At 32.9% G+C, this 115343-nt stretch carries 108 protein-coding genes, 1 pseudogene, 3 riboswitches and 1 other annotated feature (2 of these 113 running past the window's edge); of the genes and pseudogenes, 80 read left to right on the top strand and 29 right to left on the bottom strand.

Translation table 11 applies throughout. The annotated features are described in order from the left end of the window. The 6 genes from N4T77_RS09095 to N4T77_RS09070 form a co-directional block, all read left to right on the top strand. Nucleotides 1-526 carry the 3' portion of a Sir2 family NAD-dependent protein deacetylase gene (locus N4T77_RS09095; protein WP_261671454.1) on the top strand. 320 nt of this gene lie to the left of the window's left edge, so the window shows 526 of its 846 coding nt (coding positions 321-846); its start codon lies off the left edge, out of view; the stop codon is at nt 524-526. A 54-nt stretch (nt 527-580) separates the two neighbouring features. Continuing rightward, nucleotides 581-1132, top strand: coding sequence for an HD domain-containing protein (locus N4T77_RS09090; protein WP_261671453.1), 552 nt, complete (start codon nt 581-583; stop codon nt 1130-1132). Nucleotides 1133-1229: 97 nt separating this feature from the next. Further along, nucleotides 1230-1577 (top strand): cysteine hydrolase family protein, encoded by a 348-nt coding sequence (locus N4T77_RS09085; protein WP_261671452.1) that lies wholly within the window; start codon nt 1230-1232, stop codon nt 1575-1577. Further along, complete coding sequence (locus N4T77_RS09080) at nt 1564-3015, top strand: nicotinate phosphoribosyltransferase (RefSeq protein WP_261671451.1); 1452 nt, start codon at nt 1564-1566, stop codon at nt 3013-3015. The genes N4T77_RS09085 and N4T77_RS09080 overlap by 14 nt, the downstream gene beginning before the upstream one ends. A gap of 16 nt (nt 3016-3031) precedes the next feature. After that, nucleotides 3032-3850: an ammonia-dependent NAD(+) synthetase gene (gene nadE / locus N4T77_RS09075; RefSeq protein WP_261671450.1), complete on the top strand. Its 819-nt coding sequence runs from the start codon at nt 3032-3034 to the stop codon at nt 3848-3850. Between the two features lie 163 nt (nt 3851-4013). Then, on the top strand, nt 4014-5027 hold the full coding sequence (locus tag N4T77_RS09070; RefSeq protein ID WP_261671449.1) for an AraC family transcriptional regulator: 1014 nt from the start codon (nt 4014-4016) through the stop codon (nt 5025-5027). 58 nt (nt 5028-5085) lie between these two features. On the opposite strand, the gene N4T77_RS09065 is transcribed toward N4T77_RS09070, so the two are convergent. Beyond that, a complete protein-coding gene (locus N4T77_RS09065) occupies nt 5086-5856 on the bottom strand; it encodes an AAA family ATPase (RefSeq protein ID WP_261671490.1) in 771 nt (256 codons plus the stop codon). A gap of 643 nt (nt 5857-6499) precedes the next feature. Between N4T77_RS09065 and N4T77_RS09060 the strand changes: the two genes are divergently transcribed. Together N4T77_RS09060 and N4T77_RS09055 are read left to right on the top strand one after the other, a co-directional pair. Next, nucleotides 6500-6721 (top strand): hypothetical protein, encoded by a 222-nt coding sequence (locus N4T77_RS09060; RefSeq protein WP_261671448.1) that lies wholly within the window; start codon nt 6500-6502, stop codon nt 6719-6721. 432 nt (nt 6722-7153) lie between these two features. Next, a complete protein-coding gene (locus N4T77_RS09055; protein WP_261671447.1) occupies nt 7154-7810 on the top strand; it encodes a DUF3786 domain-containing protein in 657 nt (218 codons plus the stop codon). Nucleotides 7811-7952: 142 nt separating this feature from the next. Here N4T77_RS09055 and N4T77_RS09050 read toward each other — a convergent pair whose 3' ends face one another. After that, nucleotides 7953-8321 carry a helix-turn-helix domain-containing protein gene (locus tag N4T77_RS09050; protein WP_261671446.1) on the bottom strand — a complete coding sequence of 123 codons (369 nt, stop codon included), beginning with the start codon at nt 8319-8321 and terminating at the stop codon, nt 7953-7955. A gap of 222 nt (nt 8322-8543) precedes the next feature. Between N4T77_RS09050 and N4T77_RS09045 the strand changes: the two genes are divergently transcribed. The 7 genes from N4T77_RS09045 (at nt 8544) to N4T77_RS09015 (ending at nt 13844) form a co-directional block, all read left to right on the top strand. After that, a complete protein-coding gene (locus tag N4T77_RS09045; protein WP_261671445.1) occupies nt 8544-9260 on the top strand; it encodes a lactate utilization protein in 717 nt (238 codons plus the stop codon). Between the two features lie 534 nt (nt 9261-9794). Next, nucleotides 9795-10136, top strand: a complete 342-nt coding sequence (locus N4T77_RS09040; RefSeq protein ID WP_261671444.1) for a hypothetical protein — start codon at nt 9795-9797, stop codon at nt 10134-10136. An 88-nt stretch (nt 10137-10224) separates the two neighbouring features. Continuing rightward, on the top strand, nt 10225-10614 hold the full coding sequence (locus N4T77_RS09035; RefSeq protein WP_261671443.1) for an iron chaperone: 390 nt from the start codon (nt 10225-10227) through the stop codon (nt 10612-10614). Nucleotides 10615-10732: 118 nt separating this feature from the next. Continuing rightward, entirely contained in the window at nt 10733-11131 is a 399-nt protein-coding gene (locus tag N4T77_RS09030) for a VOC family protein (protein ID WP_261671442.1), read from the top strand. A gap of 317 nt (nt 11132-11448) precedes the next feature. Next, nucleotides 11449-12366 (top strand): YafY family protein, encoded by a 918-nt coding sequence (locus N4T77_RS09025; protein WP_261671441.1) that lies wholly within the window; start codon nt 11449-11451, stop codon nt 12364-12366. Between the two features lie 69 nt (nt 12367-12435). After that, nucleotides 12436-13329, top strand: a complete 894-nt coding sequence (locus tag N4T77_RS09020) for an alpha/beta fold hydrolase (RefSeq protein WP_261671440.1) — start codon at nt 12436-12438, stop codon at nt 13327-13329. Nucleotides 13330-13400: 71 nt separating this feature from the next. Continuing rightward, on the top strand, nt 13401-13844 hold the full coding sequence (locus N4T77_RS09015; protein ID WP_261671439.1) for an SRPBCC family protein: 444 nt from the start codon (nt 13401-13403) through the stop codon (nt 13842-13844). Between the two features lie 231 nt (nt 13845-14075). Here N4T77_RS09015 and asnB read toward each other — a convergent pair whose 3' ends face one another. After that, entirely contained in the window at nt 14076-15917 is a 1842-nt protein-coding gene (gene asnB, locus N4T77_RS09010) for an asparagine synthase (glutamine-hydrolyzing) (RefSeq protein ID WP_261671438.1), read from the bottom strand. 290 nt (nt 15918-16207) lie between these two features. On the opposite strand from asnB, the gene N4T77_RS09005 reads away from it, so the two are divergent. Beyond that, nucleotides 16208-17209, top strand: a complete 1002-nt coding sequence (locus N4T77_RS09005) for a ketoacyl-ACP synthase III (protein WP_261671437.1) — start codon at nt 16208-16210, stop codon at nt 17207-17209. A 28-nt stretch (nt 17210-17237) separates the two neighbouring features. Next, nucleotides 17238-17585 carry a hypothetical protein gene (locus N4T77_RS09000; protein WP_261671436.1) on the top strand — a complete coding sequence of 116 codons (348 nt, stop codon included), beginning with the start codon at nt 17238-17240 and terminating at the stop codon, nt 17583-17585. Nucleotides 17586-17785: 200 nt separating this feature from the next. On the opposite strand, the gene N4T77_RS08995 is transcribed toward N4T77_RS09000, so the two are convergent. Continuing rightward, nucleotides 17786-18952, bottom strand: coding sequence for an iron-containing alcohol dehydrogenase (locus tag N4T77_RS08995; protein WP_261671435.1), 1167 nt, complete (start codon nt 18950-18952; stop codon nt 17786-17788). A gap of 313 nt (nt 18953-19265) precedes the next feature. Between N4T77_RS08995 and N4T77_RS08990 the strand changes: the two genes are divergently transcribed. The 9 genes and pseudogenes from N4T77_RS08990 (at nt 19266) to N4T77_RS08950 (ending at nt 30456) form a co-directional block, all read left to right on the top strand. Beyond that, complete coding sequence (locus tag N4T77_RS08990; RefSeq protein WP_261671434.1) at nt 19266-20117, top strand: substrate-binding domain-containing protein; 852 nt, start codon at nt 19266-19268, stop codon at nt 20115-20117. Between the two features lie 68 nt (nt 20118-20185). After that, a complete protein-coding gene (locus tag N4T77_RS08985) occupies nt 20186-21415 on the top strand; it encodes a molybdopterin molybdotransferase MoeA (RefSeq protein WP_261671433.1) in 1230 nt (409 codons plus the stop codon). Between the two features lie 74 nt (nt 21416-21489). Beyond that, nucleotides 21490-23388 carry a molybdopterin biosynthesis protein gene (locus N4T77_RS08980; protein WP_261671432.1) on the top strand — a complete coding sequence of 633 codons (1899 nt, stop codon included), beginning with the start codon at nt 21490-21492 and terminating at the stop codon, nt 23386-23388. Nucleotides 23389-23405: 17 nt separating this feature from the next. Beyond that, nucleotides 23406-24365 carry a GTP 3',8-cyclase MoaA gene (gene moaA, locus N4T77_RS08975; protein ID WP_261671431.1) on the top strand — a complete coding sequence of 320 codons (960 nt, stop codon included), beginning with the start codon at nt 23406-23408 and terminating at the stop codon, nt 24363-24365. Between the two features lie 75 nt (nt 24366-24440). After that, nucleotides 24441-25733 (top strand): annotated as a pseudogene (locus N4T77_RS08970) (sigma-54 interaction domain-containing protein); the annotation flags it as partial. Between the two features lie 258 nt (nt 25734-25991). Further along, nucleotides 25992-27797: an aldehyde ferredoxin oxidoreductase family protein gene (locus tag N4T77_RS08965; RefSeq protein ID WP_261671429.1), complete on the top strand. Its 1806-nt coding sequence runs from the start codon at nt 25992-25994 to the stop codon at nt 27795-27797. A gap of 82 nt (nt 27798-27879) precedes the next feature. Next, nucleotides 27880-28125: a MoaD/ThiS family protein gene (locus N4T77_RS08960; RefSeq protein ID WP_261671428.1), complete on the top strand. Its 246-nt coding sequence runs from the start codon at nt 27880-27882 to the stop codon at nt 28123-28125. Nucleotides 28126-28442: 317 nt separating this feature from the next. Next, a complete protein-coding gene (locus N4T77_RS08955) occupies nt 28443-29771 on the top strand; it encodes an FAD-dependent oxidoreductase (protein ID WP_261671427.1) in 1329 nt (442 codons plus the stop codon). Nucleotides 29772-29898: 127 nt separating this feature from the next. Further along, a complete protein-coding gene (locus N4T77_RS08950; RefSeq protein WP_261671426.1) occupies nt 29899-30456 on the top strand; it encodes a rubrerythrin family protein in 558 nt (185 codons plus the stop codon). Nucleotides 30457-30537: 81 nt separating this feature from the next. Here the strand turns inward: N4T77_RS08950 and N4T77_RS08945 are convergent, their stop codons facing one another. Continuing rightward, complete coding sequence (locus N4T77_RS08945) at nt 30538-32613, bottom strand: methyl-accepting chemotaxis protein (RefSeq protein ID WP_261671425.1); 2076 nt, start codon at nt 32611-32613, stop codon at nt 30538-30540. Nucleotides 32614-33145: 532 nt separating this feature from the next. On the opposite strand from N4T77_RS08945, the gene N4T77_RS08940 reads away from it, so the two are divergent. Both N4T77_RS08940 and N4T77_RS08935 read left to right on the top strand, forming a co-directional pair. Next, on the top strand, nt 33146-34435 hold the full coding sequence (locus tag N4T77_RS08940; protein WP_261671424.1) for an NCS2 family permease: 1290 nt from the start codon (nt 33146-33148) through the stop codon (nt 34433-34435). A 238-nt stretch (nt 34436-34673) separates the two neighbouring features. Then, nucleotides 34674-35198: a serine/threonine protein kinase gene (locus tag N4T77_RS08935; protein ID WP_261671423.1), complete on the top strand. Its 525-nt coding sequence runs from the start codon at nt 34674-34676 to the stop codon at nt 35196-35198. A 12-nt stretch (nt 35199-35210) separates the two neighbouring features. Here N4T77_RS08935 and N4T77_RS08930 read toward each other — a convergent pair whose 3' ends face one another. The 9 genes from N4T77_RS08930 to N4T77_RS08890 all read right to left on the bottom strand — a co-directional run bounded on the left by N4T77_RS08930 (nt 35211) and on the right by N4T77_RS08890 (nt 45786). Next, nucleotides 35211-35498: a hypothetical protein gene (locus N4T77_RS08930; protein ID WP_261671422.1), complete on the bottom strand. Its 288-nt coding sequence runs from the start codon at nt 35496-35498 to the stop codon at nt 35211-35213. A 211-nt stretch (nt 35499-35709) separates the two neighbouring features. Beyond that, complete coding sequence (locus N4T77_RS08925; protein WP_261671421.1) at nt 35710-36423, bottom strand: hypothetical protein; 714 nt, start codon at nt 36421-36423, stop codon at nt 35710-35712. A gap of 274 nt (nt 36424-36697) precedes the next feature. Next, nucleotides 36698-39334 (bottom strand): PAS domain S-box protein, encoded by a 2637-nt coding sequence (locus tag N4T77_RS08920; RefSeq protein WP_261671420.1) that lies wholly within the window; start codon nt 39332-39334, stop codon nt 36698-36700. A gap of 230 nt (nt 39335-39564) precedes the next feature. Continuing rightward, entirely contained in the window at nt 39565-39774 is a 210-nt protein-coding gene (locus N4T77_RS08915) for a (2Fe-2S)-binding protein (protein ID WP_261671419.1), read from the bottom strand. A 120-nt stretch (nt 39775-39894) separates the two neighbouring features. Then, the gene (locus N4T77_RS08910; RefSeq protein ID WP_261671418.1) at nt 39895-41001 is read right to left on the bottom strand and encodes a Ger(x)C family spore germination protein; all 1107 of its coding nucleotides are present in this window, start codon (nt 40999-41001) and stop codon (nt 39895-39897) included. Nucleotides 41002-41018: 17 nt separating this feature from the next. Beyond that, a complete protein-coding gene (locus tag N4T77_RS08905) occupies nt 41019-42104 on the bottom strand; it encodes a spore germination protein (protein WP_261671417.1) in 1086 nt (361 codons plus the stop codon). After that, nucleotides 42104-43213: a Ger(x)C family spore germination protein gene (locus N4T77_RS08900; RefSeq protein ID WP_261671416.1), complete on the bottom strand. Its 1110-nt coding sequence runs from the start codon at nt 43211-43213 to the stop codon at nt 42104-42106. The genes N4T77_RS08905 and N4T77_RS08900 overlap by 1 nt, the downstream gene beginning before the upstream one ends. Continuing rightward, nucleotides 43200-44294 carry a spore germination protein gene (locus N4T77_RS08895; RefSeq protein ID WP_261671415.1) on the bottom strand — a complete coding sequence of 365 codons (1095 nt, stop codon included), beginning with the start codon at nt 44292-44294 and terminating at the stop codon, nt 43200-43202. Before N4T77_RS08895 ends, N4T77_RS08900 begins: the two co-directional genes overlap by 14 nt. Before the next feature lie 4 nt (nt 44295-44298). Continuing rightward, entirely contained in the window at nt 44299-45786 is a 1488-nt protein-coding gene (locus N4T77_RS08890) for a spore germination protein (RefSeq protein ID WP_261671414.1), read from the bottom strand. A 259-nt stretch (nt 45787-46045) separates the two neighbouring features. Between N4T77_RS08890 and N4T77_RS08885 the strand changes: the two genes are divergently transcribed. Continuing rightward, entirely contained in the window at nt 46046-46708 is a 663-nt protein-coding gene (locus N4T77_RS08885) for a hypothetical protein (protein ID WP_261671413.1), read from the top strand. Between the two features lie 171 nt (nt 46709-46879). On the opposite strand, the gene N4T77_RS08880 is transcribed toward N4T77_RS08885, so the two are convergent. Both N4T77_RS08880 and N4T77_RS08875 read right to left on the bottom strand, forming a co-directional pair. After that, a complete protein-coding gene (locus N4T77_RS08880) occupies nt 46880-47068 on the bottom strand; it encodes a L,D-transpeptidase family protein (RefSeq protein WP_261671489.1) in 189 nt (62 codons plus the stop codon). A 59-nt stretch (nt 47069-47127) separates the two neighbouring features. Next, nucleotides 47128-48732, bottom strand: coding sequence for a PAS domain-containing sensor histidine kinase (locus N4T77_RS08875; RefSeq protein WP_261671412.1), 1605 nt, complete (start codon nt 48730-48732; stop codon nt 47128-47130). Between the two features lie 413 nt (nt 48733-49145). Between N4T77_RS08875 and N4T77_RS08870 the strand changes: the two genes are divergently transcribed. The 5 genes from N4T77_RS08870 to cbiM all read left to right on the top strand — a co-directional run bounded on the left by N4T77_RS08870 (nt 49146) and on the right by cbiM (nt 54444). Beyond that, nucleotides 49146-50606, top strand: coding sequence for an aminoacyl-histidine dipeptidase (locus N4T77_RS08870; RefSeq protein WP_261671411.1), 1461 nt, complete (start codon nt 49146-49148; stop codon nt 50604-50606). A gap of 232 nt (nt 50607-50838) precedes the next feature. Then, nucleotides 50839-51108, top strand: coding sequence for a hypothetical protein (locus N4T77_RS08865; protein WP_261671410.1), 270 nt, complete (start codon nt 50839-50841; stop codon nt 51106-51108). 224 nt (nt 51109-51332) lie between these two features. Continuing rightward, nucleotides 51333-52331 carry a lipoate--protein ligase gene (locus tag N4T77_RS08860; protein ID WP_261671409.1) on the top strand — a complete coding sequence of 333 codons (999 nt, stop codon included), beginning with the start codon at nt 51333-51335 and terminating at the stop codon, nt 52329-52331. Nucleotides 52332-52370: 39 nt separating this feature from the next. Further along, nucleotides 52371-53249, top strand: coding sequence for a lipoyl synthase (gene lipA / locus N4T77_RS08855; protein ID WP_261671408.1), 879 nt, complete (start codon nt 52371-52373; stop codon nt 53247-53249). Nucleotides 53250-53448: 199 nt separating this feature from the next. Then, nucleotides 53449-54444: a cobalt transporter CbiM gene (cbiM, locus tag N4T77_RS08850; protein WP_261671407.1), complete on the top strand. Its 996-nt coding sequence runs from the start codon at nt 53449-53451 to the stop codon at nt 54442-54444. Nucleotides 54445-54539: 95 nt separating this feature from the next. Here the strand turns inward: cbiM and N4T77_RS08845 are convergent, their stop codons facing one another. Together N4T77_RS08845 and N4T77_RS08840 are read right to left on the bottom strand one after the other, a co-directional pair. Continuing rightward, nucleotides 54540-56252 carry a methyl-accepting chemotaxis protein gene (locus tag N4T77_RS08845; RefSeq protein ID WP_261671406.1) on the bottom strand — a complete coding sequence of 571 codons (1713 nt, stop codon included), beginning with the start codon at nt 56250-56252 and terminating at the stop codon, nt 54540-54542. Nucleotides 56253-56401: 149 nt separating this feature from the next. After that, the gene (locus N4T77_RS08840; protein ID WP_261671405.1) at nt 56402-56572 is read right to left on the bottom strand and encodes a hypothetical protein; all 171 of its coding nucleotides are present in this window, start codon (nt 56570-56572) and stop codon (nt 56402-56404) included. A 329-nt stretch (nt 56573-56901) separates the two neighbouring features. On the opposite strand from N4T77_RS08840, the gene N4T77_RS08835 reads away from it, so the two are divergent. The 6 genes from N4T77_RS08835 to pepT all read left to right on the top strand — a co-directional run bounded on the left by N4T77_RS08835 (nt 56902) and on the right by pepT (nt 66767). Then, a complete protein-coding gene (locus N4T77_RS08835) occupies nt 56902-57966 on the top strand; it encodes an HD-GYP domain-containing protein (RefSeq protein WP_261671404.1) in 1065 nt (354 codons plus the stop codon). Nucleotides 57967-58197: 231 nt separating this feature from the next. Next, nucleotides 58198-58557 (top strand): response regulator, encoded by a 360-nt coding sequence (locus tag N4T77_RS08830; RefSeq protein WP_261671403.1) that lies wholly within the window; start codon nt 58198-58200, stop codon nt 58555-58557. A gap of 262 nt (nt 58558-58819) precedes the next feature. Beyond that, complete coding sequence (locus N4T77_RS08825; protein ID WP_261671402.1) at nt 58820-59878, top strand: sensor domain-containing diguanylate cyclase; 1059 nt, start codon at nt 58820-58822, stop codon at nt 59876-59878. Nucleotides 59879-59907: 29 nt separating this feature from the next. After that, the gene (addA, locus tag N4T77_RS08820; protein ID WP_261671401.1) at nt 59908-63684 is read left to right on the top strand and encodes a helicase-exonuclease AddAB subunit AddA; all 3777 of its coding nucleotides are present in this window, start codon (nt 59908-59910) and stop codon (nt 63682-63684) included. Between the two features lie 120 nt (nt 63685-63804). Then, a complete protein-coding gene (locus N4T77_RS08815) occupies nt 63805-65346 on the top strand; it encodes a methyl-accepting chemotaxis protein (protein WP_261671400.1) in 1542 nt (513 codons plus the stop codon). Nucleotides 65347-65534: 188 nt separating this feature from the next. Then, the gene (gene pepT / locus N4T77_RS08810) at nt 65535-66767 is read left to right on the top strand and encodes a peptidase T (RefSeq protein WP_261671399.1); all 1233 of its coding nucleotides are present in this window, start codon (nt 65535-65537) and stop codon (nt 66765-66767) included. A gap of 192 nt (nt 66768-66959) precedes the next feature. Here the strand turns inward: pepT and N4T77_RS08805 are convergent, their stop codons facing one another. Continuing rightward, entirely contained in the window at nt 66960-67907 is a 948-nt protein-coding gene (locus N4T77_RS08805) for a patatin-like phospholipase family protein (protein WP_261671398.1), read from the bottom strand. Between the two features lie 284 nt (nt 67908-68191). Here N4T77_RS08805 and N4T77_RS08800 point away from each other — a divergent pair, with 284 nt between their 5' ends. Next, nucleotides 68192-68314, top strand: coding sequence for a hypothetical protein (locus N4T77_RS08800; RefSeq protein ID WP_261671397.1), 123 nt, complete (start codon nt 68192-68194; stop codon nt 68312-68314). A 42-nt stretch (nt 68315-68356) separates the two neighbouring features. On the opposite strand, the gene N4T77_RS08795 is transcribed toward N4T77_RS08800, so the two are convergent. Next, entirely contained in the window at nt 68357-68995 is a 639-nt protein-coding gene (locus tag N4T77_RS08795) for an amino acid ABC transporter permease (protein WP_261671396.1), read from the bottom strand. Nucleotides 68996-69015: 20 nt separating this feature from the next. Continuing rightward, entirely contained in the window at nt 69016-69837 is an 822-nt protein-coding gene (locus N4T77_RS08790) for an amino acid ABC transporter substrate-binding protein (protein ID WP_261671395.1), read from the bottom strand. Between the two features lie 287 nt (nt 69838-70124). Between N4T77_RS08790 and N4T77_RS08785 the strand changes: the two genes are divergently transcribed. Next, on the top strand, nt 70125-70466 hold the full coding sequence (locus tag N4T77_RS08785; protein WP_261671394.1) for a flagellar protein FlaG: 342 nt from the start codon (nt 70125-70127) through the stop codon (nt 70464-70466). Nucleotides 70467-70619: 153 nt separating this feature from the next. Here the strand turns inward: N4T77_RS08785 and thiE are convergent, their stop codons facing one another. Genes thiE through thiD form a run of 3 tightly spaced genes read right to left on the bottom strand, consistent with a single transcriptional unit; the run spans nt 70620 to nt 72873 of the window. Next, nucleotides 70620-71231 carry a thiamine phosphate synthase gene (gene thiE, locus N4T77_RS08780; protein WP_261671393.1) on the bottom strand — a complete coding sequence of 204 codons (612 nt, stop codon included), beginning with the start codon at nt 71229-71231 and terminating at the stop codon, nt 70620-70622. Then, nucleotides 71222-72043, bottom strand: a complete 822-nt coding sequence (thiM, locus tag N4T77_RS08775; RefSeq protein WP_261671392.1) for a hydroxyethylthiazole kinase — start codon at nt 72041-72043, stop codon at nt 71222-71224. The genes thiE and thiM overlap by 10 nt, the downstream gene beginning before the upstream one ends. 26 nt (nt 72044-72069) lie before the next feature. Continuing rightward, entirely contained in the window at nt 72070-72873 is an 804-nt protein-coding gene (gene thiD / locus N4T77_RS08770; RefSeq protein ID WP_261671391.1) for a bifunctional hydroxymethylpyrimidine kinase/phosphomethylpyrimidine kinase, read from the bottom strand. A gap of 162 nt (nt 72874-73035) precedes the next feature. After that, a riboswitch (TPP riboswitch) is annotated at nt 73036-73135 on the bottom strand. Nucleotides 73136-73369: 234 nt separating this feature from the next. Here thiD and N4T77_RS08765 point away from each other — a divergent pair. From N4T77_RS08765 to N4T77_RS08625, 29 genes are all read left to right on the top strand, one after another. Then, the gene (locus N4T77_RS08765) at nt 73370-74272 is read left to right on the top strand and encodes a D-alanine--D-alanine ligase (RefSeq protein WP_261671390.1); all 903 of its coding nucleotides are present in this window, start codon (nt 73370-73372) and stop codon (nt 74270-74272) included. Between the two features lie 344 nt (nt 74273-74616). Beyond that, nucleotides 74617-76944 carry a carbamoyltransferase HypF gene (gene hypF / locus N4T77_RS08760; protein ID WP_261671389.1) on the top strand — a complete coding sequence of 776 codons (2328 nt, stop codon included), beginning with the start codon at nt 74617-74619 and terminating at the stop codon, nt 76942-76944. A gap of 47 nt (nt 76945-76991) precedes the next feature. Beyond that, nucleotides 76992-77336: a hydrogenase maturation nickel metallochaperone HypA gene (gene hypA / locus N4T77_RS08755; RefSeq protein ID WP_261671388.1), complete on the top strand. Its 345-nt coding sequence runs from the start codon at nt 76992-76994 to the stop codon at nt 77334-77336. Between the two features lies 1 nt (nt 77337). Beyond that, complete coding sequence (gene hypB, locus N4T77_RS08750) at nt 77338-78006, top strand: hydrogenase nickel incorporation protein HypB (protein WP_261671387.1); 669 nt, start codon at nt 77338-77340, stop codon at nt 78004-78006. Between the two features lie 31 nt (nt 78007-78037). After that, complete coding sequence (gene tatA / locus N4T77_RS08745) at nt 78038-78214, top strand: twin-arginine translocase TatA/TatE family subunit (protein WP_261671386.1); 177 nt, start codon at nt 78038-78040, stop codon at nt 78212-78214. 34 nt (nt 78215-78248) lie between these two features. Continuing rightward, nucleotides 78249-78989 (top strand): twin-arginine translocase subunit TatC, encoded by a 741-nt coding sequence (gene tatC / locus N4T77_RS08740; protein ID WP_261671385.1) that lies wholly within the window; start codon nt 78249-78251, stop codon nt 78987-78989. Between the two features lies 1 nt (nt 78990). Then, nucleotides 78991-79722, top strand: coding sequence for a twin-arginine translocase subunit TatC (gene tatC, locus N4T77_RS08735; RefSeq protein ID WP_261671384.1), 732 nt, complete (start codon nt 78991-78993; stop codon nt 79720-79722). A gap of 21 nt (nt 79723-79743) precedes the next feature. After that, nucleotides 79744-79968: a HypC/HybG/HupF family hydrogenase formation chaperone gene (locus tag N4T77_RS08730; RefSeq protein ID WP_261671383.1), complete on the top strand. Its 225-nt coding sequence runs from the start codon at nt 79744-79746 to the stop codon at nt 79966-79968. Next, nucleotides 79955-81040: a hydrogenase formation protein HypD gene (gene hypD / locus N4T77_RS08725; protein WP_261671488.1), complete on the top strand. Its 1086-nt coding sequence runs from the start codon at nt 79955-79957 to the stop codon at nt 81038-81040. Before N4T77_RS08730 ends, hypD begins: the two co-directional genes overlap by 14 nt. Nucleotide 81041: 1 nt before the next feature. Further along, nucleotides 81042-82049, top strand: a complete 1008-nt coding sequence (gene hypE, locus N4T77_RS08720; protein ID WP_261671382.1) for a hydrogenase expression/formation protein HypE — start codon at nt 81042-81044, stop codon at nt 82047-82049. 162 nt (nt 82050-82211) lie between these two features. Beyond that, nucleotides 82212-84581: a cell wall-binding repeat-containing protein gene (locus tag N4T77_RS08715; RefSeq protein ID WP_261671381.1), complete on the top strand. Its 2370-nt coding sequence runs from the start codon at nt 82212-82214 to the stop codon at nt 84579-84581. 81 nt (nt 84582-84662) lie between these two features. Next, nucleotides 84663-85655 (top strand): hypothetical protein, encoded by a 993-nt coding sequence (locus N4T77_RS08710; protein WP_261671380.1) that lies wholly within the window; start codon nt 84663-84665, stop codon nt 85653-85655. A 72-nt stretch (nt 85656-85727) separates the two neighbouring features. After that, nucleotides 85728-87236 (top strand): nickel-dependent hydrogenase large subunit, encoded by a 1509-nt coding sequence (locus tag N4T77_RS08705; RefSeq protein ID WP_261671379.1) that lies wholly within the window; start codon nt 85728-85730, stop codon nt 87234-87236. Beyond that, a complete protein-coding gene (locus N4T77_RS08700) occupies nt 87236-87691 on the top strand; it encodes a HyaD/HybD family hydrogenase maturation endopeptidase (protein ID WP_261671378.1) in 456 nt (151 codons plus the stop codon). The genes N4T77_RS08705 and N4T77_RS08700 overlap by 1 nt, the downstream gene beginning before the upstream one ends. Nucleotides 87692-87935: 244 nt before the next feature. Next, nucleotides 87936-88048: riboswitch (SAM riboswitch) on the top strand. A 287-nt stretch (nt 88049-88335) separates the two neighbouring features. Continuing rightward, a complete protein-coding gene (locus tag N4T77_RS08695) occupies nt 88336-89301 on the top strand; it encodes a methionine ABC transporter ATP-binding protein (protein ID WP_261671377.1) in 966 nt (321 codons plus the stop codon). Continuing rightward, on the top strand, nt 89294-89935 hold the full coding sequence (locus tag N4T77_RS08690; protein WP_261671376.1) for a methionine ABC transporter permease: 642 nt from the start codon (nt 89294-89296) through the stop codon (nt 89933-89935). Before N4T77_RS08695 ends, N4T77_RS08690 begins: the two co-directional genes overlap by 8 nt. A gap of 49 nt (nt 89936-89984) precedes the next feature. Next, complete coding sequence (locus N4T77_RS08685) at nt 89985-90806, top strand: MetQ/NlpA family ABC transporter substrate-binding protein (RefSeq protein WP_261671375.1); 822 nt, start codon at nt 89985-89987, stop codon at nt 90804-90806. Nucleotides 90807-90922: 116 nt separating this feature from the next. Then, nucleotides 90923-92365 carry a PLP-dependent aminotransferase family protein gene (locus N4T77_RS08680; protein WP_261671374.1) on the top strand — a complete coding sequence of 481 codons (1443 nt, stop codon included), beginning with the start codon at nt 90923-90925 and terminating at the stop codon, nt 92363-92365. 121 nt (nt 92366-92486) lie between these two features. Then, nucleotides 92487-92742 (top strand) — a binding site (T-box leader). A 313-nt stretch (nt 92743-93055) separates the two neighbouring features. Next, nucleotides 93056-93721: an amino acid ABC transporter permease gene (locus tag N4T77_RS08675; protein ID WP_261671373.1), complete on the top strand. Its 666-nt coding sequence runs from the start codon at nt 93056-93058 to the stop codon at nt 93719-93721. After that, nucleotides 93702-94382 carry an amino acid ABC transporter permease gene (locus N4T77_RS08670; RefSeq protein WP_261671372.1) on the top strand — a complete coding sequence of 227 codons (681 nt, stop codon included), beginning with the start codon at nt 93702-93704 and terminating at the stop codon, nt 94380-94382. Before N4T77_RS08675 ends, N4T77_RS08670 begins: the two co-directional genes overlap by 20 nt. A gap of 18 nt (nt 94383-94400) precedes the next feature. Further along, nucleotides 94401-95144 carry an amino acid ABC transporter ATP-binding protein gene (locus tag N4T77_RS08665; protein ID WP_261671371.1) on the top strand — a complete coding sequence of 248 codons (744 nt, stop codon included), beginning with the start codon at nt 94401-94403 and terminating at the stop codon, nt 95142-95144. Between the two features lie 26 nt (nt 95145-95170). Next, nucleotides 95171-96043 carry a cysteine ABC transporter substrate-binding protein gene (locus N4T77_RS08660; protein ID WP_261671370.1) on the top strand — a complete coding sequence of 291 codons (873 nt, stop codon included), beginning with the start codon at nt 95171-95173 and terminating at the stop codon, nt 96041-96043. An 81-nt stretch (nt 96044-96124) separates the two neighbouring features. Further along, nucleotides 96125-96236: riboswitch (SAM riboswitch) on the top strand. A 255-nt stretch (nt 96237-96491) separates the two neighbouring features. Next, entirely contained in the window at nt 96492-98162 is a 1671-nt protein-coding gene (locus N4T77_RS08655) for a nitrite/sulfite reductase (protein WP_261671369.1), read from the top strand. Between the two features lie 41 nt (nt 98163-98203). After that, entirely contained in the window at nt 98204-99043 is an 840-nt protein-coding gene (locus tag N4T77_RS08650; RefSeq protein WP_261671368.1) for an ABC transporter ATP-binding protein, read from the top strand. After that, nucleotides 99009-99722, top strand: a complete 714-nt coding sequence (locus tag N4T77_RS08645; protein ID WP_261671367.1) for an ABC transporter permease — start codon at nt 99009-99011, stop codon at nt 99720-99722. The genes N4T77_RS08650 and N4T77_RS08645 overlap by 35 nt, the downstream gene beginning before the upstream one ends. A gap of 116 nt (nt 99723-99838) precedes the next feature. Continuing rightward, complete coding sequence (locus tag N4T77_RS08640) at nt 99839-101545, top strand: adenylyl-sulfate reductase subunit alpha (RefSeq protein ID WP_261671366.1); 1707 nt, start codon at nt 99839-99841, stop codon at nt 101543-101545. Then, nucleotides 101529-101843 carry a ferredoxin family protein gene (locus N4T77_RS08635; protein ID WP_261671365.1) on the top strand — a complete coding sequence of 105 codons (315 nt, stop codon included), beginning with the start codon at nt 101529-101531 and terminating at the stop codon, nt 101841-101843. Before N4T77_RS08640 ends, N4T77_RS08635 begins: the two co-directional genes overlap by 17 nt. A gap of 71 nt (nt 101844-101914) precedes the next feature. Next, on the top strand, nt 101915-102814 hold the full coding sequence (gene cysD, locus N4T77_RS08630) for a sulfate adenylyltransferase subunit CysD (RefSeq protein ID WP_261671364.1): 900 nt from the start codon (nt 101915-101917) through the stop codon (nt 102812-102814). Between the two features lies 1 nt (nt 102815). Further along, complete coding sequence (locus tag N4T77_RS08625) at nt 102816-104519, top strand: sulfate adenylyltransferase subunit 1 (protein WP_261671363.1); 1704 nt, start codon at nt 102816-102818, stop codon at nt 104517-104519. A gap of 125 nt (nt 104520-104644) precedes the next feature. On the opposite strand, the gene N4T77_RS08620 is transcribed toward N4T77_RS08625, so the two are convergent. After that, entirely contained in the window at nt 104645-105733 is a 1089-nt protein-coding gene (locus N4T77_RS08620) for an XdhC/CoxI family protein (RefSeq protein WP_261671362.1), read from the bottom strand. Between the two features lie 130 nt (nt 105734-105863). Between N4T77_RS08620 and N4T77_RS08615 the strand changes: the two genes are divergently transcribed. Further along, nucleotides 105864-106004, top strand: a complete 141-nt coding sequence (locus N4T77_RS08615; protein WP_261671361.1) for a DUF3231 family protein — start codon at nt 105864-105866, stop codon at nt 106002-106004. Beyond that, nucleotides 106001-106147 carry a DUF3231 family protein gene (locus N4T77_RS08610; RefSeq protein WP_261671360.1) on the top strand — a complete coding sequence of 49 codons (147 nt, stop codon included), beginning with the start codon at nt 106001-106003 and terminating at the stop codon, nt 106145-106147. The genes N4T77_RS08615 and N4T77_RS08610 overlap by 4 nt, the downstream gene beginning before the upstream one ends. Nucleotides 106148-106242: 95 nt before the next feature. Here the strand turns inward: N4T77_RS08610 and N4T77_RS08605 are convergent, their stop codons facing one another. Both N4T77_RS08605 and N4T77_RS08600 read right to left on the bottom strand, forming a co-directional pair. Continuing rightward, a complete protein-coding gene (locus N4T77_RS08605; protein WP_261671359.1) occupies nt 106243-106740 on the bottom strand; it encodes a GNAT family N-acetyltransferase in 498 nt (165 codons plus the stop codon). Between the two features lie 12 nt (nt 106741-106752). Then, nucleotides 106753-107211, bottom strand: coding sequence for a MarR family winged helix-turn-helix transcriptional regulator (locus N4T77_RS08600; protein ID WP_396125103.1), 459 nt, complete (start codon nt 107209-107211; stop codon nt 106753-106755). A 243-nt stretch (nt 107212-107454) separates the two neighbouring features. On the opposite strand from N4T77_RS08600, the gene N4T77_RS08595 reads away from it, so the two are divergent. The 3 genes from N4T77_RS08595 to N4T77_RS08585 all read left to right on the top strand — a co-directional run bounded on the left by N4T77_RS08595 (nt 107455) and on the right by N4T77_RS08585 (nt 110320). Further along, nucleotides 107455-108618: an amidohydrolase gene (locus N4T77_RS08595; RefSeq protein WP_261671358.1), complete on the top strand. Its 1164-nt coding sequence runs from the start codon at nt 107455-107457 to the stop codon at nt 108616-108618. Between the two features lie 237 nt (nt 108619-108855). Beyond that, entirely contained in the window at nt 108856-109425 is a 570-nt protein-coding gene (locus N4T77_RS08590) for a LemA family protein (protein WP_261671357.1), read from the top strand. Between the two features lie 46 nt (nt 109426-109471). Further along, the gene (locus N4T77_RS08585; RefSeq protein WP_261671356.1) at nt 109472-110320 is read left to right on the top strand and encodes a YgcG family protein; all 849 of its coding nucleotides are present in this window, start codon (nt 109472-109474) and stop codon (nt 110318-110320) included. Nucleotides 110321-110375: 55 nt separating this feature from the next. Here the strand turns inward: N4T77_RS08585 and N4T77_RS08580 are convergent, their stop codons facing one another. Both N4T77_RS08580 and N4T77_RS08575 read right to left on the bottom strand, forming a co-directional pair. Continuing rightward, nucleotides 110376-110531, bottom strand: a complete 156-nt coding sequence (locus tag N4T77_RS08580; RefSeq protein WP_261671355.1) for a hypothetical protein — start codon at nt 110529-110531, stop codon at nt 110376-110378. A 535-nt stretch (nt 110532-111066) separates the two neighbouring features. Further along, nucleotides 111067-112146 carry a hypothetical protein gene (locus N4T77_RS08575; RefSeq protein WP_261671354.1) on the bottom strand — a complete coding sequence of 360 codons (1080 nt, stop codon included), beginning with the start codon at nt 112144-112146 and terminating at the stop codon, nt 111067-111069. 328 nt (nt 112147-112474) lie between these two features. On the opposite strand from N4T77_RS08575, the gene N4T77_RS08570 reads away from it, so the two are divergent. The 4 genes from N4T77_RS08570 to N4T77_RS08555 form a co-directional block, all read left to right on the top strand. After that, the gene (locus N4T77_RS08570; protein ID WP_261671353.1) at nt 112475-113017 is read left to right on the top strand and encodes a CDP-alcohol phosphatidyltransferase family protein; all 543 of its coding nucleotides are present in this window, start codon (nt 112475-112477) and stop codon (nt 113015-113017) included. A gap of 265 nt (nt 113018-113282) precedes the next feature. Beyond that, complete coding sequence (gene ortA, locus N4T77_RS08565) at nt 113283-113594, top strand: 2-amino-4-oxopentanoate thiolase subunit OrtA (RefSeq protein ID WP_261671352.1); 312 nt, start codon at nt 113283-113285, stop codon at nt 113592-113594. After that, nucleotides 113594-115015: a 2-amino-4-oxopentanoate thiolase subunit OrtB gene (gene ortB, locus N4T77_RS08560; RefSeq protein ID WP_261671351.1), complete on the top strand. Its 1422-nt coding sequence runs from the start codon at nt 113594-113596 to the stop codon at nt 115013-115015. The genes ortA and ortB overlap by 1 nt, the downstream gene beginning before the upstream one ends. A 20-nt stretch (nt 115016-115035) precedes the next feature. After that, on the top strand, nt 115036-115343 hold the 5' portion of the coding sequence (locus tag N4T77_RS08555) for an APC family permease (protein WP_261671350.1). 1042 nt of this gene lie beyond the right edge of the window; the window shows 308 of its 1350 coding nt (coding positions 1-308); the start codon lies at nt 115036-115038; its stop codon lies beyond the right edge, outside the window.

The following is a 115343-nucleotide window of genomic DNA, read 5'->3' as shown; positions in this document are numbered from 1 at the left end:
TACCTCCAATATAGATAATCATTTTACACTGGCAGGTTTTCCAAAGGAGCGTCTCTTCGAAATAGAAGGTAATTGCAGGTATCTGCAATGTTCTCATGGTTGTCATAATAAAACTTATTTAGGAGATGAAATACTAATCAAAATGGCACAAAGCCAAGAGAATGGAAAAGTTTCATCAAATCTTATTCCTAAATGTCCTGAGTGTGGCGGCAGGATGCAAGTTCATATTGAACTAGATGGGAATTTTCTAAGGGACAAGTCTTGGCAAACTAGCTGTGATGCTTATCAGGATTTTATTAAGAAAGCTCATGGCAAAAAAATAGTTTTTCTGGAATTAGGTGTAGGTGCTAGAAATCAGATGATTAAAGCACCATTTATGAAGTTAACTAATATGGAGAAAAATGCTACTTACATTACCCTTAATAAAGGTGGCGATCTTTATATTCCAGAGGCAATTGCGGCTAAATCCATAGGTATTGACGGTGATATTGCAGAAGTGTTACAGCAATTGGTACAGATGAGATAAGTAAAATATGCAAGTGTTAGAATAAAGGAGAAAAAAATGCTTTTAAAACAGGTTATGAAAGATCCTATATGCCAGCCAGTGGAAAGGCGCTATAAAAAATGGTATGAATTTATGGAGCAAAATATCCAGTTTTGGTTAAAGGATAGTGTAAAGCACACCAAAGAGCATTGTGCCCGGGTGCTGCTGTTGTCACTTGTCATAGCACATCAAATTGGACTAAGTTATGAAGAAATGGATGCACTTAGCATGGCGGCTATTTTTCATGATTCCCGGCGCCTCGATGATTGGCTGGATAAGGGACATGGCAAACGAGCAGCAGAATATTATGCAGATTATTGCTGTGAGCATGATATGCCTTTTGATTATCAAACTTATTACATCATGTATTACCATGACCAAGATGATACCATTGGATTGTCAGAGATTGCAAAAGCGCCTATTGTAAGCGAAAGATGCATGCTGTTATATAAGATTTTCAAGGATGCTGATGGATTGGATCGCTTTCGCCTAGGTCCAGGTGGTTTGGATGTAAATATGCTTCGCACAGAAGAAGCACATAAACTTGTTGACTTTGCAAAATATTTTTTGCAGAAAGGTAATAAGTAGATAACTATTAAAGAAACATGCAAGCATAGCTTAAAGTAAATTAAATCCTCTTATAGAGGCCATTCTGACACATATAGCAGTAAGGAGGGATTAAGGAATGAAAGTTTTAGTGGTAATTGATATGCAGAATGATTTTATTAATGGATCACTTGGTACTAAGGAAGCTGTAGAAATTGTTGATTCTGCGAAGGCTAAGATTGACAGTTATCTAGTAACAGGTGACACAGTCATTTATACACAAGATACCCATACTAAGACTTACCTTCAGACACAAGAAGGGAAGAAGCTTCCTGTTCCGCATTGCATAAAAGGGACGCCTGGCTGGGGAATTTTCCAAAGGGTGTATGTGAGCGGATGTCAGGTGATTGAAAAGCCGTCTTTCGGTTCAATAGAGCTTGCTGAATTGATTGCAGTGATCGGAGGGGAAGATGATGACACAGTTTGATAAGCGCAATATCAGTATGATGATGGATTTATATGAAATGACTATGGCAAATGGATATTTTGCTGGGCAAAATGAGATGAAGAAAGTGGCATTTGATGTATTCTACCGTAAAAATCCGGATAATGGAGGTTTTGCAATCTTTGCAGGACTAGAGCAGATAATAGAGTATGTAGAAAATCTGCACTTTGATCCAGATGACATAGAATATTTCCGCTCACTGAATCTCTTTAGCGAAAACTTCTTGGACTATCTGAGTAATTTCCGATTCAAAGGAGATATTTACGCCTTCCAGGAAGGAACTATCATGTACCCTAATGAACCGATTATTACCGTAATAGCCCCCCTCATAGATGCACAGTTAGTAGAAACGGCCATTCTGACACAAATCAACCATCAGTCTTTGATTGCCACGAAAACAAGGCGCATCCTGTGCGCTGCAGAGGGGCGAGCTGTATCCGATTTCGGTGCAAGGCGCGCTCATAATATAGATGCGGCTGTTTACGGGGCAAGAGCTGCTTATATCGGTGGAGCCAGTAGTACATCTAACGTAATGGCAGGAAAACAATTTGGAATACCTGTCAGCGGAACCATGGCACATAGTTGGGTAATGTTCTACAAAGATGAATATGAGGCCTTTAAACATTACGCAAAAAACTACCCAGATGCAGCAGTGCTTCTCATGGACACCTATGATGTTATACATTCTGGCATTCCAAATGCTATTCGTGTGGCAAAGGAAGTTTTGGAGCCAATGGGGAAACGACTAAAGGGTATACGTCTAGATTCTGGAGACCTTGCATACCTTTCAAAAAAGGTACGCAGGATGCTGGATGACGCTGGACTTAATGACTGTAAGATTTTTGTATCGAACAGTCTGGACGAATATACCATTACTTCGCTCCTAGGTCAAGACAGCAAAATAGATGGCTTTGGTGTTGGGGAACGTCTGATTACGGCGAAAAGCGATCCTGTATTTGGTGCAGTTTATAAAATTGCTGCTGTAGAAGAAAATGAAACATTTGTACCAAGGATAAAGGTATCAGAAACCGTTGAGAAAATCACAAATCCCGGCCTTAAAAAGATATATCGCGTCTACTGTGAGGAAGGAAACGCCATAGCAGACCTGATTACTAGGTTGGACGAACTGGTGGATATGGACAAACCATATCGATATGTTGATCCAGAAAAACCTTGGAAAAACCGCTACTTCACAAACTGCACCGTGAAAGAATTGCAGCAGCTTGTGATGAAAGATGGAAAACGGGTGTATCAGGCACCTAGCCTAGATGAGATTCGTAACTTTGTGGAGCAGCAGTTAAAAAAGGAAATTTGGAAAGAAGAGCAGCGATTTGAAAATCCACATAAGCATTATTTGGATATGAGTCCCTATTATTATGAATTAAAGATGAGCCTTCTGCACGAAACACAGAATGAATAATAAGGGGGAATTCCAATTGAGCAAACAAATGGAAATCATCCAAGCGTTGAATGTGAAACCAGAGATCAACGCCAAGAAGGAGATTCAGAGCAGGATTGATTTTCTCAAAGCATATTGTATGAAAGCAGGAGCAAAAGGTTTTGTTTTGGGTATCAGTGGCGGTCAAGACTCCACCCTTGCCGGGCGGCTGTCACAATTGGCGGTTGAAGAACTGAGGACAGAAGGTTATAAAGCCAAATTTTATGCCCTTCGCCTCCCTTATGGAATGCAAAAAGATGAAGAAGATGCTCAAAGGGCTCTTGCATTTATCAAGCCCGACCAGACCTTTGTCCTTAACATTAAGGATCCCGTCACAGCTTTTATCAGGGTATATACTAATGCCACAGGTGAGAACCTTGCTGATTATCACAAGGGTAATGTTAAAGCCAGAATGCGTATGGTTGCCCAATACGCTATTGCTGGGGAGCAGCAGTGTCTGGTTATCGGTACGGATCATGCAGCAGAATCTGTAACAGGATTCTTCACGAAATTCGGCGACGGGGGAGCCGATATCCTTCCTTTAGCCGGCCTTACAAAAGGACAGGGCCGTGAACTTTTGAAGGAGCTTAATGCTCCCGAACAACTTTATCTTAAGACTCCAACGGCAGACTTGCTCGATAACAAACCTCAGCAAGCAGATGAGACGGAACTAGGCATTGAATACAATGTTCTTGACCAATATTTATTGGGTAAAGAAGTTGCACCTAGTGTTAAGACGAGTATTGAAAATCGATTTGAAGTAACAAAGCATAAACGAGAATTGCTTGTAACTCCATTTGATACTTGGTGGAAGTAAGCATTTGTTTGAAGGAAAATAGTATAGGCTTTATTTACAAAGACTATAGTAAGGAATATAATATGAATATATGAGTAATTATTCATGGATTTATATATTAAGATAAGGGTGTAAGTTTAAGAAAAATAGAGAATTTTTTAGGCTTCAATCCAATATTAAACGAATGCAACGAAAGGATAACGCAATGAATACCACCGGAAAATTTCAGTTTTTGAACCAGGTATCCAAGGTTGTTCAACAAAGTAAAGATGGTTTTCACACATTATATAAGCTGGACTGCCTGGATGGTCAAGGAGATATGACAGTTTATCAGGTTTTTCCCGGTATTGAACTCTTTTTAGCTAATTTTGATTCCACCAGCTGTACCTTTCAACATAAGCCCTATGGTAATACAATGCAAATTAATTATTGCCAGGAAGGACGCGTTGGTTGGCAACTAGAGAGTGGTGCTTGTATGTATCTTGGGGAAGGAGATCTTTCTATTCATATGATGGACAACTGTGTTTCTTCTACTATGAGTTTTCCAGTAAAGCTTTATCGCGGCATTGGAGTTGTTGTTGATTTAGATAAAGTAGCCGATTATCCACCTGAAATTTTGTGCAATACAGCCATTAATATCAATGAATTTAAAAGGAAGTTCTGCGAAGATGACCATTACTTAGTTATGCCTGCCCGCGATGAAATTGAACATATTTTTTCTAAACTTTATTCATTACCAAATTGTGTGCAGCGTCCCTATTTCAAACTGAAGGTGCAGGAACTGCTGCTATTCCTATGGATGATTGATGTGAATAAAGAAAAGCAGCGAGAGCAATATCTATCTCCACAGGTTGAAATTATTAAAAGAGTTCACAAACAACTTATATCCAATCTTCGAGAAAGACCAACAATTGAAGAATTATCTAAAGAATACTTAATTAATACAGCAACCTTAAAGTCAACTTTCAAAGGTGTTTATGGACAGCCAATTGCCACCTACATGAAAGAATATCGCATTCACCAGGCTGCTAATTTGCTACGCCGAGGCAATGATATGATAGCTGACATCGCTAAGCAGGTAGGCTACGAAAATCAGGGTAAATTTGCAACGGCTTTCAAGAAAATTATGAAGGTTTCTCCAACGGAATATCGATTGCAACATCAAATAGAGTCCTACGATGTTATTAATTGCTTATAACCCAGTAAAAAAGCTATCTTGCTCTGTTACTGGGTTTATTTTTTTATATAACTCGTCTCTATATAGCTAATTTTTCGATGATATCCTTAAGAGCATTTTTTACAGGAGAGCTTTCAGGTAATTTCACCATTGGCTTTCCAGCACAATCATATTGATAAACCATATCATCCTGAGGAACAATACCGAGAAGTTTAAGACCTTGTTTTTCTATCTCTTCTAGCGTTCCAGGATTTAATTTGCCTTCTGGTGCTCTATTTACAATTAAACCCATATACTTTGGGTGCATATTAGACTCACTTATCAACTCTGCAATTCTTCCTGCTGCCTGAACTCCTCTTCTGGAACAATCACTGACTAGAATCATAGTATCAACATTAGGAAGAATTCCTCTGCTAATATGCTCCATTCCAGCTTCATTATCTACTACAATGTATGGATAATTCCCCTGAAGTTTCTGAATCTGCCTCTCTAGAAGACCATTTACAAAGCAGTAACAACCCTGCCCCTGGGAACGTCCCATAATCATCAAATCAAAATCATCCTCTTCCGTTATTGCATTATTCATGCGCATTTCTAGATAATCTGCCTTAGTCATACCGGCAGGGATCTTACTTTGTAAATCCATTCCTGCTCGTTCTAATTCTTCCCTAACCTGTCCAAGTGTCATGCTCGTTTCAACACCTAATACTTCATTTAGATTGGAGTTTGCATCTGCGTCTACCGCTAAGATTGGTTTTTTCCCGGTTTGCACTAAATATTCAATCAATAAACCTGTCAGCGTTGTTTTACCAACACCACCTTTTCCTGCAACTGCAATTACGTGTGCCATCTTATCTCCCCATTCTTTCTTTAATTTTTTTATTTCTTCAATCATAGTTTCAATGTAATCATATAGTGAAGCTATATTTCTGTTACTACCAATTTCTGCTGAAGTTCCATCCCCAGCTTACGATGAAATCTGAAGTTTGATTACATTATTTAACCATTCACAGGTTCAGTATATAAATGATAAGTTTAAGGGTCAATGGAGTTGACAAAGTTCATACCATTTGGAGCAAAAATACTCCAAAATGGAGCGAACAGAATAAGCTATCGATGGTTTTTTAGGACAAAGGTATATAAGATTTTAAGGTAATATCAATTATAATTTTCAGTGTGAATCAAAAATGAAGGGGAAGATTTTATATACTCACTCCATTTAGAAGGATTTATAATCCAAATAGAAGAAAACCTGCCGAGCTCATTGACCAGCGGGTTTGTTGTACATATACTAAACCTATAAACATATGGGTTATTGTCCATATTTTCAAGAAAAATTAAGATACTATTTGTCACGGAGGAATATGGACAAGGTAGTTAAAAACTAAACAAAAGTGACTTGAACTTATATTTTGAGGCAAAAGCTTCTGGTATATTGTTAAAAAGAGTAAAGAGTATTTATTAATATTAAATTAAGGGGAGTGTGGATAATAATGAGTGCTTTTGAAAAAATGAGTATAGAGGAATTGGAAAAAAGGCTTATAAGACTTAAGGAATATCTTGAAGATATAGAAGAGGAAAGAGGATTTGTACTAGGCCAAAGGGGGATTCATCTCTCTAGTTCTGTAGCAGAAAAATATCAAATTGAAATAAATGATCTAAAGGAATCTATCAATGAGTTAGAAGAGTTATTACGAAAAAAACGGACTAATTAACCTAAATGATAGTAAGCTACAGGAAGGAGAATAATAAAAACAATATTATTCTTCTCTTTCCGTTGATAATAGAAAGTGCATAGCAAAAACAAGTGTCTTGGTTGTCAGCAACAGAGCCTTTGTATTCCTTCATATTTACACTATCTTCCTAGATAGTATGCGTCAAAAAAGTGCATACTTGTTTGAGAATATATTCCAGTTGTACAATATACTTAAATCAAAGTAAGTAAATGTTCAAACATGATAAAGATATATTAGGATATTTGGTTACTACTTAAGTAACAAATTGATAAACTAACCTTTTGACCCCAACTCTTGTCATCAGCTCGACTTTTTTTGGGATGCAGGTACCGAAGTGCTAGTACTATGACAAAAGGAATATTCATTAGTAAACTTTATTAATTAATTTCACTTGTTAGGAGGATGAAAATAATGTTTCCTTATATGATAGGCGAGGATAAAGATGGTTATAAACCAGCACTAGAATATGCTGTTAAATGCTTTGCAGAAAAAGCTCCGCTTAAGATGTCGGAAAAAAGTGGAGCAACTTTTGATTCAAAACAATCTACTATGCGGATAAAAAGTCTTGGACAAATGCTTGATGTAAAATATCCAGAGGGTGAGATAGTTTTCAGCAATTCAAAACATATGCCTCCATGGAATTGGAGATGGCTTATTCTTCATTATCTTTCCCGAGCAGATAACACTCCCATTACAAATAAATTAATCTCATATCGTGAGCTAGAAAATGGATCTGTTAATTATCCAGCTATTTTGAGTAAAATCATTAATCCCCTAGTAAAAAAGTTTTCACAAGAACCAGTAGAGCAAATAAAAGCGGCATGTCTTAAACTGGGTGCTTCCATTGAAGAAGGGGGCGACGTCTGTGCTAAAATACACCTTTTTCCTAAGTTTCCGTTAACAATTAAACTGTGGTTAGGTGATGAGGAATTCAAAGGTTCTGCTAATATCCTATTTGATATAAGTGCTAATCAGTATCTAGATACAGAAGCTATTAATGAAGCGGGAATTATGGTTTCATATTTCTTAATTAAGCAATATGAATTAATGCAAACGAGGAATTGTTAGGTTTTAACAGCAAAATATTATGCAACATCAAGGGCAGAAATGTTCCTGTAATTTTTTCAATTTGCTATTTAGAAAAAGTTAATAATTGAAAAATAGAGCATTTCTGTTTCCTATCATTGCAAGTATTTACTCATTTATTTGGCTAGCAGCGAGCAGTCTTTAAAGTCATATCCTCTTTTGTCATCCTCTCTTTTCCCCAATTAAAAATAGCTTCTAATGCAGGCACAAGCTGTAAGCCGTTATCTGTTAATGAATACTCCACTCGAGGCGGAATCTGATTAAATTCCTTTCTGCTCACAAGCCCATTTTCCTCCAAACTTTTCAGTGATCTTGTAAGCATAATATTCGTAATACCTACTAGATTTCTTTTAAGATCATTGTAACGCATAGTTTTATTTTGATATAATTTCCATAGTATTGGTACTCTCCATTTTCCACCGATAATTTCCATAGAATATATCATCACGCAGTTTTTCTCGTTAATAACTCCTTGTTCTTTATTTTGTGACATAAAATTCTCCTTTTTAGGGCACAAAAATGTGCGTACTTGTATACTTGTTTCTGGGCATTTATACTAATTGTAACAGAAAAAGTTAGTTTGCAATATTAATTTTATTATTTGTGATTGCTATCTGTTTACGCAATCCACTTTGAACTATCGAGTATGTGCAACAAAATTAAGTATAATATAATAAAAGGGGGAAAAATCATGCTAAATCTCCATAATTTTAAGATGCCAAAATTAAAAGAAGGGGCATATAACAGAGACAGTATAAAAAAGGACTACTTAAGACAAAAAGGCACAGTTGCAGTAAAGAATCTCAAAAAGAACAATTTTGAAGCCTATTATTGTGATTCAATTGAGGAAGCAAGAATACTTGTTTTAAGTTTGATTCCTAATAATGGCATCATAGGGTGTGGGGATTCACATACAATATTTGCTCTTGAACTGGATGAGGAGCTGGAAAAGAAAAATTGTGTTGCAATTCCTCATACTTGTGCAGTAAATAACTATGCTATGGAGCATAATAGCCCAGGGTTTAATGTTGTAGGAACTAAGGAAGAAATGCGAGATATACTTATGCAATATCTTGTTGCTAATGTATTTATGTTGGGAGCAAATGCAATAACAATGGATGGTCAAATTGTCAACACTGATGGAACAGGCAACAGGATTGCAGGAAGTCTTTACGGTTCAGACAGAATAATAGTTATAGCAGGTGCTAACAAAGTTGTTAAAGACCTAAATGCAGGATTAGAGAGGATTCGTTTTGTTGCAGCACAGATGAATAATGTAAAGTACTGCAATAATTTGGCATGCAATCTTAGTGGCACATGTATGGACTGTAGTTCTAAACAGAGAAACTGTAATATAACAAATATTATGCATAAAAAGCCTGTAGATTCGGATTTTCATGTAATCATAATAGGTGAGGAACTAGGATTTTAATCATACTTATTTCTAAAACTTAATAAAGAAGGGGTTCATTTTGGGATAATCTCTATTCATTATTAATATTTCTATAATCTCTTGCTAAATATAACAGGTGTGTAGATAAAATTTTTATTAGTCCTTTATGCAGACTAATATGTTAGACGATTCATGTGTAAAGCTCTTTGATAACTGAAACCTTAGGCAAATTGCCTTGATAAACTTTTTTGTTCGGATAACTATGAATTTAGTTATATATAGAGGAATTTAGACTAGGTTGTTGAACTTGTATTATATGGATTATTTTTCACACATTGTGTCTATAATTGGAAGTTTGGAAATTTAAAAAAGAAAACTTTAGAATTGGCATAAAGGAATATTTTATCAATACTAATGCTGATTGTAGGTATGCAATAGAATAAAAACCCGGCGTTGATATCAATAACTTATTGTTATACGACATAAGTGCAAATAAATTTTAATTAAAGTATAGGGAGTATGGGAATAAAGCATATATTAATAATCCAGTTATTAATTAGGGAGGCTTTTACCATGGCTAAAAGAGGGAGTAAGTACAAACTCCAAGATATTATACCATTACAAACTATCATAGATACTGTTAATTCCAGTACAAATAATGTTCTTTTGGAAATCGGTAGAGCAGTTGCTCCAGGGGAATATGCAGTTAGATTTTATAATGATAGGGAACAACCCCGATTTTATAAGAATGAAGAACGGCTTCGATATACAGTACAAAAGGCAATCCTTATAAGTTCATTCAACCATTGGAGAGAAGTAATTGATATTCTTTGCAAGAACAATGAACTAGAGTTAGATGAGGATCAATGCAGTTGTCTTAATGAAAGATTAAATGGTAGTATTTCTGGGAGATAGTTATTGACTCATATTTACACCGAATGAGCTTGTTATCTTTTTAAGATAGCATATTAGTCCACTTTAAGGATTTGTGAAAGGAGAAATCATGGAAGAGAATAAAACCACTTGCAAAACAATTGATGAATATATTTTACAATTCTCTCCTGAAGTTCAAGAGATACTTAAAACATTAAGAAAAGTTATAAAAGAAGCTGCACCTAAGGCAGAAGAGAAGATAAGTTGGCAAATGCCTACTTTTATACTACATGGGAATTTGGTACATTTTGCAGCTTATAAAAATCATATAGGATTTTATCCAGCTCCTAGTGGAATTGATGCATTTAAAGATGAATTATTAGAATATAAAGGAGCAAAAGGATCAGTACAATTTCCTATAAAAAGGCCATTACCTTATGAATTAGTAAGTAAAATAGTTGCATTTAGAGTTGCTGAAAATATAAAAAATGCAGAAGAAAAATTAAAGAAGAAAAAATAATTCAATCTCATATCAAACTAGCTATTAGGTTAAATAAACCTTAGATATAGCTGGCAAGGGATATTATAATAAAATCAAGTTATACATAAGAGTATAGATATGGAAAGGAGTATTCAAAATGGAAAAGGTAATACCATTCTTAATGTTTCAAGATGGCAATGCGGAAGAAGCAATGAATTTTTATACCTCCCTGGTTGAGGATTCAGAAATTATAAACATAGTTCGCTATGGTGCTAATGAAAGTGGAGTTGAAGGGTCTATTATGCAGGCTACTTTTACCTTAAAAGGACAAGAATTTATGTGTATTGATAGTAATATGAAACATGAGTTTTCCTTTACACCATCTTTCTCAATTTATATTATTTGCGATACGGAAGATGAGATTCGAGACTTTTATCAGAGCCTAAGTGAAGGCGGACAGGTACTTATGCCTTTAGATAATTATGGTTTTAGTAAAAAGTTTGGTTGGGTAAATGACCGCTTTGGAGTTTCGTGGCAACTAAATCTTCTAAGGTAATAAAATAAATTGTAATTGGAAAATTTTAAAAAGCAGATTGTTTTTTATTTTAAAGCATTGTGTGATTATTTCAGATAAAGGCTAATTGAAAAAAGTGCTAATCTTTGTTAGATGGAGCACTTTTTTCTTTGTTTTTAACTTCTAAATCAAGACCAATCAATTTAATCTTAATTTTTAATCGGTGTATAAAAAGATTATGCTTTAAAATTAATGGAATTACATAAATAACTGGTCAGCTCTAATATCTGGAATTCATTGTTTATAGCATTACGTATATATGTCATAATGTTATGTTAAAATATTGCAGAGGTGAGTATATGCAGATAAATAGACTTTTTGAAATCGTATATCTATTGCTTTATAAGAAAAGAACAACAGCTAAAGAGTTAGCAGAACATTTTGAGGTTTCAGTGAGAACAATATTGCGTGATATAGAGACGTTGTCAGCAGCAGGGATTCCTATATATTCTCAGCAGGGTAAGGGTGGAGGTATATCTATCCTTGATAATTTTGTTTTGAATAAGACTGCAATTTCAGAGGAAGAACAAAATCAAATTTTATTAGCTCTGCAAAGCCTGTCGTCCACAAACCATTTTGATGTTAGCAATATACTTTCAAGGTTGACTGTCCTCTTTGATAAAACAAGTGATAGTTGGATTGAAGTTGATTTTTCGCCCTGGACCAATTGTGAAACAGACAAAGAAAAATTTGAAGCATTGAAAGAAACTATTATCGGGAAGCAAGCAGTATCTTTTACCTATCTAAATTCCTATGGAGATATTACTCACAGAACAGCTTATCCGCTAAAGCTTGCATTCAAAGCGAAATCTTGGTATTTACAAGGATATTGTCTTTTAAAACAGGACTACAGAACTTTTAAAATTAGCAGAATTCAAGATGTTGAAATTTTACCAATAAGCTTTGCTGATAAAGAGTTTCATATTCCGTCAATTGAAATACCTCGTACTAATTCACATGACCTTATTAATATGAAGATGCGTTTTGCTCCTCAAGTAGCATACAGGGTTTATGATGAGTTCAATCAAAAATACATAGTAAAAAATGAAGATGGTTCACTTCTCGTATCCATAAGGCTGCCAGAGGATGATTGGTTATATGGATTTCTTCTGTCCTTTGGTACTTCCATTCAAATTTTAGAGCCTCTATATATAAAAAGAAATCTACTTCTTAAGATTGATGAAATAAAAAGATTTCATATCCAAAGTATAACATGACGTGCTGTTGTCATGTTATGAGTATTATGATAATGAAGTAATTGAGAAATTTTATAGGAGTGAGCTAAAATGATAGATAAAGAGAATGGTATAAAAGAAGTATTCGTCCATAGTAAAGTTATTGTCAAAGAGATACCTATCCATGTTGTAGAGGCTGGTCCAACATCAAAGCCAGCTGTGTTTTTTATTCATGGATGGCCTACATGTTGGCTGGAATTTAAAACTGTGATGACACTTCTTTCTAATAGTTATCATGTAGTTGCCATTGACTTACCCGGCATAGGTGATTCGGAAATCCCATTATGGTCATACAGAAAGCGAAATATAGCAGAGTATGTTCACAATGTTATGAACACCTTGAATTTATCCGATGTTACTTTAGTCGGGTGCGATGTTGGAGGACAGGTAACTTATGCTTTCTTGAAGAACTTTCCAGATAGAATTTCACGTGCTGTCATTATGAATGTTGCCATTCCTGGAGTTGAGCCATGGGAGGCGGTAAAAAGCAATCCATATATTTGGCATTTTGCTTTTCATTCCATACCCCAGTTACCTGAATTGCTTGTTAGAGGCAATGAACTGGAGTACTTTTCTTATTTCTATGATGCTCTTGCTGGAAAGGGTAAAAAAATGAGTGACACTCAAAGGAAATTATATGCTGAAGCATATAGTCGTCCAAGTGCCTTAAAAGCAGGATTTGATTGTTATAGATGTCTTGCTCTAGATGAAAAAGATAATATGACATCAAAAGATGATATTGTTACGATGCCGATTCTCTATTTGCGAGGAGAAGATGAACATATAAATGTTGAAGTATACATGAAGGGGTTTGCTGAAAATGGCCTGCAAAATGTGGTCCTAAAAGTAATCGAAAACTGCGGACATTTTTCATCAGAAGAACAGCCTGAAAAGGTTGCATCAGCCATTAGTGAATTTATAAGTAATATAGGAAATGACATTTAAGTATCTGGTTTAGTTCTTTGAAAATGCTATATCATCAGATTTGAATAAAATATTGAAAGGAGCGAATATATATGTCTAAAGAACTAGTTGTAAATAAGGAAGTTCAAATTAATGCTGATGTATCTAAGGTTTGGAATGCGTTGATAAATCCTAAATTGATAAAACAGTATTTATTTGGTACTGAAGCAGTTTCTGATTGGAACATGGGAAGTTCTATAATTTTTGGAGGAAAGTGGGAAGGGAAGATCTATGAGGATAAAGGTTTAATTTTGAAATTAATAACAAATAAGATTTTCCAATATGCTTTCTGGTCTCCATTTTCTGGTTTGGAAGATAAACCAGAAAACTATGCCAATATAACTTATGAACTAATTGAGAAAGGTGGAGATACTTTACTTGCAGTCACTCAAGATAACATCAAAACCGATGAAATGTTTAATCGAATTTATGAAAATTGGGAGATCATTCTCAAAGGATTAAAAGAAACAGTTGAAAAAAATGTTACTAGCCATTAGGTATACAGTAGTTTTTAATTAATGAAGGATTAAATACAAAGACGTATAAAACCGAGGTGAACTTGCTTGATTATGGTAAGTTAAGCACTAATAAAGTCCATTCTAAATACTTTTTAGGAACATTGAAAATCTTCTGCTTCATAACCCTATATGTTTGAAAAACATATAGGGCTGTAATCAGTCTAAGAACACTTCATTTGTCCGTTATAGTTAACATATGGTATAAAGTTACTATAATTCTATACTAACTTTATATTCTTTTAACCACTCATTAACCTGAATCAAATAAGCCAGCAGTTGAGGTCCCCTCATAAGCTGTCCATACCAAGGTTCTTTAAAGGAAGAGCCACCAGTTTGTATTAGTAGTCTTACAGCTTCTTTATCAACCAAATTTAAAATAGGTGATGTCCTATCTTCTAATATATCAGTCATCCACTGCTGAACAATCTTAGTGTATTTAGGGTTGTGAGTTTTTGGGTAAGGGCTCTTTTTTCTATCAATAATATCATCAGGAAGAATGCCTCTTAAAGCCTTTCTTAAAATCCCTTTTTCTCTGTTATCACACAATTTAATATTAGATGGAATATTAAAGGCGTATTCAACAAGTCTATAATCTGCAAAAGGAACTCTTACCTCAAGACTGTTAGACATGCTCATACGGTCTTTTCTGTTTAATAGCGTAATCATGAACCATTTAATGTTTAGATAGAATAATTCACGCATACGCTTTTCAAATTTAGATTCTCCATCTAGATAAGGAACCTGTTTTAAGGTTTGATTATACTGATCACTTAAATATTCTTCTAAGTCTAGGGATTTCAGTTCTTTTGATAGTAATTGTTTTCTTGTGGCAACAGATTTAGACCAAGGGAAAGTATTGGCATTTATATCTTCTGGTCTAGTGTACCAAGGATAGCCACCGAAAATTTCATCTGCACACTCACCTGATAGTGCTACAGTAGCATTCTTTCTTATTTCCTTACAGAAAAGGAATAAAGAAGAATCAATATCAGCCATACCTGGCAAATCACTGGCCTTTACAGAATCAACTAGGGCTTTAGCCAAATCCTCACTGCTGTTCACAATGTTATGATGATTACTTCCAATATACTCAGACATTTTTAATGCCCAAAACTTATCAGAGGTAGGTTCAAAGGAATTAGATTTGAAGTACAAGTCATTATCTTCATAGTCGATAGCATAGGTATCTAGTATCCTTCCTTCATTTTTAAACTCCTTAGCTGCAACAGCAGAAATAACACTAGAATCTAGACCACCAGAGAGAAATGTGCAAACAGGAACATCTGCTACAAGCTGTCTTTTTACAGCATCTATAAGTAGACTTTTTACATGTTCTGCTGTGGCTTCTATATCTTCGTTATGGGCTTCAGCTTTAATCTTCCAGTACTCTTGTAGTTTTAGGTCATCACTGCTGTAGATTAGGTAATGAGCGGGCGGAAGTTCCTTAACACCTTTAAAGATTCCGCTGCCTAAAGCCCTAGCTGGACCTAGTGCAAAAATCTCAGTCAGTCCATCTCGATCAACAACAGGTCTTACAAAAGGATGTGCAAGTATAGTTTTTAGTTCAGAACCAAAGATAAGGGAATTGCCCTTTATAGTATAAAATAAAGGCTTGACTCCTAGTGGATCCCTTGCCATAAATACTTTCTTATCACTTTCGCTCCATACAGCAAAGGCATATATTCCATTTATATATTTTACACAGTCTATACCCCAGTGGATATATGAAGTTAACAGAACCTCTGTATCTGAATAAGATTGGAACGTATATCCCTTTGCTAAAAGTATTTTTCTTAAATCTTCTGTATTATATAATTCGCCATTGTATACAATAACGTATTTATCCTTTCCTATTGTTTTAGTCATTGGCTGAGCACCACCAGTAGGGTCTACAACTACCAATCTTCTATGACCAAATAGTACATTTTTAGAAACATAATAGTTTTCATCGTCTGGTCCTCGTTTATTTAAAGTCTTTGTCATTTTTTCAATAATAGTAGGTGATTTAGAAATATCTGCTTTAAAGTTAACCCAACCTGTAATTCCACACATAGAAGTCGCCTCCAATTTATTTTTGTAGATTAATATTTTAACTTTAGTTTATGAAGAAGGGGGAATATGTGTTACTAAAATTTTTATAAAAAGTAAGGTGAAATCTACTATAAATTGATTTTGTGGACTTATAATGATTTAGGTTTCTTATACTAAAAGAAACTTTAAATTTCTTATAGCACAAAATAACAAACAGTTAATATACTGATGGTGAACAAGCCGTATAGTAAAATACTTTATCAATAAATTAAATAGAAATAAAATACACAACTGATAAGGGGCTGAAAGCATTGTTTCATAATGTAAATATTATTAATACTGGTATCTATCATCCAAGTTGTGCCATTCATAATAGCTTCTTTATAGAGCATTTTAATAAAATGAATATAAAGGTAGACAAACTCATGAATACCCTCGGAAGAGAAGTAAGGTATTTAGCTAAGGAAGGTACTGAAAGTTCTATTACGATGGCAACAGAGGCAGCTAAGGAAGTATTGAGGAAGAGCTGTTTGGATGCTAAGAATATAGATATGTTAGTTTTCGTATCAGATACTCCTGAATATACCTATCCAAGTAATGCTTTAATAATTCAAAATCAGCTAGGAGCTAAAAATGCACATGTGGTGTTTGATATGAATAGCAATTGTATAGGTATGCTTTCTGCATTAGATAATGTAAGCAGATATCTACAAGCAAATCCGTCTATTAAATATGCTTTAATAACAAGTGGGGTAATGGTAAGTAATATAGTAAGAAAAGATGATCCTATAACCTATCCAAACTTTTCAGACGGCGGAGCAGCTATTATTTTAAAAAATGAGAAGTCTGAAGATAGAATAGGGTTTATTGATGCAAATTATTATACCGATTCATCCTTATATTATACAGTTAACTATCCAGCTGTAGGTTTTTCTCATATTTTTGATAATAAAATTTCTGATGAGGATAAAAAATTAAAGTTTCTATCTCATGATGTAAGCTATTTCTCAGATATCTGGAAGTATATTATTAAGTCATTATTAGATAGAAATAAGTTAGATATAAATGAAATAGATCATTATATTTTTTCTCAATTTAACAAATCTGAGATTGAAGAGACCTTAGTAAAGTTAAAGGTAAATTTGGACAAGTATACCTTTGTAGGATACAAATATGGATATACTGGAGCAACAAGTCCAATTTTTGCATTAGATGAGGCATTAAAAACAAATGTAGTAAAAAAAGGTATGAAGGTAATATTTTGTTCTGTTGGTATAGGCTTTACTATGTGTACCGTTTTATATCAATTCTAGCTATTATATCTATAAGGCAGGTGTAACTATGTTTAGGTTTAAAAAAGATTTAATAAACAAAAAGTTTATTATTACTGTATGGGGATTTTATAATGAAAAAGTTGCAAAAGACTTTATGACAGCATATAATAGAGAGATTTTACTGATTAAACCTAAGGAGTATATTTTAATTGTAGATCCTACAGACTTAGTAACTAGCAGGCAAGAGATGCTTCCAATACTTCAGGGATGCTTTAAGTTTTATATGAAGGATGGTTTTAAGAAGATTTATATGATTAGTCCAAAATCAGTTACCTCCGATATGCAGCTTAAAAAGATAGCAAAACAGACTAATTTTACAGGTAAGTTTATTAAGGATATTTCAGAGGCTATTTAAAGTTAAGGGATAAATGCTTTTTAAATTGCAACTAAGAATAGTTGTATAATTAAGCGAATTACAGTAGAAGAAATCTAATAAGATTGCTGTAGCATGATATATAACTATGCTGCTAAAATAAAAGGCATATGGAATTTATAATTAAAGAATTATAAGTTTCATATGCCCGTTTATTCACTTTATTTTTATAGAGCTATCTCTTAGAAGTTAACGTCCTTACCTGTAAATGTGCATTGGAATACTTTCTTCATTTGCTCAAAATCTACTGGTCTTGGATTTGATCCAGTACATGCATCTGTAAGAGCATTTTTAGAGATAGAGTCTAAGTTTGCATTAAAGTCTTCTTCAGTAATGCCATAGTCTTTTAATGTTAGAGGAATATTCATAGCTTTATTTAAATCTCTAATCATTTCTATTAATGAATCTGTTAACATAGCATTAGTGCTTCCAGGTAATCCTACAGCTCTAGCTATATCAGCAAATCTAGCTTCAGAAGTCTTTCTGTTAAATTGAATTACATATGGAAGGTATATAGCATTAGCACATCCGTGTGGAATATGGAATACAGCACCAGTTTTATGTGCCATACTATGAACTATTCCAAGTAAAGCATTTGAGAATGCCATTCCAGCTAGGCATTGAGCATCATGCATTTCAGCTCTTGCTTCTACATCTCCATTATAAGATCTTACTAAGTAATCTTTTATCATAACTACTGCTTTTATTGCAAGTGGATCAGAGTAACTTGATCTTGCAGTTGCTACATAAGCCTCAATAGCATGAGTTATAGCATCCATTCCTGTATAAGAAACTAATTTAGGTGGCATTGTTTGAGCTAATGCTGGATCTACTATAGCTACGTCAGGAGTTATATTAAAATCAGCTAAAGGATATTTTATTTTAGCTTTATAATCAGTAATTACTGAGAAAGCAGTAACTTCAGTACCAGTTCCACTTGTAGATGATATAGCTACGAATTTAGCTTTTTGTCTTAATTCTGGTAATCCAAAAGGAACTACAGCTTGTTCAAAAGTAAAGTCTGGGTATTCATAGAATATCCACATAGCTTTAGCAGCGTCTATTGGTGAGCCTCCGCCCATAGCAACTATCCAATCTGGTTCGAAGTCTCTCATCAATTGAGCACCTTTCATAACTGTTTCAACAGATGGATCTGGTTCAACACCTTCTAATAACTTAACTTCCATTCCTGCTTCTTTTAAATAACTTTCTACTTTTTCAAGAAAGCCGAATTTTTTCATTGATCCCCCACCAACAACTACTACGGCTTTCTTACCTTTAAGGTTTTTAAGTTCCTCTAAAGCATTTTCACCAAAATAAATATCTCTTGGTAATGTAAATCTTGACATTTCGATATTCCCCCTTATTTATAAATTGTGTTATGTCATTTAAAATTTAATGTCACACACAGCTATATTATATAGCAGTTTTTGGAATTAATGAATATATATTGAAAAAGTTTACAAATTGTTAAAATATTCTCATTATTCTGACTGGTCAGTGCAAAAATAGTGCAGATTTGGCTGATCTAATTTAAAGAAACATTGGTATTCTAAATTGCATGTAAATTCAAACTTGGTAAAAAAGTAACAAAATTTATATTGAATTACAGAGGAATTTGGAATATTATAGAATTATATTAGTAAGAGGGGGAGAAATCTAATGAAAAAGATTTTATTGACTGCTTTAAGTGCATTGCTTTTATTTTCTACTACAGCATGCTCTAAACAAGCAGCAACAACAACGGACACAGAAAAAAAAGAAGACAAGTCTATTATTTTAGCTACTACTACTAGTACGCAGGATTCAGGTTTGTTGGATTATTTACTGCCTATATTTGAAAAAGAGAAGGGGATAAAAGTTAAGGTTGTTGCCAAGGGTACAGGTGAAGCTATGAAGCTTGGAGAAAAAGGAGATGCAGATTGCTTACTTGTTCATGCAAAGGCAAAGGAAGAACAATTCATAAAGGATGGCTTTGGTGTAAAAAGATATGATGTTATGTATAACGATTTTATAATAGTAGGACCTAAGGATGATCCAGCGAAGATCAAAGATAATGCTTCAGCAGATGCTGTTAAAGCATTAAAGCTTATAAGTGAAAGTGGAGCAAAGTTTATATCCAGAGGAGATGAATCAGGTACCCATACAAAAGAAAAAGATTTATGGAAGGCTGCTGGAATAACTCCAAAGGGAGACTTCTATGTTTCTGCTGGTAAAGGCATGGGTGCTGTGCTTCAAATGGCCAAGGAAATGAATGCATATACTCTTACAGATAGAGCTACATATCTATCTATGAAGGATAAGTTAGATTTGGTAATAGTAACTGAAAAAAATGATAAGCTTTACAATCAGTATGGAGTTATAAAGTTAAATCCAGAAAAGCATAAAATAAAGGAAAAAGAGGCTGATGAGTTCATTAACTGGATTATTTCAGATAGTACTCAAAAGATTATAGCAGAGTTTGGTAAAGATAAATATGGTCAATCATTATTTATACCTAATGCAAAAAAATAATATTCTAAAATAAAAATTGGGAATGGACAATAGTTCATTCCCAATTGTCAAAAATAGGTGGTGCTAGTATGGAACTATTTAAAGTTATGTCTGTTGAGCAAGTGAAAGAAATTTTAGAAAAAAGTTTTAATTACAGTCTTGGTATGGAAGAAGTAAGTTTAGAAGAAGCATATGGAAGAATAGTAGGGGAAAGTATTATTTCAAAAACAGATGTCCCTAACTTTAGAAGGTCTACTGTAGACGGATATGCAGTAAATTCCAAGGCAGTTGCTGGAGCTAGTGAATCTATGCCCTCTATACTTACTCTAAAAGGGGAAGTTTTAATGGGACAAGAACCTAAGGTTCAGCTTGATTCACAAGAGCAATGCATCTATGTGCCAACGGGAGGAATGATACCAGAGGGTTCCGATTCAGTAGTTATGATTGAATACACCGAGAAGCTTGATGAAGATACTATACTTATAAATAAACCTTCTGCAAATGGAGAAAAGGTGGTGCAAGTTGGAGAAGATATAGCTGCTGGGGAAGTTGTAATTAACAAAGGATCAAGATTAAGAGCCTATGAACTAGGTGTATTATCAAGTTTAGGTTTTAGTAAAGTCTCTGTTTTTAAAAAGCCTAAGATTGGAGTTATTTCTACTGGTGATGAAATCGTAGGAGTAGAAGAAATTCCAAAGAAAGGACAAGTTAGGGATATAAATACCTATATTTTATATTCATCTATACTTAGAGATGGCTGTAAGCCTATAAATTACGGTGTAGTTAGAGATAATTATCATCAATTACAAAATACTATGACAGCAGCAATAGAAGAGTGCGACATAGTATTAGTATCTGGGGGAAGCTCTGTAGGGACTAAAGATCAAACAATGAAAGTTATACAGTCCTTTAATGATGCTGAAATTTTAGTTCATGGCATTTCTATAAAACCAGGAAAGCCTACCATTCTAGGTAAGGTAAATGGGAAAGCTGTCTTTGGCCTTCCAGGTCATCCTTTATCCTGTTCTATAGTTTATGAGATTATCGTTAAAGCTCTTATAGATAAAATTATTAATAGCGATGAGAAACAATATCCTGTTAACTGTAGCTTTGGAGTAAACTACCATAAATCCAAGGGCAGAGAAGAATATCTTCCAGTTATTGTAAGGGAAGAAGAGGGTGGTCTTTTAGCAGAACCAATCTTTTCAAAGTCAGGGCTTATAACAGGTTTTTCTAAAGCCTATGGATATATAAAGATAGAGAAAAATTTAGAAGGCTTAAGAGAGGGAGAGCAGGTCGCAGTTTATAAATTCTTTTAAAAATTTCAATTGAAGAACTTATAAAAAATTTAATTATTATATTTATATTATATTGAACTCTAGGGGGAATGGACATGGGGCAAAATATTTATCTTTCAAATTATGAGCTTAAGGATGCAATAAGTACTTATTTTGAAAAATTAAATATAAAAAAGGAATTTGAAGAACTAAACACAGAAGACTGTAATGGAAGGGTTACTTGCGAACCGATATATTCCTTAATATCTTCGCCTTTTTACAATTGTTCTGCTATGGATGGTATAGCACTAAAAGCAGAAAGTACTATAGGTGCTTCTGAAAAGCATCATATTGAACTTAAAGAGGATAAAGACTATATTGTGGTGGATACAGGAGATCCTATACCTAAAGAATATGATTGTGTAATCATGGTAGAAGACTTGATTAGAACCGGTGATAAAAGTGTTAAGATATATAAAAGTGCAGTTTCATGGCAAAATATAAGGCCTTTAGGAGAGGATATAGTACAAAATAGCTTGATAATTCCATCCAATCATAAGATTCGTCCTGTAGATATAGGGGCAATGCTTGCTGGAGGAGTAAATAAAGTTAAAGTATACAAAAAGCCGGTGGTAGGAATTATTCCAACAGGGACGGAACTGGTAGATCCAGGAAGTGAATTGAAGATTGGAGATATAATAGATTTTAACTCAAGAGTGTTTGCTGCACAGGTTGAGGACTTTGGAGGAAAGGCTAAAAGGTATCCGATAGTTAAAGACGATTATAATTTGATAAAAAATACTGTATTAACAGCAGTAGAAGAATGTGATATAGTACTGATAAACGCAGGTTCATCTGCTGGAAGAGAAGACTTTACTTCTGAGGTTATCAATGAGGTTGGACAAGTGTTTATTCATGGAGTGGCTATAAAGCCGGGAAAGCCAGTAATAATGGGACAAGTACAACAAAAACCTGTAATTGGCATACCAGGATATCCTGTTTCTGCCTACTTTGTTATGGAGAATATAGTAAAAAATCTTGTTGAGAAGTATATTGCCTTAGGACAAAAACCATTAAAAGTGGAAAAGGCAATTTTATCAAGAAGAGTTATGTCATCTTTAAAATACCATGAATTTGTAAGAATGAAACTAGGTTATGTAGGAGATAAGCTTATAGCAACACCTTTAAGTAGAGGTGCAGGGGCTACTATGTCATTAGTAAGAGCTGATGGTATACTAGAGGTTGACCAAAGCATAGAAGGTATTGAGGCGGGAGAGAAAATAGATGTAAAGCTGCTAAAAGATAAGGATGACATAAAGAATACAATAGTGTGCATAGGAAGTCATGACCCAATAATAGATGTACTAGCAGATTTAATTCATGTTAGAGAAAAAGGTTATTTCTTATCTTCAGCTCATGTAGGAAGCATGGGAGGAATAATGTCATTAATAAAGGGAGAGACCCACTTGGCACCTATCCATCTATTAGATATGGAAACAGGGGAATATAATATCTCTTATATTAAAAAATACCTGTCTAACAAAAACATTAAACTTATAAAATGTGTAAAGAGAATACAGGGGCTTATGGTGCAAAAAGGTAATCCTCTAGGTATAAGTTCTATGGAGGATATAGTTAAGAAAAAATTGAAATTTGTCAATAGACAAAGAGGTGCAGGTACAAGGTTGCTCTTTGATTACAATCTAAAAAAGTTGAATATCAAAGAAGAGGAAATACAGGGTTATGAGAGAGAAGAATTTACCCACCTTTCAGTAGCTGCAGCTGTAGCTAGTGGAGATGCAGATTGTGGTCTTGGAGTTTATTCAGCAGCTAAATTGATGAATTTAGATTTTATTCCTATTTGTAATGAAGAATATGATTTGGCTATTCCTGAGGAGTATTTGGAGTTAGATATTATAAAAGAACTTCTACAGGTTATTAAAAGTGAAGAGTTCTTAAAGGAAATAGATAAACTTGGAGGGTATGATTATTCTGATATAGGAACTGTAATATAATTAAAGGAGGCTAATAAATGATTGACGGTTATGGAAGAAGTATAGATTATCTTAGAATTTCCCTTACAGATAGATGCAATTTAAGATGTGTATATTGTATGCCTGAGGAGGGAATAGATAAAAAAGCTCACGAGGATATACTAAGATTTGAAGAAATATTAAAAATTGTAAAGGCAGCCTCCATTCTTGGCATAAAAAAGATAAGATACACAGGAGGAGAACCTCTAATACTAAGAAATATAGGTTGGTTAATTAAAGAGACTTCAAAGATACCTGGAATTGAGGACATAGCTATAACTACTAATGGAATACTCTTAGAGGATATAGCGGAAGATTTAAAGGAAGCAGGGCTTACCAGGGTTAACATAAGTTTGGACACCCTAAAAGAAGATAAATATACAGCAATAACTAGAGGTGGAGATATAAACAAGGTGTTAAGAGCTATACAAAAATGCATATCTATAGGCTTAACACCAGTAAAAATTAATACAGTTCTTATAAAAGGAACAAATGATGATGAAATATCAGATTTTATTAATCTTACAAGGGAGCTGCCAGTGGAGGTTAGATTTATTGAACTTATGCCTATAGGTCAGGGAGAGAAGCTTTATGAGGACGGCTTTATGTCTTCTGGAGAGGTTTTAGCTAAGTTTCCTGAACTTATACCTTTAGAAAGCAATAAGGTAAGTACGGCGTCACTTTATAAGCTGAAGGAAGCAAAGGGAAAGGTAGGATTTATAAGTCCACTTAGCTGTAAGTTTTGCAGTCAGTGCAATAGAATAAGGTTAACTTCTGCAGCTACCATTAAACCATGTCTTCACTCAGCTAAGGAATTAAGTTTAAAGAGTTTCTTAGACAACGAAGTTTTATTAACTTCAGTTCTAAAAGAGTCCATATATTCAAAGCCTTCACAACATAACTTAGAATGTGATAAGAAAAGTGGAAGTGAAAGAGCTATGTACCAGATAGGTGGATAATAGTAGATAAGCATGAAAACTAAGGTTTATTCTGAACTATATAAAAAAGGAGGTTAGATAATTTTGCTCATAGGTATTCTAACTTCTGACTTAAAAGGAAATATAAAAACTGTTAACAAGTATGCTCCTAAGCTGTTCGGATATGAAGAAGATGAACTGAAAAATATGAATATAGCTGATTTAATTCAGGATCACTTAAATTTAGATAGTATTACTAGGAGCAAAAAAGGTTTTGATAGTAAGGACGTCTTTGTGAACTCTAAGAGGAATAAGCTTCAGTTTAACCTAAGCATCCACCCTATATTCATTGAGGAAGAGGCAATTAGTAAGCTGGTATACGTATTTTTAGAAACTAAAAAGGAAAGAAGACAAGCTCATAAGATAGTTAGTGGAAAGGCTATCTATACTTTCGATAAGGTTATTGGAAAGAATAAAAGACTTATTGAAATTATTAAGTACTGTAAAAAGATTTCAGACAGTAAATCTACCATACTTATTACCGGTGAAAGCGGCACAGGAAAAGAGATTTTTGCACAATCTATCCATAATCACAGTGATAGAAAGGACGAGGCTTTTGTTGCAGTAAACTGTGGAGCTATACCACAAAATTTAATAGAATCAGAACTTTTTGGGTATGAAGAAGGGGCCTTTACTGGGGCCAAAAAAGGTGGATATGCTGGTAAGTTCGAAATGGCTGATAAAGGGACTTTATTTTTAGATGAAATTGGAGAAATGCCTCTTGATATGCAGACTAAACTTCTAAGAGTTATAGAGGAGGGAGTCATAAATAGGATTGGAACCTCAAAACAAATACCTGTAAATATTAGAATTATAGCCGCCACTAATAAAGATTTAAAAAGTGAGGCTGAAGAAGGTAACTTTAGGAAAGATCTATATTATAGGTTAAATGTATTACCAGTTCATTTACCTCCACTGAGGGAGAGAAAAGATGACATTCCTTTATTAATGGAGTTTTTTATGAAGAAAATATCAAAGCATCTAAATAAGCGAATTATAAAAATAGGAGATAGTCAGATGAAATATTTTCTCCATTATAATTGGCCAGGGAATATCAGAGAACTGGAGAATCTGGTAGAGCTTATGATAAATACTGAATCAGTACCGATAGAACTGCTAAAAAGTAGTAAAGATATTGATTTAGATTTACAAGAGGAGTACCCAGAGCAGTTAAAGCTGGATTATGCTCAGAGAGAGCATATAATAAAGGTTTTATACAAGTTTAATGGAAGTATTACAGCAGCTGCTAAGGCATTGGGAATAGGAAGAAACACCTTATATAGGAAGATTGATAACTATTCTATAGATTGTTCCATTTTGGAACAAAGTTCTAAAATGGAACAGTCATAATTACAAATTTGTTCTGTTTTGGAACAAACTTCAGGAAATTGTAGTTTAAAAAGGGGTATTATACTACTAGTAAGGTAAAAATTTAAAATTTATTATTAATATTAATAGGTAATTTTCAGTTTATACACTGTTGGTTGCCTATTTTTTCTATATTATTTAATAAAAAATGAAAATGGTTTTTATTTTCAGAAATTGGCATGTAATTTGCTTATATATAAGAGTAGAGAAATTTATTTCTTAAAATAAGGGGGATTATTTATGAGTGGTTATAATGGAAAGGTTTTAAGAGTTAACTTAAGTGACAGAACCTGTAAAGTTGAAGCCTTAGATATTGATAAGGCAAAAAAGTTTATAGGAGCTAGAGGTCTAGGCGTAAAGACACTAATCGATGAGGTAGATCCAAAGGTAGATCCACTATCAAAAGATAACAAATTCATAATAGCTGCAGGACCGCTTACAGGAGCACCTGTTCCAACAAGTGGAAGATTTATGGTAGTAACAAAAGCGCCACTTACAGGAACTGTAGGTATTGCTAACTCCGGTGGAAAATGGGGAGCAGAAATGAAGATGGCTGGCTACGACATGATAGTTGTAGAGGGCAAATCAGACACACCAGTTTATGTGAACATAGTAGACGATAAAGTAGAGATCAAAGATGCTACTCATGTTTGGGGCAAAGTAGTATCAGAGACAACAGAACTTCTTCAAAAGGATACAGATCCAAAAGCTAAGGTTTTATGTATAGGACCAGCTGGTGAAAAGTTATCACTTATGGCAGCAGTTATGAATGATATAGACAGAGCAGCAGGCCGTGGTGGTGTTGGAGCTGTTATGGGTTCAAAGAACTTAAAGGCTATAGTTGTAAAAGGAAGCGGAAAAGTTAAGTTATTTGATGAAGATCTAGTTAAAAAGGTTGCAGCTGAAAAGCTAGACATATTAAGAAAAGATCCAGTAGCAGGTGGTGGATTACCTACTTACGGAACAGCGGTATTAGTTAATATCATAAATGAAAATGGTGTTCACCCAGTAAGAAACTTCCAAAAGTCCTATACTGAAAAAGCAGATATGATCAGCGGAGAAACTATGACTAAGGATGTTTTAGTTAGAAAGAATCCATGTTATAGATGTCCAATAGCTTGCGGAAGATGGGTAAAACTAGATGACGGAACTGAATGTGGAGGTCCTGAATATGAAACTTTATGGTCCTTCGGTTCAGACTGTGATGTTTATGACTTAAATGCTATAAATAGAGCTAACATGTTATGTAATGAGTATGGACTAGATACAATTTCAGCAGGAGCAACTATAGCAGCAGCTATGGAGCTTTATGAAAAAGGATTCGTTAAGGATGCAGATATAGCAGCAGATGGTGTATCACTTAACTGGGGAGATGCTAATGCAGTAGTTGAATGGACTAAGAAGATGGGACTTAGAGAAGGCTTTGGTGATAAGCTAGCAGATGGATCTTACAGATTATGCGAAGCTTACGGAGCACCTGAGTTCTCAATGACAGTTAAGAAACAAGAACTTCCAGCTTATGACCCAAGAGGAGTTCAAGGACATGGTTTAACTTACGCAGCTAATAACAGAGGTGGCTGTCATATTAAAGGTTATATGATAAACCCTGAAATACTTGGTTATCCAGAAAAACTTGACAGATTCTCACTAGAAGGAAAAGCAGCTTATGCTAAAGTATTCCATGACTTAACAGCAGTTATAGACTCCCTTGGATTATGTGTATTTACAACCTTTGGATTTGGTGCACAGGACTATGTAGATTTATACAATGCAGTAGTTGGAGGAGAACTTCACGATGTTAACTCATTAATGGAAGCTGGAGACAGAATATGGACTCTTGAAAAGATGTTTAATCTTGCAGCTGGTATAGATAGCAAGCAAGATACACTTCCAAAGAGATTACTAGAAGATGAAATTCCAGAAGGACCATCAAAAGGTCACGTTCACAGATTAGATGTTCTTCTTCCTGAATATTATTCAGTAAGAGGCTGGGATGAAAATGGTGTACCAACTGAAGATACATTGAAAAAATTAGCACTTAAATAATATATAATAAGAAAGAGCTTTTAGAGGCTCTTTCTTTGTAATTAGTAAAAATAAAAACCACAATTTACTAGGAGGTGATTAAATGAAGGTTGAGGTAAGATTGTTTGCTTATTTCAGAGATGGCCGAGAAAAAAAGTCTATTTTAGATTTAGCAGAAGGGACAACTCCTAGGGAAGTTTTAGATGCAATTAAAATAGACTTAGATGAAGTGTCAATATTTTTGCTTAACGGAAGAGATATACTTCTTAATGAAGCAGATGGAAAATTAGACAATCCTTTAAAAGATAATGACGTAATTGCATTATTTCCTCCAGTAGGTGGAGGCTAAAATTGCAGTCTACAGTTATATTATAAAAATAAGATTTTAATAAAAAAGGACCATTAGTTTAAAATGGACCCTATACGTGAAACACTATAAAAAAAGTGTTTCATCTATAGGGTCTTTTTTTATTTAATAAAAGCCTTTGCTAAAGTTATAAAGATAGAATAATTAGCTAGAGGATATTAAATAATAAGGGTGTTAATTTATATTGTAAAGTTTCTACCTAAATTATGAAAAATTCATTTTATTACTTGAAAATAATTATTGTTTAATATATAATATTAGTAAAGTTAAATGATTAACAAGTGAAAGGGGAAATATAAATGAAGGTAGCGGTTATAGGTTGTACTCATGCTGGAACAGCGGCAATAATAAATACAGCAAAGTTATATCCTGATGCGGAGATAACTGTGTATGAAAGAAATGATAATATATCATTCCTATCCTGTGGTATTGCATTATATGTAGGAGGAATAGTTAAGGATGTTCAGGGGCTATTTTACTCTTCCCCAGAAGAACTAGGGAAATTAGGGGTAACTACTAAAATGAAGCACGATGTGCTAGAAGTTGATACAGATAAAAAGAAACTAAGAGTTAAAAACTTAGATACAAAGGAAGAATTTGAAGATAGCTTTGATAAGTTAATAATCACTACTGGTTCATGGCCAATAGTTCCACCAATAGAAGGAATAAACCTAGAAAACATACTTTTATCTAAAAACTTCTACCATTCAAACTCTATAGTCGAAAAAGCTAAGAATGTTAAAAATATCGTAGTTGTTGGAGCAGGTTATATAGGTGTAGAGTTGGTAGAGGCCTTCGAAATGAATGGTAAAAAGGTAACTTTAATAGATGCAGAAGAACGTATCATGAATAAATACTTAGATAAAGAATTTACAGACATAGCTGAAAAGGAATTTTCAGACCATGGTGTAAAGTTAGCTTTAGGTGAAAAGGTTGTTAAGTTTGAAGGAGAAAATGGAAAGGTCTCAAAGGTAGTTACTGATAAAGGTTCCTATGAAGCTGAATTAGTGATACTTTGCATTGGATTTAGACCGAATACAGAATTGTTTAAAGGCCAGCTGGATATGCTGTCTAACGGAGCTATTATTGTAGATGAATATATGCACACAAGCAAAGAAGGGGTATTTGCAGCAGGAGACAGTGCTTCAGTAATATATAATCCAACAGGAAAGCGTCAATACATGCCGCTAGCAACAAATGCAGTTCGTATGGGAACTTTAGTAGCTAGAAATTTAGTTAAAAATACTACTAAATACATTGGTACTCAAGGAACTTCTGGAATTAAAATTTATGAGTATAATATAGCTTCCACAGGTCTTACTGAAGAGTCTGCTAAAAGAGAAGGGTTAGAAGTTAACACTGTCACAATCACAGATAACTATAGACCAGAATTTATGCCTACTTATGATGCTGTAACAGTAAAAGTAGTTTATGAAAAAGAATCCAAGGTGATTTTAGGAGCACAAATTTGTTCGAAGACGGATTTAACTCAATCTATAAATACATTATCTGTATGCATTCAAAATAAAATGACTGTAGATGAATTAGCCTTTGTCGACTTTTTCTTCCAGCCACATTTTAATAAACCATGGAATTTCTTGAATTTAGCAGGATTAAATGCAGAATAATAGTTAGCAGCTGACTCCCTAGTTTTAAAGCTAGGGAGTTAAATTTTTTTCTATTAGTGTATAGTTTTATCTTAAGTGTGGAATATTGAGAATATTAAAGTAATAAAATATTTATGAGGTGATGATAATGTCAGTTAAAAATGCAATGACAGCAGATTTTTTACGTTCTGCCTACGGTGGAGAAAGTATGGCTCATATGAGATATTTAGTTTGGGCAGATGCAGCAGATAGAGAGAAGTTTCCTAATATAGGAAGACTCTTTAGAGCTGTGGCATATGCTGAGTGGGCTCATGCTAAAAATCATTTTACAGTACTTAAAGATCAGGTTGGGGATAGCTCAGTTACAGCTGGTGCTGTATTCGGTCTTACAAATACAGTTGAAAACCTTCAGGGAGCAATAGATGGTGAACTTCATGAAGTAGACCAAATGTATCCAGTATACTTAAATGCAGCTAGGTATCAGGAAGAGAAAGATGCAGAAAGATCCTTCCATTTTGCTGTAGAAGCAGAAAAGCAGCATGCAGAACTTTTCAAAAAGGCTCAGGAATCTGCTAAAGCTGGAAATGATATTGGAGATGATAAATTTTATGTATGTCCAGTATGTGGTTATACTGTAGTGGAAGATGATTTACCAGAAAAATGTCCAGTATGTGGAGCTAAAAAAGAGGTATTTAAAGATTTTTAAAAATTATATCAATATGTAATAGTGCCATTAACTTAGATATTATAAGAATAGTCTAAGTTAATGGCACTAATAGGTTTTTTATTAAATTTTAAACTTGTTAATTACTTGCTCTAATTTATCGGCAATGTTATTAAGTTGTTCCGCTGTACCAGAAATATTACCTATTGCCCTAGATTGTTCATCCATTGAAGCAGATATTTCTTCGGTAGCTGCTGCAGATTCTTCAGATATTGCAGATACCTCCTGAATTGAGCTGATAACTTCAATTTTATCCCTATCAACCTTCTCAATGTTTTCAACTAAGATATCTATTTGATCTAATGTATTTTGGATAGCGGATTCTATTAGCTTAAAGGCTTTATTTGATTCGCTTACAGCTAAATTAGCTTCCTTTATTGCAGATTCACCATCATCCATATTGTTTTTTGCTGTATTGATTTCAAGTTGAATCTGACTTACTATACTATATATTTCTTTAGTAGAGTTTGAGGTTTGTTCCGAGAGTTTTCTTATTTCTTCTGCAACCACAGCAAAACCTCTTCCTGTTTCACCAGCACGAGCTGCCTCAATTGCAGCATTTAAGGCTAATAGGTTTGTTTGTTCTGCTATTGCTTGAATAGTATTTACAATTTTCCCTATATATTCGGACTTATTGGATAAACTATCTATATTAGTAGACAGTTTTTCAGTAACTTCATTGTTTATAGCAAATTTTTCTATAAGCTTTTCCATTGAAGTAGTACCTAGATTGTTTGCATTTTTAACTTCATTTGAGAATTCCTTAACCTTATTGGAGCTAGAGACAGAAATTCTTATTTCATCAGCTAAATCCTCTAACTTTTCGGTACCAAGCTGTGATGATCTAGCCTGTTCCTGAGCACCCTTTGCTAATTCCTCTAAGGTTCTTGAAACACTATCAACGGAGGCATTAGTTTCCTCAGTAGACCTAGATAGGCTTTCGGAATATTGGGTAACTTCCTTAGAATTTTCTTGTAAGGTTTGTATAATTTCTACTAGCTCTTTTCTCAGGTTTAGAACAGCTCTGCTCATAACACCAGTTTCATCATTATTATTTAATAATTTATCAGATATACTAGTATCATCATAAGACAAATCTAGCCCTGCTACTCTATTAATTAACTCTGTAGAGTGAATGATTGGTGCAGAGAGTTTCTTTCCTATATATAATGCAAATATAGATGAAAGAATAACACCTATTATAATTATTGCAATTATAAGAACAACTAATGAATTAAGCTGTTTAAAAACTTCACTTTCAGGCACTGACATTAGTAGTATCCATCCATTGGAAAGTTTAGAATAACTAAAAACATTAGTACCTTTAGAGGTTTTTAGTTCAGTTACACCGGATGGAGTACTTTTAATTTTATCGCTTATTGATTTATAGCTACCATTATCTATTTTAGCTAAGTTATCACTAGATTTTAGGGTCTTATGAACTATATAATCGTGTTTATCGTTGAGGAAGCTAGCATAACCAGTATCATATATTTTTATATTATTTATGCCTTCTCTGTATTTTTGAAAGTTTATATCAATACCAGCTACACCAATCAAAGTATTGTCTTTAAAAATAGGAGTTGTATAGGATATCATTTCCATTTGCAACTCAACATTGGTATAAGGGTTGCTCCATATACCTTTCTTTTGCTTTATAGGTTCATAGTACCATGCAAGATTGGCATTGTCAGCTCTAAACTCACTTTTATCGGTGAGCTTATGTTCTATAAACTGATGACTGTTTGACGTATCAACAAACCAAGCACCATACACATTTTCTGTTATTTCAGGATTTAATATTACATATAAGCCCATCACTTCCCCTTGCTGGGAAGAAACTAAATTCTTAACTAAAGGCTTCATGAGAGTTTCATAATCTGCTGGACTGGTTTTTAGTTTTTCTATATCTGTTACAGTTGCCACTACCGAGCTCAAGTCTTTAGCAGCACTTTCAACATTAACAATAGTTTTATCAAGCTCACTGGACTTTGCCTGAGCCATTGAAAGCATTTTGTCATTTACCTCACTTTGTATTAAAGAACTACTTTTGAATACAGCTAGTCCACCAATTATAGATGATAAGATTGTACAACAGATAATAATTGCTGTTATAATCTTGCTACTGATTTTTTTCATACGATTTCCTCCATTATAAGAATATACATATTTATTAGGTGATTTTAGCGAATATTGTTTAAAATTAGATTAGTGCAAACCTTCTATATCTACATGATACTATATTAACAAATTTTTGTTAATACTAAAAATGTAAAAATTTAAAATAAAATATAATTTGATTTACGTTATTGTAGCTCCTTTGAATGCAGTATCTATATCATTTAAATATAAACATATATATACATAGGTTTTGTCGGACAGGAAGTGGAAATACAGATTTTTTTGTCGAATGTTTAATTGATAAAAAATTAAAATCCTGTCGTCACAAAATGATATATATATACAAGAATAAACACGAACATTATCATTAAACAAAGTTAGTAAATCCTTTGTTTAATAGAATGATAGCAAAACATAAATAAAAATTACTATATAACGTTCGTAAAAACCATTGACTTTAGTATTGAGATTTGTTACTATAGACAAGTGCGAAAAAGAGAAAAAAACATCAAAAAAAGTAAATTAAAATTACGATTACAAGGAGAAGCATATGGAAAGTTTTTTTAAATTAAAAGAAAACAATACGAATATAAAGACTGAAATACTAGCTGGAATTACAACCTTTATGACAATGGCTTATATATTAGTGGTAAATCCTAACATATTATCACAAGCTGGAATGAACTATGGCGCAGTATTCACAGCTACAGCTTTAGCTGCTATAGTTTCTACTGCTCTTATGGGATTATATGCAAAGTTGCCTTTTGCACAGGCACCGGGAATGGGACTTAATGCATTCTTTGCATATACTATAGTACTTGGAATGGGACACACATGGCAATTTGCGTTAACAGCTGCATTTTTAGAAGGAATTATATTTATTCTGCTTACAGCATTTAATGTAAGAGAAGCAATAATAAACTCTATACCTACAAATATTAAAAAAGCAATTTCTGTTGGAATAGGACTTTTTATAGCATTTATAGGCTTAGAAAACGCTCATATAGTACTACACCCAAAGACTGGTACTATTTTGGCATTAGGAGATGTAACTAGTGGAACAGCACTTCTTGCAATTATAGGAGTTATAATAACTGGAGTACTATTAGCTAGAAACGTAAATGGAGCATTATTAATAGGTATCGTGGTTACTACTCTTATAGGTATTCCAATGGGAATAACACAATTACCTGGAGCAGTTGTAAGTATGCCGCCAAGTATTAGTTCAGGATTCTTACAATTTGAATGGAATCATATATTTAGCATAGATATGTTAGTAGCATTATTTACATTATTATTTATGGATATGTTTGATACTGTTGGAACCCTAGTAGGTGTTGCGACTAAAGCTGGAATGTTAGATGAAAAGGGCAATGTTCCTAGAGCTAAGGAAGCATTATTCTCAGATGCAGTTGGAACAACACTAGCGGCTTGTTTTGGAACAAGTACAGTTTGTACCTATGTAGAAAGTGCTTCAGGGGTTGCAGCAGGAGGAAGAACTGGACTTACAGCGTTATCAACAGCTGGAATGTTTACTGTAGCTTTATTCCTATCACCATTATTTTTAATGATACCATCTGCAGCTACAGCACCGTCACTTATTTTAGTAGGATTATTTATGCTTTCACCTATAAAAGAAATAGAATTAGTAGATTTTACAGAAGCTATACCAGCTTTCTTTACTATAATAATGATGCCTTTAACATATAGTATTTCTGATGGAATTGTATTTGGAATAGTGTCTTATGTGTTTTTAAAGGTATTAACAGGAAAAGCAAAGGAAATATCAGTTACTACCTATATAATAGGAGTTTTGTTTATACTTAAATTCTTTATCTAATTAGTTTCTATTTTTAGAGAGAAGAGATATATCTTATTTTATTAAGAATATATTCTTCTCTCTTTTATTATAAGCTTTTTTAAATATTTTCCTCAGTGGAGGATTTTAATAATCAATATGTAAAATAATTGGTACCTTTTTTTATTGAATTTAGTATAGTAATAAGTAAGGGACAGACATCCGTACTTAGTACTCCTGTAGATAAAGAGTATACATATAAAGACAGGAGGAGGTTATCATGAATTATAAGGAAGTTTACCAATTAGACAAATATAAATACTTAGGCCATGGAAAAAATGGCAAGGTATATTTAATGCCTGATGGAAGAGTTATAAAGATTTGTAAGTTAGAAAAAGTATGCATAGCTGAGTATGAGGTATTAAAAGCTGCAAAAGGTAGTCCATATTTTCCTAAAGTTTATAGTAGAAATGGAAAGGCTATGATAAGAGATTATGTAGATGGAGAAATACTCCCAAGCTATATAAGAAAAAACGGATTAAGCAAAACTTTAGCTATAAATCTAATTAATCTTATTGAAGAGTTTAGGAGATTAGGTTTTAAAAGGTTAGATATAAGGGGAGCACATATATATGTACAGAAAGATGAATCTGTAAAAGTTATTGACCCTGCATCTCACAAAACATGGCAAGAAAAATATCCTAGACTTATGCTTAAACAACTTAGAAAGTTAAAGGTATCTAAAAAGTTTTATCAAATCTTAAGGGAAGAAAGACCAGACTTGTATAAGCTATGGAAAAGATAATTATAATACACATTAAGTATGATGCGACATAAAAGTCTGAGAGCACTGAACACCGGTATGTTTGATAGAGGCATACTGCTTGAAAGCCCTCATTTCAGGAAGAAGGTCTAATGCTGGCTCAACTTTGAAAATGAACTCAAACTCAATGCTTTCTGCGAAAGCTGAGTTTGAGTTAACATTTTCGAAATCGCCAGCATAAGACCTTCTAACCCTTATTCGAAGCTTTGTACGTAGTACACCTCTACCTACACACCTGTTTTTAGTGCAGTTAAAAGTTTTATTATATCCGTCATCACACATAAAAGCTATGCGACAGCATAGCTAATAAACAAAAGTGTAAGTAATATTATTAGGTTACATTAATTGTTTGTTTAGTAAAAAGTCTTCCTACAATTCTATTAAAAATCTTATAGAGCAAGGGCTTGTCGCCCTATAACATAAGAAGATTTTTATATTGAAACAAAAAAGAAAGCCTAGAATAATATAGCCTGTGTGGCAGATAGGGATATTATTACTTATTTACTGTAAGTGATTTTAACACTTGATGTATAAGTTTGATTACTTCATTGCTTTTAATATTGCTGCCTTCTTTTACATCATTCTCAGGAGTATTACCTTCCTTATCTAATACTATTACCTTTATTGGCTTTGTTTGAGCGGGTATGCTCTTAGTGGCAATATCATATATAACTACTAGATTTTTATTTTCAAGTTGTCCGCCATATTTTGTGCCATCCTGAGATATGATTTCTGTATCTTTATCAACCTTTATTTTTAACTGATTGTCCACGCTAACTAGATTATTATCAAATAAGTCTACTTTTACAGTTTCTTTCATATCTCCAACCAATGCTACATCAATTACATATTGGGGAGGATAAATCATTATCATTGGTCTTGTAGCATCGTAGTATCCTGTTATAGTCACTCCTTCTTCTATTTTAGTATCATTTATAAAATAGGTTTTTTCATTAATAATAAAATGGCTTTCTCCTCCTTGACTATCCTCAACTACAATAACCTTATTTCCTTTTTCAGTTTCTGTCATACTTTTTACAGTTCCTTTGAAGCTTTTGAAATTAGATTGTTGTACCTCTTCTACAGATGCACTTACTACAGTATTCTGAGATGCTGCTATCTCTACTCCTGCACCTAATGCTGTTGTAGTTGGTAACGTTAAAAGGCTGGCAGTTACTACTGCTGATATTATTTTTTTTGATTTCATATAAATTTCCTCCTAATATATAAACATTTTGTACTTAACTGCTATCCCTAAATTTGTAAAGGGAATATATTGAATTAGTTGCTATATTAAATTAGACGTATGGAACTTTACTTTAGCTTCATAGATTTAGGAAAATTTAAGAGGGACAGTTCTTTTGGCCTCAAGCCAGAAAACTGTCCCTCTAGTTTTTAGGTTAAGCTAACCTGCGTATATGGATAGATATATAGTATTAATAGAGGCTACTTTCGATTTATAATTGAGATATATTCAAAAGTTAATCTAAGTGTTTTTTTAGAAGGCTGTAAAGAGTTTTAAAATCAATAGGTTTAGAAATGTAATCATCCATTCCTGAATTTAAAAACTTCTCCTTATCACCTACCATAGCATAGGCAGTCATAGCTATAATTGGAATATGTTTTTTAGTTAACTTTTCATAATCTCTGATAGCTTTTGTAGTATTTAGCCCATTTAGCTCTGGCATCTGAATATCCATCAGTATTAAATCAACAACTTGATTGTCCAGAATTTTAAGTGCTTCTATTCCATTAAATGCATTCAGACAGTTATAGCCTTTCTTATACAGTAAAGTTGATATAAACTGTTGATTTATTTCATTATCCTCTACAATTAAAATAGTTTTTGAATAGTTGTCAACATTGATATTTGGACCTAACTCTGTAATATCTAATGTACAATCAGTGCTGTCATTGGTAGTTAAAAATTCCGCTGTAAAGTAAAAACAGCTTCCTTCATCCTTTTTACTTGTTACCCACATGTCTCCATTCATCATGTTTGCTAATTGCTTTGAAATTGCAAGACCGAGGCCAGTTCCTCCATATTTTTTCGTATATGAATCATCAACTTGACTGAAGGTTTTAAAGAGTTTATTCATTTTATCCTCTGCTATTCCAATTCCAGTATCGGAAACAGAAAATTGAACCCTAATCTTTCCTTTAGAACTCTCTATTTTTTTTACACAAAGTATTATGCTGCCCTTTTCGGTAAATTTTAAGGCGTTATTTAATAAATTCATTAGTATTTGACTAAGCCGAATAGGGTCTCCTATTATATTTATATCTGTAAGTCGAGGATCTATAAAATACAGTACTTCTATAAACTTTTTAGAGGCTAACAATGAAAAGTTTTTCCCTATTTTATTAATTTTTTCTTGAAGGTTAAAAGGGACTAAATCTATGTTAAACTTTCCCGACTCAATTTTTGATATATCCAGTATATCATTAATTAAATCAAGTAGATGCTGGGAAGATGTCTTAACCATGTTTAGATATTCTCTTTGCTCCTCATTAAGCTCTGTCATAAGAGTTAAATCTGTCATGCCCATTATTCCGTTTATTGGAGTTCGTATTTCATGGCTCATATTTGCAAGGAAGTTACTTTTAGAACTATTGGCTTCCTCGGCAGCAATTTTGGCCTTTCTAAGTTCCTCCTCATCCTCCATCCTTTTGGTTATGTCCCTTCCGATGGAGTAGATTAGCATGTCTTCTTTAACTACAAAGGAATTCCACTCAATCCATTTATAGCTTCCGTCCTTACATATATACCTATTTCTAAATACCTTTCTTCCAGTTTTAAGGAGATTTATCGAGCAGTCTATAGAATATTCTATATCCTCTTGGTGTACAAAATCTCTAAAGTTTTTATAAATAAATTCACTTTTTCTCCATCCTAAAACCTTTTGAAGACCAGGACTAACTTCTAAAAAGTCACCATCAAAGCTTAGTATACAGAATACGTCATCAGATAAATTGGTAAAATTACGAACCTTTTTCTCTACATTTTTTATTTTAGTTATATCTTCAACTTGGCTTAATATAGATGCTAATTCACCTTGCTCATTTAATATAGGAGTAGTTAAAATATCAAAATAGTAAATACCACTTTTATTTGTCTGGGAATTGCTGCGATCCTTTAAGTTATATTTGCAGGTTATTCTAGAATTTTTCTTATTCCTAACCATACTTTTAGCTTTTTCTGAAATAAAGGGACTTTCAAAAAAGTTATCAGATTTAAAATCACTGATATGATCTATTTTAAACATATCACAAAAGGATTTATTAGCAGCTAAGGCTTGTCCATTGGCGTCAAACAACTCTATACCAATAGGAGACTGTTCGTAAATACTTCTAAATTTCTTTTCACTGTTATAAAGCTCTTGGTTAAGTTTTTTATTTTCAGTTATATTTCTTCCAATAGAACAGGCACCTATAATATTACCAATATGGTCTTTTATAGGGGTTATACTTAAAGATAGGAATATTTCTTCATTATCTTTGTTTAGTATTTTTACTTCGTGGCTCTTAATTTCTTTACCTAGGCTTATTGTATCAAGTAATTCTGACAGCCTTTCTTTGCTTCCCCATATATCAAGTGCAGATATTTCTTTACCAAGCATTTTTCTTTCAGTATAGCCATAAATTTTTTCTGAAGCCTTATTCCAGCTTATAATTTTTCCTTCCAAAGTAGTAGCTATTATAGAATCTTCCGAGGAGTTTACGATAGAGGATAACTGAAGAGCTTTTTTCATACAGTCGTTTTTTTCTAAGTGGTAGTTCAATAACAGAATAAAGGTATTCTCTAAATTTAAAAATTGTCCATAAAATCTCCAGTTAACCGGCCCAATTTGTATTTCTTTAGAAAAGGAAAAGTCTAAACTTTCATTGCTTTTATAGTTTAATATTTCATCTTTAATAAACCACAGAATTTTTTCTACTTTTTCATTAAAACATTTTACATTCTCCTTCATATAAATATTTTGAAGCATTTTTATTGTTGCATCATTTACCTTATTTATGTAGTAATTCTCATCTAATATGATAAAGGGAACAGATATGTTTGAAAGAATATTTAAGCATCCATTGAATTCGTTTTCACTTTTTACTAGGTTTCTCATATTAAATTTAAAAAATGGTGACTGGCACCAAATTTTAATTTCACTCCTTTCATAGAAATGTTTTAAGAAAATAGATTGTTTTTGTTTTTCATTTCCATTAATGATTATATTTACTATTCCAGTATATTACTTTATCTGAAAGCATTCAATATAGGATTGTTAAAAAAATATTAAAGTTAACAAAATAGGAGGCAGTAGAGGTATAAATTATACCAATACTGCCTCCTTGACTATTTCAATTCTTCTAATAGTTGTTCTATTTTAGGAGTACATCGTTTGCCGCCACAGGAACCGGAACCAGCTCCCGTTGCCTTTCTGACCTCTTCTATAGTCTTAGCTCCATTAATAATTGCTTTTTTTATTGTAGCCCTTGAAATTCCTTTACAAAGGCATACTTTTGTAAGTTTATCTAAAATTTCTGGTTTTATGTTTTGCTCCATTATTCATCACTCCAAGGTTAATTATATTTATTTTGTAAAATAATTATTAGAAAATAATAATTATCTATTCATCTATTATATATCTTTCCTTGTAAAATGTAAATGCTAAGCTACTCATTCTTAGTAGTCTCCTCTGCCTTGAGTATCAACCTTAATCTTTGCGTTTACTTCAATAATCGAATCCGTTACTACCTTATCCCAATCAATACCTGTTCTTCTACCGTAGGTTTCTGCGGCTACCTTTCCTAATTCTAAACAGTCCGCCTTATATTCTTTTTTCATCTTGTCTAAAAAATCATTACACATTTTTTCAGTCTTCTCAGCTAGCTTTTTTTCAAAGTCTTTTTTTTGTTTTACGTCGGTAATTATATTCTTATATAACTCGTTTGAAACTATGTCTCCTTTTATATCTAAATTAATAATAAATTTATACTTATCACCTTCTTTTATGCATTTAACTTTTCTTTTGGATCTGCCATAGTATTCTATAAATTTTTGTGGTTCCTCTTGAATTCTTAGTATACCTCTAACTTTATTTTCTCTAAGTAAGTTCATTATTCTAGAATCTTCTATATCAATTTTAGCAACTAGCTTATCTTTTTTTAGTATAGCAGTACCAGTGATTTTAATTTCTTTTTTCTTAGAATTTTCATCACTTTCCTGCAGTTCAATATAAGGCAATGCAGTAGTTCTTCCTTCAGCTGATGATCTTATGTATAAATCCATAAGGTTATAGTTTTCTGAAAAAAAGTTATACTCCTTAGAGTTCTCAACTAACCCTTCCATAAAATCAGAAGAACTGGGGTATCCAGGAATTTGATGTTCAAGATAAGGGAGAGATTTTCCTTTACAAATAAGCATATAGGAAGCATTATTTGTAGTTGGGTTCTTGTAAAAGGAGTCTAGTAATCCCTTAATTCCAAATTGAGCATACTCATCACTTATTAAAAATATCTTCTCCTGTCCTAAAATCTCCTTTTTATTTGATTTTACATGCCTTTCCTGTCTAGTTTGAGCTACGGTAGAGGCTGAGCCAGTAAGTACTATATGTGAGGTAGGGTCATTTTCTTTAAACACATAAATGTCTCTGTGAAAATTATAGATAACTTGTGCAGCACTTTTATCTATATCCACTCCAGTGCCGGCTATTATAGCTACGTCCTCAGCAGATTTAGGTTCTAAACCTATTGTTATAAATGTAAAGAAGAAGATAAATAAAATAATCATAATAAAGTTTTTTTTTTTCAACATTTACCATTCCTTTTTAGATAAACTAATAATGATATAAGAGATATATACAGTGCATTAAAAATTGTATATTTAAATATAAGTAGGTCAATAAATTTTGAGCGTACAGTCTCATTTGTTAACATTAAACTTAAAAAGACTGTAACTGGATATAGTAAAAGGGTTATTTTTTTTTCGCTGAGTTTTTGAAATAAGTTATTTAATACAAAGACAGCTCCATAATAATAATTAGCAGATAGTCTTAATGCTACAATAGTCCATATAAATATAAATATAAATCTAAAGTTGTTAATAACGGGAAAAACGAAACTTTCTGTTACCAAAGTAAAGGACCATATACCTTTAGGTATGGCATCAACGCTTAAATAATATATGCTTATAAAGGTTACGTAAGTGTAAATTAAAGTAGTGATGCCTACGAACCTAAGGATAGATTTTTTTAATTTTTTACTATCATTTATAAAAGGATAAATCAAAAATATGGCTTCAATACCTGAATAGGAAAACATCGATTGTTTTGTACTCTTTAAAATATCTACTATGCTTGCTTGAAAAAAAGGAAAGAGGTTTTGTAAACTTCCTTTTCTTAAAGCTGCCAGAGAAGTTAAAATTATAAGAAGCATAAAATAAGAACCAATTTCACTGACTTTACCTACTACTTTTAGGCCTTTATAGGTGGTATAGGCAATTGCTAAGAGAGAGATAGCTAAAACCTTACTGGAAGTTAAAAATGGTACAGCATAGACTCTTACGATATTATTAAAACCGGCAATAGTTACAACTGTATGAAAAATAAAGAAGGTCAAAAATATAATATTTAGAACAGTTCCAATGAATTTTCCACAAAGTTTCTTACTTAAGGTCAGCACTGTATCCTTTGGATATTTGCTGCTGACGTAAATTGCTAAAATTCCTATATATAAGGGATATCCAGCCCCTAATAAGGCTGCTATCCATGCATCCTGATAAGAGTCTTTAACAAGAGAATTTGGGAGTCCTAAAATACCTATGCCCATTGTAAAGCCAGTTAACATAAATGTTACTTGGTTAGGAGTTAAGAGATTATGCTTTTCAACGCTCATTAATAATCTCCCCTTCCTTGAGTATCTACCTTAACATAAACATTTACTTTTATATTAGAGTTTGGTACTACTTTATCCCAGTCTACACCGGTATCTTTACCATATTTTGCAGTAGCAACTATACCTAGGTCTAAGCAGTCTAGCTTATATTGATTTTTCATTTTATTTATAAACTCATTACAGTTAGCCTTTATATTATCAGCCATATCTTTTTCAAAGGCAGCAACTGCCTTTGGATTCTTTATTATATCTTTATAAAGTTCGTTGGAGATTATATCGCCCTTAAGGTTCAGGGTAATAGTAAAATTATATACATCGTTAACTTTAGAGCAGGAAACCTTTCTTCTTACCTTTGCATAGTAATCTATGAATTTACCAGAGTCCTCCTCCAGAGTAAGAATACCTGTGCTATTGCTAGTACTTAAAATGTTTAATAGTCTGCTATCCTTCATATCTAATTTAAATACCATTTTATCATGTTTAAATAAACATTCCCCAGTAATTTTAGGGACCTTTTCACTTAGTTCAACACATGGAATTTTAACACTTCTTCCCTCAGTACCTAGGGAGATAAATAAATCCAGTATTTTTAAGTCTTTTGGGAAAAAATTATATTGATTAGCGTTTTTTAGCATTCCCTCTATATAGTCACCGGAAGTAGGGTAACCTTCTATCTTATAATCTAATAGGTCTGAAATGTTATCCTTGCAAATTGCCACTAATGCAGTATCATTGACAAAGGGAATTTTAAAAAGTGCATCTATAATAGTTGATATCCCATATTTAGCGTAGGCTTCACTTATTAAATCTACTTTTTCCAATCCAACTAAGAACTTTTTATCTAGTTTCAGCTGCCTCTCTTCCCTTGATTTAATTAAACTAGAGGCAGTTCCGCTATAGGTTTTATTAAAAACCTTATTACGTTCACCAAAAATATATGTTTGTAAATATATCTTGTAGATTATATCCTTGTTAGTGTTTTTTTCTAAGTCATAGCCTATAACAGAGGGGATAGCAATATTTTCTATAGGAGCGGTATTGACTCCAGTAGTACAATATATAAATAGTATTATAATAAAGACTATAGTTATTATCTTACGTTTTTTCATAGGCTTTATCCTTCTTAATAAATATTAGTAATGCAATTAAAGATGAATACAATAAAACGTATATAGTTATTATTGGTAAGAAGTAACTTGTTATGTATTTTTTCTTTTCTTCACTACCGTACATAATAGATAAAAAGACAATTAAAGGATAACAGATATATATAAGATCCTTTGATTTAAATTTTTTTATGGAGTCGCTTAAAATAGTAACAAAGGCATAGTAACTAGCTGCTGTTGATTTTAACGTAACAAGAATCCATAAAAAAAGTAGAATATACCTAAAGTTACTTATGAAGGTAATATTTAAATTTTCAGTTACGTATATTGAGGACCATCTAGTTTTAAGAATAACATTATGACTAAGATAATATATTGTCATAAATGTTATCCAGGTGTAGGAAATGCAAGTGAGCATTACAGCCTTCAGTGAAGACTTTTTTAACTGAGTTCTATCACTTATAAAGGGATATATTAAAAATATAATTTCTATACACCCATAAGAGTATGCTGAGTTTATGCCTCCTTTTAATATGTTCATCCACCCAGAACCTGTCACCGGTAGTATGTTTAATATGCTGCCAGTTCTTATACTGGCCAGAGGTACAAGTATTACTGAAGCAGAAAAGTAAAAAATACATTCACATAGTCTTCCAATAACCGTTAATCCTTTATAGGCTGTATAGGCTGAAACTAGTATAAATAGACTTATAAATTTTAAAGGGGTTAAAAAGCTTAATATATAAGTTCTAAGGAAGTTACTTATTCCGGAGCAAGCAGAAGTTAGATAGAGAACAAAAAGCAAAGAAAACAATATATTTAATACGCTGCCAAGCATCTTTCCAAGATATCTTTTACTTAGAACCAATATATTATCATTAGGGAATTTGCTGCTTAGGTAGAAAGCAATAAACAAGATATATAGGGGATAAATAGCACCAAACAAGACAGAGATCCAACCATCCTGTTTTGCAATCTTAGCCACCTCATTAGGCAAGCTGATTATGCCTTCGTTAATCATAATTCCAAGCAATAAATAAGTTACCTGGTTTGGCGATAATAAGTTTCTTCTGTTAGTATTCATGATTTTATTCATCTTTCTGCCAGTTGTCTCTAAAATCTGATTGTCTTACTGAATCTTTATTAGGTATAGATTTTGGCCTTTTATTAAATTGCCAAAGAGGTGATCTAATAAATACATCCTTCATATCTTGTTTCTTAAATTCAAGGTAGGGTACTCCAAAACTATCTAGAGAGCATAAATGTACTGTAATTACAAAGTACCCTAAGCCTATACCAAATATACCTAGAAAGTTCGCTAAAAGAAGCATAGGAAACCTTAACAGTCTTATGGCGATGGACATATCATATTTAGGAATTAAAAAGGTAGATATTACTGAAATACCTATAATAAATAGAGTAGTAGGGCTTACAATTCTAGAACGAACAGCAGTATCACCTATTATGATACCTCCAACCACACTTAAAGTTTGACCTATTTTACTTGGAAGTCTTAAACCACCTTCCCTTAAGAATTCAACTATTAGTTCCATAGATAATATCTCCATAAAAGGAGTTAGGGCAATGCCTATTCTTGATTGTATTATAGGTGTTATAAATTTTATAGGTATAAGTTCAGTATTAAATTTCATTAAAGTTAGATATATAGAAGGTAAAGTTATTACTATAAAAACTGCTAGAAGTCTAATAATTCTTACAAAAGAAGAGGCTAAGGTTCTCTGATAATAGTCTTCTACTGCTTGAAAAAATTCTATTAATGTTGCGGGACCTGTAAGTACAGTAGGACTTCCTTCTACTGCCATAATAACTCTGCCTTCGGATAGTTGAGCAACAGCTACATCAGGGCGTTCTGTTACTAAAGTCTGTGGGAAAGGGGAGTAAGTATAGTCTTCTATATATTGTTGTAGTGTTCCTACATCTGTTACCTTATCTACATTTATAGAACAAATCCTTTCCCTTATTTTGTTGACAACGGTGTCATCTGCAAGATCCTGAACATATATTATTGCTGCGTCATTTTGTGTAAGCTGTCCTAAAATAAATTTTTCAATAACTAAGTTTTTATCCTTAAGTTTGCGTCCTATTAAACTTATATTTGTATCAAGATTTTCAACAAAGCTTTCTCTAGATCCTCTTACAGAGGTTTCAGTTTCAGGTTCAGTTATAGCTCTGCTTTCTCCTCCACTGGTATCTAATACTATCCCTTCAAAAATACCATTTATCAAAATAACGCTATTGCCCTTCTTAACAGAAGTTATTATTTCATTAGTATCAGTTTTAATATTAGTGCTGCTCATAAAAATATACCTTTTACAAAGATATTCTGCTAGGTTTTCCTTACAATTTAAGTTTTCATGAATATAAAGCATTAGTGGGGACAAAATGTCTCTATCTATAGTGTTTTTCTCCACAAGCCCACTTATGTAAATAATAGCTGCATCTAGAGGTTGATCACTGCCTATAAAGAAGCTTTTTACAACTATTGAGCTCTTCATCCCAAGTTCACTTGTGATAAAATCTATATTTTGTTTTAAATCTGAAGTATACAACGCCATTATTCACATCCTTTGCTTTAGGGAGTTTATATATTTATAAAATTTATATTTGATACTTAGTATTATCTAACATAAATAAGGTTTATATACGATTACTGTAAATATAAAATATCATTGAAAACTTAGATATTTGCTGAGTATAAAAGAGTACAAAAAACAAATGCTATTGTTAATAATTTGTTCATAAAGTTGACATTATTCTGTAACTAACACTGGACAGAATAAAATCGTAGTAAATTTTATAGAGGAGGGTTAGCCCGTGTTAAATTTTAAGAAAATTATATTGCCAGCTTTACTAGCAGCATCAATACTTGCACCAAGTGTAGCTTATGCCAGTTCAGTCCAGAGTACTGAACCGGCAGCTATATCTAAAACTGAAAAATTCAAAGAACATCATAAGAATCACAAAAATTTCACTAAGGAATTAGAGGATGTAGAAAAGTATGTTCCAGGAGCTAAGGAACAGGTGAGGCAAATACTGACTGAAAGAAGAGAGCTTCATAGAGAATTAAAAGATTTGCAGCTGAAGAAACTTGGGGTAGATACTTCCTTTATGAATGAGTATAGAAAAGTTGTTCAAGATACTCATGATAAGGTGAAGAGTGGACAGATGACAAAAGAAGATGCTAAAAAGCACTTAGAGGAAGAAAAGAAAAAATTTGAAACAAATCACGGCAGTGAACTTGCAAAATTAAAGCAAGCTAAAGAAGACTATGCTGCAGCTCATAGAGATGAAATTTCAGCTAGAAAAGATGCTATGAAGTCAGATATGAAGAAAGTAGAGGAGGTAGAGAAGGCTTTAAAAGATGCAGTTAAAGCAGATGAAAGCGATAAGGTTAAGGATGCCTACAATAATTATTTAAAGGTATTAAAGGAATCAAATAAATTGTTAAAGGATAATGTAAGTAAACTCAGAAATTAAGTATGGGTGAACTGGTCATATCATTATTCAGTGAAATACTTTGAGAATTATGAACATCTTTTATAGTAGTAAGTGAAGGTCTTAATAATTAACAAAACTCAGGAAGCTCTTAAGTTGTACATAGACAAGACAATAAGAGGTTCTTGAGTTTTATTTTTATAACTATTTTTTTTATTGTATCCAGATTGCCGTTCCAGAAGGAATGTTGTCATAGATGTATTTTGCATTTTCTAGGGAAAGTCTTATACAACCGTGAGATATATTATAGCCAAGCCTACCGTCTACTAGTTTATCACTTTTATTATATAACACACTATGAAACAAATAGTTTCCGCTTATTTGAGTGTAATACTTGCATATTAAACCATTATCCGTAACAAAAGAGCTTCCTCTAGTACCTATAGTAAAATGTCCTCTGACTATAAGCAGGAAAATTCAATATTAGCAGCTTGTGTTAGCCTATTATTCATTAAATCATAATTTGATTCATCCTGATTTTCTGATGGAATTGCGGAGCTAGGAAAGGTTATTGTAAAAGTAGATCCTTCCCCAACTTTACTTTCAACAGTAATGTCACCATCTAGCTTGTTAACTAATAGTTTAACAAGGCATAGTCCTATACCTGTTCCTTCAGAGCCTCTTGTCATACTATTATTAACTTGTCCAAAACGATCAAAGATTAATGATAGCTTTTCCTTTGGAATGCCTACTCCAGTATCGCTAACTTTTATGTAGATATGGTCTTCTTTATGAAATATACTTACGCTAATTGATTTACCATTAGGTGTAAATTTAATAGCATTAGATAAAAGATTTAATAATATACGTTCGTATTTTTCATCATCAATTGCCGTTATTATAGAGGAACTTGCTGCTGAAAATTTAATTTTTATATTTTTTTCAGATGCATATAAGGATATAGATTCTATAATAGATTTGCTCAAATATATTATGTCTAAGTTTCTTTTATAAATATTTAAATATCCGGATTCAGCCTTTGTTATATCTAATAGATTGTTAACCAGTCTTAACTGTTGAAGAGAACTTTGACGTATCTTCTCAATATATTTTCCAGCTGTTTCTGAAAGTTCGCTGCCACATATTAACTCTAATGCTTGTATGGCAGATAAAGAGATTGTTAATGGTGTCTTAAATTCATGGGAGATAAAGGAAAAAAAATCCTTTTGAAAACTTAATACTTTTTCAACAGCCTGTTTTTGGTTAACTTCAGCAGTTATATCAATAGCTATTATAAGTACTTCTGAAATATTTCTTTCAAAATCTAGGATGGGATGAAAGATTAGATTAAAGTATAAGAACTTATCATGAAGGAAAACCTTGAAGTTTTTCCTATAAACTACATTTTTGTTTTTTTTCATTGACTCTATGCATTCAAGATTTTCATCATCTTTAAAGTATGGAAATACCTCCAATATACTTTGCCTTGAATTAATTCTTTCAAAAAGTTCTGCATCATCTGATTTTATACTCATTATATACTCTTTAGTTTTTTCATTAAACTCGATAAAGTTTAGTCCAGGGTAGGATAGTCTAACTACAGGAATTGCTAGTGAATTTACTATATTATAAAGTATATCCCGATGATTTTTTATATCTTGAGCGTAATTGGATATCTTGGAAATATCGCGACTGCAGATTATGCCTATTAAAAAATCACCATTATCATCAAAGATAGGTGTACCGCTAATACCAAGATAGGTTATTTTTTCATCCTTTTTCATATACAAGGTTCTCTGAGTTATTTTTTCACCTAGTAGTACACGAGAAGCAGTCATATCTTCAAAGGGAATTTCATTTCCTTCAATATCATATAGAGTGCAGGATTTTCGTAAGTCGTCAATGCTCTTTAAAGGTCCAAAATAGTCTCTTGCAGCCTTATTTAAACCTAAGTAATTGCCATATTTATCAATAATCAAAATAGCATCAGATATATTTTCTATAATATATTCTAATTCTTTATTTTGTTTTTTTAGGGGTAGCGAAAGGTAGTCTGAGCTGATCATAATAATCCTCCAATAAGAATAAAAAATTAAAAAAATAAAATGTATAAACATCGGAGTTTTTACAAATTTTAATAATTATATTAGCATAATATTATCATATAATTCTAGTAATTTCCATAAGATTCTTGTAGTTAATGCTAAATTATCATATTTTTGTATGATAAAATAGAGTTTGTAGATACTACTAAATAAATACATAGCAACTAAAGTAGAATAATGATTGAGTAATTGATTATTGAGTTTATAAATTATTATTACACTTTCGGTATAATTATGTAATCTTTAATAAATCTTAAAAACTACAAGTCTTGATTTTTATTTCAGTTTGTGGTGAAATATAAACAGGCAAATGTGCTACAATTTGGTTTTACTGTACATGTAAACGAATTAACTAAATAGAAAGGATGATATACATGACAAATAATGTATTAAACAATCTAAATCCTACAGAGGTATTTAAATATTTTGAGGAGCTTTCTCAAATTCCAAGAGGATCAGGAAATGAAAAGGAAGTAAGTGATTATTTAGTAAACTTTGCTAAGGAACGTAATTTAGATGTTATCCAAGATGCTGCTTTAAATGTTATAATAAAAAAGAAGGCAACTGCAGGATATGAAAACAGACCAGCTGTTATTATACAAGGACATATGGATATGGTTTGTGAAAAAAATGTAGATACAGTACATGATTTTACAAAGGATCCAATAAAATTAAGAGTTGTAGAAGATATGGTTTATGCAACAGGAACTACTCTTGGAGCAGACAATGGAATTGCAGTTGCAATGGGACTTGCAATTTTAGATTCTAAAAATATTGAGCATCCAGCTTTAGAGCTACTTGTTACAAGTGCAGAAGAAACTGGAATGGACGGTGCAGCAGCATTAGATCCTAAAAATGTAGATGGAAGAATTCTTATCAACATAGATTCAGAAGAGGAAGGCACTCTTCTTGTAAGTTGTGCTGGAGGACTTACAACTAAGGTAACTGTTCCAGCAGTTTGGGAAGAAGCTGATAAAAACCTAGAGGCTTGTGTAATTAGAATTAGAGGCCTAAAGGGCGGTCACTCTGGTATGGAAATTAATAAAGGAAGAGGAAACTCAAATAAATTAATGGGACGTATCCTTAGAGACTTAACTGATAACTTAGAGTTAAGAATTAGTGAAGTTAACGGTGGTTCAAAACACAATGCAATTCCACGTGAAGCTGATGCAGTTATATTAGTTAAACCAGAAGAAAAATCAATGGTCCAAACAAAGGTTGCTCAGTGGGAAAGCACATTAAAGGATGAGCTTAGAACACCAGACCCAGATTTAAGAGTAGAGTTTGAAGCTTTAGCTACTGCACCTGCAAAAGTATTATCAAAAACTAGTGCAGAAAGCCTAGTTAACTACTTATACTTAGTTCCAGACGGAATTAACTCAATGAGCATGGATATAGAAGGTCTAGTAGAAAGCTCTATAAACCTTGGAGTAATAACAACTTCACAAGATGGAATAGAATTCATAAGTGCTATGAGAAGTTCTGTAAAAAGCTTAAAAATGGAGCTATTTACAAGAGTATCAACTATAGCAAAACTTGTTGGTGCAAAAGTTGCTGCAGAATCTGACTACCCAGAGTGGGCATACAATCCAGATTCAAAGATTAGAAATGTATTTATAGAAGTTTATGAAAAGATGAATGGAAAGAAACCACATATAACAGCTATTCACGCAGGACTTGAGTGTGGATTGTTAGGAGAAAAGTTTAGTGGTTTAGATATGATCTCCTTTGGACCAAATCTATATGATGTTCATACTCCAGATGAACACATGAGTATATCATCAGTTCAAAGAATGTGGGATTACTTATTAGAAGTTTTAAAGAATGTAAAATAGAATATTTATTCTAAAAGAAGTAAAAATAGGATCAAAGATATTGGTTAAGTATATATTATATTTTAGCTAATAATCTTTGGTCCTATTTTTGCATATGCTCTAATCATGCCAAAGTGGAAAACCAGTTAGAAATATATATGTTTAGGTTTTACTCAATAATTAAGAATTGCAAGCTACTTCCTTGAGAATAATAAGTAATATAAAGTTAACTATTTTAAGGAGGCATTATAAGATGAGAACTATAGAGAATGTTTTAGAAGTTATAAAAGAAATAGATTGTAAAGATGACGAGTTATACAACAAAATAAGATCAGCCTATGAGGGATACGAATATGATGGAAAAACAGAGGTAGTTATCGAAAGAAAGGAAAAGTACGATGAATCAGATCTTAAAGCCTATAGTGCCCACATAGATGCAAAAGATGCACCGGAAATTATAGCTGTTATTAGAGAAGGTGCTGATGGATATGTAGCTACAGTGATGAATGCTTATATTCACTAAAACAGTAAGATGCTCAGTATAGATTAAATTCCTATACTGGGCATTTTAGCACAGCTGAAAAAACTACAGCTTCTTATAACAGATATGTATTGGGGATATTTGTAAAACAGAAAAAGGTTCTAAAAAGTTCTTAAATACACTTAATTTGAAAAGTTCGGAATAATAGTATATTATGTATATATAAGGAATTGTTAAAGTTTTATTTATTAACTAGGGGGAACAAAATGATTTTTATTAAGAATGACAATACAAATCCAGCAATTAACCATGCTGTTGAAGAATATGTGCTAGATAAATTTGATGATGATTGCTTTATGCTTTGGAGAAACGAACCTAGTATCTTAGTTGGTAAAAATCAAAATACTTTGTCAGAAATAAACCTTGATTATGTTAGAGAAAAAAATATACCAGTAATTAGAAGAATGTCTGGTGGAGGGACTATTTTTTGTGATTTCGGAATTATACAATTCACTTTTATTTCTTGTAATAGAGCAAATAAGTTTGCAGACTTTGGAAAGTTTACCTCTCCTGTAATTAATGCCTTAAAAAAACTTGAAATTGAAGCAGAGTTATCTGGAAGAAACGATTTAACTATAGAGGGAAGAAAGTTTTCAGGAAATGCTCAGTATAGTAATAAAAATAAGACATTACACCATGGAAGTATATTATTTTCACCGAATATGAATAACTTAGTACAAGCATTAAAAGTAAAACCAATAAAATTTGAGGGGAAGGCAGTTAAGTCTGTTGCCAGTAGAGTTACAAATATAAGTGAACATCTTAAGACGGCTATGACTGTAATAGAATTTAAGAATTTTTTGCTTGATTCTGTTATGAGTGAATATGAGAACTCAAATTTATATGAATTTAGTGATGAAGAATGGGAAAAAATTAGAAAAATATCTAGTGAAAAGTATGAAACTTGGGAATGGAACTATGGACATTCCCCTAAGTTTAATTACTTTAATGAAAAGAAGTTTTTAGGAGGAATTGTACAAGCTAATACATATGTATATAAGGGAATTATAAAAGATATTAAGCTTTTTGGTGACTTTTTTAGTGAAGGGGAAGTAAAAGAGTTAGAGGAATGCTTAACTGGTATAAAGTATGTAAAAGAGGATATCTACAAAGTTTTAGATAATATAGATATTGAAAGATACATGAGTAATATAAGTAAAGAAAATTTACTATCTTTAATTATGGGATCAGATGTAGTTTTATAAGTTACATAATGATTTTATCAAACAGAGGGGGAGAGATTAATGGCACAAAGGAAACCAGAGTGGTTGAGGGTAAAAATTAGAGGGGGAGAAAATACAGGAACAGTCCAAGAGATACTAAGAAAGCATTCTTTAAATACAGTTTGCAGGGAGGCAAACTGTCCAAATAGAGCTGAATGTTTTAGTAAGAGAACAGCTACTTTTATGATACTGGGAAGAAATTGTACTCGAAATTGTACATTTTGTAACGTAACAAAGGAAAAACCAGAAGTTATAGATAAAAATGAGCCTTTTAATGTTGCTCAAGCGGTAGATAAGTTAAATCTAAAGCATACAGTAATAACTTCTGTTACTAGAGACGACATTGAAGACGGTGGAGCAGGACATTTTGCAGAGGTTGTGGAACAAATAAAGAAGCTAGGTAAGGCTATAACCATTGAAGTGTTGATACCTGATTTTAAAGGTGATGAAGCAGCATTAAAGAAAGTAGTTAGCTCAAAACCAGACATTATAAACCATAATATAGAAACAGCTGCTTCCTTATATAGTAATGTAAGGCCCATGGCGGTTTATCAACGCTCACTTGATCTTTTAAATAATGTGAAAAAAATGGACAATTCTATTTTAACTAAGTCTGGCTTTATGGTTGGGCTTGGTGAAACAGAGGAAGACGTAATAAATATACTTAAAGATTTAAGAAAGGTGAATTGTGATATTGTAACTATAGGACAATATTTAGCACCTTCATCAAAGCATCATCCTGTGATAGAATATATCCATCCAGATATATTTAAAAAATATGAAGAAATAGCTTTAGACATGGGATTTGAGTTTGTTTTTTCAGCTCCCTTAGTTAGAAGTTCCTATAATGCAGAAAGAGTCTTTACTAAAAAACATAATAAAGATTTGAATATAATCTAATATTATAAATTAAGTTTCATAATGAAACTAAAAAAGCAATTTTCTCAAAATGGTACTATTTTTGTATCCTTTTGAGAATTTTTTTATGTTAAAGCCTTATATAGCTTATAATATTATATGGCATGAGAGTTGCTTATATAAATATGTAGAAAGTTATTATTTTACATAAATGATATATAAGTTTAGGGGGTTTTTACAAATGCATATTCCAGATAACTATTTAAGTCCATCTACCTGTGCTGCTGTAGGAGTGGTAATGTTACCAGTGTGGAGCAGGGCTGTTAAAAAAGTAAAAGAAGAAGTAAGTAGAAAAAAGATGCCTATACTAGGGGTTTGTGCAGCTTTCTCGTTTTTAATAATGATGTTTAATGTACCAGTTCCAGGAGGTACAACAGCTCATGCTACCGGTGCAGTTTTAATTGCCATACTTTTGGGGCCTTACGCAGCAACTATTTCTGTAACCATAGCACTACTAATTCAGGCACTATTCTTTGGTGATGGAGGAATACTAGCTTTTGCTGCAAATTGTTTTAATATAGCCTTTGCAATGCCGTTTACAGGGTATTTTGTTTATAAATTGGTAAAGAAAAAAATGAAAAGCAATAATGGAGAATATATAGCAGCGTTTCTAGGTGGATATGCAGGAATACTTGTGGCAGCTTTTTTTACAGCTCTAATGTTTGGAATACAGCCTATTCTCTTTAAGGATTCAACAGGTGCACCAATATATTGTCCTTATGGTTTAAACGTAGCTATACCAGCTATGATATTGCCACATTTACTTATAGGTCTGTTGGAAGGTGCTATTACCGCTGGAGTGTACGGTTATCTTAAGAAGATGTCCCCAGGGGTTATATATGAAGACAGAAGTACAAATAATAAGTCTTTATATGGATTATTAATAGGAATGATAGTATTATGTCCTCTAGGACTTTTAGCAACGGGAACCGCTTGGGGAGAGTGGGGGGCTGATGAAATAAAAGAGGTTATAGGATATGCTCCTAAAGGAATTGAAAATGGATTTAGCTTTAATTCAATAATGCCTGACTACAGTGTAAATGGTAGTAATGAAGTAATTGGATATATTATTTCTGCTATTGCAGGGGTTGCTATTATCCTGATATTGTTCAAGATAATGGGTTCCGCTAGAAAGCGTAAAGTCTCTGCTAATAGTGACGCTAAAGATGTTTCATAGTTAAAAGAAAAACTTTTGACATTCAGCTTAGGCTGGGTATCAAAAGTTTTTTTAATTATATGGACCTAATTTTATTAAGAATTATTGTATATAAATTACAATTTGAATTTACTAACTAGTGAGTTAAGAGTCTCTATGGTTTTGGACTGATTCTCAGCCATTAAGACAACCTGTTGAATATGGTTTAAGGTCTCACCTATATTTACAGCTATTTCAGAGGAACTTGCAGAGTTTTCTTCAGCAGTGGCAGATACAGTTTGAATTGTATAGTTAACAGTATTTATTGTTGAAGATATTTCATCTACATTGGATGCTAAGTCTTGAGTAAGTTCATTCAATAATTCAGCGTCCTTTTCATATTGAATTCCTATATCTACAAAGGCATCATAGTCTTTACTTACAGTATTTTCAATATAGTTTAAAATATCTGAGGCATGTAAAGCTAGGCTATTAAAGGAGTTTTCAACTTGCAATACTACTTGCTGAATGGTGGCTGCTGATTCGCTAGATTGCTCAGCTAACTTACGTACTTCATCAGCTACAACAGAAAAGCCTCTTCCCTGTTCACCAGCACGAGCAGCCTCAATTGCTGCATTTAATGCTAAAAGGTTAGTTTGACCTGCAATATTTGAAATAGCATCTGCCATGTTTTTTATTTCCGAAACCACCTTCCCCTCTTCTATAGACTTTAATATATTCTTTTCTTTTTCTCTATAAAGGTTGCCGGATAGCTTAGAGCGTTCAGAAGCTTTACTACGGATATGAATAGCCCTTTCTTTTATTTCTTTTGAATGATTGCTTCCTATGTCAGCTTTTTTAGCAAGTTCTCTTGTAGTAGCTTCAATTTCTTCAGTGAAAGCACTTATTTCTTCAGTAGAAGCACTGGTTTCTTCAGAGGCCTTAGCAATTTCTTTAGTAGAATTGTCTATAATACTCATTCTATTAGAAATTTCCCCCACCGAGGTTATAAACCTTGTACTAGACATGTTAACATCCTTGGAGGCATTAACCACCTGTTCTATAACATTTCTAGAATTTCTAATAGCAACATTTAAAGCTTTAATAAGAACACCTATTTCATCATGAACTTTAACGGAGGCTTGGCCGGTAAGATCTCCAGCTTCAAGTTGTTTGGCCAGTTCCATCCCTCTATTTAACTCATTAGATATAGAGTTAGATAAACTTATTCCTATAATAATTGATATTAGGAAGGCTAATATAGTTATCCCTATCATAACATTTGATGAACCTCTAGATGTACTTAGATTTTTATCATTAGTACTACTAGCAATACTTTTATTTATCTCTATTAATTCTTTAATATCTTTCTCTACTTTGCTTTGTGCCTCATTCATCGTTGGCATATATGCAAGTAATTGATCATAATTATTTTCTTCTGCTAACTTAAGAGATTTATTACGTAAGTTTCTGTAAGTAAGTAAGCCTTGGGTGAATTCGTCCATTTTAGTCTTTTCATGAGAAGATACATCAGTGAATTGATACTTTGTTAACAAATGATCATCTTCTTCTGATAACTTATTTATAATATCTATTCTTTCCTTTACTTTAGAGCTATCTTTCTCATATGCAATTAGTAAGAAGTTACTACGAATGGTTAATAGGTTTTTCTCAATAGTAGATAAATAATCAATAACTACTAGATTATTTCTATACATATCTTGTCCGTTAAGGGCTAAGCTTTTCATACTATTTATTGCAATAGTTCCTGAAAGGGCAATTAATAGTGACACTATCATAAATGCAGCAATTAATTTTGTCTTTATCTTTAGGTTTAAAAAAAATCTCATATCTTTACTCCTCTCTTATAAAATGTTTTAAAATATAAAATATTACAAAATTTATTATATTATATCATATGTGGATAATTATTCATATAATAACTAGAAAGGCTGTCTTATAATACACATTTATGCATTATAAGGCAGCCTTGGCTTGGTTATAAATCTTCAAGTGTAACTTTTAAGTTTTCAGAAAAAAGAACTTTTTTTGAATCTATAATTACCTTTCTATTATCCATCGCTTTAAATCTAAAGGATACTAGAATATCTATATCATCCTTATGTAGTTCAGAAAATCCTAAAGGAAGACCTTCATCATTTAATCCCATTCTAACTGAAGGGAGGTACTGAGTTTTTGTACCATGACCACTTCAACAGGCATTTCCTCCTATTAAAGTCATGTCCAATATTATAGTGCTGCATTTTTTCTTTCTTAAATAATTTTGTGCTTTTTCTGTAATTATAATATCCAAAATAAACACCTCCTATAGTAGATTATAAAGCAAAAATAAAAATAATAAAACAAGCTTATTAAGTATAAAGATAATACTATAAAAGTAATTGAATCTGCAGAAAGCATAGATTAAAATATAAATATGCAGTCAATTCTGAAAAATACATAAATTCTTTAATTATATTTTAGAAATGGGGATATTATATGAGATTTGAGTTAGTTAGAAACTTAAAGGGTAATGAAATATTAGCCAAAACTTTATTTGATGGTTATGGTAGGGTTTTGCTTCCTTCAGGAACAAGGCTAAATATATCTTACATAAATAGAATAAAGCAGAGTGGTTTTTGTTACATTTATATAGAGGACAAGGATTTAGAAGATATAAAATATGATAGGAATATAGAAAATCTAAAGCAAACTACTCTTAAAAGGCTTCCAAATATGTTTCATAATATAATTGATGGAAATAGAACTAAAATAGAAGAATCTCTAAAGATTATAGAGGAATTGACTAGCTATATTGTAGAAGAAGGGGATATAAATACCAATTTATATGAAGTAATAAAATACGATAACTATACCTATGTGCATTCTATTGATACGGGAATAATGTCTATATTTTTAGCAAAGATGCTAAATCTAGAAATCTCCTCTATAAAGGAAATTGGAATTAGTTCTATATTGCATGATATAGGGAAAATAGTAGTTCCATCAGAAATCATAAATAAAAAGGGAAGGCTTACGAAAGAAGAGTTTGAAGAGGTAAAAAAACATCCTGTCTATGGTTATAGAATTCTAAAAAATGCAGGCATAAAAAACAGCAATATTCTAGCAGGTGTAATAGAGCATCATGAAAAAGTTGACGGAACAGGGTACCCCTTTGGAGTAAAGGGAGGGAATATAAATCAACATGCTAAAATAATTAGCTTGTGCGATGTTTTTACAGCAATAAGTGCTGATAGATGTTACAGGAGTAGATTTAAGCCTAATGAAGCTTATGAATATATATTATGCAATGTTAACACTATGTTTGATAGAGATATAGTTACTAAGTTTAAGGAGAATTTTTATATTTATCCTTTAGGTGTATGTGTAAGACTTTCTAATGGTGTGGAAGGATATGTAGTGAGACAAAATAAATCATTACCAGATAGACCGGTAGTAAGGGTAAGCTATAATTCAGCAACAGGAGAGAAAATACCATACCATGATATAAATTTACTAAGTGCAATAAATATAACTATAGACTCTATTGTTGGAGAGAGTTAGATGTGTATAAGTTAAATATTATGACAAAGAGAATGGATAGCTACTAAAAATAAAAATATTTTCTGGAATTATAAAGGAAATGTTATAGAAATAGGTTTAAAGTATCCTCCAAATGTGATATTATTCTTCTGTAAACGGTACGATGTTGGTAAAACTATTTATATTATTTTAAACTTATATAAGAATCATTAATATGAATAGTATAAAAGGGAAAATGGAGGAGGAGTAAAAATGGCTACAGTATTAGTTGTTGATGATGCAGCTTTTATGAGAATGATGCTTAAAAATATGCTTATTAAAAATGGCTTTGAAGTGGTTGCAGAGGCAGAAGATGGAGAAAAAGCAGTAGAGATGTACAAGCAATATAAGCCTGATTTAGTGACTATGGATATTACAATGCCAGATATGGATGGTATAGAAGCTGTTGAACAGATAAAGTTAGTGGATTCAAGTGCCAAAATTGTTATGTGTAGTGCTATGGGGCAGCAAGCTATGGTGTTAAATGCAATTAAGGCAGGGGCGAAGGATTTTATAATAAAACCCTTTGAAGAGGAGAGAGTTATTGCATCTTTAAAACAGATTTTAGGATAAATTTTTAATAAAGCAGCTTTTATTTAATAGTTTAATGAATTGGTATTAAATTGTTAAATAGAAGCTATTTTTATTTATTATAAAATTCTAGTTCTAGGAGTACTTTGTAGATAACTTTATGGAAAATATATAGTAAATATATAGTAAATTATGTTATGCTATATATAAGGTATTTCATTTACATTAAATTGATTTTATTGAAATAATATCTATATTCATAGGTGTGTTATTAATATATGACTTAAATATAGGGGAGAGGTATATGGTGTCATTACTGAGAGATTATAATCAGTTAAAAAATGAATATGAAAACTACCAGAAGCTTGCAGAAGAAACCATTCAAAAACAAAGCATGAAAATTACTGAATTAGATAAAAAGTTAGATATGTTATCTCTTATAGTAGAAATTAGTGAATATATAAATAAAAGCTTAGGTAATAGCGAAATAGCAGCTATGATAAATGATATAATGATAGGAATTTTAGGGGTTACTTATTCAAGCGTTTATTTAGTGGAAAATAGAAAGCTCAGGTTGAAGGCATCAAACTTGAGTAATACTAAGCACCATCAGATTGTAGAAGTATTTAATTGCAAAAATGTAGCTAATCTTAATACTAGTTTATTAAACTCTATTGCAAGTATCAGTACTGATAGTAATGAAAAGATTCACTCTTCTATTACAATGCCTATATATATGAAAGATGACATTTTGGGACTAATAATCGTAGAGCATAATATCTATAACTATTTAAGTCAAGATCATGTTAGACTCTTAACAGCACTTACTAATCAAATTGCCATATGCCTAGAAAATAACAGACTATACAATCAGATTAAACAAAACTCTCAGAAGGATTGCTTAACCGGGTTATTTAATAGAAAATATTTTTTTAATATAATACAGAAAAAGATTGCTAACAACGAAAAGGATTTTGCAATTGTTATGTTGGATATAGATAACTTTAAGAAGTGCAATGATACATACGGCCATCCTTATGGTGACGTAGTTATAAGAAGGATTAGTCAAATTGTAAAGTCAAATATTAGAAAAGAAGATATTGTTGCTAGGTATGGAGGAGAAGAATTAATAATTTATATGTATGACGTTAAGAATGTCATAGATGTTTATAATAGAATGGAGCAAGTAAGAGGGGCTATAGAGAGAACGGTGATCCAATATAAGGATGTAAAAGACGGAGTAACTGTTTCTATAGGTATTGCCCTTAAGGAAAAGGAAGAAGATTTAGAGCAAATAATAAGAAAAGCTGATAAAAATCTATACACAGCAAAGCATTTAGGAAAAAATAAGGTTGTTTATTAAAAAATTATAAGTAAAATCAGGTGATAAATATGGGTACAAAATGGACAATTGAACAAAAAGAAGCTATTTTTACAAAGAATTGCAATCTATTAGTAGCTGCTGGTGCCGGTGCTGGCAAGACAGCAGTGCTTGTAGAAAGAATAATACAGAGAATAACCGATGAAAAAGAAAATATTGATATAGATAATCTGCTAGTTGTGACCTTTACTAATGCTGCAGCTGCAGAAATGCGAGAAAGAATAGGAGATGCAATAGCTAAGGAGTTGGAAATAAGACCTGAGTCAAAAAAACTCCAGAGACAGCTTACTTTATTAAATCAAGCAAACATAATGACTATACATTCTTTCTGTCTTCAAGTTATAAAGAATAATTTTCATATCATAGACTTGGATCCTAGTTTCAGAGTTTCTGATAACACAGAAGCTATACTTTTAAAACAGGAGGCAATAGAGGAACTTTTTGAAGAAATGTATGATAACACTGACAATAAAGAATTCTTAAGGTTGGTAGATTCATACAGTGGAAAAAATGATGTAAAGATTCAAGGCATGGTACTAGAGTTATATGAATTTGCTAAAAGTACTCCTTGGCCAGAAAAATGGCTTATTGAAATGGCAGAAAGTTTTAATGTAAAAGAAAACTTTGATTTTGGAAGTTCAAAGTGGGCTAAGGTAATTATGGATTTTTTAAAGCTAGAATTAGAAGCACATAAAGACAGTATGGAAAAGGCAGTGAATATAGTAGAAAATGCGGAGGGAATAGACTATTATTTAGAGCCTTTTAAAATAGAGCTTAATAATATCTATTCCTTAATTAATTGCAGGTCTTGGGAGGAACTACAAGAGGGCTTTGCTTTGTTAAGTTTTCAAACAATTCCTGTTAAAAGAAACAAAGATGCAGACAAAGCAGCCAAAGAAAAGTCGAAAAAAATCAGAGATAAGGTTAAGAATAAGTTAATAGAGATAAAGGATAACATTTTCATTGATGCCTGTAATGTAGGAAAGAATTTAAAAGAACTATATCCTATGATGAAGTGCCTCTGCGAACTTGTAATTGCATTAGATGAAAAGTATAGTGTTAAAAAACGGGAAAGAGGAGTAGTAGACTTCAGTGACATAGAACACTTTTGTTTAAAAATACTTACAAGAGACCAAGGAGGAATTACAGAACCCTCTGATGCAGCATTAGAGTATAAACAGCACTTTGAAGAAATTCTTATAGATGAGTATCAGGATAGTAATGAAGTTCAAGAAGTAATTATGAATATGATAGCTAACAAAAATAATATCCCAAATATGTTTATGGTGGGAGATGTTAAACAGAGTATTTATAGATTTAGGCAAGCAAAACCTGAATTATTTTTGGAGAAGTACAGCAGTTATTCAGAAGAAGAAGGTACTAGGGAAAGAAAGATAAAATTATTTAAGAACTTTAGAAGCAGACCTGAAATAATAGATGGAGTTAATTTTTTATTTAAACAAATAATGTCTGAAGAGGTAGGGGAACTGGAGTACGATGAAGGTGAAGCATTAAAGTCTGGTGCACAATTCCCAGAACTAGCAGGTAGCTGCAGCAATGATTTTAGTCAAGAAGATGTTGACGGTATAAATCAAAGAGATTTTTGTGGTGGGGACATTGAGCTTCATATAATTGACAAGAAGAATAGTGAGGCATCTGAGGAGGAGAAAGAGGAGAACAGCGAAAATAGTGAAGATACAGATGAAGAAGAAGTAGATAATATTCAAATAGAAGCAAGATTTGCGGCAAAAAAGATAAATGAACTTATTAATTGCCAGGGGAATAGAGCATTTAAGGTTTATGATAAAAATATTCAAGGTTATAGACCGGTAAGTTATAAAGATATAGTTATACTTATGCGTGCCACATCTAACTGGGCCCCAACCTTTGTGGAGGAGCTTACAAAGGCAGGAATACCGGTGTTTGCAGACACCTCAAGTGGCTATTTTGATGCTGTGGAAATAAGAATCATGGTAGCACTGCTTCAAATAATAGATAATCCTATTCAAGATATTCCGCTAATTGCAGTTCTTCGTTCACCTATAGAATCCTTCTTACCAGAAGAACTAATAGATATTAGAATGGTAAATAGGGAAGTATCTTTTTATGAAGCGATGAAGAGTATAGCTGAGGAAGTAAGTGAAGAAGAAGATTGTATAAGTTCCGAATTAAAAAATAAGGTAACTAGTTTTCTAAATAAACTGGACAAATGGAGAAAAAAAGTTCTACATATGTCTATGGATGAGTTTATATGGTATCTTTACACAGAAACAGGATACTATGGATTTGTAGGTGCCATGCCAGGAGGTCCTCAAAGACAAGCGAATTTGAGAGTGCTTTTCGAAAGAGCAAAACAATACGAAAAAACTAGTTACAAGGGACTCTTTAACTTTATTAATTTTATCAATAAGCTTAAAAGCAGCAGTGGAGATATGGGCAGCGCAAAGATACTGGGAGAAAATGAAGATGTAGTTAGAATTATGAGTATACATAAAAGTAAGGGTCTGGAGTTTCCAGTGGTTATACTTGCAGGAGCAGGCAAGTATTTTAACCTAATGGACATAAATAAGAGTATATTGTTTCATGGAGAATTAGGACTTGGTCCAGATTATGTTAATGCAGATAGAAGAATTTCTTACCCAACAATAGTGAAACAGGTATTAAAAAGAAAAATAAAAATAGAAACCTTATCAGAGGAAATGAGAATTCTGTATGTAGCTTTTACAAGGGCTAAGGAAAAGTTAATTATAACTGGAATGGTAAGCAATATTTTAAATGTAGCAGAAAAATGGTATGAAGCTTCAGGATCTGGAGAGAGCAAAGTTTCAAGATATGCGACATCAAACGCTAGAAGTTACCTAGACTGGATAGGACCTTCTATTATAAAGCATTCTGATGGAAGCCTATTAAGAGATATGTTAGACATAGAGAATAAAGCAGGCTCCTTTTCTGATGATAACTCTAAGTGGAGCATTAAAATATGGCATAAAGAGGAATTTAAAATCAAAGTTGAAGAAGAGGATGAAGATGACGATATAGTAAAGGAGTTAGAGGTTGCTAGTTCAATCAATGATTTTAGTGGTCATAAAGGGGAGATTGATAGAAGGCTAGAATGGAATTACAGATTTAGTCATTCCAGCAGCATACCAGCTAAGTTTTCTGTTTCTGAATTAAAAAGAAAGTTTGATTTAGTAGATAAGGAAGAAAGCAGAGATATAGATACCTCTATAATACTGAAGAAACCTAGATTTATTCAAGAAAGCAAACAGCTATCTTCAGCAGAAAAAGGGTCGTTAATGCACCTAGTAATGCAGCATTTAGATATAAAAAGAGTTTCCACCTATGAAGAGATAGAGATGCAGGTAACGGAATTTGTAGATAAGGAGTTTTTGACAAAAGAGGAATCAAAGGTAATTGACATAAATAAAATACTTAGATTTTTTCAATCAGATTTAGGAAAAAGAATGAAATCTGCAAAACAAATACATAGAGAGACTCCTTTCTTTATGGAACTTCCTAGTACAGAAATTTATGAGGATTTGTCTAAGGAAATTTATAACGACGAGAAGATATTAATTCAAGGAGTAATAGATTGCTATTTTGAAGAAGATGATAAATTAGTACTATTAGACTATAAGACAGATTTTGTGGAAGACATAAATCTAATTAAGGAGAAATACTTTACTCAGGTTTATTACTATAGAAGAGCCTTAGAGAAGATGACAGGCAAAACTATTAAAAATGTATATTTATATCTATTCTTTAAAGATCAAGTAGTAGAAATGTAATTTCAGTACTTAAAAATAAGTTTGTATTTTAGGTATACCTGGGAAATTATCATAAAAAATTTCGCAGTCTAGGTATACCTTCAATTATACATTATTTATTTATACAGGGGGGGATGAAGTATGAAGATTACAGTAACTATACTTTTATCAGCATCTATAGGTGCATTGTTATCTTTTATAGTATGTACACTATATTATGGAAGAACATCTAGAAGGCTTCAGCAATTTAAAAAGGATTTGTCCTTAATTTCAAATGGACAGTTAGCTGTAAGAGTAAAAAGTCAGGGAGCTTTGAAAGAGGTAGCTGACAGTATAAATTCCATAGTAAAGAACAGTAAAAGAATTTTGTGTGAAATATATGAGGTTTCCCAGAAGAATAGAGAATTATCTTCAACTCTTCAGGAAAATACAAAGCAAACAGAAAAGGCTTCGTCGGAAATAGCTCAGTCAATGCTAGCTATTACAGAATCTACCTATAAACAATCTCAGGATGCAGAATCTACAGGAGAAAGCACAAGACAAATGGCTGAGAATGCAGAAAAAATAGCTAAGTATGCAGAGAGTACACAAGATGCTGCAGAAGAAATGATTAGGGTAATTAAAGACAATGAGCAGATATTTAGTAGTATAGTAGACAAAATGAAAAATATAGGGGAAAATAGTACAACATTGGTTTCTAATGTTCAATTACTTCATGATAGGGCTGAAAAAATAAATAGTATAGCTTATGTCGTAACAGATTTAAGTGAAAGGACAAATCTTTTAGCGTTAAATGCAGCTATTGAAGCTGCACGGGCAGGAGAACATGGTAGAGGCTTTACCGTGGTGGCAGAGGAAGTAAGGAAATTGGCAGAACAATCATCTATATCTGCAAAGGAAATTAGAAAGCTGATTGAAGATATAAATGGAAAAATAAATGAAATAACTAAGGAAGCTAGTACACAGGCTTTAGGCATAAAGGAAGATGTGGAATTTGCAGAGGAATCTAAGCTTTCTTTTGATAAAATAAGTAAGTCCACTAAATCTACCTATGAATCTGTGAATCAAATACACATACTAGCTGAGGAAACGACAGCTATGGCAAATAATGTTGATGAACTTGTAGAGAATGTAGTGCTAACAACACAGGAGTCACTATCTTTTGTGGAAGAAGTTTCAGCTGCTGTAGATGAACAGAATGTATCAGTGCAACAAATTAGTGAGTTGATAGTAAAAACAAATAAAACAGCGGATGATATAGATATAAAACTAAAGGAGTTTATTAATAAGGTAAGTTTAGGTGAAGAAGAGAATAGAATAATAAAAGAAGGCTTTGATAAACTAAAAAAAATATCCGATTTAATTATCTCAAGGTCTTTAGATATAGATAAAGGATCTGAATTATTAAAAAATCAAATGAATATTTATAATGAATTTGAATATATAGGTCTAATAGATAGTAAGGGAATAATGAAATCTGCCAGTCATCCTATATCAGAGGATAACAATGATTTTTCATTTAGGCCTTACTTTAAAGAAGCAATTCAAGGAAAAGAATATAATAGTGAACCGTATATTTCAAATGTTTCTTTTAATTATTGCATAGCTATAGCTGTTCCTTTTAAAGATGCAAAAGGGAAAATTAAAGGGGTAATTATGGCTGATGTGTGTATAGAAAATTAAAAAAGATGCCATATTATATTAAGTTAAAATATAATATGGCATATATTATGCATTTAATAATATTAAATATTAGGCTATTTGACAATTTTTTAGCACCTTATCACAGTAAATTGTCATTTTAGGATAATAGTGATATAATTTGTAAAGAAACTCAATTAGATATTATCAAATTATAGGGAGGGAATTAAATGTCAAAGGTTATTGAAAAGTTTTTAAAATATGTAAAGATTGATACTGTGTCAGATGAAGAGTCTAATACTGTTCCAAGTACTTCAAAGCAATTGGTATTAGCAGAGGAATTAGTAAAAGAGCTGAAAGAAATGGGAATGAAGGATGTATCTGTGGATGATAACGGATATGTCATGGCTACTCTTCCAGGAAATGTTGATAAAAATGTCCCTGTAATCGGTTTTATAGCGCACATGGATACAAGTCCAGAAATGTGTGGTACTAATGTAAATCCTAAAATCGTTGAAAACTATGACGGAGGAGATATAGTTTTAAACGAAAAAGAAAATATTGTTCTTCGTGTTGAAGAATCTCCAGAGTTAAAAGATTACGTAGGTAAAACTCTAATAACTACTGATGGAACAACATTACTTGGAGCAGACGACAAGGCTGGTATTGCTGAAATAATGTCTGCTATAGAATACTTAATAGCACATCCAGAAATTAAGCATGGTGATATTCGTGTTGGATTTACTCCAGATGAAGAGATTGGCCGTGGAGCAGATCACTTTGACGTAAAGAAATTTAATGCTGATTTAGCATATACTGTTGACGGCGGAGTAATCGGAGAATTAGAGTATGAAAACTTTAATGCTGGAAGTGCTAAAGTTATAATAAAGGGAAGAAACTTCCACCCAGGATATTCTAAAGATAAGATGATAAACTCAATACTTGTAGCAAATGAATTTATAAACATGCTTCCTGCAAATGAAACTCCAGCTACAACTGAAGGTTATGAAGGCTTCTATCACCTATTAGCTATAAATGGCGGTATCGAGAAAACTGAGCTTAATTATATAATCAGAGATTTTGATGCAGAAGGATTTGAAAATAGAAAAGCTTTCATAGAAGAAGCTGTTAAGAAAATAAATGAAAAGTATGGATTTGATTTTGTATCAGTTGAAATAAAAGAGCAATATAGAAACATGAAAGAAAAGGTTGAGCCTGTAAAATATATTGTAGATATAGCTTTCGAAGCTATGGAGTCAGTAGGAATAAAGCCATTAGTTAGACCTATAAGAGGTGGTACTGATGGAGCAAGACTTTCATTCATGGGACTTCCAACACCAAATTTATTTACTGGTGGACATAATTTCCACGGTAGATTTGAGTATATCCCAACTTTTGCTATGGAAAAAGCAGTTGAAGTTATTGTTAAGATAGCAGAAATATACTCAACAAGAGAAAAATAGAAGTATTATACGTAACAAAAGTTTAGAGCACTAAATACCGGTGTGTTTGATAGAGGTATACTGCTTGAAAGCCCTCATTTCGGGAATAAGCTTTCTACGCAGTACACCTCTGCATACATACACAGGCTGCCCAATCTAATTTTTAAGGCCCCTTTGTGTTGCAGCATACTTATATGTTGTAATGCTTTTATTTTAAGGAAGCAAAAGCTTTGAGTTAGTATTAGTATGCCTGTATTTTCCTAAGTATTCTTCGTAGTTCCAACTCTTGTGAAATTTGGCGGCACTCCTGTATCCGGATTTGAACAGTTTTAGGCTTTGACTTTTGGATAAATAAAAGTCTGTAGGGTTAACGCCAAGAGTAGGAATAAGTACAGTTCTAATTAGATTTTCCTCTTTCAACCACTCTCTATTCTTTTCAGCAGACATAGTACCTGCAATATCAAATAAAAAGGAGATAGGATCTTTCTTTCCTTGTTTAGTGTTACTTATCTCAGTGCTATCGAATTTAAAGCCAATTGTCGGCCAGCGAGGAGTTCCTTTAACATCAAATATGCTTATTGGAAAGTTGCAGCAAACAGCACCATCAACTATATAGCTTAAGCCATCTGCGTGTAAGAATTCAACAGGTTTAAAGTAAAAGGGAATGCTTATGCTCATTCTTACAGCTTTTGCTATTGAAAACTTCATAGGATCTATTCCGTAGTCTGGTAAGTTATCTGGAAGTATCAAAGTTTTTCGTTTAGTTATATCTGAAGCTACTATCTTAAGTCTGCATTCTCCATTAGTAGTAACATCCTTAAATTTTCTTATGCCTTTCTTTTTTAAAAGTTTATGAATCCATTCTTCAACATAGTCTCCAGAGTAAATTCCCTTTTCCACTAAAAAACCAAGGGCTTTTCCTAGTAAAGGAAGACGTTGAAGGCCATTTTTATCCAAAAAGTCTCTAAAATCCATTTCCGATAATATTTTGTTCATTTCCTTAGCGGTGTAACCTGCAGCTAGAAGGGCTGCGACTACAGCACCAACAGAGGTACCTGCAACTCTTTGCCAGTGATATCCTTGGGTTTCCATGTAATTTAAAGCACCAATAATTCCAATCCCTCTCATACCTCCGCCTTCAAAAACTGCATCAGCTTTCAAAATTAATCACCTTCTTTTATTTTACAGTATATATATATATTATTACTGGTTGTTAAGAAAGGTTATATCAAATCTGAAAAAATATTTATTAAATGGAAAGCATTTTTCATATACAAAAAAAACTCATTATGATATATTAGAGTAACATTTTTATAGGAATAGAAATATACTGTGAGTATAAAATAGTATAGAATTTATTTCATGAAACACTAATTGACAATTGCAAGATATGGTGGTAATATTTTACAGTGTCAATAAATTATAAAGAAAGGTAGGGATTATTTATGAATAAAAACAAAGGTTTTCAAATTCCAATGGATGTTATTGAAGAATGTTTAAAAGAGTGTTTGGACAATACTGGTAATGAAAATGGAAAAGAAAAAACAAGTTCTGTTAGCAGTAGGTAACTAGAACCTGTTCATTACAATTTTTTGCATTTCTATATAAGATTAATAAAATGAGTACTTCTTTTCTAATTTTCTAAACATCAGCACTAATAATGATGTGATCAAAAGATATACAGCGGCAGCTATTATAAATGGTGTTATAGTAAAATCTCTTGTAACCACTTCCTTAGCAGCCCTGAGCAAATCACCGATACCTATAGCTGCAACTAGTGCCGTATCCTTTATAAGATTTATGGCTTCATTACAGACAGGAGGAATAACATTCCTTGCTGCCTGGGGAAGTATTATTCTTATCATAGTTTGACGATAGTTCATTCCAAGAGCTTTGGCTGCCTCAAATTGACCTCTATCAACTGATTCAATACCAGCTCTAAAGGTTTCAGCTAAGTATGCTGCATAGTTTACAGTAAAAGCTATGCTAGCGGCAGTTAATGGTGTTAATCTTATGCCTACTACAGGAAGACCAAAGTATGTGAAGAAAAGTTGAAGAAGTAAAGGGGTGCCCCTAAAAGCCCATGTATATAAGCTTAAAACTGCCTTCAATGGTTTAATTTTTGAATTTTTCCCTAAGGCTACAAGAATGCCTAGGGGTACTGAACAAACTGCTACTATTATAAATAACTCTAAGGTTATTATGCTCCCTTTTAGTATAAATCCTGTAATATCCATAAGATTAGCCATTAAAACCACTTCCTAACTAGTTATTTTGTAATTATATCTTTTCCAAACCATTTTTGAGATATTTTATCTGCTGTTCCGTCAGCCTTCATAGCATCTAGAGTTTTATTAAGTTCTTCTTTAAAGCTATTATCATTCTTTCTTATACCTACGCCATAATCTTCTTTTCCGAAATCTTCATCAAGAACCTTGTACAAGCCAGGTTTTTTAGATATGTAGTATCTTCCTACTACTTCGTCAACAATTACTGCATCTACACGGCCTTGATTTAAATCCATTAAAGCCTCTGTATTATTTGAATATTTTCTAGTATCCTTTAATGCACTTGAAGTTTCCTTATCAGCTGTTAAAGCAGTTTCACTGCTGCTTCCTAGTTGAATACCAACTACCTTACCAGATAAGTCTTTTTTACCTTTTATAGTAGAATCATTTTTTACAACAATAATTTGTTTGTTTTGAAGATATACATTTGAAAAAGCTATCTGTTCTTTTCTTTTGTCTGTTATAGTTAAACCATTCCAAATTACATCTATGTCCTTATTATTTAAGCTAAGTAGAACACCATCCCATTGAACAGGTTTAAATACAGCCTTTACACCCATTCTCTTTGCAGCTTCCTTTGCTAAATCAATATCAAAGCCAACAATTTCTCCTTTATCGTCTTTAAATCCCATTGGTGGAAAGCTGTCATCAAGCCCAACAACAAATTCTCCTTTTTCTTTAATCTCTTTTAAGGAACTATCTTGAGCTTGGCTACCATTAGCTTGTTTACTATTGCCACATCCTGAAAGTATAAGACCTATGGAAAGTACTGCTATAGTTAAAATTGATAATTTTTTTTTCATTTTTGAATCCCCGCCTTTTTAATTATTTAATTACAATACCTATTATACTTTAGCGTATTAAATTTGTAAAGTAGTGAAATAAAATTTTATAGAATTTTTTACTATAAGTTTAGAAAAGGCTATATTATTATTTAATTTTATGTAACTATATCCACTTTTACATAAAATATCGAAAAGTGGGTATTTTCAATATGATTATAATAAAATATAATATAATGTAGAAAATGAGCAAATAAAATCGAATGTAGTTATGTACATTAAAGTTTTGTGAGTTAGGAGGGGGCAATTTGAAGGTACAGGTTTCAGATACTCAATTATTTGAAATGGGCAATATTCAGTGCAGCGGTAATGAAAATAATTATGAAAATAACTACGAGAATACAAAGGCTAGTAACTCTAAATCTGAATATGAGCCTCTAATAGAGTCTTGGAGAAAGGCAGATAAAGAGTTGTCTGCAAGTAATACCAGTGTTCAATATTCCATTCATGAAGAGACTAAAGATCTTATAATAAAAATTGTAAATAATAACACAAAAGAAGTTATAAGAGAAATTCCGTCGGAGAAAATACTTGATATGTTTGCTGATATGTGTAAAAGAAATGGTATATTTGTTGATAATATAGCATAGGATTTTTATTGGTGTTTCATAAACTTTTACAGTAGGTATCGTAAAGAAAAGTATGGTATTTGTTAGAATTAAGGAAACAGTTCGCAGTTTTAAAGTATTCCTATGAAGAAAACTACGAACTATTTCTTTATTATGAGAAAAATGAAGACAAACTTATAATTTTAATGATCTTGCTGCAGCTTTAATATCTTCTTTTCCTAGTATTGCTGATATAATGGAGATTCCATTTACTCCAGTAGCTAAAACTTCCCTGAAGTTATTTTCATTTATGCCGCCAATAGCTACAGCAGGTATATTGATATTCTGGTAAATATCTTTTAGGGTCTCTATTCCTAGCGGTACATCTATGTCTTTTTTTGTTCCAGTGTAGAATATGGCACCAATACCTAAATAGTCTGCTCCATCTCTTTCTGCTTCTAAAGCTTCCTCTAAAGTTCCTGCGGAAATGCCTATAATCTTATTTTTACCTAATATTTTTCTAGCAATTTTTAGAGGCATATCATCTTGACCAAGATGAACTCCATCTGCATTTATAGCCTGCGCAATATCTATTCTGTCGTTTATTATAAATGGAATCTTGTAATGGTCTGTTACTTCTTTTACTTCTAAAGCAACCTTAAAAAATTCTCTTGTGGAAATGTTCTTTTCTCTAACTTGAACCATGGTGGCACCGCCAAGTATTGAATCTTCTACTACAGTTTTTAAACTTCTGCCCTTTAGAAAACTTCTATCAGTTATAAGGTATAAGCTATAGTCTATTTCCATGTTATTCTACCTTCTTCCATAAGTTTTTCTTCTGTTAGCGTATAAATACAGTCAATTAGTTTTACTCTAAAGCTTCCAGGAGCCTTAGCTATTTCATGAGCTTCTTCCCCTGCTAAATTCATCGAAAGAATTGCTGTTACAGTGGATATAAATTTATCTTGAGATACGGCAGCTGTGCCCCCGCAAAGAGCTCCAACCATACATCCAGCACCAGTTACTTTGGTTAACATTTCGGTGCCATTTTCAATAATTGCACTACGAATACCGTCAGTTATGTAATCCTTTTTTCCAGTAGCTGCAACTACACAATTATATTTTTGTGCTAGTGCAATGCAGGCATCTAAGGCATCGTCACCATTATCTAAGGAATCAACACCACGAACTTCAGAGGATTTTCCAGCTAAAAATTTTATTTCTCCAATATTACCTTTAACAACATCAACTCTTCCAAGCTCTAAAATTCTATTTATTACAGAAAGTTTTCTTGGAATAGCTGCACAAGCCACAGGATCTAATACAACAGGAACATTATTCATTTTTGCAGATATACTAGAGAGCACCGCTGCTTCTTCCTGTTCCTTAGTCAAAGTTCCAACATTTAAGTATAAAGCAGATGAAATTTTAGTAAAATCAAAAACCTCATCATAGGCTTCACACATAGCAGGTGAAGCTCCATAAGCTAAAAGTACGTTGGCACAGTCATTTATTGTTACGTAGTTAGTTATACATTGAACAAGCGGAACCTTGCTTCTAAGTTCAGTGAAAGTATTACATACTTCTTTAATATAAGTGTTTTCAAAGTTATTACTCATTTTCATTCCCCCAAAATATTTATATTTTATTCATAAGAAATCTTTGCTTTTTTATAAACCTCTATAAAATGACCTACAGGGCCAACACCATGGCCTATAGAAAAAGAATTTTCTATAGCCCTAGTTATATATTGTTTGGATAGGGAAACTGCTTCTTCTACAGAGTTCCCTTTAGCTAGGTAAGATGCTATAGCTGAGGACAAGGTACAGCCTGTACCATGAGTGTTTTGAGTTTCTATTCTATGACCTTCAAGGGTTATAAATTTATCTCCAGAAAGAAGTATATCGTTGGCATCATTGCATCTATGACCACCTTTTATTAATACATTTTTTGCTCCAAGTTCCTTTATTTTTAATGCTGCAGTCTTCATCTCTTCAGCATTTTGTATTTTCATTCCAGTTAGCACTTCCGCCTCAGGAATATTTGGTGTTACCACCTCTGCAATGGATATAAGATTCTTTATGGCTGATTCTGCCTCAGGTTTTAATAAAAAATAACCACTTTTAGATACCATAACTGGATCTAATACAATATTTTTAGCATTGTATTTTTTTAGTAAGGCTTTAATTATTTCTATAGTTTTGCTATTTGATACCATACCAATTTTTACAGCATCTACAGTTATGTCCTCAAAGATAGATTTTATTTGAGCTTCCACAAGCTCCTCTGTAACCTCCATGACATTTTGAACCCCTATTGTATTTTGTGCGGTTATTGCAGTAATTGCACTCATTCCGTAAACACCTAGGGAGCTCATAGTTTTTAAATCAGCCTGAATACCTGCGCCTCCACAACTATCTGAGCCGGCAATTGTTAATACTTTTTTCATTTTAAACACCTCTGCTTTGCCGTGGGAGAGTTAGCTAATTGGACTAAAATTGCTTTGAACCGGATATAGGTAAAAAGTAGGAAGGGTAAAAGACAGGCTTTTGTATAAATTTAAAATAAAAAAGTGTATTGCGGAAAAGCAATACACTTATAGTAACAAAGTGATATAATACGACTTGCTTCCCTACGCCAGTGTTAACCGGATCAGGTTCAAAGGGTTAGAAAAAACTCTTCTCAGCCTTATGGCACCCCCACAAAAATTTATTTAATTGTTCTACTATTACTTTAACATACTTATCCAAAACTGCAACAGTTAAAATAGCCTGTTATACATAAATAGTTTAGCTTATTTTCAGTACTTCTTAAAAAAGCTGAGTTTCTTATACTAATGAAGCCACTTTTATTATAAAATAGAGGAAAGGTGGTACTTAACTTATTTCAATAATATTAATACAATATTATTAAGAAAAGTAAATAAGGTGTATGGAGGAATGAAAATGAAGATTGGAGTTATTATGGGAGGAGTATCCTCAGAAAGAGAAGTATCTTTAAACTCAGGGAAAGAAATAGTTAAATACTTTAATAAGGATAAATATGAGGTTGTTCCTATAGTTATAGATAAAAAAGATGATGTAATGGAAAAAGCTAAAGATATAGATTTTGCATTTATTGCTCTTCATGGAAAATTTGGTGAGGACGGAACAATACAAGCTGTACTGGAAACAATGGACATTCCATACTCAGGCTGTGGACCACTTACCAGCGGAATATGTATGGATAAGGATATAACTAAAAGAATACTAAGACAGTCAGGAATAAATACTGCTGATTGGTTATGCGTTAGAAGTGTAGATGAGATAGACTATGATTATATAGATAAGATGGGATACCCAGTGTTCGTAAAGCCAAATAGCGGTGGTTCTAGTGTAGCTACAAACTTGATTAAGAAAAAAGAAGACATAGAAAGTGCAGTAAGCTTAGCATTAGATTACGATAAGGAAGTTATGATTGAAAAGTATATAAAAGGCGATGAAATAACTTGCTGTATGTTAGATGGAAAAATGATAGCTATAATAGCTATTAAACCTAAAGCTGAATTCTTTGACTATACAGCAAAATATGCTGATGGCGGCTCAGATGAAATAGTAGTACAATTTGAAGAAGGCTTACAAAAGAAAATTGAAGAAATGGCATTAGAATGCTGGAAGGTTCTAAAATGTAGTGTATACGTAAGAGTAGATATGATAATAAAGGAAGGCGTACCTTATCTGCTTGAGTTAAATACTTTACCTGGAATGACAAAGAATAGTCTATTTCCTAAAGGTGCAAAGGCTGTAAATATGTCTTACAGTGATTTGTTAGATAAAGTAACAGAATTATCTTTGAAGGAAGTAAGATAATAAATGATAACAGATATCACTTGATTTATTTGTGAAAAATTCTTTGTGATAAAATGTAGGAATATAAATATTTATAAAAGTAACTTACTTAATTGAAGTTAAAATATTATAAAGGCAGATTGAATTTTCATGATGAAGTTTTTGAAAATTTAATCTGTCTATTTTTTATGTGCACGCATATTTATGTATTAATTTAGAATATACTTATTTATTTAGATAATAAGGAAAAGTCTTATTGCAGTGGAAAAAATTTATTGCTAGGGTTACCTTTTTATAATACAAATCTTAATTTTGCTGCAAGTGAATTACTAAAAAATAAAATTTAAGGAGCATGAGTTTTTTATATGAAAAGAATTTTTATAAAAGTTGAAGGTATTGTTCAAGGAGTAGGTTTTAGGCCATTTGTATATAACTTGGCAGTTTCTCTAGATATAAAGGGCTGGGTAAATAACAATTCTGAAGGGGTATACATAGAACTTCAAGGCGAGGAAAGAGCTTTAGAACAATTTTTATATAAATTAAAAAATAATCCACCACCTCTTTCAAAAATAGAAGATATCAACATAGAGGAAAGAGAGCTAGCAAATTATAGCGATTTTATAATTAAAGACAGTGAGGAAAGAAGTGAAAAAATAACTTTAATATCTCCTGATATGGCTACCTGTGATCAGTGCATTGCTGATATAGGCTCTATTTCAAATAAAAGATACCAATATGCCTTTACAAATTGTACAAACTGTGGACCTAGATTTTCTATTATAAAATCAATCCCTTATGATAGGGATAAGACCACTATGAAAAAATTTGAAATGTGCAGTAATTGTTTAGAAGAATATACAGACCCAACAAATAGAAGATTTCATGCTCAACCTAATGGCTGTGAAAACTGTGGGCCTCACATTTGGGTGGAGGATGCTGATGGAAAAAACCAAATTACAGAGAATGTTATAGAATTTACTAAGGGACAACTTAAAGAAGGAAAGATTTTTGCTGTAAAAGGACTTGGAGGATTTCATCTTGTATGCGATGGGACAAATGAAAAAGCGATAGAGCTTTTAAGGCTAAGAAAAAATAGACCCCATAAACCTTTAGCTGTAATGATAAGAGATATTGAAAGTATTAGAAAATATTGTACAGTTAACTGGGAAGAAGAAAAAATTCTTACTGGGAGCAGGAAGCCAATCGTTGTATTAGACCAGATTGCCGATTATAACCTTCCAGATAACATTGCACCAAACCAGAAGACATTAGGAGTAATGCTTCCTTATACGCCGCTTCATTATCTTCTCTTTTCAAGAGATATAGAAGTACTCATTATGACTAGTGCCAATATTCATGGACTACCAATTGAATATATAAACGAAAGTGCTAGAGAAAAGCTTAAAGGTATAGTTGATTATTTTCTTCTACATAATAGAGATATTTATGTACCTGTAGACGATTCAGTTGTAAAAGTAGTAAGCGGTGAAAGCAGAATGATGAGAAGAGCAAGAGGCTATGCTCCAGAACCTATAAAGATGAACTGCAAAAATGGAATTTTAGCCTGTGGTTCAAATATGAAAAATACTTTTTGTATTACAAAGGAAAACTTCTTATTTTTAAGTCAACATAATGGCGATTTAGAAAATCTTGAAACTTATGAGCACTATAAGAGAAACATTGAGCATTTTGAAAATATTTTCGATTTTAGCCCTAGATATATTGCCTGCGATATGCATCCGTCATACTCTTCTAGTGTATATGCTAATAGCATAGATTTGCCCAAAGTACATGTACAGCATCATCACGCCCATATAGTAAGCTGTCTAGTTGAAAATAAAGTAGAAAATAAAGTGATAGGTGTTGCTTATGATGGTACTGGGTATGGAACTGATGGAAAGGTTTGGGGCGGAGAGTTTTTAATATGTAATAGTAAAGAGTTTGATAGAGTTGGACATCTAGAATATAGCAAGATGCCAGGAGGAGACAAGGCTATTAAGGAACCTTGGAGGATGGCTGTAGCACATATTTATAATGCCTTTAAAGATAAGGAAGCTAACAGTACAAACACTATTCTAGCAGAATCAGAAGTTATAGATTCTAATAGTATACAGAAAGATAATTATGAAGCTGTGTTATATAAACTCTGGGGAAAGGATTGCCACAATATACTTGCAATTTTGAATGCAAATATAAGTTGTCCAGAAACTTCCAGCATGGGAAGATTATTTGATGCTGTGTCAAGTATTATTGGAGTAAGAGATATCATAAGTTATGAAGGTCAAGCTTCCATTGAATTGGAAGCAGAAATTGAAATAGATTGCAAAGATGAATATCCATATACCATTATAAAATCAAGGTGCAGTATAGTGGAAGTTAAGGATACTATAAAAGCTGTTTTACTTGACAGGTTAACAGGGGTATCAAAAGGAAAGATGGCTGCAAAATTTCACAATACAATAATTAGCTTCACCTGTAAAATGTGTGAGATTATAAGGGAGCAATCCAATATTAGGGAGGTTGCCCTTAGTGGAGGAGTTTTCCAAAATTCATATTTATTAAGCAAGCTTATAGATAAATTAGATAAGTCAGGATTCATAGTTTATACCAATAAGAGTATACCCTGTAATGACGGTGGAGTTTCTATAGGACAAATAGCTATAGCTAATAAACTAATACAAGAGATAAGTTAGTTATAGAATGAAAAACTAAAGATTTTGATACAAGTGAGTTGAAGATTATGCATGAGGTTTCTATTATTCAAAGTGTTATTGATATAGTATTAAAAAAATCAGAAGAAAATAAACTGAAAACTATTAACAAGATTTCTTTAAAGATAGGAGATTTCTCAGGAGTAGCGAAAGATTCACTAATGTTCGCTTTTCAGGGAATCTCAAAGGAAACAGTTTTAGAAAATACAGAATTGGTTATTGAGAGGGTAAAAGCTACAGGAGAGTGTAATCAGTGTAACCTTATATTTGAAATTGAACATTTTAATAAACTATGCCCAAAATGCAATAAATTTTGCAGTAGCATATTAACCGGTCATGAATTATATATAGACACAATAGAAGGAGATAAATAAGATGAGTGAAATAAAAGTTATAACTAATATACTAAGTACAAACGAGGAGATTACAACAAAAAATAAACAGCGATTAGATGAAAAAGGAATATATGTAGCTAATTTAATGAGCTCACCAGGTTCAGGTAAAACCTCAATACTTGAAAAGATAATTGGAACATTGAAAAATGAATTAAAGATAGCGGTAATCGAAGGAGATATATATACTACAAAAGATGCTGAAAGAATAGAGGCACAAGGTGTAGAAGTAGTACAAATTAATACAGGTGGAGCTTGTCACCTTGATGGAGATATGATTAAGAGTGCTTTAGATGCATTGAATCTTGACCAGGTAGACTTCCTTGTTATAGAAAATGTAGGTAACTTGGTGTGTCCTGCAGAATTTGAAATTGGTGAAGATATAAAGATTTCAGTTTTAAGTACTACAGAGGGAAATGATAAGCCTTTAAAATATCCTTTAATGTTTGAAAAAAGTGAAGCAGTAATATTAAATAAAACAGATCTTATAGAGTTTACTAACTTTAGTAAGGAAGAATTCTATAAGGATATTAAAGCCTTAAATGTAAATGCTAAGATATTTGAAACATCTTGTGTAAAAGAACAAGGTATAGAAGAATTATGTGGATGGTTAAAAGAAAAAATAGAAGCTAAAAAAGAAAAATTAAAATAAAAATATAATATAAATTTAGGAGGTATAAAGAATGCCAAGTTTAGGATTTCCAGAGTTAATTTTAGTTCTAATAATTGCATTAATTTTATTTGGACCAGGCAAGCTTCCATCAGTAGGTGCAGCTGTGGGAAAGGCTTTAAATGAATTTAAGAAAGCATCCAGAGAGCTAACTAGTGATGAAATAGTTACTAATAAAGAAGAAAAATAGAATCTAATAAATAAACCAGTTAAGGAGCAGAAATATGATAAGTAGCGATAAAATTATACAGGCTGCTAGATGGCTTGATAAGTATAGAAAAAAAATAATATTTATGCTTTTACTTCCTGTGATAGTGTCCTGTGGTACATACGCTTTTAGTGATTATATAATAGAAGTGCTTGTAAAACCTTTAAAGGGAATGAATTTATTCTTTTTAACTCCAATGGATGGTATTATGGCAAAAGTAAAAATAGCTATTTTTACAGGAATAATTCTAACAATACCAATAATAGCCTACATAGTTGTGTCACTAGCAGCTTCAAAGTTACATAAAAAAACTAAAAGAATAATAAGGTTTGTTATAATACCTTTTGCTACTTTTTCTTTTCTAGGTGGAGTTTTGTTTGGATATAAGTTTGTAATACCAAGCACAATAGAATTTTTGATAAGCTGCGGCAATGATTTTATGAGTGCAACGCTTAGAGGAAGTGATTACTTTTCCTTTATCACGCTCCTACTAATATCAATAGGATTAGTGTTTGAACTTCCCTTAGTATTGGTTGCATTATCGAGAACTGGTTTTCTTACTTCTAGAATGCTAATGAAAAGAAGAAAGATAGCTATAATCTTAATAATAGTCTTTGTTGCCCTTATAACACCAACTCCAGATATTTTTACATTAATGATAGTTTCTCTTCCTATGATTATATTATTTGAAACAAGTATTTGGTGGATATTTTTATTGGAGAAGGGTGATAGAAAAGTTATAAGAGGTGGCATATAAAATGGATAATACTGAAATGTCGGTAATTGAACATTTGCAAGAATTAAGAAAGAGATTGATTATAAGTTTTGCCTCTATATTTATCGCTTCAGTAATTCTCTATCAAAAGATTTTACTATTAATAGAAATCTTTATGAGACCAGTAGAAGAATTAAAATTCGACTTGGTGTACTTTTCCTTAATAGAAGGATTTATGACTAGATTTAAGGTTTCTTTGCTTGCTGGAATTATATTGGTTAGTCCTATAATATTTTATCAAATAGGAGCATTTATATTTCCAGGGTTAACTAGTAAAGAGAAAAAAATATTAAATTATATGGCTTTCTATTTGTCGGCATTTTTTATAGGTGGAACCTTTATAGGATATTTTTTAGTACTTCCTCATGTGCTCAATTTCCTTATAAGTTATAGTACTAGTTATATGAACCCTATCTTATCTGGAAGTATGTATTTAAGTTTTATAGGAATATTTTGTATTGTAATGGGAATAGTTTGTACTATGCCGCTAGTTTTTTTGTTTTTAGCAAAGCAGCAAGTAGTATCTGTAAAAACACTGATGAAATGGAGAAAATATGTGGTTGCCATAGCAATAGCACTAGAGCTATGTTTTGTCCCATCTTCAGATGCTATAACCTTTATTGCCATTGTGTTTCCTATAATTATTTTATATGAGTTAAGTTTATGGATACTTTATTTTAAGGAAAAAAGAAGAAAAAAGAGAGAGTCAGTTTAAATATATAAGGGAGGAATTAGAGTGTGTCTTTCAGTTCCAGGAAAGATAGTTAAAATTCAGGACAGCATAGGTACTGTGGAGATAGGAACTATAAAAAGAGAAGTATTTCTGCATTTAGTACCAGAGGTTAAGGCTGGAGAATATGTCTTAATACATGCTGGTTGTGCTATTGAAACTATAGATGAAGAAGAAGCGGAGAAAACATTGAAAATCATAAGGGAGTTAGACTATGATGAAATTTGTTGACGAGTTTAGAAATGAAGCTTATGCAAAAAAACTTATAAGGGATTTGCAAAATATTACAAAAGAAGAGATAAGTATAATGGAGGTCTGTGGAACTCACACTATGTCTATATTTAAGTATGGTATAAGGCACGTTTTACCATCTAATATAAAGCTTATCTCAGGACCAGGATGTCCAGTTTGTGTCACTCCTCAGAGCTATATAGATACTGCACTTCAATTGTCTTTAAAAGAAGATGTTATTATAGCAACCTTTGGGGATATGATGAGAGTGCCTGGTAAAAACACTTCCTTGTTAAAGAGAAAAGCAGAAGGTGATGATATAAGAGTAGTATATTCTCCTATGGATGCTATGTTTCTAGCTAAAGAAAATCCAGATAAGAAGGTTGTTTTTCTATCAGTAGGTTTCGAAACTACTACTCCTATGACTGCAGTAACAGCAGTGGAAGCTAAAAAATTGGGAATTAATAACTTATTGTTTTTAACTTCTCATAAAGTAGTTCCTCCAGCTATAAGAGCATTAGTAGTAGATGATGAATTAGAAATAAGTGGGTTTCTTTTACCTGGGCACGTAAGTGCAATTATAGGAGAAAAGCCCTATGAGTTTTTAAGTAAAGAATATAAAATTCCCGGTGTAATAGCTGGCTTTGAGCCAATTGATATTTTAAAAGCTCTGGTTACTCTTGTAACTATGATAGCTGAAAATAAGCCTAGAATTGTAAACGAATATAAGAGAATAGTGAGACCGGATGGGAATCCTAACGCAACAAAATATCTGGAAAAGGCTTTCAAGAAAATAGAAAGCAGATGGAGAGGAATTGGCATAATAGCGGACAGCGGATATGCTTTAAATGGTGAATATGAAAGTTTTGATGCTTTAAAGCATTTCAAAGTAGAAATGAAAGAATATGATGGTAGTCCAGGCTGTAGGTGCGGTGAGATTCTGAAAGGGAAAATAACGCCTAAGGAATGTCCGTTATTTGGAAAGGTATGTACGCCAGAAAATCCAATTGGGTCCTGTATGGTATCTTCTGAAGGAAGCTGTGCAGCTTACTATAGGTATGGAGGATTGTAGAATGGAAGAAAAAATATTACTTAGTCATGGCAGTGGTGGAAAGCAAACAAATAAATTAATAAGTGAACTGTTTTTAAAATACTTTAACAATGATATATTAAATAGATTAGAGGATGCAGCCCATCTTGTTTTAGATAGTAGGGATTTAGCATTCACTACAGATTCTTTTGTCGTAAACCCTATTTTTTTTAATGGAGGAGACATTGGAAAGCTGGCTGTTTGCGGTACAGTAAATGACTTAGCTGTTAGCGGTGCCAAACCTTTATATTTAAGTAGTGCCTTTATTATAGAGGAGGGCTTTTCTTTAGAAAAGCTAGAAATAATAGTAAAGTCTATGGCTGAGGAAGCTCATAAAGCAGGTATAAAAATTGTAACAGGAGATACTAAAGTAGTTGATAGAGGTAGTGCAGATGGAGTTTTTATCAATACTACTGGTATAGGAGTAAAATATCAAGGAATTAATATCAGAAGCAATAATGTTAAACCAGGTGATCTGGTTATTGTCAATGGTACATTAGGAGACCATGGAGCAACTATTATGAGTGGAAGAAGCGGCCTTGGCATTGAGGGAGATTTAAAGAGTGATTGCGCATCTTTGAACTCACTGGTGGATTCTATATTAGAGATATGTCCAGAAACACATATGCTAAGGGATGCTACGAGAGGCGGGGTTGCAGCTGTATTAAATGAGATTGCAGAAATGAGTGAAGTAACTATTGTTCTAGAGGAAAAGGCTATTCCAGTTAAAGAAGAAGTTACAGGAGTTTGCGAACTTTTAGGTTTAGATCCTTTATATATTGCAAATGAAGGAAAAATATGTGCCTTCGTTCCAGAGAAAGATGCAGATAAAGTATTAGAAGAAATGAGAAAGCATGTTTTAGGTGCTGATTCAGCAATAATAGGAAAAGTAATAGAAGATACAGGGTATAAGGTTTATATGAACACTAGTATAGGTGGAAAGAGAATTATTGATATGCCTTCTGGTGAACAACTGCCAAGAATATGCTAATTAATATATTAATATTGGTTACGAATATTAATATATTTTTTAATAAATTATTGATAATAAGTATCATTATCAATTGTAAAAAGGAGGGCACGATGTGATTCGTAAAAACAAAAAACAAAAATATCTAAAGCCTTTGTAGTATTTCTAAGCTGCGTAGCATTTTTGTTTCCGAAAAATCTAGTATTTGCAGTAGATGCATTAGTACCTGTTATTACATTAAATGGAGACTCAACTGTTAACCTAGAACCTGGAGCAAGTTCCACAGAGGAAGGAGCAGCAGTTGCAGATGCAGAGGGTACAACATCACCTGCAAGCACATCCAATGAAGCTTCGTCAGTAGAGGAAGGAAATATATCTAATTCAGAAGGTATAACATTATCTGAAGGTACGTCAAGTGAGGACTTACCTGTAAATGCAGAAAATCCATTAAATGTAGAAGAAAAAACAATACCTGTAATTACATTAAACGGGGAGCAAGTTGTAAATGTATCAATTGGAACAAGTTACATAGACCCAGGAGTAACAATTGCAGATGACAAAGATACTAGTTTATCTGCAAAGATTACTTTTACAAAGAATGGTAATTTAGTTAACTCAATTTCTACTCTCTTTGAAGAAAGCTATGTGATTCATTACGGAGTTACTGATTCAGATGGAAATGCAGCTGAAGAAGTGACTAGAACAGTGCATGTGGTAAGTGAAGAGGATTCTCCAATATCTGATAAGTATTTTGTTGATGGATATTATACAGACTTAAGTTTTAATATCCTCAGTGATTCAGAAATTAGTAACTTAATAATAGATAGAATATCACCAATAATTTCATTAAAAGGAAACTCATTAGTAAAGATAGCTACTGGAACAAATTACACTGAGGAAGGTGTGACAGTTACTGATAACAAGGATACTAACTTAGCTCCAGTAGTAACTTATACAAAGGATGGAAGTCCAGTAGATTCCATTAATACAACCGTAGAGGGAACTTACTTAGTTCACTACAATGTTAGTGATGCAGCTGGAAACGCAGCTACAGAAGTAATCAGAACAGTTGTAGTACAAACAAAACATTCAGGAGGCGGTGGAGGATCAAGTTCCTCAGGGAACTCAACTAATATATCAAATACAAATAGTTCAACTGTTATAAATGCTATTAAATCTGCTTCTAATGGTTCTAAGATTCAAGTTGATGTATCAATAAATAAAAACATTGTAAAAGATATATTTGATGCAATTAAAAATACTGATAAAACAGTAACTTTTGTACAATCAGGTATACAGTGGAGCTTTAAAGGTGCGGATATTACAGAAGCTAGCAAGGATATTGATATGAAAGTTGATATAAATACGCTAGATAAGTCAGCAACTATCAATAAAGAAGCAATATCTAGTAAAGTTAACAATGAAGATCTTATGATAGTATCCTTTGCAAATAATGGGCAACTTCCAGGAAGATCCAAAATAAAGCTTAAACTAGATACTAATTGGATATCTAATAAAGATAAGAATAATATAGAAGTTTATTATTATAATGAATCTACCGGAAAAATTGAAAATATAGCTAGCCAATTAAAGATTGATACAAATGGATATATAGAATTTGATATAACACATAATAGTGATTATATTATTACAGATAAAGAAATACCGGTAGAACAAAGTATAGTAAGATTAGGTGGAAACAATAGATACGAGACCTCAGTAAAGGTTTCGCAAAATAAGTGGACAACTTCTGATTATGTAGTTCTAGCTAGTGGAGAAGAATTTGCAGATGCTTTAAGTGCAACTCCTTTAGCAAAACAATTAAATGCACCTATACTATTAACTTCAGGTAGGGTTCTTGATTTAACTGTTATAGAAGAATTAAAGAGGCTGCAAGTTAAAAAGGTATACATAATAGGTGGTACTGGCGCAGTATCTGTAAATGTTGAAGATGTACTAAAATCTATGAATATAAATATAGAAAGAATTAGTGGAAGGGACAGATATGAAACTTCCTTAGCAGTAGCACAAAAACTTAATAAAGCAAGTCAGGTGTTCTTATGTGCAGGAACAGGATTTGCAGATGCACTTTCTATATCTTCATATGCAGCTGCAAATGGAAACCCAATATTACTAGTTGGAAACAATGAAATAAATTCAGAGGTTATTAAATTCATAAATGATAACAAGAGCAAGGTTTATGTTATAGGTGGTACTGGAGCAATATCTGATAATGTGTTGAACAGTATTTCTGGAGCAGAAAGAATCTCTGGTGATAACAGATATGAAACAAATACAGCTGTAGTAAGCAAGTTTAACAGCAACTTTGATTTCACAAACGTTTATGTATCAGTAGGAGAAAACTTCCCAGATGCAATTTGCGGTTCAGCCTTAGCTGGAGCAAATGGAGCACCAATCGTATTAATAAATACAAGTGATTTAGATAGTAACAATTCATATGTTAAGTCTCAATTATTAAAAGCAAATAAAGTCAATGTACTTGGCGGAGAAGGAATAATATCTACAGGTACTATAAATAAAATACTTAAGTAAAAAGTTGGTTAAAACAGGATTTTAATATTAGTCTTTAACTAAAATTAAGGTCCTGTTTTATAATGAAGGAGGAAAAAGCATATGAACATGACAAGAAGAAATTTTCTTAAGTGGATGATAGCTTCTGGAGTAGCTGTAGGAATGGGGAAAATAGACTTTGCTAAAGCGGAAGAAATTATAAATAATACCCAATTCGTACCTGTAGTTTGGCTTCAGGCAGCAGGCTGCTCAGGTTGTACTATAGCATTTTTAGATATGGTAGAAAACGAAGTAGATACTATGTATACGGTAGAAGATCTTTTAATAAATAAAATAGACTTAAAATACCATAGTACTTTAATGACTGCATCTGCCGCTGAGTCTATGGAAATTCTTAATGCTGAATATAATAACAGTGGTTATATCCTTGTAGTTGAAGGAGGAATTCCAACTAGTCAGGATGGAGCCTATTGTATAATTGGTGAGAAAGATGATAAACCATGGACAGCATTACAAGCATTAAAAGACTTTGCTGCAAATGCCAGCAGCATAATTGCAATAGGAACTTGCTCTGCTTATAGAGGAGTTTCAGGAGCAGGAGATAATATTACAAAAGTTAAAGCTGTAGATGAGATTCTTACTGAATATGGTGATAAAATAATAAATTTACCAGGTTGTCCAGTACAGCCTTATATTATTGGAGGTACTATAGCTAAGCTGTTAGCAGGTGAAACTTTAGCTAAAGATTCTAGGAAAAGACCAAAAGATTTTTATGCAGCAGATTCTCTACATGTAAGGGCAGCTAGCAGTGCTACAGGAAAAGCCAATTGTCCTCTAAGAACACAGCAAAGCGGTAAAGCTACTACACTCGGAACTTGCGGAAAGTGTTTTGAAAATATGGGTTGCAGAGGAAGATATGATAGTGAAGTAAAAGTCACTTGCTATACAAAACTATGGGGAATGGATTGGAGTTGTAGTAAAGGATGCTTGGGTTCAGGAAGCATTTGTATAGGCTGCTCTAGTCCAAATTTTCCATATACTACATACACACCTGATGGAGTTGCTGCAGCTAGCAGTATATATAGTTTTAAATAATAAACATCAACTACATAAGACAAACTTAGTTAAAAATATTTATGATAAATTAAAGGAAAAGGAAGGGATAGTATGGCAACCGTTAAACTTGATCCTGTTACTAGATTAGAAGGACACATGAAGGTTGAAGTTGAGATAGATGATAACAATAAAGTTATTGGAGCAAAAAGCACAGGAAATATGTTTAGAGGATTTGAGGCAATGCTTAAGAATCGAGATCCAAGAGATGCTGTACACATAACCCAAAGAATATGCGGATTATGTCCTGTATCCCATGGAATGGCTGCGGTTAAAGCCTTAGAAGCATCTAGAGAGTTTACTGCTTCAAGTCAAGCTAAAATAATGAGAAACTTAATTCAGGGTGGTAACTTTGTGTCAGATCATATACTGCATTTTTATCATTTATCACTTCTAGATTATGTTAAGGGACCAGACAAATCACCTTGGCATACTAGTTATAATACAGATATGAGATTTACAAAAGCTGAAAGTAGTAAAATTTTTAATAATTATGTGAAAGCTTTAGATATAAGACGTAAGGCCCATCAAATGATTGCACTATTTGCAGGAAGAATTCCTCATGTGAGATCCATAATGCCAGGTGGAGTAACAAAAATACCAACTGCAGATGAAATTAATCAGTATAAAAGTTATCTGGCAGAGGTTAAGGATTTTGTAAATAATCAATATTATGAAGATGTACAAAAAGTTGCATCGGTTTATAAGGATTATTTTAATATAGGTAAGGGCTATGGAAACTTAATTTCCTTTGGGGTTTTTGAAGTGGAGGCAGGAGGTAAATCGCAGAATTTATTCAGAAGCGGAAGATATACTAAGGGGCAGCTTCTCACTGTAGATTTTAATAAAATCAAGGAATCTACTAAATATTCTTGGTATGAAGAAAGCAATCCGTTAAGTATAAATTCAGAGGGTACAAATCCAGATATTAATAAAGCTGGTGCATATTCATGGGTAAAAGCAACAAGATATTCTAATATACCTCATGAAGCAGGCCCTATTGCTAGAATGTGGATAAATGGAGATTATAGAAATGGTGTTTCTGTTATGGATAGACATGTAGCTAAAATGCTTGAAGCTAAAAAGATAGCAGATGCATTGTCTATATGGATTGATAACTTAAATCCATATACTATAACTTCAGAGCAAACAACAGGATATACATATAAACCTGATTTATATGATCCCAAAATGCATAAGTTTGATTATATAACTGCTGGAGAAGGTATAGGAACTACTGAAGCACCAAGAGGTGCATTACTTCATTATGTTAAATATGGTATAGACCCTTCAAAAACTACTCAGAGTATAATTGAAAATTATCAAGTTATAACACCAACTTGCTGGAATGCCTCACCTATGGATCATAAGGGCCAAAGAGGACCTTTGGAGCAAGCTTTAATTGGAGTAAAAATTCAAGATGTAAATAACCCTGTTGAATTGTTAAGAATTGTTCACTCTTTTGATCCATGCACTGCTTGTGCAGTTCATATAATGACTCCAGATAAATCTGTAGATAAAAGCTTTATAGTCTCTGCTCCAAATCCTAGTGGTGTGCTTTAATGAAAAATACAACTATTTTGGGAATAGGTAATTTGCTTTTAAAGGATGATGGTATTGGCGTTCATCTAGTTCAACATCTGGAAAAATTGAATTATGACACTATTTATAATGTGGAATTAATAGATGGTGGTACCTGCATACTAGAGCTCTTAGATGTATTTGCAAGAAGTGAAAAAGTTATAGTTTTAGATAGTTTAAAAGGTGGACATTCTCCAGGTACTATTTATAAGCTCACTCCAGAGCAGCTTGGAACTTACATAAGAGAAAATACATCACTACATGATGTACAAATACTAGACATAATAGGAGATGCTAAATTACTAGGATATAATCCACAGGTAATTATAGTAGGTGTGGAACCAGCTGAAATAACTTATGATTTAGAACTGTCGCCTGTTATTAGTGATCGTATTCCCCAGATTATAGAGATTATTAGAGAAGAACTCTGCTTATAAGCACTGGGCTTAGGTGTGAAAACCACAGCCACATTACTTTATTTAATTTTGTCTACAGCTAAAGCTGCAGATGGATGCTTTTTATTTATAATATACCTTCCTAATACATAAATTTTTTAGGCATAATTGAATTTAAATTCTAAAGGCTATGTAAGAAAAATAGGCATTATTAAAGAATAGAAAAGTATTGACAATATAAAAAACTAGTGATAGAATTTAAAACATAAATTAAATAAAGAACTTGTACTTATCAAGAGAGGTGGAGGGACTGGCCCTATGAAGCCCAGCAACCAGTATTGTTGTTTAAACAATAATACAATGGTGCTAATTCCTACAGCGTAAGCTGGAAGATGAGAGGATATCGTTGAGATTTTAAGCTCGAGGTTTTCCTCGGGCTTTAATTTTTGTGTATCTACTATTCTCTTAGAAGTTATCTTCTGAGGAAGTGTAGTACCAAAGGCTTAATTTTAGAATTCAATATCGGGCAACTATCTTAGGCACAACTAAAGTAGGTCTTGGATATTACATACAAATTTTACTTTAATAATGTAAAATTTTACAAAGGTGGCACTTTAATGATTTATCACTGTAAATTAAGAAGTTATTACGGAAGTATGCTTAGATAATTAGGAAGGAGAAATTAGATGATTGAAATTAGAGATGTAAATAAAAGTTTTTCTAATACAAAAGTTTTAAAAGAGGTAAGTCTAGATATAAAAAGGGGTGAAATTGTAGGAATAGTTGGACATAGTGGTGCTGGAAAGTCAACTCTTTTAAGATGTCTAAATGGGCTTGAAAGCTATGATAGTGGCAGCATAAAAGTTATGAGTAAAGAAATAAAAGAGCTAAGTGAAAGGGAATTAAGGAGCTTTAGAAAGGGGCTTGGTATGATATTTCAAAGCTTTAATCTCTTAAATAGAAAAAATGTATATGAAAATGTAGCTCTTCCACTAGAGGTATGGAACTATAGCAAAGCTGAAATAAATGCAAGAGTTACAAATTTGCTAGAACTTGTAGGACTTAAGGATAAAATGAACAGCATGCCAAGAGACCTAAGTGGAGGACAAAAGCAAAGAGTAGCTATAGCCAGAGCTCTTGCCCTTCAACCAGAGGTTTTATTATGTGATGAGGCAACTTCAGCACTAGATCCAAATACAACAAAATCTATACTTAATTTAATTAAAGAGATAAATGAAAAACTAAACATAACAGTTGTTATTGTTACCCATCAGATGGAGGTAGTAAAACAGATATGCTCAAAAGTAGCCATTATGGATAAAGGGGAAATAAAAAGCTTAGGTGATGCAGAGGAGTTATTTTTAAAGCCAGACAAGCATCTTGAAAAGCTGCTTGGAGAGGAGGAACTGTTGCCTGAGGAGGGGGTCAACATAAGATTATTCTTTCCGAAAGAACAAAGTCAGCAGGCGATTATAACATCTATGGCTAGAGAACTTAATATAGACTTTTCAATAGTTTGGGGAAAGCTGGAGAAATTCAGGGATAACGTGTTAGGAAGTCTTGTTATAAATACTACAGAAGATAACAAGACAAATATTTGCCAGTTTTTAAATTCAAAATCTATAGCTTGGGAGGTGATTGAAAATGCTTAGAGAGGTTCTAATGACTGCCTTAGGGCAAACTTTATACATGGTTATGGTTTCTACCATCTTAGCAGTTGCTATAGGATTTATACCTGCAATTATACTCGTTATTACAAGTGAAAAGGGGTTAAAACCAAATAAGGTTGTCTATAAAGGCTTAGATTTTATAATAAATATCCTAAGATCCTTCCCCTTTATAATACTGATGATAGCTATATTCCCATTTACCAAGTTAGTAGTTGGAAAAACCATAGGAACTACAGCAGCTATTGTACCCTTAACTATAGCAGCTGCACCTTTTGCAGCAAGAATAATAGAATCAGCTATGAAAGAAGTAGATCCGGGAGTAATTGAAGCTGCAAGGTCTTTTGGAGCAAGTAATTGGCAGATAATTTTTAAAGTTATTCTTAAAGAGGCCATTCCATCAATAATACTTGGAGTTACTTTAACAGTTATTAGTGTAGTGGGATATTCCGCTATGGCTGGTGCCATCGGTGGTGGTGGACTAGGAGATGTAGCTATTAAATATGGATATTATAGATTCCAAACAGATGTGATGATTTATACCGTTGTTATTCTCATTGTGATTGTGCAGCTTTTCCAGAGCATGGGAGATTTTATCTATAAGAAGCTTAGTAAATAATTATAAATTATATTTTAATATTATTAATAAAAATTAGGAGGAATTTAATATGAAAAAAGGAAAGATTTTATCAATAGTTTTATCAGGAATACTTGTTTTGGGGTTATCAGGATGCGGAGCAAAACAGACAGCGACAACTGCTTCAAATAGCGATGATAAGAAGGTAATAAAGATAGGGGCAACACCTGTACCCCATAAGGAGATACTAGAGCAAGTAAAACCAATACTTCAAAAGGAAGGATACGACCTTCAAATAGTTGAATTCACAGATTACGTAACGCCAAACACATCATTGGATGAAGGAGAATTAGATGCAAACTTCTTTCAGCACGTTCCATATCTAAGTAAATTTAATGAAGAAAAAAAGACCAAGCTAGACTATACAGCTAAAGTGCACATAGAGCCAATGGGTGTATATTCAAAGAAGATTACAAAACTAGATCAAATTAAAGAGGGAGCAGAAATTGCTATTCCAAACGATCCTACTAATGGAGCAAGAGCTTTAAGGTTATTGGAGAAAGAAGGACTTATAAAGTTAAAAGCTGGAGAACTTATATCCAAACAGGATATTACTGAAAATAAGAAGAATATAAAAGTTACTGAAATGGAAGCACCTCAACTTCCAAGAGTACTAGGAGATGTAGAAGCAGCTGTTATAAACACTAACTATGCTATAGAAGCTGGATTAAATCCATTAAAAGATGCAATAGCTATAGAATCTAAAGATTCACCTTATGCAAATGTGCTTGCTGTTAAGCAAGATGACAAAAGTAAGCCATATATCCAGGCTTTATCTAAGGCACTTAATTCTCCAGAGGTTAAGAAATTTATTGAAGAAAAATACAAGGGCAGCATAATACCAGCATTTTAAATAAGTTTTAACATATAAAATAACTATATAAATTCTTAATGTTAGAATTTATATAGTTATTTTCATTTCATAGAAGAACTCTCTATAGTAAAATATAGTTGAGGTGAAGGTATAGTATGTTTTTAGATATGAAACTAGGCAAGGATACACCGGTTTATATTCAAATTAAAGATTATATAAAAGATATGATTTTAAGTGGTATGCTGAGGCAAAATGAAAAGCTCCCTTCTACGAGAGAACTATCCTCAATTTTAAATGTTAGTAGAAATACAGTTGTATATGCTTATGAGTTTCTTCAAGATGAGGGATTTATATATATGAAAAAGGGAACTGGTGCTTTTGTATCAGACATAAATATAAGTTTTGAGGAAGAATGGAATATAGATTGGAACACCAGGATAAATGATTACGGCAAAAATGCAGAAAGCTTAGATATTGTAAAACATGAGGTTGAATGGAAAAAAGGCATGATATCCTTCAAAAGTATAGCACCAGACGAGAGGCTTTTTGATGTGGATGAGTTTAAAAGGGCATTTTTAAATAGAGTTTCCATTGAGGGAGATAAAATATTAAATTATGGATATGCAAAAGGATATAGACCTTTAATTCAGTATTTATTGAAGTATATGAAGAATAAAGGAATACAGATAGATGGAAAGGATTTACTTATAACCAATGGCTTTACAGAGGGATTTGATTTGGTACTATCCTGTCTTACAGAAAAAGGAGATAGCATAATTTGTGAAAATCCAACCCATAATACAGCCATCAAGATTATGAGACTTCATGGGTTAAAGATTAAGGGAATAGATTTGAGTAGGGATGGTATAGATTTAGATAAATTAAAGGAAGAGTTAACAAAGGAAGAATTTAAGTTGTCTTATTTTATTCCATCTTATCATAATCCCACAGCCCTTGTAATGTCGGCAGAGAAGAGAGTAGAACTTTATAGAATACTAAAATCACATAATATACCTATAATTGAAGATGGTTTTAACGAAGAACTGAGATACTCAGGGACTCATGTATCTCCTATAGCAGCTCTCAGTGGAAAGGGAAACAGTGTAGTATATATAGGCAGTTTTTCTAAGATATTGTTTCCTGGTATAAGAGTAGGGTGGATTTTAGCTGATAAAAAACTTATAGACTATCTAGAAAGTATAAAGAGAAGCAGAAACATCCACACTTCTTTCTTGGATCAGGCAATTTTCTGTGAATATCTTCAAGGTGGTAATTTTGAAAAGTATATTAAAAAGGCAAGAAAGGTTTATAAGGAAAAATATGAGTTTGCTTTAGAGTGTGCTAAAAAATACATTCCCTGTAAAGAGATAATGGGGGAAGGTGGCCTCCATATTTTTATAAAGTTAGAAGGGGTAGAAGCGAGAAAGGTTTTAGAAAATTGTTGTGAAAGAGGAGTGATTTTTACTCCAGGAGATATTTTTTATATAGACGGCAGAGGGGATGATACCTTAAGGCTTGGCTTCTCTAGAGTAGATATGGAGGAAATAGAAAAGGGATTTAAGATTATTGGAGAGGTAGTTAAGTTATTAAGAAGCTAGAAGATGCTTTCACTTACAAAGTTAAAAAATAACTTATAGAAAAAATCATATAAAAGTTATAATAATATATTGACTATTTTAAATTTACGTATTATAATACAGATATCGTAGTAAAATACTAAGAATTGCAATGATAGGAAGAGTAAATTACAGGAAGTTCTCAGAGAGAAATCCCCTAGGGTGTGAGGGATTTTGGACAGAGGGTAATGGAAGTGCATCCTTGAGCACTGAATCGAAGTTTAGTAGACTTCAGCGGGTACGCCCGTTAAAGCGTTGAGGTATGACTGTACCGAAAGAATGAGTTGTTATGTGTTTCGTAGATGTATTTGCACATAATAAACAGAGTGGAACCGCGGAAGTATACTTCTGCCTCTGTAATAGAGGCAGGGGTTTTTTGTTTTATAAAGAAAAACTTGAATTAGATGGGGTTAAACTATACTATATCATTTAAATCTGTATATGTTGTGATTTGTATAATCTTACATAGAATTATAGTGTTATTGCTTCAATACTGTACAATTGCGAAACTTTAAGAAATTAATGTGTTAAAGTGAAATAGTTGAAAATGTCTATATTCCAGATTAAAGGGTAGTAAAATATAGATTCCACTAGATATATGCACTATATGTAAATATAAACATGACAAGGGGCTAGAACCTTGTACAGAAGAAAAAAGAGGTGATTAAATTTATGAGTATAAATTGGCAATTTATTGTTGATAATTTACCTTTATATCAAAAAGCTGCTGTACTTACTTTAAGGCTTGCATTTTGGGGAATACTAGCTTCCATAATACTTGGTCTTATATGCAGCGTAGTACAGTATTACAAAATAAAAGGCTTACAGACACTAGTACAAGCCTATATTGAACTTTCTCGTAATACTCCACTTTTGATACAGTTATTCTTTTTATACTATGGATTTACTAAGCTAGGTATAAAAATGAGTGAAAATACTTGTGCTATAATCGGCCTATCCTTTTTAGGAGGAAGTTATATGTCCGAAGCCTTTAGAAGTGGTATTGAAGCTGTTGGCAAAATTCAAATCGAGTCTGGTCTAAGTCTTGGACTTTCTAAGTTTCAACTGGCTAGATATGTAATACTGCCTCAGGCATTTTCAGTAAGCATACCATCTTTAAGTGCTAATTGCATTTTTTTACTAAAAGAAACTTCCATTTTAGGTGCAATATCAATTTTAGATTTAATGAATGTAACAAAAGACTTAATAGGAATGTATTATCAAACCTTTGAATCTTTACTAATGCTAGTAGTTTCCTATTTGATTATAATTTTACCTTTATCACTCCTTCTTACTTGGATAGAAAGGAAGGTGCGTTATGCAGAATTTGGGCATTAAGGTGATTTTTGATGGAATGAATATTCAACGTTTATTATTTGATGGTTTATTGGTCACTATTGGAATTGCCTTTATATCAATTTTTATAGGATCTTTACTTGGTATAGTATTCGGCATTATTAGAACATCAAAATCAAAAGTTGTAGGTGTTATAAGTCGTATATATCTTGAATTGTTTAGAATAATACCAGTTCTTGTTTGGCTGTTTATTGTGTACTTTGGAGCTACTACTGCATTGAACATACAGTTAAGTGGAGAAGCAGCCTCTATTATAGTATTTAGTCTTTGGGGGGCAGCAGAGATGGGGGATATTGTAAGAGGTGCCCTAGAATCTTTACCGAAACACCAGATCGAGTCAGGAAAGGCCATTGGACTTAACTTTTGGGGACTTTACAGGTATATTCTTATACCACAGGCTATAAGAAGAATGCTTCCAGGTGCCATAAATCTAGCTACAAGAATGGTTAAGACTACATCACTAGTAGTTTTGATAGGAGTTATAGATGTTGTAAAGATAGGCCAGCAGATTATAGAGCTTTCCCGCTTAGAAGTACCTGCAGCATCTTTCTGGGTTTACGGAGTTATATTCATACTATACTTTATAATTTGTTATCCTTTATCAAGGCTATCAAAGACATTAGAAGCTAAATGGAACAGTTAAGGAGGCAGTGTAATTTATATGAAAAATAATGAGGTATTACTTGAAATAAAGAATTTACATAAAGAATATGCACAAAAGGAGATATTAAGAGGTATTGATCTTAATGTACATAAAGGCGAAGTTGTAGTTGTTTTAGGACCATCAGGTTGTGGCAAAAGCACTCTGCTTAGATGTCTTAACGGCCTTGAAAGTATTCAAGGAGGCAGTATTGAATTTTCCGGGAAAAGTCTTACGGATAAAAATGTTAATTGGCAAGAAGTTCGTCAAAAAATTGGAATGGTATTTCAAAGCTATGACCTTTTTCCTCATATGACTGTTATTCAAAACATACTTTTAGGGCCAATGAAAGTTCAGAAAAGGCCTATGGATGAGATAATGACACAAGCAGAAAAACTGTTAGAAAGAGTTGGTTTACTTGACCGTAAGAATTCTTATCCAAGGGAACTTTCTGGTGGGCAAAAGCAAAGAATAGCAATAGTAAGAGCCCTATGTATGAATCCTGAAATAATGCTCTTTGATGAAGTAACAGCATCTCTTGATCCAGAGATGGTAAGAGAAGTTTTAGAGGTTATGCTAGACCTTGCAAAACAAGGAATGACAATGATAATTGTAACTCATGAGATGAGTTTTGCACAGGCTGTTGCTGACAAAATAGTCTTTATTGATGGAGGCAAGATATGTGAAATATCTGAACCGCAAGAGTTTTTTACTAATCCAAAAACAGAGCGTGCTAAACAATTTTTAAATGTATTTCAATATTAAATTTTACGAAGGAAAGGAAGATTATAATGAAAAATGTAAAAAAAATCTTAACAACATTATTAGCGACTACATTTATAGTAGGAGGTTTAGTAGGCTGTAGTGCTTCAAAGACAGCTTCAACGGAAAACAAAAAGGAAACAACAGGTAGTTCTATTGAGGAAATAAAGAAAAGAGGTACTATTAAAATTGGTGTATTTAGCGACAAGCCGCCTTTTGGTTATGTAGATTCAAATGGTAAAAGTCAGGGCTTTGACGTTCATATTGCTAGAAGATTTGCAAAGGATCTTTTAGGAGACGAGTCAAAGGTTGAATTTGTACTAGTTGATGCAGCAAGCAGGGTTGCATACCTACAATCTAAAAAAGTAGATATAATTATGGCAAACTTTACTGTTACAGATGAGAGAAAGCAAAAGGTTGATTTTGCAAATCCTTATATGAAGGTTTCTCTTGGAGTAGTATCACCAGATAGCGCTAAAATTACATCTGTTGATCAATTAAAAGGGAAAAAGATAATTGTTGCAAAAGGAACAACTGCTGAAACTTATCTTACAAAAAATATGCCAGAGGTAGAATTAGTTAAATATGATCAATACTCAGAAATATTTGAAGCTTTAAAGGACAAACGTGGTGATGCTATAGCTAATGATAATACGGAAGTACTTGCATGGGCACAAAAGAACCCTGGATTTAGTGTTGGAGTACCAAAATTCGGAGGAGAAGATACAATAGCACCTGCTGTTTCTAAGGGAAACAAAGAACTTCTTGAGTGGATTAATAAGGAACTTGAAACTCTAGGTAAAGAGAATTTTGTACACAAAGCTTATGATGAAACATTAAAAAACACATATGGAGAAGCTAGTAAAGAGGACATTGTAATTGAAGGTGGAAAATTGCAATAGTTAATTTACAAATTTATTGACAAAGCCAATTATTAGGTATACAATAATTTAAAATTAATAGTTTTAATGTTATACCTAATACTCTTATCAAGAGTGGTGGAGGGACTGGCCCTATGAAACCCGACAACCGGCATTTAAATTTGAATGTATCGGTGTCAATTCCTGCAGGATATAGTATCCTGGCAGATAAGAAAAATGGTTATTTTAAGGTTAGATATAATTCTGTCTTAAAATCAAAGGCTGTTTTTCTTGTTTTAAAGAAAAACAGCCTTTAGTTTTTATGTTTATGTAAGTATCAACTTATATATTTAAACTAAATGTTTGTATAGGGGGGGGATATGGTGTTATAACCTGTTTTACGTGTATAAGTGTAGTTATTAGACTTTGTTAAAGTAAAACTTTAGTAATGCAAAACTATAAATTAACAAATTAAAGAAGGAGAAAGAGCATGATACAAATAACAGATGAAATTTTAAAAAGTATAGATGAATTTAAAGAAAGTGCTGAACTATGCGATAGAGATGAGTTAGATGTCTCTGAATACAGAAAACGAATTGTTGCAATGGGGGTTTACAAGCAAAGAGTTAAAGGTACCTATATGGTAAGGTTGAGAGCTACTGGAGGAGTTATAGAACTAGATCAGCTGAAGTCCATAAGTGAGGCATCTAAAAGATATGGATATAGAAGAATGCATTTTACAACTAGACAAGACATACAATTTCAAGCACTGCCGATAGACAGCATATATAGCATTATGAAGGAAGTGATAAAGGTTGGTATAACTACAAAGGGGGCCTGTGGGGATACAGTGAGAAATGTAGGATGTTCTCCACTGTCTGGGGTATCTATAGATGAGGTCTTTGATGTAACGCCTTATGTAAAGGGAGTTATAAACCACCTTATGAAAGATCCAACTGCCCTGCAGCTTCCAAGAAAGTACAAGATAGCTTTCTCAAATACTCCAGAAGACACTGGAAATGCTACAATGGCTGATTTAGGTTTTATAGCAAAGATAAATAATGGTGTAAAGGGTTTTGAAGTATATGGAGGAGGTGGCTTTGGGGGAAGACCTAGAATGTCATTAAAACTTGCAGACTTCATAGAAGATAAGGATGTTTTATACTATGCACAGGCTATGAAAGAAGTCTTTGAGAAAGAAGGAGATAGGACAAATAGGCATCAAGCTAGGATAAGATACATTGTGCATAGACTAGGGGAAGAAAACTTCCTTCAGTTATTTAACTCACAGCTTCAAAAGGTTAAAGAGGAGATAGATTTAGATTTTAAAATAGATGAAAAGGACATAAGAATTGACCAAGAGCCTATACAGACAGTTGAAGAAGTAAAAAGAACTATGGAAAGCAATCAGCAATATAAAAACACATTATTTGCACAGAAGCAGCTTGGGTACTATTCAGTCTATATTCATCCACAGGGTGGCAATATAGCAGCAGAAGATTTAGACAGAATCCTTCAATTCTTAGATACTTTAGGATACAGAGTATCTATAAGACTAACAACAACACAAGGCTTTATTATAAGAGACTTAAAAGAGAAGGATGCAATGGAGCTAATAAACTTGACTTTAAATATCTCATCAGGACACAACATAGATAACTCGGTTTCCTGTATAGGACATGCTACTTGTTCCTTAGGTCTTTGTCTTTCACAAAATCTCCTTGCCGCTATAAGAGACATATTTAGTGGGGTAGATGAAAGAATAAAAAGCGCACTTCCAAAGTTATTTATATCAGGATGTCCTAATTCCTGTGGTCAACATCAGCAGGGAATGATTGGACTTAGTGGGAGAGGAAAGCGTACTGAAGATGGACTTGTTCCAGCCTATGCAGTGTCCTTTGGAGGAAAGCTTGGAGCAGGCATTGCAAAGATAGGTGAAGTTTATGGAGACATTCCAGCTAAGAAGATACCAGCATTTCTTTTAGAATTAGCAGCACTAAAAGCAGATTCAAGCTTTGAGGATTTTGAAGAGTTTTTAGAGAATAAGTCACAGGAAACAAAAGAATTAATAGACAAGCACTCAAGTTTGGAGAGTTTTAATGAAAATCCTGATTTGTATTATGACTTTGGTGCAGATGAAAAGTTTGGTGTTAAAAAATAAGTGTTGCAAATAGTTGTATAAATGTTTAGGAGGGGGAAAGTTTGAGTCTAAGAATTGAGGCTGTAAGTAAGAAATATAAAAGAGCTAATAAGGAGTTTGAAATACTAAGAAATATAGATTTAACTGTAAATGATGGAGAATTTGTGTGTATTTTAGGACCATCAGGATGTGGAAAGTCAACACTTCTAAATATAATAGCTGGTTTTGAAAAAGTTACAGAAGGAAAAGTACTTCTTGATGGAAAAGAGGTAAACTCTCCAGGGCCAGATAGAGCAGTTGTATTTCAAGAACATGCACTTTTTCCTTGGTTAAAGGTTATAGATAACGTGGAATTTGGAATGAAGGTTGCAGGAATTCCTAAAAGTGAAAGAAGAGAAAGAGCATTAAAGTATTTAGAAATGATGCATCTTACAAAGTTTAAAGATTCTTTTGTCCATGAACTTTCTGGAGGGATGAAGCAAAGAGTATCCATTGCTAGAGCACTTTGTTTAGATTCAAATATACTGCTTATGGATGAACCTTTTTCATCTCTTGATAGTCAAACTAGGGAACTACTTCAGTTAGAGGTTCAAAGAATTTGGTGGAACACAAAAAAAACAGTGGTATTTATAACTCATAGTATTGAGGAAGCTGTACTTTTAGCTGATAGAATTATTCTCATGCCAGCAAGCCTCGATTCAGAAAAGAAAGAGTTTAGAATACAACTGTCAAGACCACGACAAATAGCCAATATGGATGTAACTTATATGGTATCTAAAATCATGAAAGAGTTTAAAAAGGAGGTGGAGAAGGTTGCAAAATCAGAATATGATGAAGGGTGGAATTTGGAAAAAGATTCTATTCTATATGATGATAGTAGTAGTGTGGGAATTGGCCTATAGGTTTATTAACTTTCCTTCTCCACTAAAGGTTTTTGAAAATATTTCAAAGCTAATAGAAAGTGGCACTTTAGGCACAGCAGTTATGGTAAGTTTGAGGAGACTTTTATCAGGATATGTAATTTCTCTTTTTATAGGATTGCTTATAGGATTATTCATGTTGAAACTTAAAACTACAAGAGATAACTTTGCTAAGTTAATAGGGGCTCTTCAAACCATGCCTAATGTATGTTGGGTACCCTTTGCTGTTTTATGGTTTGGATTAAATGAAAAAGCAATTCTTTTTGTAATAATCATAGGTTCAGTTTTTGCTGTATCTATGTCTATAGAAAGTGGTATTAAAAATTTAAATCCTAATTATATTAGAGTAGCAGAAATGACGGGAGCTAAAGGCTATACCTTGTATAAGGAAGTTATTTTCCCAGCAGCTATTCCGGTTATTATATCAGGAATAAAACAAGGATGGGCTTTTGCTTGGAGGGGACTTATTGCTGGAGAAATGATAGCTTCTTCCATGAGCGGACTAGGAGAGATATTAACCCATGGAAAGAAATATAACGATATAAACGAAATTGTAGCCGTTATGGTAGTAATTATCGTAATTGGGCTTTTAATAGATAGAATTGTGTTTGAAAATATTGAATCCTCTATAAGACGAAAATTTGGATTGGGAAAAGCTTAGGCATAAACAAATTTAGAGTTGTGCTTACCTGCTGGGGTATATTGTGAATAGGTGAAACTTTAGTTTGTTTATCTATGAAAATGTTCTATAAATGATTATGTAAAAAGGAGTGGCCTATGAAAAAAGAAGTAAAAGTAAAACAGCTACAAACGGATATTTTAATTATCGGTGGAGGTACTGCAGGCTGCTACGCTGCCTTGACTATAGCAGAACATTCCAATGCTTCAGTACTAATTCTTGAAAAAGCCAATATTAAAAGAAGTGGCTGTCTGGCAGCTGGAGTCAATGCAATTAATGCTTATATTGTAAAGGGTAGAACACCGGAAGACTATGTAGATTATGCAAAGAAGGATGCAGATAATATTGTAAGAGAAGATTTGCTTCTTACAATGTGCCAGGGCTTAAATAGAGTGACTAAAAAACTTGAGGATTTAGGACTTGTTATTTTAAAAGATGAAAATGGAGAGTACGTAGCCAGAGGAAATCGAAACATAAAAATTAATGGAGAGAATATAAAGCCTATTTTAGCAAGTGCAGTGAAAAAGCTACCTAATGTAACGGTTATGAATCAGGTCAACGTCATTGATTATATTGTAAAAAACAATCAGATACTAGGAGCCTTTGCAGTCGGGGTGGAAGAGGAGATTCTTTATGAAATTAGGGCAAAAAAAGTAATATGTGCTACTGGCGGTGCAGCAGGATTGTATAAACCTAATAACCCAGGTTTTTCAAGACACAAGATGTGGTATCCGCCTTTCAATACTGGAGCAGGCTATGCTATGGGAATTCGTGCTGGTGCGGAGATGACTACCTTTGAGATGAGATTTATTGCATTAAGGTGTAAAGATACTATAGCTCCTACTGGAACTATTGCACAGGGCGTAGGAGCTAAGCAGGTTAACTCAAAAGGAGAGGTTTATGAGACAAAATATGGTCTTACTACTTCTGAAAGAGTATATGGAACGGTAAAGGAAAACCAGGAGGGTAGAGGACCTTGCTATTTAAGAACAGAAGGTATTAGTACTTCTCAGGATGAAGAATTGAAAAAAGCATACTTAAATATGGCACCAAGTCAAACTCTTAAGTGGGTAGAAGCAGGGAAGAATCCAAGTGAACAGAATGTGGAAATTGAAGGAACAGAGCCGTATATAGTAGGAGGTCACACTGCAAGCGGTTATTGGGTTGATACAAAACGACAAACCACAATTAAAGGCCTTTTTGCAGCAGGTGATGTAGCAGGTGGCTGTCCACAAAAGTATGTTACAGGTGCATTGGTGGAAGGTGAAATTGCAGCAAAAGCTGCAGTAGAGGAAATAGAAAAGAATGAAATTAATACTGTTGATTTATCAAAAGCAGAGGAAGATTTACTTATAGCGTTAAAAAAAGAGGAAGTAGAAAAGACATTAAATTTTAAGAATCCTATATTCTCTACGGAAGAACTAGAGGAGGCTATGCAAAAGGTAATGGATACCTATGCAGGGGGAATTGGCAGCAATTACCAATTCAATGAAAAACAGCTTATACTAGCGGAAGAAAAAATTGAACAGATTACTGAACTAAGCAATAACCTACATGCAGAGGATATGCACCAGTTGATGTTTATATATGAGCTAAGAGAAAGACTAACTCTCTGCAAATCAGTGATTGCCCATTTAAGAGCGAGAAAAGAAACTAGATGGCACAGTTTTGCGGAAAATCTTGATTATCCAAAGAAAAGTGATGAATGGCTTAAATATGTCAACTCAAGGCTTGTAAATGGAAAGCTTACTACATTTGGCAGAGATTTAGTGGGAAGAGGTGAGACATATGAGCATAAAAATTAATAAAGAAAAATGTGTAGGCTGTAAAAAATGTCTATCTGTCTGCCCTGGAAGTCTTATAAAGCTAGATAGCGATGGAAAGGCCTATATAAAATATCCAAAGGACTGTTGGGGATGCTGTTCTTGTGTAAAAGAATGTAACAAATCTGCAATTTACTTATATCTAGGAGCAGATATGGGGGGAAGAGGAAGCCGCCTAACTGCTGTGTCAGAAGGTGACGTTATTCATTGGAATATTGAAAAGACTGATGGAAAGCTTCATTCTATTGATGTAAACCGTAAGGATTCTAATAAATACTAAAAAAGGCCTCAGTTATATTAAATCAGAGAATAGCAGTGAAAAATAAATAGGAATAATAGGAGGATTTAATAATGAGTGAATTATCACACCTTGATAAATTAGAAGCAGAAGCCATATATATTATCCGTGAAGTTGCTGCTGAATGTGAAAAACCAGTAATGTTATATTCAATAGGAAAAGACAGTTCTGTTATGTTACATCTTGCCATGAAGGCATTTTACCCTGAGAAACCACCTTTTCCTTTTCTACACATTGATACCACGTGGAAGTTTAAAGAAATGACGGAGTTTCGTGATAGAAGAGCAAAGGAATTAGGGATAGAAATGCTTGTTCATAGGAATGAAGAGGCTTTAAGGGAAGGAATCAATCCCTTCGATCATGGTTCCGCTTATACAGATATTTTAAAGACACAGGCTTTAAAGCAAGGATTGAAAAAATATGGCTTTACAGCAGCCTTTGGTGGAGGCCGTCGTGATGAAGAAAAGTCTCGTGCAAAAGAAAGAATTTTTTCCTTCCGTAACGAGGCACAGGCCTGGGACCCAAAGAACCAAAGACCAGAGATGTGGAAACTTTATAATACAAAGATTAATAAAGGTGAAAGTATAAGAGTTTTTCCTATTTCAAACTGGACAGAAAGAGATATCTGGCAATATATTAAAAGAGAAAATATCGATATAGTGTCCTTATATTTTGCTAAAGAACGTCCAGTGGTATACAGGGATGGGAATATCATCATGGTAGATGATGATAGAATGAGGCTGTTGCCAGGAGAAAAAATTGAACATAAAAGAGTTCGTTTTAGAACTTTAGGATGCTATCCCCTTACAGGAGGAATGGAATCAGAAGCTACTACCTTAGATGAAATTATTGAGGAAACATTAAGTGCGGTGTCCTCTGAGAGAACCACTCGTGTTATTGATACTGAAGAAGTAGGTAGTATGGAAAGAAGAAAGAGAGAGGGGTATTTCTAATATGAAAAGCTTATTAAAATTTATAACCTGCGGTAGTGTGGATGATGGAAAATCAACTCTTATTGGACATATTTTATATGATGCAAAGCTTTTATATGCAGATCAGGAAAAAGCCTTGGAATTAGATAGTAAGGTTGGCAGTCGTGAAGGGGCAATTGATTATTCTTTATTATTAGATGGACTTATGGCAGAGCGTGAACAGGGTATTACAATTGATGTTGCCTACCGTTATTTTACAACAGATAATAGAGGTTTTATTGTAGCTGACACACCAGGCCACGAAGAGTATACAAGAAACATGGCAGTTGGCGCATCCTTTGCAGACCTTGCCATCATACTTGTAGATGCAAAACAAGGGGTACTTGTTCAAACAAGAAGGCACGCAAGAATTTGTTCCTTAATGGGAATTAAACATTTTGTATTTGCTGTAAATAAAATGGATTTGGTGGGATATAACCATGAAAGATTTTTAGAAATTGAAGAAGAAATCAGAACATTGGAGAAGGAGCTTTCTTTGGAAAGTGTTCAAATCATTCCAATATCAGCTACAGAAGGGGATAATGTTACCAAGAAATCAGAGAATATGCAGTGGTACACAGGAAAAGCTATCTTACCTTACCTTGAAGACGTAAATATAGAAAGGGATTCTGAGGAGAAAGGCTTTTATATGCCAGTACAGAGGGTATGTAGGCCAAATCACGCCTTTAGAGGTTTTCAGGGGCAGATTGAAGCTGGGACTATTGCGGTAGGAGATGAAGTGGTAACACTTCCTAGTACTGAAAAGGCATTAGTGAAAAGCATTCATATAACAGATAAAGAGGTAGAAAGGGCAGAAAAAGGACAACCTGTTACAATACAGCTTAATAAAGAAGTGGATGTATCTAGAGGCTGTGTACTTACAAAGGATGCAGAGCTTTCAACAACCAATTTGTTTACCGCAACTATTCTTTGGATGGATGATTCTGAATTAATAGCTGGTAAGGATTATTTTGTAAAACTAGGAACGAAAGTGCTGCCAGCTGTTGTTACAGAAGTAAAATATAAGATCGATGTAAATACAGGAGAACATTTGACAGCGGGATTCTTAAAGAAAAACGAAATAGCAGTATGTAATATTTCACTTTCTGAGAAGATTGTAGTAGACAAGTTCAATGTACATAAAACACTAGGAGAACTTATATTAATTGATCGTATTACTAATATGACATCGGCCTGTGGCGTTGTAGAAAGTATTCTAAATCAGAATAACAATAACAGTGATAATGTTGCCTTCCAATATAATGGCTTAAAGGCAAGAGGAGATGTTTTTGAAGAGTTTTACTATAATACAGAAAGTTTATCCTTATCAAAATACAAACCAATAGAGCATACCTATACAGTTGGAGATAATATTCCAGTTAAAGGTGAAAGCTATCACTATCCAGATACTATTGATATCTTAGTTCTCCGTGACTGGGTGGCGATTAAGGTTCGAGACAAGAAGATTGCTGATATTCAATCAATTGACGAATATCAGTATACAGGAGTAACTATTGTTAATGGTAGAGGCTTTGCTGTTAAGGTAAATTCAAATGAGGAAGTTTTGAAATTTTTAAATGAGTATAAGGAAATGAACGAAGAAGATGAAATAAAATTCTTAAATAAATGGGTTAGCCTAGAGACTTATAGAAGAGTAATATTTCACAGCAATTTCTGGGCAATATAGTTTATTAGTAGGTGGCATAAGGTATCTGTTTGAAGGAATAGATAAAAAAGAATAAAGTATAAACATATAGGTTGAGGTAGATTTGTCCTCAACCGTTTTTTTTATAAAAAAGTCAACGCACTACTTTAAAAATCAAAACGTTCTATAATTACATTCATAATTCCACCGCATACCATACCTTCTTCTTCTGCAATATAGCCTGTCATATCTATTTCTTCAGTTTGATAGGATATGGTATCTCTTAGCATATAACGAGCAGTATTTATTACTGACCCTTCACTGCAGCCACCGCCAATGCTTCCTAAAATTTCCCCTTGAGAGGTTATAAGCATTTTTGCGCCTTCTTTCCTTGGTACAGAGCCCTTAGTAGAAACAATTGTAATCACTGTCTTTGGTGCATTTTCTTCTTTGCTAAGTCTTGTTAGCACATCTCTGTCAAACTCAGGCCAATTGGTTTTTGAACTTTTCATAACACCTGTACGTCTGTCAACAAGCCTTCTGTATTGAATAACCTGGGATATGATGGAAAAGGCTATTTCTTCAGGAGTAACTGCACCTATTTCAAGACCTATAGGGGCATTAACTTTACTTAATTTTTCCTTAGAGTAATCTTCCCTTTGCAATTGCTCCATAACACCTTTAACACGACGCTTTGAACCAATCATTCCTACATAAGAAGTATCGTATTTTAGTACTTGTCTAAGACAATCCATGTCGTGCCTATGACCTCTAGTTACAATAACCACAAAGGAAGATTCATTCAAATTAATTAAGTCGAAGCACTTTTCAAAGCTTTCACAGATTACCTTTTCAGCATGAGGAAATCTGTGTTTGTTAGCAAAGGATGGTCTGTCATCAATAACTGTAACTGAAAATCCTGCTCTAGCACCAAATTCAGCTAAAGGTTTAGCTATATGTCCACCACCTAAAACTATTAAATTAGGTTCAGGAAAATAAGGTTCAATTAAATATGTTTTTTCTTCAGAAGTTTCTAATTGGAGGGTGCCAGTTTCTAGGGCGTAGCTGGCTTTTTCATAAATAGTTTCATCAAAATTATATGCTTTTTTATATTCAAGTAAGCTTTCCTGTGTAAAAAGCATTTTGTTTTGGGAAGAGCCTACATTATAATTACTGCTATCTAGAATTGTAACCATAACTGCCCTCTTCCCGGAATTAATTTTTTCTAATAAATCTTTATATACATTTGTTTCCATGTTTTCATCCCCCTGTAAAAGTATACTAATTAAATTATACCATATATTTGAAAAAATACTGAAAATTTCAATGGAATACTTAGTTAAGCAATGTGGAATTATAATAAAGAATTAAAAGGGAGGTGCACATATGAATACATCACATGATATAGAAAACATTAGTTTAACAGCTGCTGAAATAGGTGAACTTTGGAGTACATATATGAATAATAGTGCATCAAAATGTTTGTTATCATATTTTAATAATAAAGTTAAAGATCCTAGTCTATGAGGGCTGATGTTTCTGCCACATTTACTCGGTTGGCAGCGGAAATTGCTAAGTACGCAAAGGATGGTATTGATATAATGATTGATAATGAATGGTTGGAAGAAGTCCCTAATGCAATAGATAGAAAAAAATTAATAGAGGTCTAAATAAAGAGTACAAGAAAGTATTTTGCTTAGTTATTTTCTGAGAAGGATTACTGTACATCTTCCATATTTTTAAAAATTGGAGATGTACAGTTTAATTATTTTAAAATTTTCTCGTAGCAATAAAAAGGAGATTCTTTTCCAAGGAAGCTCATTTCTCCAACAAAGCTATATCCACATTTCTTGAAAAGGGAATTCATTTTTGTATTTAAGGAATTAGTATCTGTTTTTAAATATCTTACTTTATTTTGTAAAGCTAAACTTTCAGCAAAAACCATTAGCGAGGTACCAACTCCATTTTTTCTGTAGACAGGGTTAACAGCCATTCTATGAATAACCATAGCAGGTTCCTTTAAACACCAGTCCAACCCAGTATATTCTGATGGTTCCACTTCATTGATGCATACAAAACCTACAAGCTTGCCATTACTTTCCGCTGCAAATAAGTGATCATTTTTTATATCATTTATAAAATCCTTTTCCTGAGGGTAGTTTTCATCCCATTGATAATTGTTATAAGAATGCATTTCTATAATGGTTTCTCTTATAATTTCCATTATGTCTTTTAAATCTTCAATAACTGCTTTTCTTATCATCTTACAGCCTCCCTAAAAATTTTTTATTTCTTTCCAATCATTTTCTATATTCTCTCTCATTTTTTTTACCAGTTGACAGGCTAATTCTTTTTCTTCCTTACTGAAGTTTTGGAAGCAGACCTTAATGTTTCTATTTTCTTCGTCAATGATAAATGAATATATATCTAGTCCTTTTTCTTTTGGATATAGTCGCCACATTCTTTTATCAATATCATCTCTTTTTTTATCTATATAGTCCGCCTCAATAAGTTTTTGTATGGCTTTAGTTGTAGTAGTCTTATCCACCTTTAGAAGTGTAGATAAATCAATTTGGTTAATTCCAGGGTTTTCACATATTCTAGTTAAAAAAATAAATTGGCCTTTTTGTAAGTTTATTTCTTTAAATTTTATATCGCTTATGGAGTGTATACAACGGGAAAGCATGCCTACTTCCCTTAAAATATTACTATCAAGACTTTTAATTATAATCACCTCCCAAAACAAGTTGAATTTTCAACTATATTTATAATATCATAAATAGGTTGAAAGTTCAACTATAGTTATGTAAAAATCTGGATTAATTAAGTCTATTATTTTTGCTAAATCATTTATGAAAAGAGATGTGAGATACAGAAGAAAAATTTATAGTAGTAGTTTGAATAACTAAGTGAATATACTTTACAGTTATGATATTATCTATAATAAGAATTTTACATAGGGAAAGAGGCGGTAAGGATGGATATAAAAAAACTAGCAAAAGAATATGAAGAATACATAATAAATATGAGGAGAGATTTTCATCAAAACCCTGAACCATCTTGGGAAGAATACAGAACTACAGAGGTAATTGAAAGGGAACTAAATTCTCTAGGAATAGAAACTAAAAGGCTTAGAAGAACAGGAGTGGTGGGGATACTTAAAGGTAAAAAGAAGGGTCAAGCGATAGCCTTAAGAGCGGATATAGATGCACTATCCATAAAGGAAAATACAAACTTATCATTTAAATCAAAAAATCAATACATGCATGCCTGCGGACATGATTGTCATGCTGCTATGCTGCTTGGAGCTGCTAAAATTTTATCTAATATAAGAGAAGAGTTAAGAGGGGATGTAAAATTTATATTTCAACCTGCGGAAGAAAGCTGTATAGGAGCTAAGGTAATAATAGAAGAAGATAAGGTTTTAGATGGAGTAGATGGTATATTTGGCATGCATATATGGGGGAATCTACAAAGTTCAAAATTTAATATAGAAAAGGGTCCAAGGATGGCTTCAGCAGATACTTTTAAAATAATTATAAAAGGAAAGGCTAGTCACGGATCAACGCCTAACTTAGGAATAGATGCAGTTCTAGTTGCATCAGCGGTAGTAATGAATTTACAGAGTATAGTAAGTAGAAATATAAACCCTTTAGAGCCTGTAGTTATAACTGTTGGAACAATAAATGGTGGAGACAGATTTAACATAATAGCTAACGAAGTAGTTATGGAAGGTACAACAAGAGCTTTTTCTAAAGAGGTAAGAAACTCTCTTGAAAAGAAAATGAGAGATGTTATAGAAAGTACCGCCAAAACTTATGGAGCGGAGGGTATCTTAGAATACAACTATTGCCCAGCGCCGGTTATAAATGAAGATCAGTTAACAGATTTAGCAGTTTCTTCTGCTAAAAAGCTCTATGGAGAGGACTCTTTAATTCCAATGGAAAAAATAATGGTAGGAGAAGATTTTACTTTTTATATGAATGAGGTTCCTGGAACCTTTGTATTTTTAGGTGGAGGAAATGAAAAACTAGGAATATACCCAAATCATAGTGATAAATTCATGATAGACGAGAATGCATTACATATGGGAGCTGCTTTATATGCTCAATTTGCAGTGGATTTTTTAAACTTTAAGTAATCATAATTTACCATAAAATTGCTTACATAATTTCCTTGATTGCTAATATAAATATATAGATTATAAGTTAAAATTTGCACTAGAGTAAGGCTGTTTTTCTGAATTAAGAAGAACGGCCTTTATTATTAAGTTTACAAGTATAACCATGTAAGGCTAAGCAAATAACTAATTAAGTATATTTATTTTCAAAATCCTAAAAATAAGTATACTAGCAATATTTAAAAGGATGGTGACAATGTGAAAAAGGGATTAAAAACAGCATTGATTATACTAGGAGTAATTATAGTATTAGTTTTTCCAATGGTAGGAAGTTATAACTCTATGGTAACGCTAGAACAAAGAGTAGAAGCAGCATCTTCTAATGTAGATACTCAACTTCAGAGAAGATCAGACTTAATTCCTAACTTAGTTCAAACGGTTAAAGGGTATGCTGCTCAGGAAGAAAAAATATTCACTGATATTGCAAATGCCAGAGCAAAACTTGCAGGAGCACAAACAGTACCGGATAGGGCAAATGCCGATGCAGAACTTTCATCAGCTCTTAGCAGACTTTTAGTAGTGGTTGAAAGGTATCCAGATCTAAAATCTAATCAAAACTTTAGAGATTTGCAGGTTGCTTTGGAAGGCACAGAGAACAGGATTGCCATTGGAAGACAGGATTATAACAAAGCTGTTACAGAATATAATACTAAAATAAGAAGATTTCCTAACTCTTTAATTTCAGGTGCGTTTGGATTTGAAGGAAAACCTTACTATAAAGCAAGTGAAGGAGCTCAAGAAGTTCCGAAGGTAGATTTCACTAAATGATATTAATTAACATTTATAAGTCTGGTAAATAGGTTAAATGGGGATTATGAATAGATTTAAAAAACATAATAGACTTATAAATAGCTTATGTTTAAATAAGCTATTTATAAATATTATAATTTTAACCTTATTATTAATCTTTCCCTTAACCTGCGTAGTTAAAGGTGCTTCAAACATACCTGAATGGACTAGTTTAAAATATGTAAATGATTATGCAGCAGTTATAGATGAGAATACAAAGAATTATATTGTATCTATTGGTAGAGAATTGGAGGAAAAAACCGGTGCACAAATGACAGTAGTAGTAATAAACTCTCTAGAGGGAAGCGACATAGAATCCTATGCTAATAAACTATTTAGGTCTTGGGGAATTGGTCAGAAGGATAAAGACAACGGACTTCTAATACTCCTATCAATGCAGGACAGAAAATGGAGAATAGAGTTGGGAAGAGGATTAGAAGGCTTTATTACAGATATATATTCTGCAAGGGTTATGGATAATGTTGCCAAGCCATTATTCAGAGAAGGAAAGTACGGAGAAGGTTTAAAAAATGTATATTCTACTTTTGCAGCAGATATAGCTAAAGAAAACAACATAACCTTAGAAAATAAAATACAACTACCAGAATCACAAAATGTAAATCAGGTTAGAAGTGGAAATCCTAGTTTCATTTATATCATTTTAGGGCTTGTTTTTCTAGACGTTGTTTTCAATAGGGCTAGGATAATAAGATTCTTACTCTACGGAATGTTTTGGAACTCCTTTTGGGGCGGTGGCCCTAGAGGAGGAGGTGGTGGTTTTGGTGGAGGCTCTGGTGGTTTCGGAGGCGGTTCTGGAGGTGGCGGCTTCGGTGGCGGAACTTCAGGAGGAGGAGGCTCTTCCGGGGATTGGTAGTGAACTTAAGCATCTTATTGCGTAACAAAAGTTTGGAGCACTGAACACCGGTGTGTTAAGTTGAGATATACTGCTTGAAAGCCCTCATTTCGAGAAGAAGGTCTAATGCTGGCTCAACTTTGAAAATGAACTCAAACTCAATGCTTTCTACGAAAGCTGAGTTTTCGTTAACATTTTCAAAATCGCAAGCATAAGACCTTCTAACCCTCATTCGAAGCTTTCTACGCAGTATACCTCTACCTACACACCTGTTTTTAGTGCTTCAAAAGTTTTTATCACAAATAAGAGTTTATGTGGGGGCATAACTAGTAAGATAAAGTATAGGTACTATAATGAAATACATTAATGAGCAAGCTTGAGAAATAAAAATGCGTAGCATGAATAAATATAGCTTATTTATTAAAACCAAATAAAAGCTATTGAAAGTATTACAGTATAAGGGTTATAGCCTTATATTATAAGAATATAATATCTCTAGGAATGATAATAAGTTAATATAATAAAATCGTTTATACAGTGGAGAATTTTCAAAAGGATCTACTAAAAGCCTTACGGCATAAGGACTTACCAGTCCTTTATATAATCACATATATCTAATATTTATGCTACAATAAAAAGCAACTTAGAATAAAAATTAAAACTTTGTAGCCTATGTGTGGACTAACAGAGTGCTACATATCTGCCTACAGACACAGGCCACTAAGTCTAATTTCTAAGCTCTTCTTTTTGTCACATCACACTTATATTTAGTCGATTACAGGCAAGGACTTGTTAAAGGCATCAGTCCACTGTTCTACAGAATTGCCGCTTGTCCATTGATTCATAATCATGGTTTCATTTTCATTCAGCTGAATTTCTAAGGCAGCTTTTCCTATAGTACCTTTAGAGTAAGCATATAAGGTAAGCTTATTGTCGGTAAAAACACCTAATATATCTTTATCTGGTGAAGAGATAGCATCTTTAGCGTCAGGAATTATTTCCTTTATCAAGTTAAAATCAGTACATAGATCGTTGTAGGAAACTATACTCTGAGGAAGCTGGAGAGTGGTATTATATAGTGTATAGTTACTATTTTTAGATGCGTACTTAAAGGTCTTTGCTATTTGGGGAATCCATTTTCCATCAACTCTACTTATAGTCCAGCTATCTCCAGTAGTGGTATTAATGTTGTGAGTATCGGCAGATTCTCCTAAGGTTATCTTTGTTTTACTAATCTTATTAATAGTAGAGAGAGCATTCTCTTTAAACACGTCTACCATGGTTAACTTGTCTTCTGTATTTCTATAGTGTGTCAACTTTTCAAGTTCAACCACTGCACAATCTTCTCTAGCATAGGATTTTTCTTTAGTAGGATGGTATTTAGTATAAGTGCTTATAGAAACATGATTTCTATCTACGAAGTTTAGTTTGCAATTATATGTATTATATTTATACTCGAAGGTCTCAGGGGTGTAGCTGTCTCCTACAGCATGAGCTACTGGATACTCAATCCAATCTCCTGTATTTGTAAAGCTGTAGCGAAGAGGTTCTATCTGCCAGAAGTTATCTCTATGAGGTACAAGTATATAATTTAATTCTTTTAAAACTTTCAAGTTATTATCTTTGTCCGGTGCAATCCAGAGGGTTCTATAGGTAGTAGTTTTATCTAGGTCGTTTCTAAATCCTATTAGCAGTCCAGAATTAAATTGAACAGATAAGTCTTCTTTTACAGTATGTACATTTTCAAAGATATATCTACTTGACAGAGGAGTGTAAGTAGAAAAAAGAGCAAGAACTATCATTAAAAGTACAAGATAATTATACTTTTGATGTTTAAAAAAATTCATTAGAAATTACCTCCATAATTTAAAGTTACTATTATATAAATATGCTGATAGAATCAGTCTTAATATAGAATGTTTTACTATTTAATTATATTGATGAAATAATGCTTTTAAACTCTATTTCAAGGGATCTTAATAACGGATTTAAGGAAGCTCCCTTTACTAAGAGAGAAGTATGATCTCAGTGCAATTCTATTTTTGTTATTGAAAATGGAAAGTTCAGTGGAAGAGAAAAACAGATATGTAAGTTTTGTGAATAAGTATAATTACAGTATAATATTTATATACAGTGATACTTAATAGTAATATTTATGTATAGTGAGGCAGTAGAATGAAAAGTATACCGAATATTATATCCATATTAAGAATTTTATTATCTCTAATTCTTCTATTTTTAAAACCCTTCAACCTTTTGTTTTTCATTGTATATTCCATATGTGGATTTAGCGATATTATTGATGGATATATTGCAAGAAAGACTAATTCAGCAAGCGGCCTAGGGGCTATACTTGATAGTATTGCTGATATTGTTTTTATGGGTGCTGTGATTGTTGCTATTTTGCCTACAATATTTGTTCCAATGAGAATATTCATATGGATAATACTAATTGCTTTTGTGAGAATTGTTTCATTGTTGGTAGCATATTGCAAATACCATACATTGGCTATTCTTCATACATATGCAAATAAAGCAACAGGCTTTCTTTTATTTTGCTATCCGTATTTATATAATACAGTTGATATAAGTATTTTATGGTGCTTGATTTGTACAGTAGCAACTTTATCTGCAATTGAAGAATTGATTATACATATAACATCAAAAGAATTATCAAGAAATGTTATAGGGATATTTATTCATAAAAGGAGTATTTAGTTAACACTACAATTGGCCTTTTTCAATTTATGCATTAATAGGTAGTCCGGTTTGGACTACCTCTTTTAGTGTGTATATATCAACAGTTTAATCTAATAGAGTGTTATTAAAATACAAATACCGGAATAAATATATATGGTAATCCTCATATTTTTTTATAATATCATCATTGATTTTTAAATATTAAAAATATTCGAAAAATGTGCTATAATTATATTATTTCCAGCATGAGAGAAAACATTGATTAAAAGGGGGCATATGGAAAATGAATTTAAAAGCAATTAAGGGAGATTGGGTGCAAATTCACAGCATTGTATTAAAACCAGAAGAACGAACAGGAAAGATCCCAGAGGATACTAAAAAGGTTCCGCTAGAGATGTGGGTAAAGGGATTCTTAAATAGTGACTCAGAAGTAGGAGATAAGGTTTCTGTAATAACTTTGACAGGGAGAAGAGTAGAAGGTGAATTGGTAGAAGTCAATCCGAGATATATACACAATTTTGGAGAAGAATATGTTCCAGAACTTTTAGAAATTGACATGCAGATAAGAAACATTGTTAAGGCAGGTGAAATTTAATGACAATGGATAATAGTTATGAAGCAGTTATGTCAAGAAATAGTGAAATAATGAAAAAGGCTACAGGTATTGATTATTCTAAATATGAATCTGGCGGTATAGCTTTTGACTATGAGGGAATGATGCAGGATACTGGATACAGCCTTGAGGATATAATAAAGATTCAAAGGGAAGTGGGAGTAGGAAATACCCCTCTTTTAGAATTGAAAAATTTAACTTCCTTAGCAAGGAAAACTGCACCAAAGGGTAAAGGGGCAAGGATTTTTGTAAAAGATGAACAATGCAATCCATCTGGTAGTTTTAAAGACAGAAGGGCATCTATATCTGCCTACCAAGCTAAACAATTAGGATTTAAAGGGATAGCAGCAGCCACTAGCGGGAATTATGGAGCAGCAGTAGCATCACAGGCAGCTATGAGAAATCTAAACTGTATAATTGTCCAAGAGTGCTTTGACTCGAAGAAAACTGGACAACCAGAGATACTTGAAAAACAGAGAAAATGTGAATCCTTAGGTGCAGAAGTTGTTCAGCTTTCTGTAGGACCGGAGCTTTTCTATTCTTACCTTAGAGTTTTAGAGGAAACAGGATACTTTAATGCTTCACTTTATTCTACCTACGGTATAGCTGGAGTAGAGTCTTTAGGATATGAAATAGCAATGCAGTGTAGAGAACTTCTTGGACGAGATCCAGACTATGTTATAGCTACTCAAGCAGGAGGCGGCAATCTAACCGGCACTGCAAGAGGACTTATGAAAGCTGGAGCTGTAAATACAAAGATTTATGGAGCAAGCGTTGATCTTTCTGGTCTTCATATGGCATCAGATAAAGATTTTAATAGAAAGTCCTTTACTACCGGTCATACTGGTTTTGGTGTACCTTATGCCACTAATCCAGATCACTCAGATGTGCCTAGAAGTGCGGCAAGAACCTTAAGATATATGGATGAATTTTTAACAGTTAAACAGGGAGAAGTGTTCTACATCACAGAGGCTTTATCAGTTCTTGAGGGAATGGAAAGAGGACCTGCAGGAAACACATCACTAACTGCTGCCTTTGCATTAGCAAGGGAGTTGGATGAGAATGCAGTAATAGTGGTACAGGAAACAGAGTATACAGGAGCAGGAAAACATCCATTAGCTCAGCTTTCCTTTGCTAGGTCAAGGGGTATAGAGATAAAATTCGGAGATCCAGAAGAGGAAAAGCCAGGAGTAAATATTATACTTCCACAGCATCCATCTTTCATAAATACTAGATTTGAGGATATGAGTAAATTAAGAAAGTCATATATTAAGAATGCTGTTAAGCATGTTAATGCTTCAAGTGCAAATGAAAAGGATATTAGTTTTTTAATAGAGGATACTAGGTCCGATAGAAAATTTGTAATAGAAACCCTTAGGGAATTAGCTGTGGAAATAGTGTAAGTGTATTAGGGGGGGCTTATATGGAGAAAAAGGGTAATATGCCAGTTTTAAAGAGAGAAATTAAATTGGGGCAGGCAACAATGCTTGTAGTTGGTATAGTTATAGGAAGTGGTGTGTTTTTTAAACCAGCACAGGTTTTTAAAAATACAGGAGCACCTGGACTTGGAATATTAGCTTGGATAGTTGGGTGCCTAATAACTATGGCTGGGGCATTAACAATTGCAGAGATTGGCTCTGCTATACCTAAAACAGGAGGACTTTTCGCATACCTTAAAGACTTATATGGTGAAAAGTGGGCTTTTTTACTTGGTTGGGTACAGACCTTGAT

Origin of the sequence: Clostridium sp. CX1, assembly GCF_025398335.1 — a bacterium.
In the GTDB taxonomy this organism is placed as follows: domain Bacteria; phylum Bacillota; class Clostridia; order Clostridiales; family Clostridiaceae; genus Clostridium_AM; species Clostridium_AM tanneri.
The sequence above is the reverse complement of the archived record's forward strand: the minus strand, read 5'-3'. Positions and strand labels throughout refer to the sequence as shown.

Excerpts from the sequence above, each read along its gene's own strand:
- N4T77_RS09090 (WP_261671453.1), top strand. The coding sequence starts at position 581 with ATGAAAGATCCTATATGCCAGCCAGTGGAAAGGCGCTATAAAAAATGG.
- N4T77_RS09085 (WP_261671452.1), top strand. The coding sequence starts at position 1,230 with ATGAAAGTTTTAGTGGTAATTGATATGCAGAATGATTTTATTAATGGA.
- N4T77_RS09080 (WP_261671451.1), top strand. The coding sequence starts at position 1,564 with ATGACACAGTTTGATAAGCGCAATATCAGTATGATGATGGATTTATAT.
- N4T77_RS09070 (WP_261671449.1), top strand. The coding sequence starts at position 4,014 with ATGCAACGAAAGGATAACGCAATGAATACCACCGGAAAATTTCAGTTT.
- N4T77_RS09065 (WP_261671490.1), bottom strand. The coding sequence starts at position 5,856 with ATGGCACACGTAATTGCAGTTGCAGGAAAAGGTGGTGTTGGTAAAACA.
- N4T77_RS09060 (WP_261671448.1), top strand. The coding sequence starts at position 6,500 with ATGAGTGCTTTTGAAAAAATGAGTATAGAGGAATTGGAAAAAAGGCTT.
- N4T77_RS09055 (WP_261671447.1), top strand. The coding sequence starts at position 7,154 with ATGTTTCCTTATATGATAGGCGAGGATAAAGATGGTTATAAACCAGCA.
- N4T77_RS09050 (WP_261671446.1), bottom strand. The coding sequence starts at position 8,321 with ATGTCACAAAATAAAGAACAAGGAGTTATTAACGAGAAAAACTGCGTG.
- N4T77_RS09045 (WP_261671445.1), top strand. The coding sequence starts at position 8,544 with ATGCCAAAATTAAAAGAAGGGGCATATAACAGAGACAGTATAAAAAAG.
- N4T77_RS09040 (WP_261671444.1), top strand. The coding sequence starts at position 9,795 with ATGGCTAAAAGAGGGAGTAAGTACAAACTCCAAGATATTATACCATTA.
- N4T77_RS09035 (WP_261671443.1), top strand. The coding sequence starts at position 10,225 with ATGGAAGAGAATAAAACCACTTGCAAAACAATTGATGAATATATTTTA.
- N4T77_RS09030 (WP_261671442.1), top strand. The coding sequence starts at position 10,733 with ATGGAAAAGGTAATACCATTCTTAATGTTTCAAGATGGCAATGCGGAA.
- N4T77_RS09025 (WP_261671441.1), top strand. The coding sequence starts at position 11,449 with ATGCAGATAAATAGACTTTTTGAAATCGTATATCTATTGCTTTATAAG.
- N4T77_RS09020 (WP_261671440.1), top strand. The coding sequence starts at position 12,436 with ATGATAGATAAAGAGAATGGTATAAAAGAAGTATTCGTCCATAGTAAA.
- N4T77_RS09015 (WP_261671439.1), top strand. The coding sequence starts at position 13,401 with ATGTCTAAAGAACTAGTTGTAAATAAGGAAGTTCAAATTAATGCTGAT.
- asnB (WP_261671438.1), bottom strand. The coding sequence starts at position 15,917 with ATGTGTGGAATTACAGGTTGGGTTAACTTTAAAGCAGATATTTCTAAA.
- N4T77_RS09000 (WP_261671436.1), top strand. The coding sequence starts at position 17,238 with ATGTTTAGGTTTAAAAAAGATTTAATAAACAAAAAGTTTATTATTACT.
- N4T77_RS08995 (WP_261671435.1), bottom strand. The coding sequence starts at position 18,952 with ATGTCAAGATTTACATTACCAAGAGATATTTATTTTGGTGAAAATGCT.
- N4T77_RS08990 (WP_261671434.1), top strand. The coding sequence starts at position 19,266 with ATGAAAAAGATTTTATTGACTGCTTTAAGTGCATTGCTTTTATTTTCT.
- N4T77_RS08985 (WP_261671433.1), top strand. The coding sequence starts at position 20,186 with ATGGAACTATTTAAAGTTATGTCTGTTGAGCAAGTGAAAGAAATTTTA.
- N4T77_RS08980 (WP_261671432.1), top strand. The coding sequence starts at position 21,490 with ATGGGGCAAAATATTTATCTTTCAAATTATGAGCTTAAGGATGCAATA.
- moaA (WP_261671431.1), top strand. The coding sequence starts at position 23,406 with ATGATTGACGGTTATGGAAGAAGTATAGATTATCTTAGAATTTCCCTT.
- N4T77_RS08965 (WP_261671429.1), top strand. The coding sequence starts at position 25,992 with ATGAGTGGTTATAATGGAAAGGTTTTAAGAGTTAACTTAAGTGACAGA.
- N4T77_RS08960 (WP_261671428.1), top strand. The coding sequence starts at position 27,880 with ATGAAGGTTGAGGTAAGATTGTTTGCTTATTTCAGAGATGGCCGAGAA.
- N4T77_RS08955 (WP_261671427.1), top strand. The coding sequence starts at position 28,443 with ATGAAGGTAGCGGTTATAGGTTGTACTCATGCTGGAACAGCGGCAATA.
- N4T77_RS08950 (WP_261671426.1), top strand. The coding sequence starts at position 29,899 with ATGTCAGTTAAAAATGCAATGACAGCAGATTTTTTACGTTCTGCCTAC.
- N4T77_RS08945 (WP_261671425.1), bottom strand. The coding sequence starts at position 32,613 with ATGAAAAAAATCAGTAGCAAGATTATAACAGCAATTATTATCTGTTGT.
- N4T77_RS08940 (WP_261671424.1), top strand. The coding sequence starts at position 33,146 with ATGGAAAGTTTTTTTAAATTAAAAGAAAACAATACGAATATAAAGACT.
- N4T77_RS08935 (WP_261671423.1), top strand. The coding sequence starts at position 34,674 with ATGAATTATAAGGAAGTTTACCAATTAGACAAATATAAATACTTAGGC.
- N4T77_RS08930 (WP_261671422.1), bottom strand. The coding sequence starts at position 35,498 with ATGTGTGATGACGGATATAATAAAACTTTTAACTGCACTAAAAACAGG.
- N4T77_RS08925 (WP_261671421.1), bottom strand. The coding sequence starts at position 36,423 with ATGAAATCAAAAAAAATAATATCAGCAGTAGTAACTGCCAGCCTTTTA.
- N4T77_RS08920 (WP_261671420.1), bottom strand. The coding sequence starts at position 39,334 with ATGAGAAACCTAGTAAAAAGTGAAAACGAATTCAATGGATGCTTAAAT.
- N4T77_RS08915 (WP_261671419.1), bottom strand. The coding sequence starts at position 39,774 with ATGGAGCAAAACATAAAACCAGAAATTTTAGATAAACTTACAAAAGTA.
- N4T77_RS08910 (WP_261671418.1), bottom strand. The coding sequence starts at position 41,001 with ATGATTATTTTATTTATCTTCTTCTTTACATTTATAACAATAGGTTTA.
- N4T77_RS08905 (WP_261671417.1), bottom strand. The coding sequence starts at position 42,104 with ATGAGCGTTGAAAAGCATAATCTCTTAACTCCTAACCAAGTAACATTT.
- N4T77_RS08900 (WP_261671416.1), bottom strand. The coding sequence starts at position 43,213 with ATGAAAAAACGTAAGATAATAACTATAGTCTTTATTATAATACTATTT.
- N4T77_RS08895 (WP_261671415.1), bottom strand. The coding sequence starts at position 44,294 with ATGAATACTAACAGAAGAAACTTATTATCGCCAAACCAGGTAACTTAT.
- N4T77_RS08890 (WP_261671414.1), bottom strand. The coding sequence starts at position 45,786 with ATGGCGTTGTATACTTCAGATTTAAAACAAAATATAGATTTTATCACA.
- N4T77_RS08875 (WP_261671412.1), bottom strand. The coding sequence starts at position 48,732 with ATGATCAGCTCAGACTACCTTTCGCTACCCCTAAAAAAACAAAATAAA.
- N4T77_RS08870 (WP_261671411.1), top strand. The coding sequence starts at position 49,146 with ATGACAAATAATGTATTAAACAATCTAAATCCTACAGAGGTATTTAAA.
- N4T77_RS08865 (WP_261671410.1), top strand. The coding sequence starts at position 50,839 with ATGAGAACTATAGAGAATGTTTTAGAAGTTATAAAAGAAATAGATTGT.
- N4T77_RS08860 (WP_261671409.1), top strand. The coding sequence starts at position 51,333 with ATGATTTTTATTAAGAATGACAATACAAATCCAGCAATTAACCATGCT.
- lipA (WP_261671408.1), top strand. The coding sequence starts at position 52,371 with ATGGCACAAAGGAAACCAGAGTGGTTGAGGGTAAAAATTAGAGGGGGA.
- cbiM (WP_261671407.1), top strand. The coding sequence starts at position 53,449 with ATGCATATTCCAGATAACTATTTAAGTCCATCTACCTGTGCTGCTGTA.
- N4T77_RS08845 (WP_261671406.1), bottom strand. The coding sequence starts at position 56,252 with ATGAGATTTTTTTTAAACCTAAAGATAAAGACAAAATTAATTGCTGCA.
- N4T77_RS08840 (WP_261671405.1), bottom strand. The coding sequence starts at position 56,572 with ATGGGATTAAATGATGAAGGTCTTCCTTTAGGATTTTCTGAACTACAT.
- N4T77_RS08835 (WP_261671404.1), top strand. The coding sequence starts at position 56,902 with ATGAGATTTGAGTTAGTTAGAAACTTAAAGGGTAATGAAATATTAGCC.
- N4T77_RS08830 (WP_261671403.1), top strand. The coding sequence starts at position 58,198 with ATGGCTACAGTATTAGTTGTTGATGATGCAGCTTTTATGAGAATGATG.
- N4T77_RS08825 (WP_261671402.1), top strand. The coding sequence starts at position 58,820 with ATGGTGTCATTACTGAGAGATTATAATCAGTTAAAAAATGAATATGAA.
- addA (WP_261671401.1), top strand. The coding sequence starts at position 59,908 with ATGGGTACAAAATGGACAATTGAACAAAAAGAAGCTATTTTTACAAAG.
- N4T77_RS08815 (WP_261671400.1), top strand. The coding sequence starts at position 63,805 with ATGAAGATTACAGTAACTATACTTTTATCAGCATCTATAGGTGCATTG.
- pepT (WP_261671399.1), top strand. The coding sequence starts at position 65,535 with ATGTCAAAGGTTATTGAAAAGTTTTTAAAATATGTAAAGATTGATACT.
- N4T77_RS08800 (WP_261671397.1), top strand. The coding sequence starts at position 68,192 with ATGAATAAAAACAAAGGTTTTCAAATTCCAATGGATGTTATTGAAGAA.
- N4T77_RS08795 (WP_261671396.1), bottom strand. The coding sequence starts at position 68,995 with ATGGCTAATCTTATGGATATTACAGGATTTATACTAAAAGGGAGCATA.
- N4T77_RS08790 (WP_261671395.1), bottom strand. The coding sequence starts at position 69,837 with ATGAAAAAAAAATTATCAATTTTAACTATAGCAGTACTTTCCATAGGT.
- thiE (WP_261671393.1), bottom strand. The coding sequence starts at position 71,231 with ATGGAAATAGACTATAGCTTATACCTTATAACTGATAGAAGTTTTCTA.
- thiM (WP_261671392.1), bottom strand. The coding sequence starts at position 72,043 with ATGAGTAATAACTTTGAAAACACTTATATTAAAGAAGTATGTAATACT.
- thiD (WP_261671391.1), bottom strand. The coding sequence starts at position 72,873 with ATGAAAAAAGTATTAACAATTGCCGGCTCAGATAGTTGTGGAGGCGCA.
- N4T77_RS08765 (WP_261671390.1), top strand. The coding sequence starts at position 73,370 with ATGAAGATTGGAGTTATTATGGGAGGAGTATCCTCAGAAAGAGAAGTA.
- hypF (WP_261671389.1), top strand. The coding sequence starts at position 74,617 with ATGAAAAGAATTTTTATAAAAGTTGAAGGTATTGTTCAAGGAGTAGGT.
- hypA (WP_261671388.1), top strand. The coding sequence starts at position 76,992 with ATGCATGAGGTTTCTATTATTCAAAGTGTTATTGATATAGTATTAAAA.
- hypB (WP_261671387.1), top strand. The coding sequence starts at position 77,338 with ATGAGTGAAATAAAAGTTATAACTAATATACTAAGTACAAACGAGGAG.
- tatA (WP_261671386.1), top strand. The coding sequence starts at position 78,038 with ATGCCAAGTTTAGGATTTCCAGAGTTAATTTTAGTTCTAATAATTGCA.
- tatC (WP_261671385.1), top strand. The coding sequence starts at position 78,249 with ATGATAAGTAGCGATAAAATTATACAGGCTGCTAGATGGCTTGATAAG.
- tatC (WP_261671384.1), top strand. The coding sequence starts at position 78,991 with ATGGATAATACTGAAATGTCGGTAATTGAACATTTGCAAGAATTAAGA.
- hypD (WP_261671488.1), top strand. The coding sequence starts at position 79,955 with ATGAAATTTGTTGACGAGTTTAGAAATGAAGCTTATGCAAAAAAACTT.
- hypE (WP_261671382.1), top strand. The coding sequence starts at position 81,042 with ATGGAAGAAAAAATATTACTTAGTCATGGCAGTGGTGGAAAGCAAACA.
- N4T77_RS08710 (WP_261671380.1), top strand. The coding sequence starts at position 84,663 with ATGAACATGACAAGAAGAAATTTTCTTAAGTGGATGATAGCTTCTGGA.
- N4T77_RS08705 (WP_261671379.1), top strand. The coding sequence starts at position 85,728 with ATGGCAACCGTTAAACTTGATCCTGTTACTAGATTAGAAGGACACATG.
- N4T77_RS08700 (WP_261671378.1), top strand. The coding sequence starts at position 87,236 with ATGAAAAATACAACTATTTTGGGAATAGGTAATTTGCTTTTAAAGGAT.
- N4T77_RS08695 (WP_261671377.1), top strand. The coding sequence starts at position 88,336 with ATGATTGAAATTAGAGATGTAAATAAAAGTTTTTCTAATACAAAAGTT.
- N4T77_RS08690 (WP_261671376.1), top strand. The coding sequence starts at position 89,294 with ATGCTTAGAGAGGTTCTAATGACTGCCTTAGGGCAAACTTTATACATG.
- N4T77_RS08685 (WP_261671375.1), top strand. The coding sequence starts at position 89,985 with ATGAAAAAAGGAAAGATTTTATCAATAGTTTTATCAGGAATACTTGTT.
- N4T77_RS08680 (WP_261671374.1), top strand. The coding sequence starts at position 90,923 with ATGTTTTTAGATATGAAACTAGGCAAGGATACACCGGTTTATATTCAA.
- N4T77_RS08675 (WP_261671373.1), top strand. The coding sequence starts at position 93,056 with ATGAGTATAAATTGGCAATTTATTGTTGATAATTTACCTTTATATCAA.
- N4T77_RS08670 (WP_261671372.1), top strand. The coding sequence starts at position 93,702 with ATGCAGAATTTGGGCATTAAGGTGATTTTTGATGGAATGAATATTCAA.
- N4T77_RS08665 (WP_261671371.1), top strand. The coding sequence starts at position 94,401 with ATGAAAAATAATGAGGTATTACTTGAAATAAAGAATTTACATAAAGAA.
- N4T77_RS08660 (WP_261671370.1), top strand. The coding sequence starts at position 95,171 with ATGAAAAATGTAAAAAAAATCTTAACAACATTATTAGCGACTACATTT.
- N4T77_RS08655 (WP_261671369.1), top strand. The coding sequence starts at position 96,492 with ATGATACAAATAACAGATGAAATTTTAAAAAGTATAGATGAATTTAAA.
- N4T77_RS08645 (WP_261671367.1), top strand. The coding sequence starts at position 99,009 with ATGATGATAGTAGTAGTGTGGGAATTGGCCTATAGGTTTATTAACTTT.
- N4T77_RS08640 (WP_261671366.1), top strand. The coding sequence starts at position 99,839 with ATGAAAAAAGAAGTAAAAGTAAAACAGCTACAAACGGATATTTTAATT.
- N4T77_RS08635 (WP_261671365.1), top strand. The coding sequence starts at position 101,529 with ATGAGCATAAAAATTAATAAAGAAAAATGTGTAGGCTGTAAAAAATGT.
- cysD (WP_261671364.1), top strand. The coding sequence starts at position 101,915 with ATGAGTGAATTATCACACCTTGATAAATTAGAAGCAGAAGCCATATAT.
- N4T77_RS08625 (WP_261671363.1), top strand. The coding sequence starts at position 102,816 with ATGAAAAGCTTATTAAAATTTATAACCTGCGGTAGTGTGGATGATGGA.
- N4T77_RS08620 (WP_261671362.1), bottom strand. The coding sequence starts at position 105,733 with ATGGAAACAAATGTATATAAAGATTTATTAGAAAAAATTAATTCCGGG.
- N4T77_RS08615 (WP_261671361.1), top strand. The coding sequence starts at position 105,864 with ATGAATACATCACATGATATAGAAAACATTAGTTTAACAGCTGCTGAA.
- N4T77_RS08610 (WP_261671360.1), top strand. The coding sequence starts at position 106,001 with ATGAGGGCTGATGTTTCTGCCACATTTACTCGGTTGGCAGCGGAAATT.
- N4T77_RS08605 (WP_261671359.1), bottom strand. The coding sequence starts at position 106,740 with ATGATAAGAAAAGCAGTTATTGAAGATTTAAAAGACATAATGGAAATT.
- N4T77_RS08595 (WP_261671358.1), top strand. The coding sequence starts at position 107,455 with ATGGATATAAAAAAACTAGCAAAAGAATATGAAGAATACATAATAAAT.
- N4T77_RS08585 (WP_261671356.1), top strand. The coding sequence starts at position 109,472 with ATGAATAGATTTAAAAAACATAATAGACTTATAAATAGCTTATGTTTA.
- N4T77_RS08580 (WP_261671355.1), bottom strand. The coding sequence starts at position 110,531 with ATGAGGGTTAGAAGGTCTTATGCTTGCGATTTTGAAAATGTTAACGAA.
- N4T77_RS08575 (WP_261671354.1), bottom strand. The coding sequence starts at position 112,146 with ATGAATTTTTTTAAACATCAAAAGTATAATTATCTTGTACTTTTAATG.
- N4T77_RS08570 (WP_261671353.1), top strand. The coding sequence starts at position 112,475 with ATGAAAAGTATACCGAATATTATATCCATATTAAGAATTTTATTATCT.
- ortA (WP_261671352.1), top strand. The coding sequence starts at position 113,283 with ATGAATTTAAAAGCAATTAAGGGAGATTGGGTGCAAATTCACAGCATT.
- ortB (WP_261671351.1), top strand. The coding sequence starts at position 113,594 with ATGACAATGGATAATAGTTATGAAGCAGTTATGTCAAGAAATAGTGAA.